Source organism: Nostoc sp. (assembly GCF_036917755.1).
GTDB lineage: Bacteria > Cyanobacteriota > Cyanobacteriia > Cyanobacteriales > Nostocaceae > Nostoc.
The window spans coordinates 1-115,343 of the sequence record NZ_JBALFC010000157.1; the positions used below are offsets into that span (position 1 = coordinate 1).

Sequence of the window (115,343 nt, forward strand, 5' to 3'; positions counted from 1 at the left end):
ACCTTCTATACCAAAAACATTTTGCTGAATGAGGGTATCCGCGCTTGGATGGCTCCTCAAGATCAACCCCACGAACAATTTGTATTCCCTGAGGAGGTATTACCACGTGGTAACGCTCTCTAATAGACCAAATATCTTAGGCGGCGCTGGACGCGACCAAGAATCCACTGGGTTTGCCTGGTGGTCTGGTAACGCACGTTTAATCAACCTATCTGGCAAACTACTGGGTGCTCACGTTGCCCACGCTGGTTTGATTGTATTCTGGGCTGGAGCGATGACTTTGTTTGAAGTCGCTCACTTCATTCCTGAAAAGCCCATGTATGAGCAGGGCTTAATCCTATTACCTCACCTCGCCACTCAGGGTTGGGGTGTTGGTGCCGGTGGTGAAGTCATCGATACCTTCCCCTACTTTGTTGTCGGTGTACTCCACCTAATTTCCTCAGCCGTCCTTGGCTTTGGCGGTATCTATCATGCCGTCCGTGGCCCAGAAACCTTAGAAGAATACTCTTCTTTCTTTGGTTACGACTGGAAAGACAAGAACAAGATGACCAACATCATCGGGTTCCACCTGATTATTTTGGGATTCGGTGCATTGCTGTTAGTTATAAAGGCAATGTTCTTTGGTGGTTTGTATGACACCTGGGCACCAGGCGGTGGTGATGTTCGGATTATTACGAATCCAACACTGAACCCAGCAGTTATCTTCGGTTATGTAATCAAGTCTCCCTTCGGTGGCGAAGGCTGGATTGTCAGCGTCGATAACTTGGAAGATGTGGTCGGCGGTCACATCTGGATTGCCTTTATCTTAATAGCTGGCGGTATCTGGCACATCTTCACCAAGCCTTTTGCTTGGTCACGTCGTGCATCAATCTGGTCTGGTGAGGCTTACCTTTCCTACAGCTTGGGCGCTCTCTCCCTGATGGGCTTCATTGCCTGCCTCTTTGTTTGGTTTAACAACACCGTTTACCCCAGCGAATTTTACGGTCCTACTGGTCCAGAAGCTTCTCAAGCTCAGGCTCTGACCTTCTTGATTCGTGACCAACGCTTGGGTGCTAACGTTGGTTCTGCCCAAGGCCCCACAGGGTTGGGTAAATACCTGATGCGTTCTCCCACTGGTGAAATCATCTTCGGTGGTGAAACCATGCGCTTCTGGGATTTCCGCGGCCCTTGGTTGGAGCCTCTACGTGGCCCCAATGGTCTTGACCTAGAAAAAATCAAGAACGATATTCAGCCTTGGCAAGCTCGTCGCGCTGCTGAATACATGACCCACGCTCCTCTGGGTTCTCTGAACTCCGTGGGTGGTGTGGCTACCGAAATTAACTCCTTCAACTACGTATCTCCTCGCGCTTGGTTGGCGACTTCTCACTTCGTACTAGGGTTCTTCTTCCTAGTTGGTCACTTGTGGCACGCTGGTCGCGCACGGGCTGCTGCTGGTGGTTTTGAGAAAGGAATTAACCGTGATACTGAGCCAGTGATGTTCATGGACAACCTCGACTAGGTTGTAAGGTTTATCTGAATCACTGACAATTAAATAATTTAGAGGCTCTTGCATAAAAGCAAGGGCTTTTTTTATAGGAGAATTAGTTATCTGCTGATTAAACTGAGCGACTTACTAAGGTAATTAATACTATGAGCGATTCCAATTTTATTGATGCTTTGCGATGGACATCTGAAGCTAAGGAAAAGTTACAAAATATTCCCTTTTTTGTCCGCATTCAAGCTCAAGCCCGAATTGAACAGCTGGCTCGTGAAGCAGAGCAACAAGTTGTGACAGCTGATTTGGTAGAACAGGCTAGGCTTGAGTTTGGACAATAAAACATTCTGCTTTAGCAATTCGATATCTGCCAAAACTGATTGACCAAAATCGGGCAGATGGCAGACGGGCAGTTCGTCAAGCGGTGCGGGAATGAGTGAGGGAAGGCGGCAAGAGTAAAGATTGAACTACCCAGTCAACCTAATTCATAATTACGAATTACGAATTACGAATTAGTATCAACTTCCTCCCACATTCATTGCTGCTAAAAAAGCCTTCTGGCTCACATCTCTGTAAACTGTATTCAAATACTTCATTACCACATCACTCGAAGTTGAATTTACTGTATTTTCCTCTTCCTTCGCTAGGGAAATCGCTCCTAATACATCTAATACCGTCTCGCTGCTGGACGGCGCAATCACTACCAAGGATGACTCTAGTGGCTCATTGTATTGCCAGAAAGAGTCAATTTTTACCGAGTATTTATTATTAGGAATTGACTGTTGAACATCAATCGTTTCTCTAGTATTGGGTTCAATCTTGGCACTACGTAACTGTCGCAAATCGCTGATAATTTGCTCTTTGGTACGTCCGCGCAATTGAAATAGTACAAAGGGGTCTTCACTGAAGCGATCGCCTAACTGATAGTATACCGCACCAATGTGTTTACAGGGATTTGCTTTATCAGGACAAGAACATTTACTCTGGATATCAGCCAAGGTAAATGGAAATATTGAAAGACCATTAGCTGTGAAGACTTCTTCTATATTTTGTGGCATTTCTCCTGCTAGTAGTTTGGCAGCAAAAATTGCCCTTTGAGACATGGTTTCAATGACATAACCCCACTGTTCATCACTAAATGGTTCAAGGGAAAGGGAAACTTTATAAGGTTCCACTTCGCTACCTTGCACCCTAGCTAATACTTTTGCTCCTTTAAATTCAATGCTCAAAACATTTCCTTGACGAGCATAGTTTCTCGCACGTTCCAAACGCTTTTTAAAGCGATAGGAATCTAGCAAATCTAGCCATTGTTGTGACCACCATTCTCGGCTTGCTTGTAATGTGTAATTAGTCATAATGAATAGGGAGTGGGGAGTAGGGAATAGGGAGTGGGGAGTAGGGAATAAGCCTTTTCGATTGGTACTTAATTTGTTCAAAAATCAAATAGGAGTCCTATATACGCCTACAGATTGGAACTCTGGCACTACACAGGGACTTAAAACCTTGAATTAATTACGAATTACGAATTACGAATTACGAATTACGAATTATTCCATCCCTGCCTTGCGCCGCAACCGCTCAACTAATCCGCGTGAAAAATCCAAGTTTTGATCGCGCAAATGCTCCCAGATATCCAGGGCAGACTGTGCTAATGGTAGCGCCTCTGCGTAGCGTTCCTTCTTCTCCAGAACTCGCGCCAGCCCCACTTGAGCGCCAGCCACCAAGTTTTGCTGTCCCACTTCCTGCGCCAGCGCTAACTCACGCTTGTACCAGGAGTGGGCTTCTGTAGGCCGATCGCGGTTAAGGGCTAGATTTCCCAAGTTGCCGCAGTAAGCTGCTTGTCTTTCTTTATTTCCCAGTTTTTCATCGATCGCCAATGCTTGCTTGTAGTAGGACTCGGCGTGATCGTAGTCTCCCTGGTTTTGGGCAACTCCTCCCAGATTGTTGAGGGCGATCGCTTCACATACCTCATCCCCCAATTTTCGGTAAATCGCTAATGCCTCCTGATACAGTCGCTCCGCCTCCGCCCAGTCCTCGCGTTGCTCTGCAATCACTCCTTGCAACCGAATTGTAGTAGCCTTGTCCCGACGGCTACCGCCCTGCTCCATCGCCTCCGCCATCTGAGCCGCCCAACTTGCTGCCCGCTCCGTCTCCGCGCGATTGTAGTAAATCCAGGCAACATTATGGGCACCCCAACCAGCATCCCTCCACTGACCGAGCGCCTTTCCCGCCTGATATCCCCACTCACCCAAGCGCACCCTCTCATCCCAGTAGCCGCGAAACCAAAGGAACTTAGACAAAGCTTTTTCCAAATCGATGAGCATCTGGGCAGCCTCTCGGTCTTTCAATGCACCGGGGATACCTGCCATCTCCCGCAGGGTTGTCGCCACGCCCTCTAGATTCTGCCACTCGGCTTCCAGCTTCTCATGGGTTTTGTAGGCATCTTTGTTATTACCCCCGTACTTCTGGGCAAAGTCCACCCAGTAGCGCAGAGCTTTGCGTAGGGCAGCAGAGTTAAACCGAATTCCACTTAGGGGTGCTGTTAGAACGGTATCCGTTCCGCCTACAGCTGCCCGAATATATGTGCGGGTGAGGGGGTGCAGGCCAAACCCTTCTCCATCCAACTCATTCACCAAAGATAGAGTGACTAACTGCTCTAAAGAAACTTGGATCTCGGTTATGGCTAAATCCGTAGCATCTGCCAATGCTGCGGATTTTGCTGGTGTCAGAAATACAACTAGGGCAGACAACACTGTGCGATCGTTTTCAGAGAGAGTTTTGGCAGCATCGGCAAACAGAAACCCGTAGAGATCGGGGGATTTGGCGGCATTTCGCAACCGCTCTAGGGCAACACTGATAGAGTAACCTTTGTGTGCCACCTGTCCTAATGTCCAATCTAGCGCTAGGGGATTGCCACCAGACGCTTCATATAAAGCGGTCAATATCTCTGGCTTAGTTGCGTTTAGTTCCTGGGCTAGGCGGGAGTGTGACCTTCCCTTCTCTCTCATTAATTCCAAAGCTTCTGGCTCTAAGAGACGATCTAAGCGGATGGTGAGGGCGCTTTCCCCAGTGCGGCGGCGGCTGGTGATGATGGCTTTGTTGGGTGTGGGCAGTTTCCGCACAAACTCGGAAATCATATCGCGTTCTTCTGCATTCAGGGTTTCCAAGTTGTCCCAAATCAACAGGGTGCGTCGTCCCCGTAGGGCATCAAGAAGGGCGCGGCGGCGTTCTTTGGCATCAGTCATTTTCACAATATCTGTCTGTCCTAACCCCTTGGCAAATTCCCGGCAGAAGCTATCGAGAGAAGACAGGGCGAGGGTTTCTTGCCGCACTCCTTCAGTTGAGAGCCAGGTAGTCTTAGCAGAAACAAACAGGTAAGCATCAAACAAGGCTTGCTTACGGGCCAGGTGTGCTACCTCCAGCGCTAACGCCGTTTTGCCCATACCACCAATACCATCGATCGCTACACCCCAACCGCGTTCGTCTGGTGAAAGTGCTTCCATACAACGGGCAATTTCTTGTTTGCGTCCCACAAACACATCGTTATAGCGGGGTAGGTTATCGGGCAGACTTTCGGGGCGTTGTCCCTGTAACTGGCTTAATCGCGTTTCTAGGCTAGTGACTTCTTTTTGTTTTTCTTCTAGTTCAATTACTAAGTCCGGCGGAATTCTAATTCCAAAACTAGCTTTTTCTTCTTCTAATATCTGGAGGGCGCGACGAGCGCGGTTGAGAGTTCGCTGTAATGCTTCTTGATTATCCATAAGATTATATAAAAGATAAATCTAATATTAATGCGCTGCACACTATGGAGATCGCCCTAAATCCCCCTTAAAAAGGGGGACTTTAAGAAACTCTCTTGCCCTGATTTTTAAGGAGGGTTGGGGCGATCGCAAGCTTGTGGAATAACTCTAGTCTTTCACAGTATCCCTCAGAACTCGGCGGTTCATGTTTGGAACTCGGCGGTTCGTGTTTGGAACTCGGCGGTTCATGTTCGGAACTCGGCGGTTCGTGTTCGGAACTCGGAAGTTCATGTTCGGAACTCGGCGGTTCATGTTTGGAACTCGGCGGTTCGTGTTCGGAACTCGGCGGTTCATGTTCGGAACTCGGCGGTTCGTGCTTGGAACTCGGCGGTTCATGTTCGGAACTCGGAATGAGAAAAATCATCGTCGCTTATATTTCAATACGGTTCACTTAAGGGCAAAACTTTTTGTCAAAGTCAATTTTTTTAACGAACTGCAAAGGACGCAAAGGAGAGGCAGCGCGTTGCGGGGGTTCCCCCCGTTGTAGCGACTGCCGTCGCAAAGGAAGAGAAGGAAGAAATGCTTAACTGAAGTGTATTGGGCTATATTTGCTTAATCCAATCCTGTTCTTTGATGCCGGGACTCTAATTCAATGACCTGGCGGCGTTTCTCTTCTAATTCAATCTGCAAATCCACTGGCATACGAATTCCAAAGGAAGCAGCTTGTTCTTCCAAAATTGCTAATGCTCGTTTTGCTCTTGCTAATGCAGGTGTTACCACTTGTTGATCGGTCATAATTGGCAAGTCTGAGACTGGGGTTGAGCTTGGTAGTCCTTTCCCTCCCCGCAGCATGGCAATAGGAAAATCTTCCATCGCTGTATCAAAAAATGGAGTCTGTTCTGCCTGACGTTGGATTCTGGCGCTCTCTGGAACAGTTTTACCCAAATGATTGATCAGATTTGAAAGCATAACTTTGGAATCGCCTGGTTGATTAGCCGCTCCTCGCAATGCCTCAATTAGATGATAAGTATAGAGACTCATATTTCCATCAGGACGTATCCAAGAAACCTGATTGCCTCTGGAAGACGTAAACACTGCCCTTCCTTCGCCCTGCTTCAAGGCATCGACTACGCCCTTGGGCAATGACGTAGCGATAAAATCAGCAGGTAGTTCGCCTTTAGAAGTAGCCATACCCTCTGCGTGGCAACTATCAATTACCGCCCACAACCGCTTTGCTTGAATCTGCCGCAAAGCTTGAGTAAATTCTTGGGCAGATAGGGCGGTGTTAGCAATATCTGTGGAATTGAAGTCATGTTGCAGCAAATAATAACACTGACTTGATAAGTCAAAGCACCCATGACCAGAGTAAAAAACTACAATTGTTGCATCTTTATCAGCAGCAGCCTTTTCCTTTAACCACACCAATCCATCCAAAATTGCGCTGCGCGTTGTCTGTTCATTCTGCAATAAGCGAATATGTTCTGAATCATCCAGATAGGCACACAAGTTTGGATCGGTTAGCACTGTTTTCAGGGCTTGCACATCTTTAACTGTGACAGGCAATGAATATCGAGATTCGGCTGTTCTGCCAACCCCAATTAACAACGCATAACCGTGGGCAAACTGATTCGACATGATGGCACAGGATAAAGAAGAAGGTGTGATATTTTTCAATATCGCATATTTGTCTATGTGATTAATTTTGCGAGGTTTGTAGTGAACGCTAAAGCGCTGAAGTTAAGGACTAAAGTGCTGACTACAAACTTATTCTGCATCATCGTCAATTACTGCACTACGATCAAGTAGTAGTAAGTTGCGAAGTTGGTCTGTATCCATTTCAGTTAACCATTCTTCACCAGCACCCACAACTTGTTCAGCCAATTGTTTCTTACTTTCAATCATGTCATGAATTTTTTCTTCTAAAGTGCCAGTGCAAACAAATTTATGTACTTGCACATTCCGGGTTTGACCAATCCGAAATACTCGGTCTGTGGCTTGATTTTCCACGGCTGGATTCCACCATCTATCAAAATGGAATACATGATTTGCTCGTGTTAAATTCAGTCCTACGCCACCGGCTTTTAGAGAAAGAATCATAATCGGTGGACCTTGAGGATCGTGTTGGAAACGGTCGATCATTTCCTCACGTTGTTTTTTACTGGTGCTACCATATAAAAAGAATATTTCTCGCCCAAGCTGTTTTTCTAAATAGGGTTTAAGTAACTTACCCCACTCAGCAAATTGTGTAAATATTAGAGCGCGATCGCCTTCCACTAAAACTTCTTCTAACATCTCTTCTAACCGCAGAAGTTTGGCTGAATTATGTTGCTCTAATGTCGCCTGTTTCAAATATTGGGCTGGGTGATTGCAGATTTGTTTGAGTTTGATTAGTAAAGCCAAAATCATTCCCCGGCGTTGCAATCCTTCCGCAGATTCTATCTCTACTAAAGATTGTTCTACTACTTGTTGATAAAGTGCGGCTTGTTCACCAGTCAGACCGCAAAATACGGTCATTTCTTGCTTATCTGGTAAATCTTGAATAATTTCGCGATCGCTTTTCAATCGCCGCAGTATAAATGGTTGAACTAATGAACGTAACTGAGCCAAAGAAGCCGTATCACCATACTTTTCAATTGGCATGGCAAACCGACGCTGAAAAAATTGCCGATTGCCTAAATACCCCGGATTCAGAAAATCTAAAATAGACCAGAGTTCTTGCAGCCTATTTTCTACTGGTGTACCCGTCAACGCAATCCGAAACGTCGCTGATAATTGCCGCACTGCTTTTGATTGCTTCGCCTCTGGATTTTTTACATTCTGGGCTTCATCTAAAACAATTATCTGCCAAGAGACACTTTGCAATGACTTGATATCTCGATGAAGAAGTGAGTAGCTGGTAACGATTAAATCGTGATTTTTCACTGCTTCTAAAAACGCTTTACCTTTGGGGCGTTTGTCACCGTGATATTGCAAAATTTTCAGGCTTGGTGCAAATTTATTGACTTCCCTTTCCCAGTTGCCTAAAACCGAAGTTGGACAAACCAATAGAGTTGGATTTTCGAATGCATCCTGTTCTTTCAAGTGCAAGAGAAAGGCAATGAACTGGATAGTATTATGGCAAATAATATTGTTAGCGACAAAATTGTGATGTTCGCTAACTTCAAAGTCATAAACCCATCCCTCATAATCTATCTCCTCTATGGATTCAATCCGGCAATAAAATACCTCTTGGTCGAGCAAATTTTGCAAAGACTGCCTGGTTAAGCTTAACTGTTTTATGTGCAAATGAGCATAGGCTGTCAGGGTTTGAGTTGTCCACTTGGAAGGTTTTAGTAGCTGATACTGTTCTTGGGCTTCTCCACTAATAATGCGGCTCATCCCAGCTATTACTCGCTGTAAACTATCTCTAGAAAATTGCTGTGAACCATTAATGTAAACAGTGTTATGCATCCCAAAATGCCGCAATGGGAGTCCCGTTGCTATGACTGTTTGGGCAACCATATCAGAAGCAGGAATTCCTTCAATATTTGTGTTGCTGACCAGTTGACAAATTTGTTCTAGTTTGCTCTGTTTTTCTGAGTTATTAAAACCAATTTGTTGGATAAATCTGCGGGCAGAATTTCCTCCAATCACACCGATATAGTAGGTGCGAAAAGTACGAGTTCCATTAGTGGCACACTTCAGTTTGGGCGATATTCGCAACCAAATACCGAAACGGCGCAACAATGCAGAAAGTTGCTGAATCAGTAAAGCTGAAGCTGTAGCAATCTCAATACTTCCCATACTCAAAACTACAGCAGATTCAGCATCAAAATAGTTTTGTAAAAATATCCGCACACTATCTAAGTCTGCCTGCATAATGAAGGGCGGAATAGATTTTTCTGCCGATAGTTTTCCCCAAACATAACCTTTAGCTTCTAAGAATCGCCGATAGGCTTGGCTGTTAACTCGAAGAGTAGAAACTCTGTTAGGAAAGGTAGAGATATTAGGGCTATTAATTTTGAGGTTATAGCGCTTTTGAATGCGTTGGCAAGTCTGGAGTAGATCCTCTAGTACTCTGGTATCTTTTTGGGATATTGTAACTCTTCCCACATCGGGTAGCTCATGCCCTTCAGCAATCTGCCAAGCGAGAAACTTAACCAAGTCAGGGTCTTGTGGTTGTCCATTCCAGAGCGTTTTACCTGGTACACAAACGTAATCACCCACCTGTAAGTTATTTGTCCAACCTTTACTTGTTAGTAGCTTGTGACGATAAGTGATAGTGATATTGCTACCGTCTTCTAGCGTGATTTTTCGTAATTTCTCGCAGACTTGCTGCCGATACAACCGTCTGACATTAGCTTGGACAATTTTGCCAGTTTTTTCATCTATGGAATTAACTAGTAGTTGCTCTGTGGGATTAGCCCAAAATCCTTCGCCGTCAAACTCTGTTTCTCCAGCGTGAGTTGTCCAAATTGTCTCGGCTGTACGTAACAGTCCATTTATATTTACTAGAGTATTATTTGCTACGCATTTACCCAATCCCATATCGTCGGCGAGACACGCACCCAAGCCCCAACGTTCCAAGAAGGACAGCCAAGCAGCGCCTCGTTCTTGATAAGGTCGCAACTGTCCTTGAAAGCCTGTTGGTGTGGGCAAAGGTTCAATCGCCTGGTTATTTGTTAGCGCCCCAATTAACTCTTGCAATGCCCCAGAAGCCTCAAAGCTAACCACTGGCAACTTTTCAATTACCTGGGTATCTCCTGTACTGAAACGTAAGGCATCTTCCAAGGAAAGCGCCATTTGGTCTTTGCGGGTGGTAAAAAAAGTTTGGGCTGTTTTGATGTCTTGCGATCGCAATTCTACCCACTCACCGTTAATTTCCACTAGCGGACTATTTAAAGCCACAAGTTTATCAAACTCAGCTTTGGAAATAGTTTGTCCACCAATTGCCAATTGCCATTGGAAATTCAAGAGACTCTGCAATCCTAAACGTCCTTGCTTTGTCTTTGGGGTTTCGGCAGTAATTTTCAAACCCAAACGGTTCGCCCATCCTTCACGGTTCGCTAAACTCGGAGGCAAAATTACTCCCAAACCACTGTCTTCCAACCTCCAAGCTACAGCCTTGATAAACTCATAAGCTTGGATGGGGGTGAGATGAGAAAATTGGGGATATTCGGTTTCAAAACTGAGTGCGATCGCTGGATATAATCGGGAAGCTAGCCCTAAACCTCGCAAAAATGTTTCCTGTGGTTGCTCAATTGTCCGATTTTCATAAACCAATTGCTCAACTGGATTGTTCCAAATAGTTGTCGCATCTACCAAAAACTCTGGATCATCAGCCGCTTGCAGGAAATACGCCAATGTCCAATCTGTTTCGCCAGACTCAGGAGAACGCAGTTGAAAACAGGTACGAAATAGAGTTTTAAGAGTTAATTGGTATTGTAGCGGCATAGTCCAAGCCTTCAGTGCCGCTTCCAGTCGTTCCACTTCAATGGCATCTGCATTGACCGTACCAGATGCACTAGTTAAAGCTTGCAACCACTGCCGCACCCCAGATGGTAAAGATGCGCTCGCTTTGGCTTCCATTGGAGGTTGGGAACCCGCCATTTCTCGCACTTGGGCATCTATCGTACTGTTGAGAAATCCCAAAAGTAATTCTTGAGGTTCGATTGGAAAGTCTACATAGATTGGGCATTGGGCATTGGGCATTGGGCATTGGGCATTGGTTATTAATTCTTCTACCCCTGCTCGCTCATCTCCCCCCACTCCCTCTTGATAAGTACGACAAACCAACGGCATGTTCGCAGAAAATTTTTCCAGGCGGGTTCCATCTACAGCACTGTCTAGAAGTACTTGCCATTTAGTGGCAAATGCACCATCTGATTCTCGCTGAATTCTTGGTAAAAACTTACACCGCGAGATTAAATCTAAACTCCACCGGGCAACCTGCGACCAAAAGCGTAAATCTCCTCCCAAAAAGGCATCTTCGCCGTTAGTAGCATTTAGGGGAACAGCAGTGAGAAATTTTACTGCTTCGGTGGGGTTGAGACAAAAACCCTCAACTCGCCACGGTTGCAAATATTGTGGGGAGTCTATATCTAACCCCAAGCTGGCAGAATGCACAGGGAAAATCGCTGCTGTTCCTTCTTTACTGCTTTCTGGGATATAAGTTGGCAGGGCAATTATTTGCGAATACGTTGGCAAACTGATCTCAGTAGCACTGGCTGCTTTGCGCGTTCGCCCAGTAGTAGCGATCGCTCCGCCCGCCGCAGGCATCGCAATTTGAGGTTGCTGAATGAAGTTGGTAATTGCCATGTTCTGAGAATGCAACCACTCACTCAACTCAACTGATGTCATTGCCAATGGATGTAGTGGTATATCTCCAGATCCACTAGACTCTAAATTTACTCGTGGCGATCGCCAAGTTTCTCCCCAAATAAATAAACAACCATTTTGATTTTTTAGTAACCAATTCCCGTGTAAAATCGCCATTTGCTAACTACTCAGATTTTCCCAAAACTCAAAAATTAAAATCGTCATCATTCTACTTTTTTCATCTTATTAATCAGATTTTTTGGTCAAATATTGCATATAATAAATATTTAAGCACTTCTTCAACATAAACATTATTGATAATGAATTTTCCCCTAATTAAAGTTTTAAAAAATGGGTTATTAGTGGAACTAGATTATATGCATCCTCAAGAACAGGAGGTTGTAAGAGCATTACTCAATGTTGTAATTGTTGAAGGTAAAACTTATCCCCAAAAGCAACCTCTATCTCAGACAGAATTTTCAGCTTACTGGTTAAGTAAGGATGCCTTTGTTGTCAAGACATCTGTTGAGAATACTACACACAAACCAAAAGAAATATTAGGGGCGTTTTATTTAAAACCAAACTTTCCCGGTCGGTCTAGCCATATTTGCAACGCTGGTTTTATTGTACAACCTGGGTTACGCAGTCAGGGGATAGGGCGGTTCATGGGAGAGGCGATGCTCTTGATAGCAGCTAACCTTGGCTATGAGGCAGTAATGTTTAATTTGGTCTTTGAAACTAATATACCTTCAATTACACTTTGGCAGTCGTTAGGATTTAAGATTATTGGGCGTATTCCGGGTGCGGCGAAGCTAGGGGATGAACAAGTGGTAGACGCGCTGATGATGTATCGCCCTTTGGGTTGAACGACTTGTTTATCTTTGTATGTACCAGAAGTCAGTCATAGGGCATAAATGTTAGGATTGCCACAGAAAGAGAACAGCGAAAGAGAAGGAAAAAAAACTGAATGGCAGAAGTTGACAAGTCAATATCCTTCGATGGTAGGGATATTCGACTGAAAGTAGGCTTACTAGCTCCCCAGGCTGGTGGGTCGGTTTTGATAGAATCAGGGGACACATCCGTTTTAGTGACGGCTACGCGATCGCAAGCCAGAGAAGGCATTGATTTTCTTCCCCTCACAGTAGATTATGAAGAAAGACTGTATGCCGCAGGTAGGATTCCCGGCGGGATCATGCGGCGGGAAGGTCGCCCACCAGAAAAAACAATTCTCACCAGCCGTCTAATAGACCGTCCCATGCGTCCCCTGTTCCCGTCATGGCTACGGGATGACCTGCAAATTATTGCCATAACGATGTCGATGGACGAGTTAGTACCACCCGATGTGCTAGCAGTTACAGGTGCTTCGATCGCTACCTTGATTGCCCAGATTCCTTTTAATGGGCCAATGGCAGCAGTGCGGGTTGGTTTAGTGGGAGATGATTTCATTATTAACCCGACATACTCAGAAATTGAAGCTGGAGACTTGGATCTGATCGTCGCAGGTTCACCACATGGCGTAATCATGGTGGAGGCGGGAGCCAATCAGTTGCCAGAGCGAGATATTATCGAGGCGATTGACTTTGGTTATGAAGCAGTGCGAGACTTAATCAAAGCGCAGCAAGATTTAGTAGCAGAACTGGGTCTGGTAATAGTGCAAGCAGCACCACCAGAAGTAGATCAAACGCTAGAAAATTATATCCGCGATCGCGCTAGCAGCCAGATTAAGAAAATCCTCTCTCAATTTCATTTCACCAAACCCGAACGCGATGCAGCTTTAGATGTCGTCAAGGATGAAATTGCCACGACAATTACCCAACTCCCACAAGAAGACCCAATTCGAGTTGCCGCAACTGCAAATAGCAAGGCACTTGGTAACACTTTTAAAGATATTACCAAATACTTCATGCGGCGGCAAATCATCGAAGATAACGTTCGTGTTGATGGTCGTAAACTCGATGAAGTGCGTCGTGTTTCTTGTTTAGTTGATGTCTTACCAAAGCGAGTCCACGGCAGTGGTTTATTTAACCGGGAACTAACTCAGGTATTATCCACTTGTACTTTGGGTACACCTGGGGATGCCCAAAACCTCAACGACGACATGCAGCTAGATCAACACAAGCGTTATCTGCATCATTACAACTTCCCGCCTTTCTCAGTCGGGGAAACTAAGCCAATGCGTGCCCCAGGAAGGCGCGAAATTGGTCACGGGGCATTGGCAGAGCGAGCGTTAATACCTGTATTACCGTCAAAAGAACAATTTCCCTACGTGATTCGCATCGTATCGGAAGTACTTTCCTCTAACGGTTCCACCTCAATGGGTTCAGTCTGTGGTTCGACCCTAGCCCTCATGGATGCTGGTGTGCCAATTCTCAAACCCGTCAGTGGTGCAGCAATGGGTCTGATTAAGGAAGGGGACGAAGTGCGAGTCCTGACCGATATTCAGGGCATTGAAGACTTTTTGGGCGATATGGACTTCAAAGTTGCCGGGACGGATGTTGGGATTACCGCCTTGCAAATGGATATGAAAATCTCCGGTCTGTCGTTGGACGTTATTTCCCAAGCCGTCCACCAAGCCAAATCAGCCCGGTTGCACATTCTGGAGAAAATGCTCGCCTGCATTGACACGCCGCGTACTGAAACCTCACCCTATGCCCCACGTCTGTTAACAATCAAGATTGATTCAGACATGATTGGTTTGGTCATCGGGCCTGGAGGCAAGACGATTAAGGGAATCACAGAGGAAACTGGTGCTAAAATTGACATCGAAGATGATGGCACGGTGACAATTTCGGCTGTGGATGAGAACAAGGCCAAGAGAGCCAAAAACATCATCCAAGGCATGACCCGCAAGCTGAACGAAGGGGATGTCTATGCCGGACGCATCACTCGGATTATACCGATAGGTGCATTTGTGGAATTTCTGCCTGGAAAAGAAGGTATGATCCACATCTCACAACTTGCTGACTACCGCGTTGGCAAAGTTGAGGATGAAGTAGCAGTGGGCGATGAAGTGATTATCAAAGTGCGCGAAATTGATAACAAAGGTCGGATTAATCTCACCCGCTTGGGTATCCACCCAGATCAAGCAGCAGCAGCACGAGAAGCTGCGGCGGTAAATCGTTAAATCGATTTGGGATTTTAGATTAGATTAAATCTAAAATCCGCGATGCCTATTGTGAAGGCATCGCCGTATGCTTCTCTAATTAGTTGCAGAACCCTTAACCAGATACAACTTTGCGGTCATCAGATATAATTATTAGGTTTTTTATACTCTGGTTAACCTCTAATCATTATTTATATTATTCTGTCAATCCGTAGTTTGAGTATTTTAAAATACATCTTTTATCTATTTACAAATAGAGAATATTGTCTGATCATAACGACACAGGAAAAAATGTGATAAACAACACTTTTTTTGTAAGAAGTCGTAGTTTAACGCCGTGTACGACTTTTCTCAAACCTAACCCCCGACCCCTTCCCTAAAAGGGTTGGGGAGCAATAATCAAAGCCTCTCTGCCTATGCGCTACGGTGTACACACAAGTCAAATTACCCCCCTTAATCCCCCCATTTATTGGGGAGAAACAGGAATCTAGTTCCCTCCCCAATACATACGGGGAGGGTTAGGGTGGGGTAAAACTGACGCAAAAAACCAGGTGAGTAAACTATTTCATACTTGTGTGTACACCGTAGCTCCCTATGGGGGAGAGGAATGGAAGCGGGGTGACAAGAATAAGTCGCACATGGCGTTAGTTTATGTAATTTGTACGATAATCTTGTGTCAAAAATATCATGAGTTTAGTTCCAACGATAAATAAACTGAAATCAAATCAAGTTCCCACACTCAATGATTGCAGTTCACAAAGCCTGCTCAACTACTTTGAGAATTCCTGGGAACTTGAAGAAACACTCATGAAAAGTTTGGTCGGGGAAGAAACTTTTTATCTTAACCCCGATCCTTTAAGAAACCGTCTAATTTTTTATCTTGGCCACTCGGCTGTTTTTTTCATCAACAAGTTAATTGGCGTTGGTTTAATAAAAGCTCGAATTAATTCACAATACGAAACTCTATTTGAAATCGGAGTTGATCCAGAAACACCGACAGAACTGGACGCAGCTATCCAAGGGGTTAGCTGGCCTGATGTGGAAAAAGTTTGGCAATATCGGGACAAGGCACGAGAGGCGATCGCAAAGGTTATTCAAAATACTTACCTGGATTTCCCGATTCATCAACAGCATTCCTTCTGGGCTTTGCTGATGGGAATAGAACATAGTCGCATTCACTTTGAAACCTCTTCGATGCTGGTGCGACAATTGCCTGTTGAGCGCCTTAAACGTCCCCAAGGCTGGAATTACGCACCTAGTAACGGGAACATTCCCAAGAATCAAATGCGCCGGGTTCCAGGTGGTGTGGTGAAACTAGGAAAACCCCAGGATGATCTTACCTATGGTTGGGATAGTGAATATGGCGATCGCACTGTTGAAGTTAAACCGTTTTTAGCTAGTCAATATCTGATCACTAATGGAGAATATCTAAAATTTGTTCAAGCTGGTGGTTACAAAAATTCTGAGTACTGGGATAGTGAATCTGGGAATTGGCAGCAACTCTACAACGTCCAACATCCAAAATTCTGGATACCCTTCCAGGATGGCTACCGCTATCGAGCCACATTTGACGAAATAGACTTACCCCTAGATTGGCCTGTGGAAGTCAACTACTACGAAGCGATCGCATTTTGTCGCTCTCAAGGCTCAGAAATACGCTTGATGACTGAAGCTGAATGGAATCAAGCCTTACTGACCTGTAAGGATAACCACTTATTAACTAACTCTAATCTCAACTTACAATTCATTTCTCCCAGCCCAGTGGGAATGTTCAAACCAGCTAATAGTACTTGTGGGCTTTATGACCTCAGAGGAAATGTCTGGGAATGGCTGGGGGACACTTTCAACCCCCTACCAGGATTTCAACCTCATCCGCTTTACGAAGACCAAGCAGCACCCTTTTTTGATGACAAACATCAGATGATGCTTGGAGGTTCTTGGGCTACTAATGGTTCAATGGCATTACCAACCTATCGCAATTGGTTTCGCCCCTACTTTTATCAACACGCTGGTTTTAGAATTGCTCAAGATTTGCAAGCGTAGAAAGGCACAAAAAAACTCAGTGGATGAACTGAATATATTGAATATAGCGCTATCTGCAACTTAATATTCTGACCTCACTTCCATTCCTCTCTCCTAAAAGGAGAGAGGCTTTGAATCTTACTCCCCTTCCCTTGTAGGGAAGGGGTTGGGGGTTAGGTCTCTATTGGACTCAACCGAGAAACGCTATAAACAAGCGCGATAAGCAGGCTTTGGTGGAGTAGCCGCGACTTTAGTTGTTCGGGTACTTTTGCTTAAGCCTTTTTCAACCAGCTAAACATAGCGCGTAAATCTTTGCCAACTTCCTCAATTTGGTGTTCAGCTTCTTTACGACGCAAGGCGGTAAATCCTGGTTTACCAGCTTGGTTTTCCAGAACAAATTCCCGTGCAAATTGCCCAGATTGAATTTCGCTGAGAATCTTCTGCATTTCAGCTTTGGTTTGTTCGGTAACAATTCGCGGGCCACGAGTATAATCACCATATTCAGCAGTATTAGAAATGCTGTCGCGCATTTTGGCTAAACCACCTTCTACAACCAAGTCAACAATCAGCTTGACTTCATGCAGACATTCAAAATAAGCCAATTCTGGTTGATAACCAGCTTCTACCAAAGTTTCAAATCCGGCTTTGATTAAAGCACTCAAACCACCGCACAATACCGCTTGTTCGCCAAATAAATCTGTTTCGGTTTCTTCGCGGAAAGTAGTTTCGAGAACACCAGCGCGAGTACCACCGATACCTTTAGCATAAGCCATCGCGCGATCGCGTGCCTGACCACTGGCATCTTGATAAACTGCAAACAGCGCTGGTACGCCTTCCCCACTTTCATAAGTCCGCCGTACCAAATGCCCCGGTCCTTTTGGTGCTACCATCACCACATCTACGTTAGCCGGTGGTACAACTTGCCCAAAGTGAATATTGAAACCGTGGGCAAAAGCTAACACATTCCCTTCTTCTAGATTGGGTTCAATCTCGTTTTTGTAAATCGTTTTTTGGACTTCATCAGGTAATAAAATCATGATGAAGTCGGCAGCATTAGCAGCATCTGCAACATTTTTCACAGTTAACCCAGCTGCTTCAGCTTTTGCTACTGACTTACTACCCGGATATAATCCCACAATCACATTCAAACCACTATCTTTTAAATTGAGAGCATGGGCATGACCTTGGGAACCATAGCCGATAATCGCAATAGTTTTTCCAGCCAAAAGGTCTAAATTGGCATCTTCGTCATAGTACATCCGGGTCATAGAAGCATCTCCTGTCAGCAAGCATCGTCAATTGGCAGACTTTTGATTGTACCTCAAATTGAGTAACCACAGATGGACTGTGAGTTATTGAATTTACTTATTTGAACTCAGGGGATGGGGAGATGAGGGAGATGGGGGACTAATGACTAAATGCTGTTACATAAATCGCAACAATACAGGCTTTGAGTTTTACTTCAGTAATACTGGGGCTAACTTCATCCATCTGAGGGTAGGTTATGTACACTTTGATTAAATTGCCGCGCACATCTGCTTTATTTGTGAGTGCGTTATTAGGAGGGGTGATTTTTACCAGTTGCGCCTCTTCCCATCAGTCAGGAAATCAGGCTTTACCTCAAATTGCAGCCGATGGCATGGCAGATAAAGCAATGGCACCTGCTAGTGAAAGCAGTCTTTCCCAAAAGACGCAAGCTGCACCAATAGCCCGTTCTCGTCCTCAACTGATTAAAAAGGCAGCAATGTCTTTGACTGTCAACTCTGTAGATCAGAGTATTGATGCTGTTTCGCAAATTATCAATAAACAGCAAGGGGATTTGATCGGGTTGCAAGAACAACAACCCAAAAACGACGACCGGCGTTACACAGCAACAATCCAATTGCGGATACCAGAGAATCTGCTGGAATCTACCTTAGAACAACTAGCTAAATTGGGCACTGTCGAGACTCGTAATATCACTGCGGAAGATGTGGGCGATCGCCTGGTGGATTTCCAAGCTAGATTAACTAATTTGCAGAAAACTGAAGTCAATTTGCAAAAAATTATGGATCGGGCGGGTTCTATTAGAGATGTGCTTAGTGTTGCCCAAGAATTGAGTAATGTCCGGCAAACAATAGAACAAATTAATGCCCAACTCAAAAGCCTACAAAATCAAGTTGCATATTCCACTATTACGCTGAACCTAGAAGCAGCAGTTTCTAGCACCAGTCCCCAACCTGCCTTTGGTTTGCAAGTTCAGGAAACTTGGAACAATTCCACCCACTCCTTTGGTGCATTTACCGTTGGCTTACTGAAGCTGGGTATTTGGTTAATTGTTTACAGTCCCTATTTGTTAATTTTTGTTGCTCTTATCTATGGCTTTTCCCGTTGGCGGCGAACTCATTCACCACGTTTGACACAAACACCAGAACCAACTAGTTCTGAGTGAAGTTACATAAATCCTACATCTACCTTTGAGAAATTTACCAAAATGGTACTGAGCATTCACAACCCCAAGCTTTTTAAAGACGCGCTGATCAGCAAAATCAATGCTTCTCATCTTGTCACCGGGGTTTCGCCCATTTTTTTTGAAGTTAGAGAAATGATTAATTCTCCTCCAATTGCGATCGCAATCTGGGACAAATGCCAATACGGTTCGGATAAGGTTTTTTAATGACACGACGCTTATCGCAAAGACGCGATAAATCGCCGTCTCTACAGAGGACTGATTATTGTAAAGACGGCGATTTATCGCATCTCTTGCCTTAACCGAACTCTTTGTCAAGATCATCGGGAAATAGTGATTACCCGACTTTTTCTCCATAAAAAAGCCCCACCGACTGATGGGGATGAAGACTGATAGATTTTTAGCACTTTTCTCTGTTTAGGGTGTGCTTGGCGCAAGCTCTCTATTTATTTACTTCTTCTAATGGAGAACTGCCAGGGTTAGCTGCTGAACTAATGACATATTCAGGGTAGGCTGGTATGCCATGCTCGTGTAAATCCAAACCTTCCAATTCGCCTTCTTTCGACACACGCAGTGTCCCGGTCAAATTTACCAAATACATCAACCCCATTGCCAGAGCGAATGTAGACACAGTAATAATTAGGTTGCCGATAACTTGTGCGCTCAACACCTGTATCCCCCCACCATAAAGCAGACCTCTTAACGGTGCAGAGACATCAGGTACGATGGGGCCAGTCGCGCCGAATTCACCAGTGGCAAACAAGCCCAGCGACCACGTTCCCCAGATCCCGCAAAAACCATGTACAGGAACTGCACCGATGGGGTCGTCAATCCGAAGCCATTCCAAGAGGTCTATGCCTAGAATTACAACTACGCCAGCTACTGACCCAATGATGATTGAACCTGTCGGATTCACCCAATAGCAGGGGCAAGTGATCGCAACCAAACCCGCCAAGAAACCGTTGACGGTGAAACTCAAATCCCACTTTTTTGTTTTTGGATATCCAAAAAATAGTGCCGACAGACCGCCTGCACATGCTGCCAAGGTAGTATTAGCGGCAACCCGTCCAGTCCCCACAAAGTCCATCGCCGAGAGTGTTGAACCGGGGTTGAAACCGTACCAGCCGAACCACAGAATCAGACCGCCTGAAGCAGCAATTACAAGGTCATGCGGTAACATTGGCCCACCACCGTCGCGCTTGAAACTCCGACCTAAACGCGGCCCAAGTGCGATCGCACCCGCTAGGGCAATGAATCCCCCAATGGTGTGAACAACTGTAGAGCCTGCAAAGTCATGGAAGCCAATTCCCAAGAAAGGCAGGAAACCATCTTTGCTGCCCATCGTTGCCAGAAACCCGTCTGGCCCCCAAGCCCAGTGTCCGATAATTGGGTAGATGAATCCAGAAACGCCAAAGCTGTAGAGAAGATCGCCTATAAACCCTGTCCGCCCAATCATCGCCCCAGAGGTAATGGTTGAGCAGGTGTCTGCAAAGGCAAACTGAAACAGCCAGAACGCCAGAAACGCTACGCCTGTACTTTCATAGGTGGTAGGAGACCCTTGCAAGAAAAACCAATTCAGTCCAATCAAGCCGTTACCATGACTGAACATGAAGGCAAAGCCCCAGGCATAGAACAATAAACCGCAAAGACAGGTGTCAACAATGCACTCCATCAAGACGTTGACGGTTTCACGAGAGCGACAGAAACCTGCTTCCAGCATCGTAAAACCTACCTGCATTGCGAATACTAGGAAGGCCGCTAGCAGCGTCCAGAGGGTATTAATCGGGTTAACGATGTCATTGCCTTTGAGTACTGGATCGGCTGCTAGAGCTGGTGTTTCCATCAAATTGGGGATGAAGGCAAATACGATGAACAGCATCATGATCGCCATTGCCTTGCCCAGCAGTAGTAAGTAGCCGTAGCGCCTCCACTCCGGATCACGTAAACGCTGTCCCAATCGTGCCAACTTGTTAACTTGCTGACTTTGCCCAACAGTCATCGGCATTTTCTTCTTTGTCGGGAATTGCTGATGCTTAAAGAGGAAAAAGCCTTTCTTGACTGGGGTAGATCCCGCCTTCACGAAAAAGACAATAAAGCTTGTTACCAAATAGCCAAATATGTTGAGGCAATTTAAGCTATTTTTTCCCAAAGAACTACAAGCCTTAAATATGATAGTTTTTACCCTGCTTCTCTTGTTACCCACTAAGTAAAACCTCCATCAAGGTAAGTATTTTTAAACAACCAAAACCTCAATTGTCAATCAAGCTCTTCAGGAAGAGTCTGAAAGTATTTATGTCAAATATGTCAAATAAACTTGAGCATGATTGCCTCAAAACCGACAGCCCATCACGTTAGGATAGTTGCGGTGGCATCAACAACAAAGAAGAAGCTTTTCTGTAAGTCTTTAACCACATTTTTCTAATATCAAAAAGCCTGATATTGTGAGAAATCTGAATGTTCACTTACAGGAATAAACTAAGAAATTTGACTAATTGTTTATTTTTTCCTGATAAAAAACTGTACTATATAATACATTTTTTTGTCAGGAGGTCACATGAAGTTACTCTTGCCACATCAGATATAACAACTGGATTCTTTACAGTATCAGTATTTACCGATATTAAGATCGAAACATTCAGAATGTTATTAATTTTATATACAACAAGTCAAGAAGTTGTTACTTTTTGTGTTCACAGCCTCATCAATGTCGTCACATTTTCGTCATGATTTTGTCATATCTTCGTCAATCTAATATGCAGCTGTTACCCACAATACGTTTATTCATTTTTCTCAGGTGGAATTACCTGCCTTTTACTTATCTTTAAATTCTCCTCATCACCTCACCACGTATTCCAGAGGCTTTATTAAATAATTCGTAATTCGTAATAGAGCCTCCGGCACGCTACGCGAACGTAATTAAGTTTTGTAACGGGTATTTAGACCTGTGGTTAAAATAAAAGATTTTTTAATCGCAGAGACGCAGAGAGAAAAAAAGAGATTTTACAAGTCACCTTGAAAGGGCTAGTTCTGTAAATGCCTGTGGAAAACTCGTAAGTCCTGTCTTCTATTCAGTCCGACATCGTTGAAGCTTTCCATCACGCGACTTGAAGTCGTGTGAAGTTCAATACTTTAATTATTCTTCAAATGTAAAAAGCAATACAAAATATATGATGACAATTTTGATACAAATTTGTTAAGAATAGTTACAATAGTCGGAGTACAGGATAATATTTCTTATGGTAAATTCACTTGACAATAATCCACCTCATCAAGTAGTAATTGTTGGCGGTGGTTTTGGTGGACTTTATACGGCGAAAACACTCGCTAAAGCGGCAGTAAACGTTACTCTGATTGATAAACGTAACTTTCATCTATTTCAACCCCTCTTATACCAAGTCGCTACAGGTGCGCTATCTCCTGCGGATATTTCTTCGCCGTTGCGTTCTGTACTCAGCAAGAGCAAGAATACGAAAGTGTTGCTGGGAGAGGTGAATAATATTGATCCAGAAGCACAAAAAGTGATTGTGGGCGACGAAGCAATAGCTTACGATACGTTAATTGTCGCCACAGGAGCCAAGCATTCCTACTTTGGTAAAGACAACTGGGAAGAATTCGCCCCTGGTTTGAAAACTGTAGAAGATGCCATAGAAATGCGTCGCCGGATTTTTACAGCGTTTGAAGCCGCAGAAAAAGAAACAGATCCAGTAAAACGCCGTGCTTGGTTAACTTTTGTAATTATTGGTGGTGGCCCAACTGGTGTAGAATTAGCGGGCGCGATCGCAGAATTGGCAAATCAAACTCTCAAAGAAGATTTCCGCAACATCGACACATCAGAAGCGAAGATTTTGCTATTAGAAGGTCTGGATCGCATTTTGCCACCCTTTGCACCAGAGTTATCACAAGAAGCGGAAGCATCTCTAACGCGGTTGGGGGTGATTGTCCAGACAAAAACATTGGTAACGAATATTGAAAATGATCTTGTTACCCTCAAACAAGGTGATGAAGTTAAAGAAATTGCCTCAAAAACGGTATTATGGGCAGCAGGTGTGAAAGCTTCAGCAATGGGAAAAGTGCTAGCAGAACGCACAGATGCTGAGTGTGATCGCGCTGGACGGATTATTGTCGAATCTGACTTGAGTATTAAGGGACATCCCAATATATTTGTAATAGGCGACTTAGCAAATTTTTCTCATCAAAATGGGAAACCCCTACCTGGTGTTGCACCTGTAGCGAAGCAACAAGGTGAATATGTAGCAGAACTAGTCCAAAAGCGGCTTGCAGGTGAGAGTTTGCCACCCTTTGCTTATGTTGATCACGGTAGTTTAGCGATGATTGGGCACAATTCTGCTGTGGTAGATTTGGGTTTTATCAAGCTGAAAGGTTTCTTTGCATGGCTGTTTTGGCTGTTGATTCACATCTACTTCTTAATTGAATTTGACAACAAATTAGTAGTGATAATTAAGTGGGCGTGGAACTATTTCACCCGTAATCGCGGAGCAAGATTGATTACAGGTCAAGAATCACTCACGCAGTTCGGAATTGGCGATCGCAGCAGTTACCCCTCAGCCGATAATAAACTACCGGTAAATGTGTAGTTGGGCATTGGGCATTGGGCATGGGGCATTGGGCATGGGGCATTGGGCATGGGGCATTAGTTATTTCTCTCCCTCATCTCCCTCATCTCCCTCATCTCCCTCACTCCCCACTCCCCGCCCTCATAAATTAGCAGTAAGCTGTTTGAGGGCGTTTTTCATATTTACTATGGCAACTATTAACGACAACTACCTGAAACTGAAAGCGGGCTACCTGTTTCCAGAAATTGCTCGGCGGGTGAATGTCTTTGCCCAAGCGAATCCTGATGCTAAAATCATCAGGTTGGGCATTGGTGATGTTACTGAACCTCTGCCGGAGGCTTGCCGCACAGCAATGATTAAAGCTGTGGAAGAAATGGGCGATCGCAATACCTTCAAAGGCTACGGCCCAGAGCAAGGCTACGCTTGGTTGCGGGAGAAAATTGCTACTCAAGATTTCCAAGCGCGGGGAGCCGATATAGATGCCTCAGAAATCTTTATCTCCGACGGTTCCAAATGCGACACAGGCAACATTCTGGAAATCTTTGGACATGACAACATCATTGCCGTTACTGATCCAGTTTATCCCGTGTATGTAGACACTAACGTTATGGTGGGAAATACTGGGGATGCTAACGATAAAGGCGAGTTTGAAGGCTTAGTTTATCTACCAATTACGGCTGAAAACAACTTCACTGCCGAGATTCCCTCAAAGAAAGTCGATTTAATTTATCTCTGCTTTCCCAATAACCCCACTGGCGCAACTGCTAGCAAGGAATATTTAAAGGCATGGGTGGAGTATGCCAAAGCTAATAACTCGATTATTTTCTTTGATGCAGCCTACGAAGCTTACATTACCGATCCGTCGATTCCCCACTCAATTTATGAAATTGAAGGTGCAAGGGAAGTTGCGATCGAATTTCGGTCTTTCTCCAAGAATGCAGGTTTTACAGGAACCCGTTGCGCGTTAACCGTAGTACCGAAGACACTCACAGCAAAAGCCGCCGATGGTTCTGATGTGGAACTATGGAAACTCTGGAATCGTCGCCAATCCACCAAATTCAATGGCGTTTCTTACATCATCCAACGAGGAGCCGAAGCGGTTTACTCTGAAGAAGGACAAGCACAAATCAAGGGATTGGTTAGTTTCTATCTAGAAAACGCCAAAATTATCCGCGAGAAACTCACAGCCGCCGGATTATCAGTTTATGGCGGCGTGAATGCACCTTACGTCTGGGTAAAAACGCCTAATGGTTTGTCCAGTTGGGAGTTCTTTGATAAGTTGTTGCAAACTGTCAACGTTGTGGGGACACCTGGTTCTGGCTTTGGTGCTGCGGGTGAAGGTTACTTCCGCATTTCGGCGTTTAATAGCCGGGAAAATGTCGAAGAGGCGATGAAGCGGATTACCGAGAAGTTTAAGGTGTAAGGCGATCGCTTTTAGCCGCTTTTGTTAAACTCAATCTATTAGTCAAAAGGTTACGGTGGGCTATATTATCCACCGCAACCTGATAGATAATTATTGAGATTCAGCTTACTTATATTTTGGTTATGACTGCTGCTATTCCCGTTTTCAAAGCTGTTAGCCAGATGCAGTTAGCACCTGGTAGCACCGTGACCATTCCAGATGTTAGCTGGGAAGAATTTGAATCTATTTTACAAGAATTGGGACAAAAAAGAACTACACGAATTGCCTACAGCCAGGGTGCTTTAGAAATTATGGCTCCTTTACCAGAACATGAAATACCCAAAGATTTAATTTCTGATATTGTCAAAATCTTGCTGAAGGCTAAAGATATCAGATACCAACCTTTTGGTTCCACCACCTTTAAACGGCAAGGTGTAGCAGGAGTTGAACCTGATGCTTGTTTTTATATTCAGAATTATCAACAGATGATTGGTCATCGCCGCTTACAACCTGATGACCCGCCGCCAGATTTAGCGATTGAAACTGATGTCACATCAAAAACTACTCTCGATGCTTATGAAGCCATTGGAATTTTACCAGCACGTGAATATTTAAAATTGATTATTGATGAATCTGGTAATATTATCAAAGGTTTATTCTATGATAATGTCCGAGATTTTGATGTCGACAATGAGGTAAATCGGGAAATAGAGGCAACAATAAAATCTGATGAACACAAATCATTTGTACTCTATAACAATGGAATAACTATTGTTGCAGAAGACATCAATGTTGTTGGAGATAAAATGACTGTTACAGATTATCAAATCGTTAATGGATGTCAAACTAGCCATGTTTTATATTATAACGAAAAATCAATTGATGATGCTCTTTATATACCGATTAAAATAATTGCTTTAGCTCGTGATAGTCGATTAAAAAATAATATAATTAAAGCTAATAATAGACAAACACCTGTAAAGCTTGAAGAGCTTGAGGCATTAACTGATTTTCAAAAAAAGCTTGAGGAATATTATAAGTCTTTACCAGAAGATAAACAGTTATTCTACGAAAGAAGACCCAGGCAGTTTAATGGAATTCAAGGTGTTGAAAAAATTAGAATAGTGGATATATCATCTCAGATGAGATGCTTTGCTTCTATGTTTCTTGATCAAGCTCATAATGCAGGTAGATATCGTGCAAACTTGCAAGATGAAACTAGAAACAAGATATTTTTATCTAATCATGACCCAATAGGCTATTACGTCAGTGCATATGCTAAATTTCGTTTAGATGCACTTTTCAGAAAAAAGCAAATGGACGGAAAATATAGTCCTTTTAAATATCATATGCTTAATATTTTTAGAATACAAGTATCGGGTAATGATATGCCTGCTATATACTCAAATAAGTTTATTAAGTATTGTGAAAAAATAGAAGAAATTTTGTCTGATGAAAATAAATCTAAAGAGGCTTTCTTAAAAACTACTGCAATTATTGATAGGGCAGTCAATGGAAATTATGATCGTGCTTCGGCGAAAACTGTAACTTTTTTAAGAAATATAAAAGATTTTTTAGTCTGAAGTCTAATGCGATTGATACTTTATGCATATTCCAATTCAAAGTGAGATTTTCCAGATAGATGTAGTCTGTGCGATCGCATTCATTTAATCTTCAAAGATGGCATCAAAAAGCGAGCGCTTGACTCTGAAATTAATCGCTATTAAGTCTTGATAAAATTGCTCTAAGTTACTAATAGTAATTTTGCCATCTGTCTGGAGCTTCCTGATGACTGCTAATGTTCCCTTAACATTTAGTCCCAGTCGAGTTGCTTCCTTTCTCGCTGTAAAGTCATCCAAAATAATATAGTCTGTTTCTAATTCAATTCCCAAAGCAATGGCTTCTGATTCACCTCTCCCAAGTCGCATATTTAGACTGTTAGCCAAAGAAATGAATTTAATTTCCATTGCTGCAATTTTGCCTGACTCAATCAAGACTTTTAACTGTTGACAAGCTTTGTCAGATTTAGCACCGATTTCCTCTGCAACAAATATTGGCAAATAAAATTCATCTAAAGAATCGAGAAAAATATCCAGAAAGCTTAAACGTCCTAGAAAAATTAATGGAGAGGAGTTAAAAACAACCTTCACAAAAGTTACCAATTCCTCTCAATTGAAATATCTTGTGGTGTTAGATAGGAAAATTCCAGCCCCATTAGGTCTAATATCTCAATAAATGTATCAGGCTCAATCTCCATAATCTCTGCTGCTTTTTTCAAGCTAATTACTCTAGAAAATAACGCTCCAATAACAAACAGAAATGTTTCCTTCTGCTCAATATTATTGAAAAGTTGGATTTCTAACGCAACGCTTCTTAATACTTCTTTGCTAATCATGAGTCGTTCAACCTACTCACTGGATATGTTTACAGCATAGAGTATACTTATACAGGGATATCTAGATGTAATATTCCGTCTTCACCTACATAAGAACGTATTTTGATACTTCGCATACTCTAACTTTCTGCCATTTGATTAAATATACCAAATAACCGAGTCTGTTGTGCGATCGCTTCACATCGTGGTTGAAAACTTAGCGTTTTGGGTAAGTTTGGTAGAATGGCTTTCCAGCTCTGAATACATGGCAAATAATTCACTAAAAACCTCTTCCCCATTAATTTCTCCACTACTAACAAATCGTTCTACCTCAACTGAACCATCCTCAAAAAATTCCACTTCCCATCGTTCACCAGCCACGGACACATTCACCATAATAGTTTTATCCCGATGATGGGCTAAGGTGTAACTAATTTTCTCTTGTTCCAATTGATTTAGAAATGTAACTAGTTTGCCAAATCCATGATTCTTCATTTTTGAAAATATCCATTAACTGCATCAAAAAATTATTCCTTAGAATTACTTCTTTCTTCTTCACCATCATCAGGTAACTCAATTTTTTGCTCAACTTTTTCTCGTCTATAATTAGCCAAAGTTGCCCCTTCTTCTAAATATACAGCAGAGTATTTACTTAACCCGATACGCTGTGAAGTATAAATTCCAGAATGACCTGAAAATAAATAGCTTACTACACAGCCAATAGCAATAAATACCCCCGATTCCAAACCAAATAGTTCAATTCCCATTAAGGTGGATGCCAAAGGTGTATTTGCTGCACCCGCAAACACACCCACAAATCCCATTCCTGCTAACAGTGGTGAAGGTAATGCTAAAAGCAACGACAAGGCATTACCTAAAGTTGCACCAATAAAAAACAAAGGGGTTACTTCCCCGCCCTTAAAACCTGCGCCTAAAGTTAAAGCAGTCAGACCTAATTTTGCTGCAAAATCCCAAGGAGGTAGTTGAGTATGGAAGGAATCAACAATAGTAGGGATACCAAGCCCAATGTACTTAGTTGTTCCACTCAAACCAACAATTGCTGCTATTATCACACCGCCTATTAAAGGACGCATTGGAGGATAAGATATCTTTGCTTTAAATAAGTGACTGATTTTGTGAGTTACTTTAGCAAAAAATATTGCGACTATTCCAAAGATTGCACCTGCAATAATGGCAGAAATCAGCCCCCAAATTGTGAGCGTCGGTATAGACGGCGCGTGTCGGTATGCTGTATGATGCAAACCCCATAGTAAGGTTACTTGATTTCCAACGATCGCAGCAATTAAAGAGGGAAAAAGGGCATCATAATTAATTTTACCAATCGCTAAAACTTCCAGACCAAATACTGTTCCAGCTAAGGGAGTACCGAAAACTGAAGCGAATCCCCCACTGATACCTGCCGTTAACAGAATTCGCCGATTGGCTCCTTGAAAATGTAATATTTTAGTTAACTGGTCTGCCAAAGAAGCACCCATTTGTAATGCTGTACCTTCACGACCGGCTGAACCACCAAATAAATGGGTTAGGTCTGTTCCTAGTAAAACAAGAGGAGCCATACGGAAAGGAATAATCTTTTTGGGGTTATGAATTTCTTCAAGTAAAAGGTTATTTCCAGCTTCTACAGTCCGACCGAATTTATGATAAATCCAACCACTCAAGAAGCCACCAAGGGGTAGCAAGGCGATAATCCACCGATGCGATTCTCGCCAATCAGTTGCCCATTCCAATGATGCTAAAAGAGCCGCAGAAGCTGTTCCAGCAAGAATGCCAACCACAATGGAAATAGGCAACCACTTAATCAGGTGGGGTAATGCAATAAATGGTTCAAATTGACGAAAGTGTTTCATCCCATGACTCCTGGAGGTGCGATTTGTAGAGTTACACTTTCTACAGGGGAGTCAGGTAATGCATTTAGCCAAGCCCTACTCTCCCGCAGTCAGCGAGGAAAGTAGGAGCCATCAGCCTTCCAGTTATTAATTTAACCTGCACTGGAAAGGCGGTTTTGGCGAGCTCCATCGCCATTAATTTGACTTTAATTCAAGGATACCATTTTTGCTTTTGGTCGAATTTAATATTTGTTTTTTTGAGTCACTAATAATAATACAGCCGCAATGCCCTTCGGCGCAGGCTCAGGGTAAGACCTGCGGTGGCCACTGACTTACAGCAGATTTCAAGGAAAGTGAAGTACACAAGCTAAGTCTCAAACTCAGGTATAAAGCCTGTTTTACTTCTGAATTCTGACGCCTCGGCGGAGCGTCTCCGGCTCCGCTCCTTAATTCTGAATTCTGCTGTAATTGCTGGGGTCAATCTAAAATCTAAAATCCAAAATTGTTTGACTCATGCCTAGATGCAAACCATAAAGGGCAAATAATCCCCAAACTTGCCAAGGTGTCTGCACGAAAGCGAAGCCCAGATACCCAATAATCCAAAATTGTGTGACTACATCAGTTCTGTAATTCTTGAGAACCAATATGTGATTTCTGCATCACTGAAGGTAGTCAATCGGGCAATTTCTCTTGCCAACTGGTAGGCTTTCTCGCCTTGAGGATGTTGAGCCAAACTAGCATGATTCAGTAAAACAGCTTTCAAATCCCCTGGATATGCAGGTAAGTGACAATTCCCGTGAGGTTCCATCCTTTGGATAATGGGACTCCAGTCAATGCTGCCAACTTTATGGTTCAGATTCATAAATTTTTATAAATGCAACAGATGTTTCATAATTAGACTAGCAATAAGATAAAATGAATGCAACACTTGTTACAATACCTCTATGGATAGAGAATCTTGGAACCTATTGGTGTACAAAGTACCTGCTCAACCTTCAACGCAACGGGTGTATGTTTGGCGTAAACTTAAGGGATTGGGCGCACTTTACCTACAGCAGTCGGTGTGCGTGCTACCACAGCGAGAAGATTTGCAGCAGCATTTGAAAGAGTTGAAAGCAGACATTACAGCAGGTGGCGGTGAAGCAGATTTATTAACCATTTGGATTGATCAACCTGAGCAAAATGCTATGTTGATGGATCGTTTTCAACAGCAGGCAGACCAAGAATATCAAGAGTTTTTGGGGCAATGTCGGGATTTCCATAGCGAATTGAGCGAGGAACGGGAAACAAGTAACCTCACTTTTGCAGAGTTGGAAGAGAATGAGGCGGAACTAACTAAACTGCGTTCTTGGTTGCCAAAAATCCGCGATCGCGATTTGTTTGATGCACAAGGATATTCACAAGCGACTGAAGCTTTAAAGGCGTGTGAATTAGATTTTCAGCTATTTACCGAACAGGTGTATCAAGCACAAGGGATAGACTCTTAAACCCTTTTATTTACGATAAACAATTTATTCCTATAGATAGATGCGTTTTTAGTATCTATAAAGCTTAATTTGATTACCAATAGATAAGTATCAAAAACAACTAAGTTAATGTTTATAAAAGTTAAGTGGGAAAACCGTACTTATCTAATAGGTTTTCTGTACCATATATCTAAATTTAGCTGGATAGAATCAAAGTGTAGCTTAAGTAATGCTGTTTTCTCAAAAATTTACACAGCATTAGCAGGAGAGCAAAAATATGACAAATCAATTGAAAACGGCTGCTTTGCTAGCGGCGCTAAGTGGTCTTTTAATCGCAATTAGTTACTGGGTAATTGGCGGTTCTAGTGGGTTGATTATCGGAATTGGGTTGGCAGCAGCAACAAACCTATTTTCGTGGTATCAATCAGATAAGATTGCGCTGGCAGTATACCGCGCCCAGCCTGTGAGTGAAAGGGAAGCACCAGGACTTTATCGGATGGTGCAGAGATTGAGCGATCGCGCTAACATTCCTATGCCCAAAGTTTACATTGTCCCTAGCCTTGGTGCTAACGCCTTCGCTACTGGACGCGATCCTGAACACGCTGCTGTGGCTGTTACTGAAGGGATTTTGAATATATTGCCAGAGGACGAACTGGAAGGCGTTATCGCCCACGAACTTACCCACATTATTAATCGTGATACCCTCACACAAGCCGTTGCTGCTACTGTCGCTGGTGCGATCTCATTCTTAGCGCAAATGGTGAGTTACAGCCTATGGTTTGGCGGTGGTTCACGAGATGATAATAGAGGTGGAAATCCTTTGGGAGTTTTGTTAACAGTAATCCTTGCGCCAGTGGCTGCGACGATTATTCAGCTAGCAATTTCGCGCACACGAGAATTCTCGGCTGATGCCGGTTCTGCGAGATTAACTGGTAATCCCCGCGCCTTAGCTAGGGCGCTACAACGGTTAGAAGCCTCAGCAAAGCAGATGCCTTTAAATGCCAATCCAGCTTATGAGCCGTTATTAATTATCAATTCTATCTCTGGACAGTTTTTGGGTAACTTGTTCTCCAGTCACCCTGCTACAGAAGTGCGAGTTGCAGCATTGCTGAAATTAGAGCAACAACTACCAACAAAAGCTTACTAATTTGTCATTTGTCATTAGTCATTTGTCCTTTGTGAAATTAACAATGACTAATGATTATTAGTATAGGGTGCAGTTTTTATCCGAGAGTAAGCTTTGTAATTAAGGATGTTTTAACTATGACTGCTAACAAGATTGAATCCTTTAAACCCACAGTAATTGAATCCAACAAATCAATAGTAATTGTCGGAATTAGTTCTCAAAGCGACGAATTAGTAGAAATCGAAATGGCTGGCGAAAGTGATGAAGTGAAGCGCGAAACCAAAGCGCTGATTGAGGCGCTAAAAAGACGCGCTGAAGCTGAGTCAGCAGGTACTCTGACGCGTGAAACATATTTGAAAGCTGTGCGTCAAGCACGGGAATTAATTGAAGGAAGAAAATTGATGGAACGCGATCGCTTAGAAGACTCGTGGGCAATAATTCAGGACGAAGCTGAGAGAAACTGGCACTTAATGATGAAAGATGTAATAGACTTCAACTTTCGCCTGCAAAAGGCGGCGATCGCTGCTTGGGAAACCTTCAATAACCCTTACTCTCGTTAAAATAATTCGTAATTCGTAATTCGTAATAGAGCCTCCGGCACGCTACGCGAACGTAATTAAGTTTTGTGACGGGGATTTCAATTAGGCATTCAATTCGTGCTGCCTGTCTTACTGGGGAATTAAAAGAGCGGTTAGAAACTGCGTCCACACAGGCAAAACCCGCCCCCATAAATAGAATTTAGTTGCTCTGCCTAGCGCGGCTATCTTGGTCAATACCTTGCAATGGCAATGCATCGGCTTACAATGTTAATGCGTCGGCTTACAATGTTAATGCGTCGGCTTGCAATGTTAATGCGTCGCGTTGCAATGCTAATGCGTCGGCTTGCAATGCCAATGCGTCAGCTTGCATTAAAAACGCTACGCTTTTATGCAACTTTGGCGCACAGCGATCGCTACTTGAAAGCAGGGGCTTGCGTTCATTCATTTTCGGTGACAGATAAGATAAAGAAGTAACATAGCTCCTCACACAAGTAGCAATGACTTCAACCCTGCGGAAATTTCCTCGTCTTAATACCCCAACCCTGCATCAGTTGCCGAATGGTTTGACAATCATTGCAGAGCAGATGCCAGTTGAAGCTGTAAACCTCAACGTATGGATTAAAGTTGGTTCAGCAGTCGAATCTGATGCCATTAACGGCATGGCTCACTTTTTAGAGCATATGATTTTTAAGGGAACAGAACGACTGGCTAGCGGCGAGTTTGAACGTCGAATTGAAGAGCGGGGTGCTGTTACCAATGCCGCTACTAGCCAAGACTATACACATTACTATATAACCACTGCGCCCAAAGATTTTGCCGAACTTGCTCCACTACAAATAGATGTAGTATCTAATGCTAGTATTCCTGATGATGCTTTTGAACGTGAACGATTAGTAGTTTTAGAAGAAATTAGACGTTCAGAAGATAATCCCCAGCGCCGTACATTTCGACGGGCGATGGAGACAGCCTTTGATGAGTTACCTTATCGCCGTGCAGTATTGGGGCCAGAATCGGTGATTGCCGAACTTAAACCCCAGCAGATGCGAGATTTTCATACTAATTGGTATCAACCCCAGTCAATTACTGCTGTAGCTGTGGGCAACTTGCCTGTGGAAGAATTAATTGCAACCGTTGCCGAAGGATTTACAAAAGCCACTAAAACTCCCCATTCCCCACTCCCCACTCCCCACTCCCCACTCCCCACTGAATCACCATTTACAGAAATTGTCCGTCGAGAATTTAGAGATGAAAGTCTCCAGCAAGCAAGGCTAGTGATGGTTTGGCGAGTTCCAGGAATGACTCACTTAGATCGCACCTATGGACTGGATGTTTTAGCAGGAATTTTGGGACATGGACGGACATCAAGACTGGTGAGGGATTTACGAGAAGAACGGGGATTAGTTTCTTCAATTTCTGTGAGCAACATGAGCAATCAGTTGCAAGGGACATTTTATATTTCAGCTAAATGTGCAGTGGAAAATTTAGCACAAGTAGAGGATGCGATCGCACAACACATTCGCCAAGTACAAACCGAGTTAGTAACAGAATCAGAAATTGCCCGCGTGGGGCGGCGAGTAGCGAACAGATTTATTTTTGGTAATGAAACACCAAGCGATCGCGCTAATTTGTATGGTTATTATCAGTCTTTAGTGGGAGATTTGGAACCCGCCTTTAACTACCCAGCGATCATTCACAGCCAAGATGCAACTGACTTGATGCAAGCTGCCAAAGAGTATCTTTCCCCAGATGCTTATGGTGTAGTTGTCGTCAAACCGTAAATTAGCGAATGGGGCATTGGGCATTGGGCATTGGGCATTGGGCATTGGGCATTGATTATTCTCCTTGTCTCCCTCATCTCCCTCATCTCCCTCATCCCCCTCATCTCCCTCATCCCCTACTCCCTACTCCCCATTCCCCACTCCCCAATTATTTAATCATGTGGACTCAAATCGATGCTCATATTAGCCAGGTGACGGGCGAAAAATTTCAGAGTCAGCAACGGCGATCGGTTGGTGGCGGGTGCATTAACCAAGGTTATGCTGTTTCCAATGCTCAGATCACCTACTTTGTCAAGATTAACCAAGCATCCCAAATTGCAATGTTTGAGGCTGAGGCATTGGGTTTAAAGGAAATGCTAGCAACAACTAGTATTCGCCTCCCAAAACCTATTTGTTGGGGTGTAGCTGTGAATTCTAGTTACATCGTGCTGGAATGGTTAGAACTTGGTAGCGGTAACAGCAATTCATGGGAAGAGATGGGGCGCAAGTTGGCGGCAATGCATAAAGCTAGCAGTAGCGAAGGTTTTGGTTGGAAAATTAACAATACTATTGGTTCAACGCCCCAAATCAATACTTGGACAGCAGACTGGGCAGAATTTTATATTAAACATCGCCTCGGTTATCAATTTCAGTTGGCAAGGCGACGGGGAGGAAATTTCCCCCAGCAAGAAAAATTACTCGTAGCTATCCCGGAAGTATTGGCGAATCATCAGGTGCAACCTTCCTTAGTACATGGTGATTTATGGGGTGGAAATGCTGGGTGTACTGCGTCAGGAGAACCCGTAATTTTTGATCCAGCAACTTATTTTGGCGATCGCGAAGTTGATATTGCCATGACAGAATTGTTTGGTGGGTTCCCCGCAGCGTTTTACAAAGGTTATAACGAAGTCTTTCCTTTAGATCCAGGCTATGAGCAGAGAAAAACCGTCTACAACCTGTATCACATTTTGAATCACTTCAATTTATTTGGCGGCGGTTATGATTCTCAAGCGAACCGAATGATTGGCCAAATTTTGCGCTAACTACAGCATTTCAAATTCGTAGCGAATTAAATTTAGTAATATTCTGCAATACTAATGCGTCAGCTTGTCTTGTGAATGCGTCGGCTTGCTTTGTGAATGCGTCGGCTTACTTTGTGAATGCGTCGGCTTGCTTTGTGAAAGTATCGGCTTGCTTTGTGAATGCATCTCAATACAATGCCAATGTGTTATACCATTTCACTTTAATACTGTCCAGTGGACGTGTCCAGTCTATCCAGTGGACAGTCTATCACGCAGCGATCGCTAATCGTGTGCTAGTTCTGATTGCATGTCGTCATAAACCTTTTTCCCGCCGACGAGGGCGATCACAACTATTATATTTTTGTTAAAAAGAGTTTAATAGCGCTAGTTATTAAGGGTTAATGTTATGACATACTGTTTTGCTTGGAAATACGGGGATACTGTTTACCTCTTGGCTGATACCGCAGCTACTAAATCATCTCCACCAAACTTTGATCAATCAAGCTTTGGTCAACTCCACGACAAAGTTAGGGGTGAGTACGTTGAGGAATCGCAGTTAAAAATTGTACCTATAGCACCCGACACAGCTATAGCTTTTGCAGGCGATGTTCAATTAGCAACAGCAATTATTGAGTTTCTGAAAGAAAATTTTTGCAGTGCAGAAACATTTGCGAATTTATTCGGAAAGGTAAATGCCAGTTTGGGGCCATTTGATCCTAAGCGATTTGTTGAATTGTTATTAGCCTATGCACCCTCGAATGGTGATCCAAAACTTATGCATTGGGACTCAAAGCATGGATTAGACAGTAACCAATTTGACTACTATACAATTGGAAGCCTCACTTCCTATCATGCCGCTTTAACACCACAAGTACTATCAATGTTAGTTAATGGTAAGTTGGCATCGGACAGGATTCTGCCAATGATCATTGCTATCGTACAGTCGTATGGTATCCATAGTAATATCATTGAGCAAAATGTTGGGGGAATTATTTTTGGACTTCGAGTTTGCAATGGGGAAATAATTTGGCAAGAAGATACAAACTTTGTTCTATACAATTCTACTGCCGATAAATTTGAGACTCTTGACTGGATATCAGCCTTTGTTTGCGATGATGTACTAGTTCTAAATTCGTCAATCACCAATGATATTCGAGGTTTCGCACATTCCGTTTCAACACCATCAATTCAAGTTTGGCAAGAGTCTTGGAATTCTTTTATTGTTAGCCATATCAACTCAGATAAGTATCGTTATTGGGTATTCTTGTCCACCGCAACAAAAGTGATTACAGTCTTGCGCCGGGATAATTTCGATAGTGAGAATAATTACTTTAGCTTACGGTACCTTGGGGATGGAAATTTCTCCTTTGGTTTAAGTCAGGAATTAATGGCACTACTGATGGAACCCCTTATGGACCGTGGTGACGGCAGTCTTCCGTTCAGATTGAATTTTCGCAATGCCTGATATTACCCCGCATTAAAAACGCTACGCTTTTACCGCAAAACTTTACTCAGTACACGATTAGAGAAACACAGGAACACCCAATTGCTTGATTCACTGCTGTAAATCATCACCTCCCTCACTCTGAAAGAACGTCTTAATAGGTGACAAAAAATAGGAGGGTGGTTATTGCTTGGAAACTGATGCTACCTTAAAGCCACAATTTGATTCACCATCACCGCCAATGCCAGCACACCCAAAATCGTCATTAACCCCGCAGGCATAAACTTACGTGTTTTAGCCAGTCGAAATGCAAATACTACTACTAAAACACTAGTAACTAACACTGCTAAAATCGAACCCCAGGTTTGCCCTTGGAGTTGAAAGTAAGCCGCAAGCATTAGTAATAAACCGCTAATGCTACCACTTAATAGTGAAACCCTACTTCTAGCCTGAATGTAGCCAATAATGCCACCAACAACCGCTAATATGCCGTAGGCAAAAGCAGCAACTATACCTAAATTCATTGTTAAAACCGATGTAGATTTTGACTTTACTGCCACGTCAGCAGACAATTTACCATAGCTATTTAGCTATACCACACAGTTGATTGATGGATAATCAAGCGATGCCAATGGCAAATACTTCCTCATATACAAAGGTTCACTATCTCCAGCGCCAAGCAGCCTCACTTTTACTGTACCAATCTGTTCTGCAAGGTGAAGCGGGGACGGCGTTTCTGGAACTGTTGCAAGCTATACGTTACACTGATGCCGATGCACGGGGTTGTCTCCAAGCCTACGGAAGTTACTTCCACGCTTTGGCTGCTAGAAATCAAAACTGGGAAGACTATTTAATTACTCAACTTCTCTTCTCTGAGAATCCTTTTACAAGGGTAGCCCAAGTGCGAGAATTTGAAGATTTACCTCCAGCTTTAGTAACAGCAGTTCAGCATGATTTACAAATATTGCAAAGTCTCAATGAATGTAGCAGCGCTTCTTTGAGCGAGTGGATACAAGGCATAGCTCAGATGCCGATTTCACCAGTAGTATGGTATAAAGAGCAAGAATTGGTAGGAGTAGAGACAAAGTTCGCTACATATCTACAAGACTTAGATAATTGGGGTGATGCTGTAGAAGAGTTAGCAGCTTATTATCGGCAATATGGCTCTGGTTTATTTGCAGAATATCGGGCTTTACGCTGGCAAGCTGGACAGTTTATTGGTATTCGGTATTCTGACCCGATTAAGCTGAGTGCGCTTGTCGGTTACGAGTCTCAAAGAGATGCTTTGCTAAAAAATACAGAGTTTTTATTATCAGGAGAAATGGCACTCCATGTATTACTTTATGGTAGTCGCGGTTCTGGCAAATCTTCTTTGGTGAAATCTTTGTTGAATGAATTTAGCAATCGCAGTCTCCGCCTGTTGGAAGTAGCAAAATCTGATTTAAAAGACTTACCAGAAATTGTGGAACATTTACGGGGTGTGTCACAAAAGTTTATCATCTTTGTCGATGATCTTTCCTTTGAAGAAGATGATGATGCCTTTAAAGCCCTCAAGGTAGTTTTAGAAGGTAATTTAACCGCGCGGCCTCAAAACGTAGTTGTGTATGCTACTTCCAATCGCCGTCACTTGATTCGGGAGTTTTTTGTGGATAGACCTGCCCCCAAGGATAACGAAGAAATCCATGCCTGGGATACGATGCAGGAGAAGCTTTCGTTTAGCGATCGCTTTGGTTTAACTTTGACCTTTGAACCAGCCAATCAGAAAACTTATTTAAAGATTGTACAACATCTAGCCGCCCAAGCTGAAATTAATATTACCCAAGAAGATTTGGAATTTCAAGCATTACAGTGGGCAACTCGCCACAATGGTCGTTCTGGACGCACAGCACGGCAGTTTATTGATTTCTTAAAAGCAGATTTAACACTTTCTCATGCCAATAAAAACACATCCAACACCGAACATTAAGTATTTTCTTATGTGCATTTTAATTACGAATTACGAATTATAAATTAGTATGAGAGCTACTTATTCTGATAATTTAACTACGCTAAAAACCAGCAAGATGCAATCAGTAATGATCAGCAATCGATTGATATTAGGGATAGTTGCCTTTAGTGTGAGTTTTGGCCTTAGCCTTGTCCCAAACTGGGATTTTAATAAAGCCTTTCTCACAGGTATAATTACTGCTGTTACTATCTACGCCGCAGTATTATTCGTAGATAAGCGGCGCCGAAATTATGAAATGTTTGTTTTAGGTTCTCTCCGCAAGCGAATTAAAGATATGGAGGGATTGAAGGCTCGTGTTGTCAGAGAAATCAATCAAATCGAAGAACATCATAATTTATTATATGCTGAGTCACAACAACTGCAAAATCAAGTAACAGAAAGCCGTAACCAAAGGGATAGTCTACATCGAGAATTAAGAACTTTTGCCGGACAAAAAAAGCAGTTAGAAACCGAAATTATTAGCCTGCAAACTGAAATTAATAACTTGCAGAAAAATCAAGCAGAATTGAACAATGCTTTTTCTGTCCTCACAGCCGAAAAGCGCCGTCTAGAGTCGAATTGTAATGTATCTCGCAGTGAAATCACCCTGTTGCAAAGTCAAATTTCTGAACTCCAGCAGGAGAAACAAGAAATTGAAAGCAATTTAACTCTTTTAGGCAGACTCAAACCCCAATTAGAAGAAAAACTATACGAACTCCGAATTGCAATTCAAGAGCTAGAAGTTGAGACAAACCAAAAAAATCAATTGCTGATAGCGACAAAAACCGAAAGAGAAAATATCCAAACTATCCTGAATTCTTCACAAATCGAACTAGCAGAAAACAAAGCCGAATTACAGCAGTTACAAGGGCAAATTTCATTATTGCAAGAAGAACGAGACTCATTGCAAAATCAAGTATGGGAATTACTTCAACAAATAGAAACGTTCAATACAGAGCCTTTGTCTGATAATTCCCAAGAAGATGATATCGAATTGTTTCCTTTTTCTGAAATGATTGAATCTTCAGCAATCATAGACACATCGGAAGTTGACATATCGGAGAATATACCGCAAGAGTGGACTAAGTTTCTAGAAAATCTCCCAGGATATGAGTTGCAAGTATTAAAAGCTATAGTCGAACAAGAGAATCCCAAGGCTGCTATTAAAAAAATTGCCGAAGCAAACATCACTATGCCGAATCTATTAATCGATTCTATAAATGAACGGGCAAATGATATTATTGGTGAATTAGTAATTAATACAGATTCGGAAAGTCCAAAAGTTGATCAGGAGCATATAACGTATGTCAGAAAAATAATTGCAATCTATGAAGACCTCATGGCTAGACATCCTTCGTCAAATTAAATTATTATTGCCGTCGTCAGATTAGTAGTAAGGTGAATATATATCTAACCTACGCGAACATCTCACCTTTGCAAATATACCAAGCGATTAGAAATCGCGGCTACACAAACGAAGTCCGCCTGCGCGGACTATAAGAATTTGAAACCCACGGAGGTGGGTTTTGTCTGTATAGCCCCGAATTATATTCGCCAGGGCTAGGGGTATTTTTATTGCGTGCTTATGCGTTTAGAATAAAGTGAAGTGTAATACATGGCAAAGCTCAAAATCTCGAAAAAAATCTCCACTGCTTTAATCAATTCCCTTGGTGCGGGAGTAGTACCAAGAGTGGGAGTTGAATATATAGCAGTAGGTCGAGAAAAAGAACTCAAAAGCCTATTACAAAATCTCGATGATATTGCAGAAGGTGTAGCAGCATTTCGCTTCGTAATTGGTAACTACGGTTCCGGGAAAAGTTTTTTATTACAACTAATTCGCAACCGGGCGATGGAGCAAGGTTTTGTAGTAGCTGATGCTGATTTATCCCCTGAACGCCGATTGACTGGAAGCAAGAATGAAGGTGTAGCCACTTATCGAGAATTAATGAGCCACCTAGCTACAAAAACTCGTCCTGATGGTGGAGCTTTAGTCTCGATTTTAGAAGGATGGATTAATAAAATTCAACAAGATGTGGTTAAAGAAACTGAAATGCGTCCGAATGAGGATGGTTTTGATGACCAAGTTGAATTGAAAATTAGAGAAGTAGTTCAGTATATTGAAGACTTAGTTCACGGTTTTGATTTTGGTAGCGTGGTTATCGCTTATTGGCGTGGCTATCGATTGGACGATGATAATTTAAAAAATGCCGCGATGCGCTGGTTGCGTGGAGAATTTACTACTAAAGTTGAGGCGAAAGCAGCTTTAGGAGTGCGCGTTATTATTGATGATGATAGTTGGTATGACTACATCAAACTGTTTGCTAAATTTGTCGCTGAGATTGGCTATAAAGGGCTGTTAATTTTAGTTGATGAAGCTGTACATTTATATCAAATATCTACTACGGTTACGCGGGAAAAGAATTATAATCGACTCCTCGCAATGTTTAATGACACCATGCAGTGCAAAGCTGAACATCTTGGGATTGTTGTTGGTGGAACAACTAAGTTTTTAGAAGACCCCAAACGGGGACTTTTTGCAGACCAAGCTTGGCAAAGACGTACAAAAGAAAGCCGTTTTGTTGCACAAGCTAATGTTCAGGAATATTTAGGGCCAGTGATTCGGCTAAATCCGTTGAGTGAAGCAGAAATATTGACGCTTTTGCAACGTTTAGCTGAGATTCATGCACTCAATTTTGGGTATGAACAGACTTTGACAAATCGTGAGTTGAAGGAGTTTGTGCAAGAAGTTATTAATCGCTTGGGTGCAGAAGCATTGCTGACACCAGGGGAAATTGTGCGAGATTTTATGAGTGTGCTGAATATTCTTCACCAAAATTCAGGAATTGCGTTTGGTGAATTAATTCATGGCTCTAAATTTAAACCGACTGCTATGGGTAAGGATGCAGATGTGGATGAGGATGGCGCAGCAGAATTTAGTTTGTAGTTTACTCTCTAGTAATTGGTAAGCCAAGCCAATCGCTGAGTTCATGAGCTAGCCAGTCAAGCTTTCCTGCTTGCTCTTGCCCCACTGTAAGATTACTTAATAATAGCGGTTCTCGGTTTAGTAAGGTACAAGAACCCCACCCCCAACCCCCTCCCCGCAAGCGAGGAGGGGGCTATCATGTATCTCATGTGATTAGGAAACGCTAAAGTATTAGGGAGATGAAATTAAAAGTTTTTTGAGTGATTCATCAGACATCCCTTCAATGGCACTGATTTTACTTTTACTTGTACACTAACAGAGATTAAATTATTGCGATCGCAATAAGTTACAAGAATTTTCAGGTAAATAGACCACGCGGTAGGGGCACAGCAATGCTCATTCGTGTCAACTTAAGATCAAAGCCAGTAAGAACCTATCCCACTAATAAGATTTGTGCTACAAAGCTTAAGCTGATTGAGAACTAAAAACGAAAAATCAAGGTTTTCCAGCACATTTTACGAAAATAAGTAGAGATTTTTATAAAAATACAAGGGCAATAATAACTAATTTTAGGGCGATCGCCTTCTTGAAAGAGGATATTCAACTCTAGTGAAAGTGAAGATTGGTGGTTAATTTCCATCCTGTAGCGATCGCCTCCGTGGTCAAGTAGCTGTGAGAATGTTGCTGTTATCAGAGTTTTTGGGAACTATAGGATTGTCAGACTAGAAACTTCTCAGTCAGTGTGCCAATAAAATAGAGGTGACTTGGCTGCGATCGCACGGCAATAGTGAATAAGTAACAATGAGTAAAATTAATTTAAATACATGAATTACAAGCCAGATATAAAAATGCTTTATTTACCAGAAGATAGTTTAATTTTAGTAGTGGATGATACTAATACAAATTTAGAATTTGTATTTGAGGTATTAACTAATGTCCGCTTTGAAGTTCTTACAGAAAATGATGGAGAAAGGGCAATTAAGCAGGCTGAATATAGACTACCTGATTTGATTTTGCTAGATGTAATGATGCCGGGAATAGATGGATTTGAAACCTGCAAAAGGCTGAAAAAAAATTCAGCTACTTGTGATATTCCCGTAATTTTTATGACGGCAAATTCTGATACGGATAGTAAGGTAAAGGGTCTAAGTATAGGTGCAGTTGATTACATCACTAAACCCTTTAATGAAGAAGAATTATTAGCTAGAATTAAAACCCATCTTCAATTACGAAATCTCACAAAAACTTTAGAAAAACGTGTTGCAGAAAGGACAGCAGCGTTGTCTAGGGCGTTAAAAGAGCTACAAGAGTCTCAACTTCAGCTTGTACAGACAGAAAAAATGTCTGCCCTTGGTCAATTAGTAGCAGGAGTTGCTCATGAAATTAATAATCCAGTTGGTTTCATTCATGGCAATCTCGGACACGCTTCAGTATATTTCCAAGACATGATTAACCTCATTGATCTCTATCAGCAGCACTATCCTAATCCGGTTCCAGAAATTCAAGAGAAAATTGTAGCGATAGATTTGAAGTATATGCTTTCCGATCTACCTAATTTAATTTCCTCAATGCAAGAGGGTGTTCAGCGCATTCGCAACATTAGTACCAGTCTGAGAATCTTTTCTCGATCAGATAGCGATCGCAAAGTTTATTGCAACATTCATGATGGCATTGACAGCACAATCATGATCCTTAAACACCGCTTAAAAGCATCCGAGCATCGACCCGATATTCAAGTAATTAGAGATTACGATAATTTGCCAGAATTAGAATGTTTTATTGGACAACTAAATCAGGTATTTATGAATTTGTTAGCTAATGCTATTGATGCTTTAGAGGAGTCTAATGCCGGACGCACCTATACTGAAATTGAAGCAAATCCCAATCAACTTTTGATTCAAACCACTCTGACTGAAGATAAAAATCATATCTTGATTCGGATTAAAGATAATGGCATGGGAATGTCAGCTGATATCCAGCAAAAAATCTTTGACTATTTATTCACCACCAAGGCTGTGGGTCAAGGCACAGGATTAGGATTATCAATTGCCCATCAAATTGTTGTCGAAAAACATGGAGGAACTCTGGAAGTAAATTCAACACTAGGACAAGGTTCAGAGTTTATCATTAAGCTTCCTATTTAAATCCCAATACAGTTCAGTTAAGCATTTCTTCCTTCTCTCTGTCTTCTCTGCGCCTCTGTGGTTCGTTAAAAAAATTGACTTTCACAAAGAGTTTTAGCCTTAACTGAACCGTATTGATTTAAATCCGGGCTGTTCCTCTCGGTTAAATTATGGGCTTAATGTGAATTTTAACAAAAAGAATATATTCCCAAATTGGGAATATTATCTAGGACTAAAGATATGACAAACGCCTGTCTGCTTATTAGCAAACAGGCGTGTCTTTGAATACAAACTTTGGTTGAGATTCCGGTTATTAAATCTTCTCAGTAGAATCAACTGAGGGTTGAGACTGACTAACCGAATCTAACTTTGGCAAAAGCAGTAGATTTTGTGGTTTTACACTACTGTTGATTGTTGCTTGCAAAATTGGGGTATGGGAGATGGAATTGTTAGCCAATGTAAACAGTGGATTTGACAAAATCCCTGCTATGGAAGTGGCAATTAATGTTACCACCAAACCGACCTGCAAAGGTCTTAGCCCAGGCAAATCCCAACGCACTTGTGGATAATTCTTCACCGCGTCGGACATTTCATGGGGTTCTTTGACAACCATCATCTTAACTACGCGAATGTAGTAGTAGATGGAGACGACGCTGGTAACTAAGCCCAGCAAAACTAACCAATAAAGTCCTGCTTGCCAACCAGCCCAGAATAAGTAAATCTTGCCGAAAAACCCAGCGAATGGTGGAATACCACCCAAGGAAAGTAGGGAAACACTCAATCCCAGTGTTAGGAGTGGGTCTTTTTGATATAAGCCAGAGTATTCGGAAATCTGGTCGGTTCCGGTTCGTAGTGAAAACAGAATGATGCAGGTAAAGCCGCACAGATTCATGAACAGGTAAACCAGTAGGTAAAATATCATACTGGCATACCCTGCCTGTGTACTAGCAATCAAGCCAATCATCACAAACCCAGCTTGGGCAATGGATGAATAAGCTAGCATCCGTTTCATGCTGGTTTGGGCTAGGGCGACTACGTTACCCAAAATCATGCTGAGAACGGCCAGAGCAGTGAAGACAAACCTCCACTCGTCAGCAACAAGGGGGAAGGCTGTTGCCAGCAAGCGGATGGCTAGGGCAAACCCAGCTGCTTTGGAACCGACAGATAAAAAGGCGATTACTGGGGTGGGAGCGCCTTCGTAAACGTCTGGTGTCCACTGGTGGAAGGGTGCAGCAGAGATTTTGAAGCCAATACCAGCGATCGCAAAAACCAGGGCAATCACTAAACCTAAAGATTGTCCGACTTTAGCTGTGGCAATGCCATTAGCGATCGCACTTAATTCAGTTTGTCCTCCAGATAGTCCATACAGCAGTGATACACCGTACAAAAATATTGCCGTGCTGGAAGCTCCAATTAACAAGTATTTCAGCGCTGCTTCATTGGAGCGGGGGTCACGCTTGGTATAACCTGTCAACAAATAAGAGGAGATACTCAGGGTTTCTAGGGAGATGAAAATCATCACCAACTCACTAGCCCCGGATAAAAACATCCCTCCTAAAGTAGCACTCAGCAAAATAGCGATGAATTCGGCTAAAGGGGTGCCACTCTGCTCAACGTAGCGAATTGACATCAGTATAGTAGCGATCGCAGACAAGGCAATAATCCCGCGAAAGACGATACTCAGGTCATCACCGTTAAAGCTACCAGTAAAACCGATGGGATTAGGAGAGTCCCATTGAAAATATAGGGCGATAATCGAAGCAAATAAACCAGCGATCGCTAGATATCCAATCCAGCGTGCGGATGTACGCCCCAAAATCAAATCAACAATCAAAACCCCCAAGAGGGTGAGAATAACAATCCCCTCTGGTAAAATCGTTCCAGCGTTCAACTGGGATGCAATATTAGCAAAATCCATGAGATGTATAGGTTTTGGCGATTAGACGTTAAGGCTAACTCTGTTCACTCTAGCAAGTTTTCTAATTCCGGGACTAGCTATTTTAACAAGAGCTTAACAGCTTGGGTATAGATGGCGATCGCCAAGAAGCGAGGGCAAATGGAATAGAGCCTCCGGCACGCTGACGCGCTAAGCGAAGCTATGCCGAAGGCTTTACGCGGCTACACAAACGAAGTCCGCCTGCGCGAACTAAGGAAAAAATTAAGGTTTTTTACCCACGGAGGTGGGTTTTGCCTGTGTAGACGCGGTTTCTAACCGCCCTTTTAATTACGAATTACGAATTACGAATTAGGAATTATTTTAACTCCGCCCAAATCCCTGACCCCGCAAAACCTTTGACCATACAACTAATTCGCCCTGCTCACCGCCTGCGGCCAGTAACTTGCCTTGGGGATGCCAAGCTAGGGTAGAAAATCCTCCTGAGACACCTGTGATAATTTGGGATACTTCCTTGGCTTGCTTCCACAAACACAACCAGCCGTCAGCAGCAGCAGAAGCGAGAAGGAAGCTTTTGGGTGCAAAGGCGATCGCATTGATCACACCCACATGATTAGTTAAAACTCGCGCTTCCCAACCTAAAGAATCATCCTCTAGCTTTTCCCACACCACAATACCTTCAACGCTAGAAGATGCCAGTATTGGCGCACCTACTTTCGTGGTAGCTTCTGACCATGCCAATTGGCGAATTTTACCAGGGAAGCCACGCATTACCCAAGGGTCGGGGTTGTTCCATTCCAAAACGGTGACACTCCGATCCATATTGCCAGAAGCCAGGAATTTACCATCGGGCGACCAAGCCATAGCTAAACTGACAGTAGTCATATCTAAGTTGTATGGGTCTTCATCCCAGTTTTGACTATGCCAAATTTTGACTCCTTTATAACCACTAATGGCTAAGTATTGTCCGTCAATGCGCCAATCTATACCCAATACTGAAGAGTTGTCGAAATTCAGCGTCACGACAATTTCATGAGTATCTGCATCCCAGACTTGGACATAACGCCCCAAACTAAAAGCTAGTTGGTTACTAGTGTAATTCCAAGCTAGCTTGTCAACCCATGCAGGGGCATTTGACAACGTGGCGATTAATTCAGTGTCGCGCCAAATTTTCACCTGTCCATCTTGTCCGCCAACAGCTAAAAATTTTCCATCTGGCGAAAATGCCAGACAGTCTACTGATTTACCGTTAGCAGTTTGCAAGGTTGTGAGTTCGCCATCATTCCACAGAACGACTTCCCCGGCGGCGGAAGTTGCTGCTAAAGTTTTACCTTGTGGCGACCAGGCGATCGCAGTTACATAATCTGAAAGTGTCCCCGAATAGTGTTGTTCAAATTCCTTAGATTTGCTGGTTGTGGAGTTCATATTTGTAAAGGGGGAGTGGGGAATGGGGAGTGGGGAGTGGGGGAGAAATGGGGAATGGAGATTGGTAAATTCCCTACTCCCTACTTCCTACTCCCCACTTCCTAAATTAAGCTAGACAAGCGAGAAAATCTTGCTTGAGTTGGGCTGCATCAAGGTTGCGACCGATGAAGACTAGTTCGTTTTTGGGAGTTTCACTTGGTTTCCAGGGGCGATCGGGTTTGCCATCAAATATCATGTGTACTCCTTGGAATACAAATCGATTATCTTCTCCAGCAATATTTAAAATGCCTTTCATCCGAAAGATATCTGGGCCTTGGGTACGCAGTAACTCGGAAATCCAAGCGTTTAATTTTTCTCCATCGACTGCACCCGCTTCTAATAAAGCCACAGAAAAGACAGTTTCATCGTGTACGTGGGCATCTTCGCCTAAGAAATTTGGATCAATTTCTAATGCGCGGTCTAAATCAAAGGCTTTTACACCTAATAAAGCATCCATTCCTAGTTCAGAATTTTGGGTACGGTAGATTTTTGCGATCGCATTCATCGCCCGAATCCGTTTTTCTAATTCATCCAACTCTTCTGGCGCTACTAAATCTGTTTTATTAAGTAAAATTACATCGGCAAAAGCAATCTGTTCTTGGGCTTCGTCTGCATCCCAGTGCTGCCAAATATGCTTCGCATCTACCACTGTCACCACCGCATCTAAAGACAGTTGGCTTTGTAAATCTTCATCAACAAAAAATGTCTGAATCACTGGTGCAGGATCGGCTAATCCAGTCGTTTCAATTACTAAATGGTCAAATTTATCGCGCCGCTTCATCAAATTGCCAATGATCCGAATTAAATCGCCGCGCACTGTACAACAGATACAGCCATTGTTCATTTCAAATATTTCTTCATCTGCATCGATAATCAATTGATTATCAATACCCACTTCCCCAAATTCATTGACAATCACAGCAACTTTTTTGCCGTGTTCGTAGGTGAGGATGTGATTGAGTAGAGTCGTTTTACCTGCTCCCAAATATCCTGTAAGAACAGTAACGGGAACTGAATTATTGATTACGTCAGCCACCATACTCTAAATTCCCCTTATCTCACCTTATGGATAATCATTATCGCCTATGATAAATCTTTTTATATTTTTGTGCGAACTTGCTATTATTTTGGGTTTCAGCAAAATCATCACATAATTTAATCAAGAAACATTTTATTTTTATGCATCTATAATAAGCAATAAATATTCACAAATTGGGGTAGCCTGATAGGAATATTGCATACAAGCCGACCTATTCCTTTGGAGAACTCATAGAGTAGCCGCAGAAGCATCTACAGACTTCTCGGAAGTCGCAGGTTATTATTTTGACAATGCTGCAGAAGCTATAGCGCTAGGACTTACGCAAAATATCTCTCAAACTCTGATTTACACCGAAGTTCGGATCGACAAGCTCAAGGATATGGAGAAGAATTAAATATCACTGATACCGGGTAAGATTCAAAGGGGAGCATCTCAATGAGTGTAAAAAGCCTTGTAAAACCTCACCCCAACCCTCTCCTTGGTAAGGAGAGGGAGCAAGAATCTTGTTTTTCATCTGGTATATTTGCTTTCACTGAGATGCTCCCGATTTCAAAGCCTCTCTCCTTTTAGGAGAGAGGTCAGAGTATATTGCATACAAACGAGAAGCGCTATCTGATAATAATTATCGCAAACAATAAAATCATACTTTGATGGATAAGTGAGGATTTAATTTTCTGAAGAGAACAAAAAGTCTTGAACTGCTTCTAAAATAACTGCTGGGTATTCTTCATGTAGTCCCAAAGAACCAGGAATGACAACGCTTCTCACTCCTGGTAAGGCTACCAAAGCGTTCATTTCTTCTCGTGATTTGGGGGGGCTAGATTCCCCAATTACTACCATGAGCGGTACGGTTAAAGACTGCACAAGTTGCAGAAAATCAGATTGTTCGTGTACAGCATCGAGATTACCAGTTACAAAGGCAGCAGATGCAAATCGCGCTCCTGGTTGTTGAGTTGTGTGCCACTTCTTCTCAATGAAACTGGGTGTAATATTAGCTGCGTCAGTAAAGACATGACGGCGGTACATAAAACTTAAGAAAGATTGGGTAGTGTTGAGTTTGTAGAGAGCTTGACCAAGTATAGGCGATCGCACTAATTCTCTCACAATCCCAGCTATTTGCTGACTTGCCCCCATTGTCGGCAAAGGCCCACGCCAAGTAGGAGCTAACAACAAAATTCTTGAGAAAGCAGCAGGTTGTTTCACAGCTAATTGTAAAACGTAACTAGCAGCATGACCAGCCGCGATCGCAGTAATAGGAGTATTAAAAATAGCTTTGACAAAATCTTCCAGAAATTGCTGATATATTTCCGGTCGATAATTCAAGCTAGGGCGAGAAGATTGTCCAAATCCAGGCCAGTCTAAGGCTACAACTTGAAAATTGGGAGCTAGTAACTTGGCAAGTTCGCCCATTTCCAAGCGCGTGGAAACAGTGCTGAAAGCTGGTAGTAGCAATAGCGGTGAACCTTTACCGAGGGTTTCATAAACAACGCGCAATTGCTTATTTTCCCAATTCCAAAGATATTCTTGAACTACTCCACCCAAGCCAATAGCAGCAGAGGTAGATAATAAATTTGTTGGCATGAGACTAAATTTATTATTAAGAGTGAGAATTAAGAGTAAAGCAGAGCTATTTCATTCTCATCTAGTCCGCCTCAGAATGAATTCTGAGTCTAATAGCGAAAGTCGTCTTAAGACGACTGAGAAAAGATTATAGTCCGTTTTAACGGACTTGAGCTATTAGCCCGGAACTGAAGTTCCGGGCGGTTTCTGTCTCGAACGAAATAGCACTGAAGACACGATTAATCGCGTCTGTGATTTGTTTAATTAGGCAAATCTAACTTACATTCCAATGCTTTTTTTTGCATGGTTTTAAAAATGTTGTAAAATCCATTAGCACGGGAAGGTGTCAGACTAACGTTTAAACCTGTTTCTTGAATAAAATCTGGAGTAAGCTGGACAATTTCAGTTGGCGTTAGTCCATCCAATCCTTCAACCAGAAGCCCTACTAATCCTTTGGTTAACTGAGAATCGGAATCGCCTTCAAAAACAACCTTACCGTCATCCAAGGCTGCTGTGATATAAACTTGAGACACGCAACCAGGAACTTTATTTTCGGGTAATTTATCAGCTTCTGGGAACTCATTGAGCTTCTGAGCATACCAGATTAGCTGTTCATAGCGTCGCTTTGGTTCGGAAGCGCGTTGAAAGCGCTGGACAATTTTAGCGAGTGCAGGTGGCAAAGAATCTAGAGTTGAGGACATAACAGAAGCTGCAAATGATCGGTATCACCTTGAGTGTAGATTATCTTTAGAGCGATGCCTACGGCGGGCTGCGCCTACGCGCTGACCGTTCACCAAGGCATATCAGCTAGCTATAACAACCATATCTTGACTATAACTTGTCAAATCCAGAGAATTGCTGCGATCGCATTCACATCCATCAAGTTTTTTTAATGCGTCTAATCACAAAAACTTAATTTTCTTTTAAGTACAACATTTCTTTAATTCCTAGCCAATTTACTGCGTGTCTACCGTTCGCGCAGTGTTTAAATTTAAACCCTCAATTAGCCACTATTTGGCGATGAGATGCTTAGGTTGGGCTGCGCCTACCTACTTACAAAATTAGCTGCAAGTTCATTAAACTAAGCAGCTAGATAATTATCAATAATTAAAAATTAAAAATCAAAAAAAATTCTGATTTTTAATTTTTAATTTCTCTCCCTTAAGGATTAATTCGTAGTTTGTGCAGCTAGCATCTGCTTCAGCTTTTCTAATTCCGAAGCCCAGCGAGGATCTGGACGAATAGTGTCTGAATCGGTAGTCGTGGTGCTGCTTTCACGAGAACCACCGCCACCGCTACCGCCACGACGAGGCTGCTTCTTAGAGCTTTTCTCACGACGGCTACCTTCTTTGTTAGGGCTAGGAATGGGGGTACTACTAGCAAGAGTAACTGGTTTAGGAGCTTGCTCCTCGCCCTCATCACCCTTTGTACGAGGTAATGCCTTTTCTAGCTTAATAGGAGTGTCTTTGAACATCTGACCATTATATTTTTCAATTATTTCGTCAGCTTGTTCGTCGTTGTTGACTGTCAGAAAACCAAAACCACGGCATTTGCCAGTTTTGCGGTCTTTAATTAATTTAGTAGTTACAGCATCACCTTCTGCTGCAAAAACTGCTTGCAGATCTTGACGATCTATTTCATCTTTAGGCAAATTACCTATATATAGGCGAACGGACATGAACTATACCTCCAGAGTTGAATGAACATGGCAAGGCAAGAAAACAATCATTTAGCTTTGGCTTTTAAATAGATGCTATTGACCAAGACTGCCATTAACCAATTTTTTTGCTCGAAACTGTCAACCTATACAACAATACAGTTTTTCGTCGGGATCAAGCTTGTTTAATCCAAAGGCTCACACTATTGTGAGCTAATAACACCTTAATTCTAAGAATTGTAAATTTAATAGTCTAGTACCTGCTAGAGTACACGCTTTCTTCCATGCATGCCCTTTTTCGCAGAATCAAATACCATTCCTTACATTATCACGGTATTTTCTACGTAGCTAGTCTAGCGCATACATTTCCGACTTAGTATTACTGCATCGTAACATAAAACACATTTTTTTATTCCAGGAGGCATATTTTGAAACAAAAACCAGCCAGTGGCTGGTTAATTTGCTGCTGTGTTGGCAGGGTAAAAGGTATGGAGGTAGGGAAAAAGCATCCGAATTCACAACTAAGCTGTGGTGCTGAGTTACGTCGCCTGCTCTGGTTTGTGTAAATAAATGTAACATTTGGAAACAAAACCTGCAACTTTTGTTTACATTCCGATTTGTCCTTTGTCCTTTGGTAATGAACAATGAACAATGCCCAATGCCCAATGCCCAATGACCAATGACCAATGCCCAATGCCCAATGCCCAATGCCCAATAACTAACCAGTGAGAAAAACGTATGCGCCCCAAGCCTGTGCTGCAACTGCCAAAAAAATAGACCAAATGGGATGAGCGCTATGAATGGTTTTACCACTTTGAGTTTGCAGGGTTTGGATATCGATCCAAGGTGTTGCTCCTCGCCGGAACCAACCTGTGACGATAATTTGCCGACCAATCAAATCTTGGTGATTGACTGACTGTCCGAACCAAGAAATGTGGTGTAATTTCACCAAGCCCGCGCTCGATTGGAAGATTAAATCTTGTGCTAGGGAGTTGCTAGTGCCTTGACGACCTAATAGTTTGCCCACAAGACGCACGCTGATGCTGTCAATGGGTAAGGCAGAAGGGTCAGATAACAGGTTGGGTAAGCAGTCGTCAGTTTGCACTGTGGCGGGTTTAATATCGGGGAAGAAAGGATTAATCCGCATCACCGTACCAATGCTAAAGCCAATCAGAAGACAGCCTGTAATAAAAGACCAATCTTCATAGATCCACTTTAGATTTAAAAATTTGAGTGCGAATGCTAGTTGCCACGTTAGCCAGACCAAAGCTGCAAACAGAACCCCTAGAGGAATTCCCAACCAGGGAGCAATTTGTAATAAGAAAGACTGACGCTTAACCTTTGATGGTTCGCTTGTAAAATGCAGCTCGGTGTCTAGATGCCAGTGACGGGCTATTTGGCAGAGGCGTTCGATGCGATCGCCTATTAAAGGATGGCTATTATTAATCGTAAACCATCGGCGATAGGGATTGGCACTATCCCACTTCAAAAAGGATTCAAAAGATAAATTACTGGCAATAGTACCTAAAGAAAGGCTCTGTTGGTGGCTAACTGGTGTCAAGAGATTTAAGCTTTCCAGTTGCCAACTGGTGTGTTCTTCTCTTTGGATATCAGCTGCAATGCCAATGGCAATTTTGAGTAAGGCACGAATCAACGCATTGGGATTACCAGTAATTTCAGCAGCGACGCGATCGCTATAATAAAGCCGCAACCGCGACAACCACAATCCAGTCCCAGTCAGTAAACACCAAACTCCATAAATTAGACTAGCCAGAATTGTCACCGGCGATCGCCAAATTTTCCCTGATATTTTGTCTCCCAACTCCGACACTTGCTGATATAGCTTATGAGTTGGTAGTGTCACCAGCAGCAACAAAGACATCACAGCAAAATCCCAGTGAGCAATATGCCCTAGCTGCGTAGCGTAGATAATGGCGATTTCATCATCTGCTAGTTGTTCTAATAGCCCTTGACTCACAACAATCCTGGCATTACGTGGTAAACTACCATAGGTCAGGATAATTGGTGCAGCCATTGGTAAAATCCGCAGCTGGGGTAACGGCCAGTGTCGCTGTTGGCAGCAACGTTGTAGCACCCGGACGGCTTCGCGGCTATGAGCATTCAATACATCTTTGGGAAATTCTCGCTGACCATACAACTTCGCCAGTAGCAGATCCAGCAACCAAGGTGATATTGCAATCAAAATCACCAACACTATTAGCAACAATTTAGTCGGGTTGCGGTATAAAAGCTGCAACGGCTCCAGATAAGGTAGTTTTACTAAAATCTGGTTAATAAATCCCATTGCTAACTTTAGGATTTCCCGCATCACCCAAAACAGGGCGATAAATGTTCCTGCTGACAGTAGCCGCAAAGGAATTAATTTCGGTTTACGTAGGGGTTGCCATGCTCTGGCGCGTTGTGCTTGCCGCCAATAAATAACGCCGAATAATTTGGCTTGAGTGCGGGTAACAGAACCCATAAAGCCGTTTAGGGGCGCAGCAGGTGGTGGTAGTGGTGTCGCTACTGTCGCTTTGAGTCTAACTAGTGGCACCATCGGCGGGGTGTCGTCGCTCTTGGTTTCTATTACTTGCTCATTTGGCTTTTCCTCGAATGTCGGAGTTTCCGGGGGAGTAACTGGGGTTGAATCTGGGGTTGAATCTGGGGTTGAATTATCAAAGGCAACAAATCCAGTTTCGACATTTTTTGATTCTTGATCAGGTTTTTTACGTTTTGTCAGGTGTTCGAGAGCGCGTGTTGCCCACTCTTGAACTTGGGGATTGTTACTCTCAATGAGATTCTGGGAAATAGCGATCGCTTTGGGAACTTCGCCACTACGAGCATAAGCCATCACTAAACCAACCTGGGCTTGTAAGCTAGCAGTCGCATTACTTTGGCTGCTAGCAATCGGTTGTAGTTGAGCGATCGCTGTTTGGTAATTTCCCTGCTTGAGGGCAACTAAACCAGCCTCCAAAGACGGTTTGGCGTGTGAAGGCATACAAATTCTGGCACTCCAATCTCTTCTAAGTGATCCACGTTTAGGCAGAAGCGCGAACCTCGGATGCCGTGGAACTCAACCGCCCCCAGTTAAGCTTGTCAACCAATTTTGGATTTTGGATTTTGGATTTTGGATTGACCCCGATACAAGGTTACTTTCGGATTTTAAATTGAAGATTTTGGATTTGTTCCGCCCATTAGGGGCGAGGTATGAACCAAAAAATAATCTAAAATCTAAAATCTAAAATCTAAAATTCCTACTGAATTATTCCTCCACTGGTTGTTGACTAGAAAATACTGGAGCGATCGCGCTTAATTTTAACTCTGGATGGTCGCCCAATAACTGTTGACAATTCCATTCATTGCGGAATAGCAACACTGGGCGTCCCATACTATCTTTAACTGTAGTGGTATTGAATATTCGTCCCACTTTTTCTAATGCTTCCCAACCACCCTCAACCCAACGGGCGACAGTGTAGGGCAATACCTCTAGTAGGGTTTCTACGCCATACTCATTTTGTAAGCGGAACTGTACCACCTCGAATTGCAACTGACCCACCGCCGCCAAAATTGGATCGCGCTTGGCTTCATCAGTTGAATACATAATTTGCACAGCACCTTCTTCGCGCAATTCCGCAACGCCTTTTTGGAATTGTTTAGACTTCGAGGGGTTGGGATTCCTGAGCGTCGCAAACAGTTCCGGCGAAAAATACGGAATGCCCTCATATTCGAGCTTTTGTCCCGTGTAAATTGTATCCCCGATCGCAAAAACACCGGGATTGTTCAAACCGATCACATCGCCAGGATAAGCCACATCAATCGATTCCCGCTCTTGGGCAAAGAGTTTTTGCGGGCGAGACAGACGGATGGATTTACCAATGCGGGCGTGATTCACCATCATATCTTTTTCAAACTTACCAGTGCAGACCCGGATAAATGCGACGCGATCGCGGTGTTTCGGGTCCATGTTCGCTTGCAGTTTGAAGACAAATCCCGAAAATTCCGGGTATGTAGGGGCAACTTCGCCAACACTGCTGTAGTGAGAACCGGGTTTGAGGGCATAGTCAAGGAAGTACTTGAGGAATAACTCTACACCAAAGTTAGTCATGGCACTACCAAAGAACACAGGCGTCATTTTGCCTTCGTGTACCAACTGCAAATCTAACTCTGGCCCAACTCCTTCTAACAGTTCCAGATCATTTTTTAGTTGGTAGTACAGGCTTTGTTCTAGCTGTTCTTCTATTCTCGGATCACCTAATTCCACAATCGTATCACGGGCTTCTCGGCTACCGTGGGCGCTGCGTTCAAACAGGTGAATTTGTTGCTTGTGCCGATCAAAAACACCTTTAAAGCGATCGCCCATACCAATCGGCCAATTAACCGCATAGGTTTGCAATCCCAATTCTTGCTCAATTTCATCCAACAGTTCCAGAGGTTCCCTGCCTGGGCGATCGAGCTTGTTGATAAATGTAAAGATCGGGATACCCCGCAACTTACACACTTCAAACAATTTCCGGGTTTGGGGTTCCAAACCTTTTGCCGCATCAATCAGCATCACGGCATTATCGGCGGCGGCGAGAGTGCGATAAGTATCTTCACTGAAGTCTTGGTGTCCGGGAGTGTCTAATAAATTTATTTGACAGTTCCGGTATTCAAATTGCAACACTGTCGAGGTAATAGAAATACCCCGTTGTTGTTCCATCGCCATCCAGTCAGAGGTAGCCTTACGCTGCGCCCGTCGCGCCTTAACCGCCCCAGCTTCGTGAATTGCACCTCCGTACAGGAGTAGTTTTTCTGTTAGTGTCGTTTTACCCGCATCAGGGTGAGATATAATCGCAAAGTTGCGGCGAAGTTCAACCGCTTGAATAAGTTCAGACTCAAGTTCAGTAGACATAAGTGTATTTGTTTGTTAGCAAGCTTAATTTTTTTTGACTCTAGCAAGTCTTTTAATCTTAAGACAACGATGCTCATGATAGGGTCGTAATATAACCAACAATCTGACTAAATAGGAGAAAAGAATGTACGACACAGACAAGCGAAAGCTTCTATCCGCCTTGTCACATGGAGCGATTTTTTTCAGCACGACATTGGTATCTGTAAGTATACCTATCGCCATACTGCTCGTATCTGATGATCCTGTTGTTAAAGAAAACGCTAGAGAATCGATCAATTTCCACTTTAACGTCTGGCTTTATGGAGGAATTCTCGGAGCGCTGTTTTTTCTATTCGGTTGGTTAGTGTTACCTCTATTATTGTTGGGGCCACTAGCCGGTCTGGGATATCTATTGCACTGGGGATTAACAATTTGGGCACTCGTCGGAGTTTTCAGCAATCCTGATATACCCTTCCGTTATCCCTATATTTTCCGAGTTTTTTAACACAAATTTATGAGGATTGGGCATTGTCAGTTATTTGTTACCAAGTACAGCTTTGCCTAAGTTCGTAGTGAATGGAATAAAACAAACTTTGCGCTCCTCTGCGCCCCTTTGCGCTTAAAGTTCAACCCTCAATTCGCCAGTATTTTATCAACAGACAGTCTTACCATTTTGAATTTTGAATTGCTTCGTATGTTATTTTTTTTCCAGTCCGTCGGATAGGTGCAACCAAGCTGTAGAATACAAAATTGCCCCACAACTTGATTAAGAGTAGGGCAAGGGACAGTTAAGCACTGTTTGTAGTCTGTCCGACGGCAGGAAAATTTTAGCCTGCTTTTGTGACGCTTTGTTTTGTGTCCATTTGCGTTGTTTTTCTTCATAAAATTTTATGTTTCCTATACATCGCCCCCGCCGTCTGCGTACCCATCCCCAACTCCGCCGGATGGTTCGTGAAACTGTTTTAACAACAAGCGATTTAATCTACCCACTATTTGCCGTACCAGGTGAGGGAATCGCTAATGAGGTGAAATCGATGCCCGGAGTCTACCAACTTTCGGTAGATAAAATTGTCGAAGAAGCAAAAGAAGTTTATGACTTAGGAATTCCTGCGATTATTCTATTTGGTATTCCGGCTGATAAAGATGTGGATGCCACTGGCGCTTGGCATGATTGCGGTATTGTCCAAAAAGCAGCGACGGCGGTAAAAGCAGCAGTGCCAGATTTGATTGTAATTGCTGATACTTGTTTGTGTGAGTACACTAGTCACGGTCATTGTGGTTATCTACAAGTTGGTGATTTGACGGGACGAGTTTTAAATGACCCCACCCTGGAATTGCTGAAGAAAACAGCAGTTTCTCAAGCGAAAGCTGGTGCTGATATCATCGCGCCTTCGGGAATGATGGATGGCTTTGTCCAGGCAATTCGTCTGGGTTTGGATGAAGCCGGATTTCAAGACACGCCGATTATGTCTTATGCTGCTAAGTATGCTTCGGGTTATTATGGGCCATTTCGGGATGCGGCAGACTCGACACCACAATTTGGGGACAGAAGAACTTACCAAATGGACCCAGGTAACGCCCGTGAAGCCATTAAAGAGATTGAATTGGATATCGCAGAAGGGGCTGATATGCTCATGGTTAAGCCAGCCTTGGCATACATGGACATTATCTGGCGCGTGAAGGAAGCGAGTAATTTACCAGTTGCGGCTTACAATGTTTCTGGTGAGTATGCGATGGTGAAAGCTGCGGCTCTTAATGGTTGGATTGATGAGGAGCGGGTGGTTTTGGAAACTTTAACTGGGTTTAAACGCGCTGGCGCAGATTTGATTTTGACTTACCATGCCAAAGATGCGGCGCGATGGTTAAAGTAGGCTAGGTATATTGAATACTAAGTTAGTGGGAAATCTCACGCAGAAGCGCAAAAACGCAGAGTTGTGTTTTAGTGTTTGGGCGTGAGATTCTTTTAGGACTTACGTAAGAGTTACGGAATAACGAACCACAGAGGCGCAGAGGACACGGAGAAATAGGAGTTTGAGAGATATTTTGCGTAAGTCCTATCTTTGTATTTTTGCTCAACTTTGATTGGCGTACACAAAACGAGTTTCTTCTAGATGTTGCTAAACAACTCTACGAGTGTGAGCAACTATTGCCGCAAGATTTTTCGCGTATTGCTGAGTTGAATACTCAGTACAGAGATTTACCAGGGGATTTTGCAGATTTATCCTTGATTGTCATTTCGGAACGCTTAGATATTGCTGCGATGCCTGCGGCGGGCTACGCCTACGCTACTTTGGATAGTGATTTTAATATTTATCGTCTTTGTTGTAGTCGTAGTTGAAATTTATCACGTTTTAAAGTTGTTTCTAGTTCTAATAATAAAAATTCAGAAGCAAATATATTAATTTGTTGATTTCTTGCTAAACGCAAGGTTTTACCAGGAACACCTCCCCACAACAAGGCTGAAATCCAAACATTTACATCAAGGATAACTCTCATGGATTAGACCATAACTCCTGTCTGACATCCTTAACAATTTCACTAATTTCTTCTAGCGTGGGTTGATTTGGATCGGGTTCTAATTGTTCAAGACTTTGTAAAAAATCATCTAAATCTATATTTTGCTGAGTAATTTTTTCTAAAACAATACAATTTTCCTTTAGAATTATTCTGTATTCATCACCAGGTATCAGTTGAGATTCAATTTCTGCTGGGAGATTTATTTGCTTTTCATCAGTGACTCTGATAATTGGATCTGTCTGCATAAGTTTACTCCTTTATCGCATTATAATGAATACCTAATATATCAGCCCAAAGTTTTTGTCTTTTACTGTAGAAAGCAACTCTTTTACAGTTGTATTCAAAGCATTTATTTTTGACTGAAATTTTTGACGTGCAAGTATTTCTTCAACATCTGCGAGGATAGGCTCAGAAGTATAAATGGTTATTTTATTTGCTGCTGCCAAATCGAAAATTCGACCTGGAACACCACGCCAAAGTAAACCAGAAACCCAAACATTAACATCTAAGACAACTCTCATGTTTTAGAGCGTCGTTCCCGTCGCATTTCTTTGACCATCTCACTAATTTCTTGAAGAGTAGGTTCATCGGCATCTACTCCTAAAGTTTCGATTTTTTCTGATAATTCCGCCCAACTCAATTGTTTACTAATTTTTTTGAACACAATTTCTTCTTCTGTAACTAAAACTTCATACTCAGTAGAAGGCTGAAGCCTCACCAACACCTCTGGCGGGATTTCGAGTTTTCCTTCAGCCGTCACTTTGGCAACAATATTTGTATTCATAGTTTAAATTTTTCCTCTTTCATAAATTTTATCCTCATCTCCCCCTTCATGCTAGAACCCTAATTTCCTTAGCCGGAACTCCACCTTCTTCTGCTTGAGTACGCTGTAGAGAGTCAAGTAGTTGCTGCTTCACTTCTGGCTTTAGTTTTTTGCCTTCATCGGGGTCAATCAGTAGAGATTGAATGGTTTCAGCAACAGTTTCCTGGATTAGTAGCTTGAGTTCTTCAATAGTCAAATCTTTGACTTGCATGGGGTCGATAAATAGTAACTGTTACCTTACTATAGCAATCCTAAATTATTCGTAAGAGACAAGTCTGTATAAATCAACTCCGTATCTATTGCAGTTATACGTGGCAGTTTAGGCAACTTTCACCTCCAAGGTTATTATGAATATTTCCTTGTTATGAAGCGCCTGTTTTTCTGAATTTTACAAGGTTTCTATAGCAATCCTAAATCATTCGTGAAAAGTTAGATCCCCGACTTCTTTGAGAAGTCGGGGATCTGGACACCGAGAATTTTCATAAATCAAGTAAAGTCAGCGACCCCCTCACGAGAGTCGCTGCTCTCCAGAACCGTGCTTGATACTTTCGCATCATACGGCTCCTCAGTGACTCAGTGTTTGTCACACATACCGCATTACCAACATATCCTCTTCCCAGAACCAATCTAGTTTTGAGGTTGGCTTAGGCTTGACACTATTACAGTCAGATTTTGCGCCCGTACTGCCATCGGTGGCAGTTTTTATATCATGGCAATGTCTGTGAAGGAGTTGCCAATTGTCATAAGAATCCTTTCCAGCTTGCGATTTTGGGATTTTATGGTCAACTTCTATCACATCATTTTCACGGAGATACAATTCACCAAGATTTTTGGGTAATTCGATGACTTGTGTGTACACCGTAGCCCCGCAAGCGAGGAGAGGGGGCTATGACGTATTTCATGTGATTAGGAAACGCTATCGCTGATTGTCCCCGTGATAGTGGAAGGCGATCGCTGATAAAATTTTGTGGGAGGGTTGCGATCGCTTAAGCTTGCTTTCTTAGTTTTTCTAAGTTCTGTTGATGCAACTCTGGGAAGTTTTCTAAATCATCTATTGACTGTGGAGCAGGGAAGATTACAGCGTCTTCAGAGGTGAATCTATCTAAATAAGTTTCAAAGGCTTGATCATCTTCTCTGTGGTCAAGGATATATTGACGCAATTGGGCACGGGGCATTGTCATAAAGTCTGGCTTACTCATACATATCTCCACTTCCCGTTTAGGTAAATTATAATTTCATTTTCTTGACCAGCGAGAATTACAATATTTTTTGTTCGTTCATCGATTCGCACTAAAAACACAGGTAAATACATTTTAGTAGCCCAAAAACTTAAGATAAACAACGTTTTCAATTGTTCTACAGTAGGCATATTTAAATTATTGCTACAACAGATTTTGTACTTTGGCGTCACTTCAGTTAGGTTGGTATCTTTCAACTGTAAAGTTATCTAAACACATTTTATGCAGATTGTCTCCGTGATAATACAGAAATAAGGGGTTGGACTCGTTTGCCAGAGTGGGAGGCGATCGCTCCTAAAACCGATAAAATCTATTTGATATAGTTATGGGAATTACTCGCTCTGTGCTAGGGGCGGTTTATGCAAACAATCTCTAACTAGTGCGATCGCTCACCGTATTTGCGACAGCAGCACGATAAAATTCTAAAACCATAATCGTACTAAAAGGTCTAAATGGCAGAAACACTATTCTTCAACGCCTTACGGGAAGCCATTGATGAAGAAATGGCGCGTGACTCCAGCGTATTTGTTCTCGGTGAAGACGTCGGACACTACGGCGGTTCCTATAAAGTTACCAAAGACCTGTACCAAAAATATGGTGAACTCCGCGTTCTAGACACCCCCATCGCGGAAAATAGCTTTACCGGTATGGCCGTAGGAGCCGCGATGACTGGGTTGCGACCGATAATCGAAGGTATGAATATGGGCTTTTTACTGCTCGCCTTCAACCAAATAGCCAACAACGCTGGAATGCTGCGCTACACTTCTGGCGGTAACTTTAAAATTCCGATGGTAATTCGCGGTCCTGGGGGTGTCGGACGACAACTAGGGGCGGAACATTCCCAGCGACTAGAAACCTATTTCCAAGCTGTACCAGGGTTGAAGATTGTTGCCTGCTCCACACCAAGAAACGCCAAAGGACTACTAAAATCCGCTATCCGCGATGATAACCCGGTATTGTTCTTTGAACACGTTCTGCTTTACAACTTGAAAGAAGATTTACCAGAAGAAGAATATTTACTCCCCCTAGATAAAGCCGAAGTTGTGCGTCAAGGAAAAGATGTCACTATTATCACTTATTCACGGATGCGGCATCATGTGCTGCAAGCGGTGAAAACTTTGGAAAAACAAGGTTATGATCCAGAAGTTATTGATTTAATCTCGCTCAAGCCATTAGATTTTGATACCATTGGCGCATCAATACGTAAAACCCATAAAGTGATTGTGGTGGAAGAATCGATGCGAACTGCGGGTATCGGAGCAGAAGTCATCGCTTCAATTAATGATCGCTTGTTTGATGAATTAGATGCGCCAGTACTGCGGCTTTCTTCCCAAGATATCCCCACGCCCTACAACGGCAACCTGGAACGACTGACAATCGTCCAACCAGAGCAAATAGTAGAAGCTGTGGAAAAAATGGTCGCGTTGCGAGTCTAGGGAGTAGGGAGTAGGGAAAAAATTCAACTACTACTCCCCATTCCCCACTCCCCATTCCCCACTCCCCATTCATAACTGTACAAAAGAAAGCTATTATAGCCTTTGTCAGTTGCGAGTTATGGTATGCAAAGACAGCGATCGCTTTTAATTTTGATTGTAGTCCTGATAATCGCCGCCATTGTGGTGATTAACACAATTTCGATTCCGCTAGGACTGGACTTGCGCGGAGGCTCACAGCTCACAATTCAAGTGAAAACAACACCGGAGATTAAGCAAATCACCGACCGCGAATTGGAAGCCGTGAAAAAAATAGTTGAAGGTCGCATTAACGGTCTTGGCGTTTCGGAACCAGTAGTACAAACTGTAGGCAAAGATCAAATCCTAGTGCAGTTACCCGGAGTCAGCGATCCACAGCAAGCTGAACGGGTTCTAGGGGGTACAGCGCAGTTAGAATTTCGCACGCAAAAGCCTGGTACGGAAACCCAACTGTTTGCTTTCCAATCATCACGAGCTGAATTGAAAGCCAAGCAGCAAGATGTGATCAAGAGTAACGATCAAGCAGCAATTCTCAAAAATCAGCAAGATTTGCAGAAAAATAATCAAGCGATCGCTGAATTGTTTGAAAGCACAAACCCCCCACTCGCAGGGAAATTCCTCAAAGATGCAGCCGGTGAACCCACTCAAAACAACAATTGGAATGTTGCCATTCGCTTCGACCAAAAGGGTGGTGAACTGTTTGCCGAACTGACGAAAAAACTTGCCGGTACAGGACGCAGCATTGGTATTTTTCTAGACAATGAACTGATCAGCGCTCCGAGTGTCGGGCCAGAATTTGCTGCTAGTGGTATTAGTGGTGGTGCTGCTGTAATTACAGGTAGGTTTACCGCCCAAGAAGCCAACAACTTAGGTGTGCAGCTACGGGGTGGTGCTTTACCCTTACCAGTGCAAATCGTCGAAAACCGCACTGTTGGGGCAACTTTAGGTAAAGATAGTATTCAACGCAGTATTTACGCTGGTAGTGGCGGATTGCTGTTAGTATTGATTTTCATGTTAGTTTACTACCGACTACCAGGGTTAATTGCCGACTTTGCTTTGATTATCTATGCGCTATTGACCTATGCCACCTTCGCTTTGTTAGGCGTGACATTAACTCTCCCCGGTATTGCTGGGTTTATCCTCAGTATCGGCATGGCAGTTGATGCTAACGTATTGATTTTTGAGCGCACCCGTGAAGAACTACGCGCTGGTAAAACTTTATATCGTTCTGTAGAGGCAGGATTCTACCGAGCTTGGTCTAGCATTTTAGATAGTCATGTCACATCATTAATTTCTTGTGCGGCACTGTTTTTCTTAGGAGCAGGTTTAGTTAAAGGCTTTGCTTTGACATTGGCGCTAGGCTTGGGGGTAAATTTGTTTACTGCCATTACTTGTAGTCGCACACTGCTGTTCCTATCATTGCAATTTCCCAACTTGCGTAAGCCAGAGTTGTTTTGTCCTAATCTCTCAACGTCAATTAAGTCTGGTGCGGAGGTGCAGTCATGAAATTTAGTGTCATCAAACAGCGAGGATTATGGTGGACAATTTCTGCCACCCTAATGATTATTGGCATCGTGGCGATGGTGATTTCTTGGCAACAACTAGGCGCACCGCTACGTCCCAGTTTAGATTTTGTTGGTGGTACGCGACTACAATTTGAACGCGATTGTACACAACCAAACAACTGCACTCAACCGATTGATATCTCTGATGTCAGGGAAGTAGTTGATGCTCAGAAGCTAAATAATAGTAGCATCCAAGTTGTTGGTCAAAAGCAACAGGGAATATCCATTCGTACAAAGACATTAGATGTCGAGCAACGCACCCAGTTGCAAACAGCTTTGACTGAAAAAATTGGAGCCTTTGACCCGAAAGCCACCCAAATTGACACCGTTGGCCCGACACTTGGTCGTCAACTATTTTCCCAAGGTTTATTAGCTCTGGTTGTCTCCTTCGCGGCGATCGTTGTTTATTTGAGTGTGCGGTTCCAGGTGGACTATGCCGTAATCGCAATTATTGCCTTATTCCATGATGTTTTGATTACGCTGGGTGTTTTCTCAATCTTGGGATTAGTAGCAGGTATTGAAGTTGATAGCCTTTTCGTCGTTGCTATTTTGACTATTACTGGTTTCTCGGTGACAGATACCGTGGTCATCTATGATCGCATTCGAGAAATACTGCATCTACATCCTAACGATCACATTGACAAAGTTGTTGATGATGCAATCAATCAAACTTTAACGCGATCAATTAATACCACGTTTACCGTTTTACTAACATTATTTTCCCTATTCCTATTTGGCGGCGAAACCCTGAGAAACTTTTCTCTAGCTTTGATTATTGGCTTCACGATGGGCGCTTATTCAAGTATTTTCATCGCCGGTTCTCTTTTAGCTTGGTGGCGAGAGCGCAAGGGTGAAACAAGCGTGGGAAACAGCCCTGAATCGATTGATACATCTGCCAGTTCCCAGGATAGTTAAAACTTGTGTGTATTTCGCAATTGGGTTAAAGCATTTTGAATTGCTCATCTATGCTTTGCAATTTTAATCCCCTATGGATCAACCGAAAGAACCATTAAACAATGTCCCAGACTTTGAGAAATCTGACCCATTGTTTGCTCAACAAGTACAAAGGCTACATCGGCTGACAGTATATGGGAGGTGGCTTTTTGTCGGCTGTTTATGGCTGACCATTGCGCCTCTTAGCTTGTGGGGTCTACGTGCAGAAATTTCTTTGTGGCAACAATATTTTACCTGGGTAGCAGTGAGATATGGACTTTTCTACCATCCACTGTCTACTTTCGGTTTAGCCTTTTGTATTGGGATGACTGCTGCTGTTTTAGTTTGGCAAAGTCGGAATATCTTACTTGGACTACCACAGCACGAAAAACAACGTTTAGAAAAACAAGTTTATCGGATACGTCAACAGGGAGCAACTCATCCTCTGTGGAAGTGGGTTTGTCAATAATTTTTGTTTCTCGTTGCATATACACGTACAGCAATTTCTAGCAAAATAGGACTTAACTATACTAAAGATACTGCCAAAAGTGGATGCCATAGATGAACGAGTCTCAGATTCAATTTAATGACCGCAAGTCCGAAATTAACCTTTACCAACTCCAAGAACTGTTAAACGTTTCAGCTTTCTGGGCAAAAGGCCGCAGTATTGAAGATTTAAGTATAGCCATTGCCAATAGTGAGCCAGTAATTTCCGTCTGCGATCGCGATCGACTCATTGGCTTTGCTAGGGCAACATCTGATGGCATCTATCGCGCCACAATTTGGGATGTTGTCATTCATCCAGAGTATCAAAGTAGTGGGCTGGGAAGCAAGTTAGTAGAAACCGTTCTGAGTCATCCCCGCATGAGGCGGGTTGAGCGCGTTTACCTGATGACTACTCACCAGCAGGGTTTCTACGAAAAGATTGGTTTCCAGCCCAACACCACCACTACGATGGTGTTACACAACCTAGCTAACCTTGCTTTCATTCCTACTACAGAAGATCAGCTTCAGGAATCACTAGGGGGATAGAGATTTGGAGTCTGGTAAGCTGCACAGGTGGTTCCTTCGCAATGGTTAAGGGCAGGATTTCTAATTTTCCTCCCATAACTTCTGCCAGGGTCTGATTCATTAATAGCCTCATTCCTGGGGACAAAGCAGCGTTTTTTTGGTCAATCTGAGTCAGATGATCTTCAGATTTGATCAAATCAATCGGCTCGCTCCAGAGTATGGCATGGGTTGGTACATCCAGCCAAATGTTGACAAAATTATTCGTAGGTAGACTGCTGCTAGAAATATAGATGCTGCCTTCCTCCATTTGAGTAATAGCAGTGTCTATTAAACTTATCAATATTTGGCGGAGCCAGAGGTAATCTGCCAAAACATAAATTTCTGGGTCGGTGGGTAACAATTGCAAGGGAAAATTGCGATTTGCCGCCAGCATATAAGTTAAGTTATAAACCTCTGACAAAATTTCGGCTAACGGTCTGGGCTGAATATCTAATTTATTAGTACCGTGTTCAGCTCTTGCAACGTTGAGAATTTCATCCATCAATTTCAGCAACTTCAGGGTTCGCTCCTGAGCTTGGGCAATAAATTCTCGCTCTTCAGCCGGATCTTCACACAAATCTGACAAAATTAACTGATGCAAGCCAATCAGACCATTGAAAGGCGATCGCAATTCATGGGTAGTCCGCGCCAAAAAACCAGCTTTAAACTGGCTCATTTCCCTTGCCATTTGGTATGCCAGCTGCATTTGTTGTAGCTGTTGCGATATTGGTGGCATATCCTCTTGATCTAATAGCGCTACTGGGGATGAGCTAGATGAAAAGTTTGACGATGCCTGCTTTGGGCGTAGCCATCGTACAAATAACTGACGGAAAACCATACCTAGTGCTATTCCTGCTCCTAGATATATCCAGTTGCTCGAATTCATAATCTAGCAATTATTAACTTGTAAATTGACACAACAGCGCAAACTAAAGTTCAAGATTTATCGTAAATTAAAGGGTTTAAGTCCCCTCTTTTACAAAGTATTGTTAACTGTTGTTCAAATCAGGAAAACAATATTATAGCTACCTATATCTGCTTATCACTCGATAAATCTAACTTGATCGCACCTTGCCGCAAAATCTGCCAATTTATCCCTGTCCATTTAGCAACGGTGGAAGGTACACCCACCCCTGGTATTTCACCCTGGTATTCTGTCGTTGCTAGAGTCAGAACCTTGGGAAACTGAGTCTCAATTTCTGCCATTGTTTGCAAAGGGGGTTGACCAGAAAAATTGGCGCTAGTGGTGGCAAGAGGGCCTGTTTGCGCCAAAATAGTTTGAGCGATCGCACTGTTTGGTACTCGGATACCAATTGTCGTCGGATCGATGGGGTTCATAACTTTTGGCAGGCGTTTACTCGCTGGCAAAACTAACGTCAGCTCTCCTGGCCAATATTTATCTGTTAGTTCTTGCCAAACTTTATACTCATTCTCACGACCTTTGACATACAGCCACAAATCTTCAGCACTAGCAGCCATCAAAATCAAAGGTTTGTCTTGACTACGTTGCTTCGCCGCAAAAATTAATCCTGCTTTTTCTGGTATCGTCGCCAGTGCCGGAACAGTATCGGTGGGAAAGCTCACCAAAAGTCCAGCGCGTGCGCCAGCAATTAGATTTGTTAGAGAAACTTGTGTCATGTTTATCGGTTCCGGCATGGAGCATTTTTCCTATTCCCTATGCCCCATGCCCTATTTCCTAACTTTTATAAGCAAGGGCAAAGCGTTCAATTCCAGCTAAATCAGCATGAATTTGAATTTTACAATAGCTACCTTGATTTTGCAAAAGTTCTCGCACTGCGTCCGCCTGTCCTGCCATCATCTCAATTAACCACACGCCACCAGGTTGCAAATAGCTGGGAGAAATTTCTATCAAATGGCGAATGCAATCTAAGCCATCAGCGCCACCATCCAAAGCTAGATGTGGTTCATGGTTAACTACTTCTGGTTGCAAAGTAGGTAAGGTGCTGGTGGGTATGTAAGGGGGGTTCGACACCATACCACTGAACTGACCTTTTAACAATGCCAGTGGCTCCCACCAGGAACCTTGATAAAATGTAATCCGGTCAGCAAAACCCAAATTATCGGCGTTGGCTTGAGCGATCGCCAGTGCTTCTAAACTGTAATCAACTGCATGAATTGTCGCTTTTGGCAAGACATCTGCTAATCCCAGTGCGATCGCTCCACTCCCAGTCCCCAAATCTGCCCAGTGTCCTGAAGTATTACTAGCAGATGCTTCAGCTAAATCAATTAAGCTCTCTGTTTCTGGTCTGGGAATCAAAACCGCACTCGACACCGCGATTTGAAAGTGACGCCAAGGTGTAACTCCGGCAATATACTGCACTGGTAAGCGGTCATTTAATCGCCTCTGCCATAACTGGTCTAACTCTTCTAGCGGTAATTGCAGCTGAATTTGCGGCCAGTTTTTAAAAGACTCCAAACGGAGTGCCAAACGGTCTAACCCAGCAACTTCTAACAGTAGCCAATCTACCTCCGTTGGTGGAACATCAGAGGCGATCGCTGCTTTAATAGCTGCATTCCGCCACTGCCAAAGTTGTAAACCAGAAACTATCAGATGTTTCTCCCCCATGCCTCAACCTTGGAGTGCATATCCGTTATTTTTTCGGAGCGATCGCAGGAGCGGGCTTGGTAGCTGGTGATTGATTCGGCGCAAGCGATCGAATAAAATTGATCGACTCCCGCGATGGATACAGAACAATTTTATTTATACCTGGATCGTTGCTACTATTGAGAGCCTCCAGAACACCGTACAAATCCACCACCTGAATCTCAGTGTTGTCTGCTTCCTTGGGCACGGCTTTTTTGAATTGGTCTAACAGAGCCACTGCTTGTTCTTTTTCAAAAAAGAATGGGATTAATCGCTCGTTGCCTTTTGGAACCGGAATGGTCAAATAACTATTATCTTTCTTAAATTTGGGTACAAATAAAGGAATACCATTGAATTGCTTTCCTTGTTGACCATTCTGATTCAGCATACTTGTTGCCGAAGCTACCTGTTGTTGCGTCGGCACTAAAGTATAAATTACAGAGTCTGATTTCTTTTTGCTTTCTTGGACTATTTTATAGTAGTCTGCCAAAGATAAAGGTCTTACCTGTAGCGTGCTTGCCAACTGGGGATTTTCTTTTTTGAGCCGATTATCAAGGAATTTTTGAGCATCTTGCTTGCTAATAAAAAATCCCACTTGCGAGATCGTCTTGGATTCGTTTTTCCTCGAAAGAACTACGAATTCGCCTTTAGGATTGGTCAGCGTGAATACGGGTACTTCTTGGAGCTTTTTCACTACCTGATCTTGTGGTAACGCGATCGCCTCTAGATTGCCTATTCCTGGTAGATTCCCTATTCCTGAAAGTCCCGCTAAAAATACACTGCCAGCTATACCCAATGTTGCGCCCAATCGAATAAATGATTTCATGACTGCTCCTCGCATCAATAGTCCAATTAAATTAAACAAATGGTTGGATTTGCACAGCACCAACTAGCTTCAGTTATATAGCAATATATTTCAGTTGTGAAAAATTCATTGTGCGCGTTGAGGTTGAGTGTTAACCGTCAACGGTCAAAATCCAATATTCCGCAACTATTTTGGGTTGCTATAGTATCGTTTTCACAAATTGACTGTGCTAACGTTGTGTTTTTCTCGCTTTCACTTCGCTATTCACCGGGAAATACCGTAGATGCCTATTATATGTCTTCTCAAACACTGAAAAATCTCTCCATCTCTGGAACCTTGGAGATGATAAACGCCATTTTATCGGCTTTTTCTAATATCGGGTGACGCTATTAGTTAATCAATCGTTCCATCTGCGCTTGCTTTAATATCTTTTTAAATCTATATAAAGCTCAGTGTCACTTAAGTACGAAATTTGCCTGTTAGCCTTCAACAGCAGAACAGCCTAATTGTTCTTCTCCGTAAAAATATGCAATTAAATTACATATCTTAGCAAAAAAACTCTAGTCAATCCGCTCTAACTGTTAAGTCTATTAATTAAATCGGGATGACAGGATTTGAACCTGCGGCATCCTGCTCCCAAAGCAGGCGCGCTACCAAGCTGCGCTACATCCCGGTGAGATTTATCTACTTTTTTGGTTTGGTTTTAACTTACCATCAAAGCGATCGGGCTTTCGCAAAAGCATTAATTCAATCATATCAGATAACACGGCTTATGCCTAATCTTTTTCATCTTTTGCAAAAACAAGATAGATTACATTCTTACACTGACAAAGGTTTTTTGCCGACTTAGTTTTACAAGAGATATACTTGTTCGTTCGTCGGCTGAACCTTGCAAAACCACATCAAAATAATAGATTTTCACTATTATACCTGATTTTGTTGTGCGAATCGGGTTTTATTTTGATTGATATCTAGTGAGGATACCAGAACATGCCTTTGATGCCTTCTGGATCAGCCATAAACCCCATAGTTCGGTAGAAATCTACAACATGGGGGTCGGCGAAGAGAGTGACATTACTAATTTCTTCACTCCTAAGTTTTTTGAGAACATATTTCATCAGTGCCTTGCCCAGTCCTTGACTTTGAAAGTCTGGGTGAACCACCACATCCCAAATAGTGGCATTAAACGCGTGATCTGAGGTAGCGCGGGCAAAACCAATGAGCCGCTTTTGGTTTCCTCTCACCTGCCACATTGAGGCGACAAGAAAACTATGCTCAATAGCTTTTTTCACTTTTCTTAGAGGACGACGCGACCAACCAACTGCATCACAGAGTTCTTCTAGCTCATATAGGTCAATGTCTCGCTCCGTGCTGAAGACGATGCGAGCCTCCTTTGAAGAAGCTTCGCTAATGCTGCTGGAGTTGGAGTTGCCCGCAGTTTGCGCTGTATGCTCTTCAAAGGGGTTTGTCCTAGTTGTCGCTACAGATTCAGGAGTACTAAACCAAGTTTTCCAAAAACCCATGCCAACGTGGTTCGGGTAGTATAACTTAATTGGTTTCCACTCTCAGGAGCGTTGATTCACGTTTAACATAGCTACCTCCATTTACTACCCCTTACACTCCAATTTTTTCGGTTGCTTTCGGGATTTGCAATGGCAACAGCCAGTTAGAGCGTGTTTCACACCAATCATTTTCAACTTTAGCATTTTGTGTAAAGGCTAGGAGAAATTCACCAAAAGGGTAAGGATATAAGCAATTCAAAATTCAAAATGGAAAAACCTAATCCTGGCAATTATTGGTATAGAGCTTAAATGCACGTTAGCTTAGGAGTAAATTGTATACAAGGGATTGGGCATGGGGCAAAACAGTTCCGTTAGCGATAGCGGGGCGTTTAGCCCGTTCCCAGTCCTGAGTGAAGAAGTGAGATTCCCCACTCAGCACGGGCTAAACCCTAGCTATCCGCTAACAGCACTACTTACTCCACCAGTTCCCAACACCCAGCCCCCAGGTGACGAAAGCAAGCGAGTCTTACCCTTAACAATGGCTTCTGGTTTAAAATCTTCAACACTGGAACTCCTAAAGCGCTTTAACCGAGCGTTTCCCCAGTTTTATGAGCAATTCGTCAGCAGTGAGATTCAACTGCAAAATTTGCGGCTAGCCTACCGTCTCTATAAAACTAGACGCGCTGTTATTGAACTGAAACCGGAAGGTAGCAAAAGCGCCTTGCATTTTGCTTACCGCAACCAGTCTTTTCTCCTCAGCGATATTTTTGGTGTACTAGCAGCTTATGGGTTGACCGTACACGGTCTGAGCCTATACGGTCAAATCCGTCCGCCAATGTTAGTTTTTATCAAGCTGTTGGTGTCTCGTGGTAGTAAAGCCTTGACCGAGAAAACCGCAGAAAATGTCTGTCGCGCCATTCGTGAGGCTTTAGGAGGTCGGTTTGAGGTAGAAGAGATGCTGGCAGTAGAATTCAATCTTGACACTGGCTTAGAGCAGGTACAAACAGAGTTCTATGTCGATCCGGTCTTTCATCTCCCTGCCCTAGTGATTGAAGCCGATAATCAACCAGGATTATTTTACAAAGTGATGTACGCCATCTGGCAGGAAGACCTGCTGGTAGTCAATGCCAATTTACTGGTTTGGCGCGGACGTACACGGCTAATCCTTTACTTATTGGGACCAAATGAAAGCCTCATTCCTGAATATCTCGGTCACAAAATTGCTGAAGGAGTGGGACAGAGGTTGCTGGGTAAATTATAAAAGTGAGGAGTTATGAGTTATGAGTTATGAGTTATGAGTTAAAAATTAACAATTCCTCACTCCTAACTTCTAACTCTTCGCACTCCGTATTCAGTCGCACCCACTCTTAGGGGTACGATATAAGTATGGCAACTATTGAAATCTTGGGCGTTCCACACGCATACGAGCTAACGGCTCCCACTACCTGCCCCCATGCTTTAGTATTTATCCACGGTTGGCTAAATAGCCGTGGATATTGGCAACCTCTGATTTCCCGCCTATCAGATGATTTACAGTGCCTTTCCTATGATTTGCGGGGTTTTGGTGAATCCCAGTCCCAGGTAAAAACCGATTTTAGTCGGGCACAAACTTCTCTGAGTCTTACGCCCATCTCTAGTAGTACGGTTGGTTCGCCTTTCGATTCTCTTTATACTCCTGCTGCCTATGCTCACGATTTAGCAATTCTCCTGAAACAGCTTAATATTACCAGTGCTTGGCTAATTGGTCACTCTTTGGGAGGTACGATCGCTCTTTGGGGAGCAGATCAAATACCTGAGTGTGTTAAAGGAGTTATCTGTATCAACGCTGGCGGTGGTATTTACCTCAAAGAAGCCTTTGAGCAGTTCCGCTCGGCGGGTCAGAAATTCTTGCAAGTGCGTCCGCGTTGGCTGTCCCAAGTGCCTTTGATTGATTTGCTGTTTACTAGAGCCAGTGTGGTACGTCCTTTGGAGCGCTATTGGGCACGTCAACGGCTGATTGATTTCGTTGTGGCTGACCCGGAAGCGGCTCTGGGAAGTCTGTTAGACTCCACAACTGAGGAAGAAATCAATCGTTTACCTGAGCTAGTATCCCAATTGAAGCAGCCAGTTTATTTTTTGGCTGGTGCCGAAGATAAGGTTATGGAACCCAAGTATGTGCGCCATTTAGCTAGCTTTCACAGACTGTTTCAATATTGTGGTGACAATGTTTTGGAAATTCCTGATTGCGGACACCTAGCGATGTTGGAACAGCCGGATGCAGTGGCTGATCACATCCGGTCGCTAGTCAAAAGTCTATAAGTTATTGGGCATTGGGCATTGGGCATTGGGCATTGGGCATTGGTGCTTACCGAAAAATTGGGTTTAAAGAGCCCCGTCGTTCTACGACGGCTTTGTATTTGGCAATCGCTTAATATAATCACGCAGAACTTCAGCCGGAGTAATCTGCTTAGATTCGGCATTTGCTTTAAGCTTTGTCCACTCTTCATCTGAAAATCTAAGATTGTATACTTTTGGTCTATTCATTTGTAGCCTGTATGTGCTACACGAATTCTAGCAGGAAAGGTAATCAACCTGTTTAAAAACCTTGTTGCCTAACGGCTTTTCTGTTCCTTGACAATTAAATCTATGCGGTTCTACTGCATTGTTCTAGTTTCCTCCTAGCAGTAGGTAAAAGATTTATACCGAGCGTGACGAGCCAGAATTTTGAGACTATTTGTTTCAAACTAAACAGGACTTGCACGGCAGTTGCAACAAGAGTGGCATAGCCGCCCAACGCACTGCTGGACTCAATGCAACTAGGGTAGGGCATACCCGAAGTAACGCTTGGGGAGAGCCTCACCTCTGGGCTAAGTAACGCAAGGAACCTAGTTTAAGTGATCTTATTGAGCCAAGAATCCCCGTCCATTTATGGCGGGGAGTGTCAAAACTCAATACAGTTCAGTTAAGCATTTCTTCCTTCTCTTCCTTTGCGCTCTTTGCGTCCTTAGCGGTTGGTTAAAAAAAATTGACTTTGACAAAGAGTTAAACCCAAGCGTATTGGGTTCCAAATGACAAATGACAAATGACTACTCAACAGGTTGATACAACTTCATCACCTGGGTCAGCGCTAACCTAGACTCAACGCCCAGTGTGATGGAGGATGTATGACCAGAGGATAGATGGTCAGAGGCGGCACAGCCAATCATGGCGGCGTTATCAGTACAGAATTTCAGAGGTGGGAATAGGACGCGTAGGTTATGTTCAATGGCGGCGGCTTGGAGGTTTTTTCTCAACCCGCTATTAGCTGCTACACCACCACCAACAGCAATTGTGTCTAAACCATAGTCTAGGGCACAGGCGATCGCTCTTTTGGTCAGCGATCGCGCTACGGTTTCCTGAAAGCTAGCTGCTACATCTGCCACTGGCACTTGTCTACCATCTTTCTCTAACTGCTGCACTAAACGCAATACAGCCGTTTTTAACCCACTAAAACTCGTATCATAACGATGAAAACCCCCGCCCGGTAGAGAAACTTTTCCTTCTGGTAGGGCAAAGGCTTGAGGATTCCCCTGTTGTGCCAACTTGTCAATCATTGGCCCACCGGGATAACCCAGCTTTAACAATCGCGCCACTTTATCAAAGGCTTCACCGGCAGCATCATCACGAGTTTGTCCCAATGTTTCGTAATTACCACAATCTTTGACATAAATCAAGCTTGTATGTCCGCCTGAAACCAGTAAGCTAAGGAAGGGGGGATTTAAAGTTGATTCGCTCAAATAAGTTGCGTAAATGTGACCTTCGAGGTGATGAACTCCCAAAAATGGTTTGTTGTGTACCATCGCCAGGGTTTTGGCAGCAGTTAACCCCACCAACAGCGCTCCTACAAGTCCAGGGGCACAAGTGGCGGCAATTGCGTCAATTTTTCCCCAGTCTAGTTGGGCTTGCTCTAAGGCTTGTGCGATCGCAACATTTATCGTTTCCAAGTGCTGGCGAGACGCTACTTCTGGAACTACCCCACCATACTGCTGATGGACTGGAATTTGCGAGGCGACGATACTGCTGTAAACTTTACGATTGTTAACAATTGCGACGGCAGTTTCATCACAGCTTGTTTCTATTGCTAAAACGGTTGCCATTTCTTGAGTGCTAAGTCCTGAGTCCTGAGTAATAGAGAGAAAATCTTGCTTCTTTACTACCCTACAACAACAATTCTTATACTCGGCACGGGCTAAACCCTAGCTATCCGCTAACAGGACTCAGCACTTTATTTTGGTTGAGAAACTTTAACTTTTATTTACTTAAACTTTACTCGGTTCCCACCCAAGAGTATGATGACTACTTAGTTATGCAAATAAACAACTGTACAAGCCGCTTCGTTTTGTACAAAGAACTTTTTGTTTTGTAATAAAAGGAAACATCTCTATGCGACGATTGTTTGCTTTGATGTTAGCGATTTGTCTTTGGTTCAATTTTGCCCCCCCAGCACAAGCTTTAGGGGCTAATTTGACACCGTGCAAGGACAATCCCGCTTTCCAAGAGCTAGCAGCTAATGCCCGTAATACCACTGCTGACCCCGAATCAGGGAAAAAGCGGTTTGAGCGTTATTCTCAGGCGCTGTGCGGCCCTGAAGGATACCCTCACTTGATTGTTGATAGTCGTCTAGATCATGCTGGTGACTTCCTGATCCCTAGCATTCTGTTTTTATATATTGCTGGTTGGATTGGTTGGGTAGGTCGTACCTATCTGCAAGCGATCAAAAAGGAATCTGACACTGAACTAAAAGAAGTCCAAATCGATCTTGGTTTGGCACTACCTATCATCGCCACAGGCTTTGCTTGGCCAGCAGCAGCAGTCCAAGAACTTCTCTCTGGCAAATTAGCAGCCAAGGATTCAGAAATCCCCATTTCCCCACGCTAAATCAGCTTAACTAATTCATTTGTTTTGGAGGCTAAATTCATGGCAGACAAAGGCGATCAATCAGCTTATTTGATTAAATTTATTTCCACAGCACCCGTGGCAGCCACCATCTGGCTGACCATCACAGCAGGTATCTTGATTGAATTCAACCGCTTTTTCCCTGACCTGCTTTTCCACCCACTGCCATAAGTGTCAAACAATTTTGGATTTTGGATTTGCGATTTTGAATTGGCACTACCACAAGGGATGGGGCATGAAGCAAAAAATTCTTTGAATCCAAAATCCAAGTTGCGCTGGAAGGGCATCAAAGGTGCGACCCAAAATCTAAAATTGCTGGTCAAATGGGATTTAGGACAGTTGAATGTCTTGCTTTTTGCCTAATATTGTGTAGTTGATCTATTCAGCTTAGTTAGGCAGAATTATCACCAGAATAGGCAGCAAAAATAGTTTTTTGAAACTCGTGATTCTGTTTACAGATCGCGAGTTTCACAGTCTGAAAACTAGCTAAATTAATTTTTATAAACTTCCTAGCCAAAAGACATCTTTAGCCGCAATTATTATTAATATAAAAATGCCACCATTTTAATTTAGAGGCGAACGTAAAATATGGCACAAGCAGTAGATGCATCAAAGAATCTTCCTAGCGATCCCAGAAATCGGGAAGTTGTTTTTCCCGCATTCCGCGATCCGCAGATTGGCAATCTAGAAACCCCGGTTAATTCTTCTCCCTTGAGCAAGTGGTTCATTAATAACTTACCTGCCTATCGTCCAGGTCTGGCTCCTGCTAGACGCGGTTTAGAAGTTGGCATGGCTCATGGTTACTGGCTATTTGGCCCCTTTGCCAAATTGGGACCACTGCGGGACACAGATAACGCTAACTTAGCTGGGTTATTGGGAGCCATTGGACTGGTTATTGTTCTTACCGGCGCTCTATCTCTGTATTCCAATAGCAATCCGCCCAAAGCACTTCCTAGTGTTACCGTACCCAAGCCTCCGGCAGATGCTTTCAACTCTAAAGAAAGCTGGAACAACTTCGCCAGTTCTTTCTTGATTGGTGGTATTGGTGGTGCAGTAGTTGCTTACTTTTTGACTAGTAATTTGGCACTAATTCAAGGTCTATTTGGTTAATTACTAGGAGTTAGGAGTTAGGAGTTTAAATTCATATAGCGCTTTTCGTTGATATGCAACACACTCTGACCTCTCTCCAAACCTCTCTCCTAAAAGGAGAGAGGCTTTGAATCTTACTCCCCTTCCCTTGTAGGATACTGTTGGCGAATATCTGAGGGGTTAAACCCCCCAGCCCTAAAACCTCGGCTTTGGGTTGCTTTCCCGCCCTGCAATAAATTGCGGGCTAATAGCTAAAGTACGTTGAAACGCACTGAAATTAAAGAAATTAAGATGGATTGGGGCTGATGGGTTAGACCCCCTATCAATTCGCCAACAGTATCCTTGTAGGGAAGGGGCTGTTTTTGTTAGGTCTGTATTAGACTCAATTGAAAAGCGCTATAACTTCTAACTCTTAACTCTAACTCCTAACTTATTTAAACAAAACCGCTTCAATATCATTTAAAGCAATTTCAAAATCGTCATTAACGATTTGAATATCAAATTCATCTGCGGCTTGAATTTCTTCTTTGGCGCGGAGTAGACGACGGGCGATCGCTTCTTCAGAGTCTTGGGCACGAGAGCGTATCCGTTTCTCTAATTCATCAAAGGAAGGCGGTAAAATAAAAATTCTCAGCGCGCTGGGGAAGGAAGCACGAATTTGTCTTGCTCCTTCTAGTTCAATTTCCAGCACTACTAACTTACCGGAATTAATTTGGTTAAGCACAGCTTCACGCGGAGTTCCGTAATAGTTACCAGCAAATTCTGCCCATTCCAAAAATTCATCTTCAGCAACTAATTGTTCAAACTTACTGCGGCTAATAAAGTAATAATTTTTGCCATCGATTTCCCCTGGACGGGGGGAACGAGTCGTCACGGATACTGAATAATATAGTTCCGAATGACGTTGTAGGAGCGATCGCATTAAAGTGCCTTTACCGACCCCACTGGGGCCAGTTAAAACAATTAACCTGCCTAAATGTAAGCATTCTTCGGTAGTAGCACTATTCTGGATCGGTAAAACTGGCATCATCCCTTCAACCTGTGAATCAATCAATCAATAGTTATTATTCATTAGTCTTGTACTCCTGGCCAAGTCCACTAGTACCGCTTCTCTACGAGACGCTACGCGAACGCGTAATTCGTAATTCGTAATTCGTAATAGAGCCTCCGGCACGCTACGCGAACGTAATTACGTTTTAGCAAGGGTTTCAGAGATTACAAATGGGTGGCTTATTTACGCCGTGCTGTACTATTGACTAAATAATTTGTAGCAAGGGTGACAGAAAACTTGTCTAATTCACACAGTACTGTCGATAGGGTACAAACAGAAGTGGGATTGTTAGTCTACTGCTATTGCAGTCCTAAATGATTTATGAACTTTTCTGTTTCTTCTCTTGGCGCTCTTCTCTAGGAGACGCTTCTCTACGAGAGGCTTCTCTTTCAGAGACGCTAACGCGAACGGCAACGCGATAGCGGCGTCTCTAGGAGATGCCAGTTCGATAATTTTCATAACTCAAATAGGATTGCTATAGTCAATTATCTACAGTTTGATGATCGCGGGAAATAACAAAGCGATTCGCTACTGTTTCCGGCTGAATCGCTGACAGAATTACGTGGCTGGAATCTGTGATAATTACAGCTCTAGTCCGACGACCGTAAGTTGCATCAATCAGTTGACCTCTGTCCCGTGCATCGGTAATAATCCGCTTAATCGGGGCAGACTCTGGACTGACAATGGCAACTACTCGGTTGGCAGACACGATGTTACCAAAACCGATGTTGATTAACTGAATGTCCATAAAAAAAAACTGATGCCAAACGCGGTTTGAAAAGCTTAAAATAAACTTATACTCATGTTATCGCCAAAAAACGGGAGTTACAACGCTTAAATTCAAGCCAGCATTCGTTTTATAATAATGTCTGCTTTTTTTTAGCTGTTTATCACCTATATTTCCTGAAAATCTTCCCAAAGACATAGGCTAAATCATACTGATACAGGCTAGTACCGCAAGGCGGAATTCAAAATTCAAGATTCAAAATTTAAAATGAATGCAGCGTAAGTATTTCATTGATTAAGTAGGAAGGCACAATTAAATATAAGATAAAACCTCACCCTCAATCCCTCTGCTTGGTAAGGAGAGGGAAGCCGGAGGCAGAGTGAGGTTTTATATTTAATTTGACCCACTTACTTAAACTATTATCAATAAATAAATGGTGGTAAATAATCCACATCTAAAATTTGCTCAATGCTATAAGGACAAGTTTGCGGAAAACAATTCAATCCACTTTTCTTTTTTGCTTGTCGTAGCGCATCAATGTAGACTTCTTCAAGTACTGTGAGCAGATAGTTGTAGAGGTTTTTAGATTTGGTTAATTTCCTGAGTTCCACCCGAAAATTATCAATTTCCACTTCCCAATGATTTTTACATTCAGGAAGACTCCAATGTTGATATAAAAGCAGATGTTTGAGAAGTTGCAGTAGATAACTTTCGAGCTTGTGTTTCTCTTCATTACCCAATCTTTCAATCTCCTCAATCAAATGATCCCAATCAAGATGCTCTACATCTCGTTCTTGCAGTTGTTTCAACGTACTTTCTAACCACAAGTGATAATCCTGTTCATAGAGAATTTGAGTGAGTATTTTAGACATTATTTAATATTCTCCTAATTTACAATCCCCTTCGGGGCGGGAGTAGGGAGTAGGGAGTAGGGAGTAGGGAGTGGGGAGTGGGGAGTAGGGAGTGGGGAACAGAAGAGAAAACTAGAGATAGAAAACTTGGTTTTAAGCCTCGCCTCACATCTTGCACCTAGCCCTAGCGATTAGAAATCGCGGCTATACAAACTCTCCTCCACCTCCGTGGACTAAGAGGAAATCAAGGGTTTTTAACAAGTTCGGTGGGTTTAAGTCCCCCGGTTCAAAAAATAAGCAAGTTTTGGGTCGGGGTCTGTCTTGCAAAGTCGCTCCTCTTAGGGAGACCCCAAGACCGCAATGCAGCGCTAAATCCCCGTCACAAAACTTAATTACGAACGCGAGTGCGTGCCGGAGGCTCTATTACGAATTACGAATTACGAATTATTTAATGACGCACACTTCCCGCTTGACAATCGCGTAACCAAGCTTTAACCGCTTGGGCAACGGTACCGTTACTACTATCGCGTGGCGGGGATAGTGGCTGCTGTGCTGAATGGGAACCCGCTTGAGAAAACATCATCACTAGTTGCCAACCACTTTTAGTTTTAGTCAACAACAGCCAGTGAAATTCCTGCAATTCTACCGCTTTCTTTCCGATGTACTGCCGCGTTAAGGTAGTAAAGAAAACTTGCTCAACTCCTAATGCAGCACTTTTAGGCGCATCTGCACTATATTCTTCAAGGTTAAGGGGCAGAGGAGTAAACTCAGGTCTTCCTGCTACTAGCATATAACTGTAAACATCACCGCTTCTACTGAGGCGGCGGGCGCGTTGACTGGCGCGATTGGTATAACTAGGTAAATCTTGAAGTAGCTGTATAGTTAATATTTCTAAATTTTGCTCAGAACACAAAGACCTCGGCCCACTGTTGACATTTTCCCTTTCTGCGATCGCAAAGGGTTTAGTGGTGAGATTTGTCGAGAACGCTGGGTAAGCAAGGCTATTTGATACTAAAACCCAGAAGCCACAAGCTAAAAGCCAACTATAATTTTTCTGACTGAGCGAAGAGTCCAGATTGTTCTCCCCGACACCCTGCACTCTGTCCCCCAGTTTCTCACTGACTCCTAGCTTCATGCCACCGTGCTTAACTCCTCAGAAATCCTCTTCCAGGCTAACTCCGGCTCAGTAGCAGTAGTGATCGGACGCCCAATCACTAGATAATCTGCACCAGCAATGATTGCTTGCGCTGGAGTGAGCGATCGCTTTTGATCACCTTTTTCTGCCCAAGTTGGTCTAACCCCCGGACAAACAAGCAAAAAGTCATCTCCACAAGTTTGCCGTAGCTGTGCCACTTCTTGGGGCGAACAAACTGCCCCATCTAATCCCGCCTCTTGAGCCAGCAGTGCCATTTCTAGGGCGTATTCTGGTAATTCTAGAGGAATCTTTAAATCAAACGCCAACTGCCTAGCAGAAATGCTCGTTAACAAAGTAATAGCAATTAACTTCGGCGGTTTTACACCCGCTTGGGCAGCCCCTTCCTGTGCCGCCTCTGTTGCAGCTTTGAGAGCATCTTTACCAGAGGCAGCATGAATTGTCAACAAATCCACCCCGTAACTAGCTGCACTACGACAAGCGCCAGCGACTGTGTTCGGGATGTCGTGAAACTTTAAATCTAGGAAAATGCGCTTTTGCCGGGACTTTAACACTTCCAGAATTTTCGGGCCAGTGCTGGTAAACAACTCTAAGCCGACTTTCCAGAAACCGATTTGCGGAAGTTGATCTACAAGAGCGATCGCACTTTCCACATCCGACACATCCAAAGGCACTATAATTCGTTGTTCTACTTTCATTTGCAATTCCCCACTCCCCATTCCCTACTCCCCACTCCCCATTTAAACTAAACGCACAAACTTATTTTTCCCAACTTGTAAAACCTTACCTTGTAACTCGGCGGGATCAGCAAAAGTCGTATCAACATCAGTAATGCGATCGCCATCTAAGCGCACTCCACCTTCTTGAATTTTCCGCTTTCCTTCCCCAGTACTTTTGCACAAACCAGTGGCATTGAGAATATACGCTAACTTAGTCGGAAATTGCGGCACGCCAGCGAGAGCAAATTCTGGAACAGCACCTTCCTTGCCGCCACTTTGGGCTGCTTCTTTGGCTTCTTGGGCCGCTGTTTCGCCGTGGTACTGTTTGACAATTTCCGATGCTAGAAGTGTTTGGCGATCGCGGGGATTTTCAGGTAGTTTATCCAAAGGTAAATCCGTCAACAGTTCAAAATACTGTGACAGCAGATGATCGGGAACTCCTTGTAACTTTTGGTACTTTTGTCCGGGATGTTCCGACAACCCAATATAATTACCTAAAGACTTGGACATTTTTTGCACCCCATCCGTGCCAATCAAAATTGGCAGCAGCATTCCAAATTGGGGCTTTTGACCAAAATGGCGCTGCAAATCTCTGCCCACAGCAATGTTAAATTTCTGATCAGTCCCTCCTAATTCCACATCTGCCTCAACTGCAACCGAATCAAAACCTTGCATCAACGGGTAGAGGAACTCATGGATAAAAATCGGGTTCTCTTTTTTATAGCGATCGGCAAATCCTTCCTTCGCCAACATCTGCCCCACCGTCATCGTCGAGAGTAACTCCAAAATTTTCTCTAAGTTTAGGCCAGACAGCCATTCGGAGTTATAACGCACCTCTAACCTTCCTGGTGTGTCAAAATCCAAGATAGGACGTACTTGATCGAGATAAGTCTGAGCATTTTGAGCGACATCTGCTTCTGTAAGCTGACGACGCACCTCAGATTTACCAGTCGGATCGCCAATGCGTGCGGTAAAATCTCCAATAATTAGAACTGCTATATGACCTGCATCTTGAAACGCTCGCAGTTTTCGTACTGGTATGCTATGACCGAGATGAATATCAGTACCTGTAGGGTCAATCCCCAATTTGATCCTCAAAGGTTGGCTTGTAGTTACCAAGCGCTTTTCTAGACTTTCATTGTTAATATCAACTGGTTGTGGGAAAACTTCTACTACACCACGACGCAGCCAAACAAAATCTGGCGTCATACTAGAAAATCCACTGTTAGCTATATTTTGCACACTAGAAGTTAAGTTGGTTATATTCACTGGCAATTTATCCGCTTTCTCATCTGCCAAACTACTATAATTGCAAAAAATTAACCGCCTTGCTTCGCTCAATCAATTACAGTTAAATTTACAAGTGAGGAAGTGTAATAGCCGTGTCGTCGTCTAGGACTTTTGAAGATAAGCAGCCACAACGTCGGGCTTCATCAGGTTTTGAGTTTATGAAAGGAGTCGGTCAGGTAACTGGCGGTACTCTGCTTTCAATCACCATGCTGGCAAGTTCCATTGTAGCCGGAGGACTGGTTGGTTTAGCGATTAGTTTCCGTAATTTGCCAGATGTGAGACAGCTACGTAACTTCTTTCCCTCAGAAACGACTTACATCTATGACGTTAAGGGTAAACTTTTAACGAGTATCCACGGGGAAGCCAACCGGGAAGTCGTACCCCTAGATAGAATTTCCCCGAATCTCAAACGGGCAGTATTGGCAAGTGAAGATAACCACTTTTACGATCACCACGGTATTAACCCCGTCGGCGTTGGGCGGGCTATAGTAGTTAACGCGACAGCGCATGGAGTCCGAGAGGGTGGCTCTACCGTCACCATGCAATTGGTAAAAAACCTGTTTTTATCTCGCAAACGTGTCTTTACCCGCAAGTTAGCAGAAGCGGTACTGGCAATCCGGTTAGAGCAAATTCTCAATAAAGACCAAATTTTAGAAATGTACCTCAATCAAGTTTATTGGGGTCATAACAATTATGGTGTACAAACCGCAGCCCGCAGTTACTTTAATAAGTCAGCAGAATATTTAACCTTGGGTGAGTCGGCCATGATGGCGGGTTTAATCCAAGCACCTGAAGAATTCAGCCCGTTTGTGAGCATGAAGCTGGCAAAACAGAAAGAAAAAGAAGTGCTGGGACGGATGCTGGAATTGAATTGGATCAGCCAGTCAGAGTACGACGACGCCCTCAAGCAAGAAATCAAACTTGGTAGAATCAAATCCTTTCAAGGTAGTGCCCTACCCTATGTAACCAATACCGTAGCGCAGGAGTTAGCTAAGAAGTTTGGGCGTGAAACACTACTCAAAGGTGGGATGCGAGTTCAAACTACAGTTGATGCCGACTTCCAAATGATGGCAGAAGAAACTGTCAGTAAGTGGCATAAATCACTACTAGAGCAGGGATTATCTAAGAATCAAATGGCCTTGGTGGCAATTGATCCGCGCACACATTTTATCAAAGCACTGGTGGGTGGTATAGATCCTAAGACCAGTGAATTCAATCGTGCAACTCAATCTCAACGCCAGCCCGGATCTTCCTTTAAACCGTTTGTATATTATACGGCTTTTGCTAGTGGTAAATATACGGCGGACTCAACGGTAGTCGATGCCCCAGTTAGCTATCGAGATGGTAACGGTTGGTACTCTCCCAGAAATTATGATGCGACTTTTAGGGGAGAGATGTCGATCCGCACAGCCATATCCCAATCGCGCAACATTCCCGTGATCAAGGTTGGTAAGGCTGTGGGGATGAATAGAGTCATCGAAACCTGCCGTACTTTGGGGATTATGAGTCCAATGGAGCCTGTGTCTTCCTTGCCACTTGGGGCAATTGGTGTTACTCCTCTGGAAATGGCTAGTGCCTATGCTACCTTTGCAAATTATGGCTGGCAATCTCCACCAACTGTAATTGCCCGTGTCACCGATAGTAGTGGTAACGTGTTGCTAGATAATACCCCGAAACCCCAGCTAGTTCTCGATCCTTGGGCTTCGGCAGCAATTATCGATGTGATGCGATCGGTCATCTCTGATGGTACAGGTAAAGGTGCTGCGATCGGTCGTCCAGCCGCCGGGAAGACGGGAACAACATCATCAGAAAAAGATATTTGGTTTGTTGGTACTGTGCCACAGTTAACAACTGCTGTCTGGGTAGGGAGAGACGACAACAGACAATTAGCTGACCATGCCACAGGTGGTGTTCTGGTTGCTCCCATTTGGAAAGATTTTATGCAGAAGGCACTTAAGAACGTACCAGTAGAAAACTTTAAGCCACCTTCTCAGTTTTCTCGTCCCAAGTCACAATAATTTTAGATTTTAGATTTTGGATTAATTGCCAATCCAAAATCCAAAATTCAAAATCGTTCGACTGAGCGTAGCCGAAGTCTAAAATTGACTAGGGTTGTTTTTCTAGCTCGGCTTTCATCCGTTCTAAAGTGAGGTGCATTTGATCAAACATTTGTTGCGGGGTGACACCGAACTGCCCTAATTGCGTTTTTAGTTGTTCTACTGTCATTTGTGCCATGAAATCTTCTGATAGCTCGAAACGCTTCATAAAGATGCGATACCGATCCATCATGGTTTCCATTTGCTCAATAAACAGCTTTTTGCCATCGCGGTCAAATTTGCCGTAGCCGTTGCCAAGCTTGATCAGCGCTTGATAATCCTCAAACAGCTGTTTTGCTTCTTGCTGAACTATTTCCGAATCGAAGAATCCCATATTGCTTATATTAAACTGAGTGCCCAGACTCAGTAGCTTAATAGTTTTACTTCTATTTTTATTTTAGTCTAGGGGAGTAATCTAGTCACGAAGCTTCGGTTTTAGTACGGTTTGTTACCGAAATTTCAACACTTGACTTGAGAAGGTTCTCCGTCGCTAAACTGACTTAATAAAGCCGCAATACTTACAGCTTTAGCCATTGATTTAAGATTAGTGTTTTCACCAGGTTGAATTTTCAGTGCGGGAGCGTATTTTAAAGCTAGTGAATCTTGCGGATTAAGTTTTAATGCTTGACGGATATAAACCCTGGCCATGCCGATAAATTTCTGTTTTAGATGTACCAAACCTAATAAGGCATAATAGTCGCTGTTATTTGGCTCTAACTTGATGGCATCGCGCAGTTCTTGCACAGCTTGCGGCCATTTGGCTAGCCTGACGTGCTCAATATCTAGCTGGTAGTGACGTTGAGCGTAGTTTGTCAAATCTGGTTTGACATTGGTTTTTTCATCTAATGTCAGTTCAACTGGTTTGACTTCTAGCTTAGGGATAAGGGAACAGCTTCTTTTACCATAAACAGGTCTGGTTTATGCAACCGTAAGTAAACTAAATTCAGTATATAGCAATCCTATTTGAGTTGTGAAAACTATCGGCTCGAACCGCCAAGCCGCCAACAGCGCCAAGAAAAGAAACAGAGAATTTCAGAAATAATTTACGACTGCTATACAAATTTGTTACCTCATCATGATATGAGGCGATCGCTTTTTCATAAAATAATTCTGCTTGGATGCAGACATTTCCATAGGTTACTAGCTAAAAAGCCTAGAATACTTAAAAACAGGGGAACTCTTAGGAAAAATTAGTACAGTTATTGATTTAGTTACTCGTTTACCTGTGGAAGTTTGGTTTCACACTAATCCTGCTGCTTCAGACACCAATTATGAGAAAATCATGGTTAATTCATCATTTAATCTGTCTGACCTCAACGGCGCTAACGGCTTCGCCATCAACGGCATCAAGGAATTTGACTCCTCAGGCAGTTCTGTTAGCAGTGCGGGAGATATCAACGACGACGGCATCGCTGACCTGATTATCGGCGCACCAGATGCCGACCCCAACGGCGATTATTCAGGGCAGAGCTACGTGGTATTTGGCAAAAGCACAGGCTTTAGCCCCACACTCAACCTTTCAAGCCTCAACGGCGCTAACGGCTTCGCCATCAACGGCATCAAGAAAGGTGACTTCTCAGGCAATTCTGTCAGCAGTGCGGGAGACATCAACGACGACGGCATCGCTGACCTGATTATCAGCGCACCAGTAGCCCGCAACAGCTCATCATCTCAGAGCTACGTGGTATTTGGCAAAAGCACAGGCTTTAGCCCCACACTCAACCTTTCAAGCCTCAACGGCGCTAACGGCTTCGCCATCAACGGTATTAAGGCTGGTGACAACTCAGGCTATTCTGTCAGCAGTGCGGGAGACATCAACGACGACGGCATCGCTGACCTGATTATCAGCGCGAGCAGAAGGAGCTACGTGGTATTTGGCAAAAGCACAGGCTTTAGCCCCACGCTCAACCTTTCAAGCCTCAACGGCGCTAACGGCTTCGCCATCAATAGTAATGACTACTTAGGCAATTTTAGGAGTGCGGGAGACATCAATGACGACGGCATCGCTGACCTGATTATCGGCGCACCAACGGCCAGCCCCAACGGCGACTATTCAGGGCAGAGCTACGTGATATTTGGGGGAAAGAATATCGGCAGGGGCAGCACCATTAACTTGATGGGAACTGCTGGTACTGATACTCTTGTTGGCACGGACACCAACAACATCATCGAGGGCAAAGCTGGTAATGATACCCTCACAGGCAACGGTGGTCAAGATCAGTTTGTGTTTCGCCCTGGCGATGGCAATGACACCATCACCGATTTTGGTGGCGTAGGCAAAGGCTCAAATCCATCGCCCGATGTAATTCTCAATGTTGATACGCTGCAATTTATTGGTTCAGGACTAACTGCTCAAAATCTGCAACTCACTCAACATGGCAACAACTTAGAAGTCACCTTTGAAAGTGTGGCTAACACTAAAGTCACTCTGGAAAACTTCCTCTTAGAAAACTTGGATAATTTGCCAGCAACTTTTTCAAGATTTGCACTGGGCAATATCCTCTTTAATGGGCAAATTAGCATCGCTGACAGCTTTGATGTGATTAATGCCAATTCCACTCAAACTAGCATTTTCAACAAAAACACTGTCACCTTCCTCAATGATTTAAACAATAACATCGCAGGTTTTGACAACTCCAATGATGTTATTAATGGTCAAGGGGGTAATGATATTATCAATGGCAACAGTGGCAATGACCTGTTGCGGGGTGGGTCAGGCGATGATATTCTCATCGGTGGAGATGGCAATGATACTCTTGTGGGTGGTGTAGGCAATGATATTCTGGTTGGTGGTGTAAATGCTGACAGATTCGTTTACAACACCGATGCTGTTGGTGTAGATACCATTACGGACTTCAACAGTTCTGAAGGTGACAAGATTGTACTGGATAAAACTACATTTAGCGCCATTACCTCTGCTGCCGGAAATGGTTTTTGTAACAAGAGTGATTTTGAAGTCACTAATTTGGCAGGGACTAGCACAGCGAAAATTGTCTACGATTCTGTTAGTGGGCAGTTATTCTACAACGAAAATGGCAGCGCGGCTGGTTTCGGTAGTGGTGGTCTATTTGCGACTCTAACTGGTGCGCCAAATCTCACGGCATCCGATTTTGGATTGCAAGCATAGTTTGTCCAAAACAGAGAGTTACAAGCCTGACTTTTCACGGCATCTGAAAAACCTCTCTTCTTCATCTCTCTCCTAAAAGGAGGAGCCACTGCGCCCTTGCGGTTTCCCAACTTGAAGCACCTGGCGTGCGATTTCTAATCGCCAGGTATATTTGCAAAGGTAAGATGCTCGCGTCTTATTCTAGGAACTGTGGTACTAGCAGATTTATAGAGAATATGTTGACTAAGCGCAAAAGCCGAAGTGTTGCTGCTGTTTTAGCTTTTTCTGGGACGCTAACAATTTCGGGATTACATAAATTCTATCTGGGACAGCCGTTGTGGGGTGTGTTGTATGTGTTGCTTTCCTGGACACCTATCCCCAAGGTAGCTAGTGCGATTGAGGGAGTTTGGTATTTAGCTCAAGACGAAGAAGCTTTCGATCGCAATTTTAATCTAGGGAAGTCAGCCACCAGAAACTCACCCTCTGTGAGTAATCAGGTAGGAGCGATCGCTGATGCCTTGCGGGAATTAGATGCTCTGCGCCAAGATGGACTAATCTCAGAGTATGAATTTGAGCAAAAGCGCCGCCAATTGCTAGACCAGATTTCTTGAGGGAAGCGACAATCATGAATAACTGGCTACCTTTGAACCCCAGGTTGCAAAAACTCCGTGCCAAGCTCCTCAACGATCCCTACTATCGCCTACAATCTGGGGAAGAAATTCAGATGGCGGCTAAATTAGGTATTCGGATTGATGCTAATCAAGCGACTGTAGATGATTGGTTACGCCTACCAGGTTTGTCAATTCATCAAGCGCGATCGCTTGTGGAACTTTCGCGATCTGGTGTTAAATTTTACTGTATTGAAGATATTGCTGCGGCTTTGGGTATGCCAGCGCCGCGACTAGAGCCATTAAAGCCTCTACTGAATTTTATTTACTATGACCACGAATCTTTAGAAAATCCGACCCATTTAGTCAATCCGAACACAGCAACAGTTGAAAAATTAGCACAAATTCCATTTATAGATTTGTCTCTGGCGCAAGCAGTGGTGCAAAATCGGCAATCAGCCGGATATTACCGTAATCTGGCTGATTTCCAACGGCGGTTAGAGTTAACTGGTGATGCGATCGCTCAGATGATGTATTATTTGAGGTTTTAACTTAAGGTTTCGAGGGAAGATAGATGTCTTCCAAGAAAATTCTACCTTCTTCTTTTTGGCTTTTGCGTGATTTCTCAATAATGCTGATAAACTTTGGATTTATGCTCAAGCTAAGAGTTTCTAAATCGATATCTTCAACAGAAAACAAAGCGGCAATAAATAGGTTGACCGTTTCGAGTCAGAATGAGAGGCTGCTCATTTTTATCGTATTTCTCCAGCAGTGAGACGATCTCGCTGATTTCAACTGTTTTCATAGTTCAACTACACTTAACTGTTACAAGTGGTCAGTTGTTTGTTTTTTACAACTGACCAGTGACTATTTAAATCAACCCAATGCGATTGAGAGGCCAAAAGCGAAACGTTGCCCGACCGATGATATTTTTTCTGGGTAAAAAGCCCCAATAGCGAGAGTCATTACTATCGTTGCGGTTATCGCCCATGACAAAAAATTCGTCTTCTGGAACTTTCACAGGTTGATATGGCTGATTTGGGGGTTCAGCGATGTAGTCTTCTGCCAAGGGTTGACCGTTAAGGTAGACTTTGCCATTAGCAACACTAATTACCTCACCAGGCTTGCCAATAACCCGCTTGATGAAGGCTTGGTCTTTGGGATATCCTCGACGTTGTAGTTCTGGGGATGGCTGAAAAACAATAATATCCCCAGTTATGGGAGGGTGAAAATGGTAAGAGATTTTTTCAATTACCAAGCGATCGCCTGTATGTAAGGTGGGTAACATCGAGTCAGAAGGTATATAGCGGGGTTCGGCGATAAAAGTCCGAATCAGGAATGCCAAACATAAGGCGATCGCAATTAAAATCAGGTTTTCTTGCCAACTACGCCATACTTTTAACGACGCACGCTCTTCTTTTGCATCACTTTCGTGAGGAATCATAAAAGTTTCTAGCCAGTTTCAGAAGTGGGATAAATATCTTGATTATTTTGACTCAAAAGGTATACTGATAGGCAAGCTGGTTTCTGAACGAATCCATAGAAGTATTAAATAATACATTTATTGGTGCATCTACCGAAAAGAAGCAAAAGTACTGTAAATCAACTGTGATCTGTCTAAGGCAATATAAGCTAATAATTAAGATTCCTAAATAGATAATTAAAAATCCTAATTTTAATTGCTGTAATTATAAGGCAAGTTATGAGATAATTTTCAGTTTTGCTTACTCCTGCTAAAAAAGCAGTTACCGACTGGTAGAGCGATACAGCCAGTCGGTTTTTTCTTTGAGCAGAAAATTGGTCGTTGAATGGCAAAACAGTTAACTCATCCCCCGGCTTGAAGCCGGGGGGAAATCGAAGTCATTAGTCATTGGTCATTGGTCATTAGTACCAATGACCAATGACTAATGACTAAATCGGCGGGCGGCTATCCCTCCCACCCCTTGAAGGGGTGGGAGGGATAGCCGATTTTTGTTGATCGAATGTCTAACAATATCTGCTTCACTTTACCGAAAAAAGGCAGAGAGCAGTCTTGCTGGAAGCTCAGTTGGAAGAAAATATATTTTGGTATATATTATTAAGTGATATTACATAAAAATAATCTCAACTTAAGGTATGTTTAGATACAAAAATCTATTTTTTAAAGTATTGTTAGTAAAAAATATTACATTTAAATGTAGATTTTAATAGTTCAATAGATAGATGCCATACTATTGTGATTTTAACAACCTGCCTATATATATGCGATTATTTTCCGTAATTACACGGTGACACTGCATATTAAACTGTACTATTAATAAGATATAAATCTCCTTAATTATTGAGAAAAACATTAACAGACAGAAAGCTCCTAGCAATTTAGGCTCAAGTATAGCATCAAAAATAGAACTAAACTGGCGAGAAAATTATTTTTCCTAAATGCCTTAAAAGTATCTACATTAACGAATAAGTGCCCCTTGGCAATGAGAAACTATATTGAATCAATTTTCGTCTCTCTATTTCAGAGAAAGTACAAGGCAACATTCTGTCAGTTGAAAATTTAACTTTTTCTTAAAAAGGAAGCAATAGCAGCAGGCAGTAAAATATATCTTATCAACAATAGAACTAATAGTTTATTAGACTCTTGTTTGAAAGATACTCCGCCCCTTGTAAGTAGTTTTGTATGTTAATCAAATAATTCACTAGGCTGTAAATTATACAACTTTCCTGTCAGAAAGTCTTGCTATAAAAGTTTCATCTGTGAATTTCTGTTAGTCTCAATTCAAATTTTCGGGATTACCAGAAAGTAACTGTATCTAAATATCTAAAAAAATGTGCTATAACGTACCGTCATAACCGTGGTTGATGGTTCGATTTTTGAAGGAGCTATGAGGTGGAAAACAATAAGTCGTTTCTGTGGCCAGAAGGAATATTAATTGCGTTGCTTGCCTTATGTGGTGTTTTTAGCCTTGCTTTCATGATGCTTCTAAGGCCAAATGCTTCGGAAGCTCAGAATAGACAAAGTATAAATGTCAAGGATGTAACTGCAAATGTAGGAACTCAGCAGCGCATTGAGAAATTAAAGGCGGCGATGCTTACAAGTTGGCAGCAAGAAGCTCAAACAAAGGGACTATCCTACCTAGTGCCACCACGTTTTCAAGGGGCAATAATTAATGCTGCAAAACTCACTCAGGGTGAGAAAGTGATTGCTCTCACCTTCGATGATGGCCCTTGGCCTCAAACCACAGAGCAAGTGCTAGATATTCTGAAATCAAATAATATCAAAGGGACGTTTTTTGTCGTCGGGCAGAACCTGAAAAATTATCCAGAGATAGGAAAGCAGATTGTTGCTCAAGGTCACGTCATTGGCAATCATACTTGGCATCACTGGTATCACTTCTTTAATTCACAAGCAGCTGCTTTTGAAATTGATCGCACAGAAGACCTAATTTATCAGGTTACAGGTGCTAAAACAAATCTGTTCCGACCGCCTGGGGGCATCCTGCACAATGGATTAGCTGCTTATGCTAAAGGAGAGAAATATACTGTGGTGATGTGGTCGGCTGACTCCACAGACTACAAGTTGCCAGCTGTACCAAAGTTGATCAATAACGTGATTAAAGATTCAAAACCTGGTGGGATTGTGCTAATGCATGATGGTGGTGGGAACCGTTCTAGAACTATACAAGCTTTACCAGAAATTATTAGCAATTTTAGAAAGCAAGGCTATCGCTTTGTTACTATTCCTGAACTTTTAGAAATCCAAGATACAGATCAAAAGTTGCTCACTCACAAAAAGTAATAATTATTAATTATGAGTAATTGGTCAATAGTAATTGGCTAAAAACTAAAATTATATTTTTTGGTTAAAATGCATTATTTCTGAATCAGTTAGTGAAGATCCCCCCTTTTTAAGGGGGGAAACAGGAGTCTAGTACAACGCGGCGTAAATAAACCTACCATTTCAAACAGGCACAAGCCTTGATATATCAATCTTTTGACTTTTGACTTTTGAATGAGTGACTTCCGCCTTGCGGTACTAGTTCCCTCCCCAATCCATCAGGGAGGGTTAGGGTGGGGTAAAACTGACACGAAAAACTAGGTGAGTAAGCTATTTCAGACTTGTGTATACACCGTAGCTTTAAAAGGGGGGATATATTTCTCTCTACCCCTTTTTGAGGGGTAAATTTAGGCTGGGGCATTCTGAATTGTGAATTCTGTCTTCTGACTCCTTCTTATAGTTATTAATGACTAGTCACTAAACTGAACTCAGTTGTTTTTTCGGGATTAGCTTCTGGACTATCAGCTTCAGAAGGTGGAACTAACTGCCAGAATTTCGGCAAAAATTCTGGCCAGTTTTGCAGAATCTTTTTCGCCTTTGGTGAACCAGTGCGTTCTGCATGAGTTTGGATTAACTCTTGCAGTTGCTTTGCACCTACTTCTGTAATCACCCTCTGCATTTTGACAATTTCCGGGTTGACTAACTCACGAAATGAGTCGTCTTCATCCAAGAAATATGCCAGTCCACCAGTCATTCCAGCTGCTACGTTACGTCCTACTTTGCCAAGGACGACAATTACACCACCAGTCATATATTCGCAGCAGTGATCCCCAGCGCCTTCAATCACTGCTATGCCTTTGGAGTTTCTCACAGCAAAGCGTTCTCCTGCTAGTCCGTTGGCAAATAATATGCCACCAGTAGCACCATAGAGGCACGTATTGCCAACTATCACGTTTTGTGCTGCTTTATAGATAGCATCCGTTGGAGGTTTGATGATGATTTCACCACCATGCATCCCTTTACCTACGTAGTCGTTTGCCTCTCCTTCCAAGCTCAGAATTATGCCGGGGAGGTTGAACGCACCAAAGCTTTGCCCAACACTGCCTGTGAAGTTGAGATTAATTTGTCCTTCAAAGCCACTGTCACCGTATTGAGAAGCGATCGCACCTGCTAATCTTGTACCCACTGTTCTGTCAGTATTGACAATAGGGTAAGTCTTGGTGACAGTAGATTGGTTGCGAATGGCAGCTTGAATATCGGGATCGGCAAGAAATTTGTCATCTAAAACCACGCCGTTGCTGTGGACTTCTTCATGCAGCAACCAACTGCGATTGTCTCTGCTATCTGGTAGCTGAAGTAAACAGTCGAGATTCAGCGATCGCGTTTTGGTGAGTTTTGCCTCTGGGCGCAGTTTCAACAAATCTGCACGTCCAATGATTTCTGATAAAGAACGATAACCTAGTCGGGCTAACAAACTACGCACTTCTTCGGCGATGAAGTAGAAGAAGTTGACAACCTGTTCCGGTATTCCTGTAAACCGCTTGCGGAGTTCTTCTTTCTGAGTAGCAACACCTACAGGGCAGGTATTCATGTGACAAACTCGCGCCATAATACAGCCTTCGGCAATCATGGCGATGGAGCCGAAACCGAATTCTTCACCGCCCATCAATGCACCTATTACCACATCCCAACCACTCTTGAGTCCGCCATCCACGCGTAAAATCACGCGATCGCGCAGACTATTTTCCATTAAGACGCGATGCACTTCACTTAAACCCAGTTCCCACGGTGAGCCAGCGTGTTTAATCGAACTTAGTGGCGATGCACCTGTACCACCATCATGTCCAGAAATCTGGATAATATCAGCGTTTGCCTTAGCTACACCAGCCGCGATCGTGCCAATGCCAACTTCTGAAACTAGCTTCACCGATACCTTTGCTTTGGGGTTAATTTGGTGCAGATCAAAAATCAGTTGTGCTAAGTCTTCAATAGAATAAATATCGTGGTGAGGTGGTGGCGAAATCAGCGTCACACCTGGCTTCGATCGCCTTAACATCGCAATGTATTGGCTTACCTTCGGTCCTGGTAGTTGTCCACCTTCCCCAGGCTTGGCACCTTGGGCAATTTTGATTTCAATTTGTTTGGCGTTGACTAGGTACTCTGGTGTGACACCAAAGCGTCCCGATGCAACTTGCTTAATGGCACTATAAGCTTTATCACCATTCCGCAATCCTTTTAAATGAGGTAGGGTTGGCGAGTGACCAAACTCGTCTACATCATCTAGAACTACATAGCGCACTGGGTCTTCGCCGCCTTCCCCAGAGTTAGATTTACCGCCAATGCGATTCATCGCGATCGCTAAAGTTTCATGGGCTTCTCTTGACAAAGCACCTAAAGACATCCCACCGGTGCAGAAGCGTTTGACAATTTCAGTTACCGACTCTACTTCTTCTAGAGCAATTGGGGAGCGATCGCCTTGGAAGTCCAGCAAGTCTCGCAAGGCTGTTACCGGTCTGCCTTGGAGATGCTTTTTGTAAACTTCGTAGTGGTCGTAGTTTTTGCCATCTAGAGCCTTATGCAGCGCCTTGACCAGTTCGGGGCTATTCATGTGGTACTCGCCGCCAGGACGGTATTGCACAAAGCCCAAGTTTTCTAACTTCTTGTTAGTCAGTTCTGGGAAAGCCTTGCTGTGGAAGGAAAGCACTTCATCAGCGAGTTCGCTAACACTCAAACCACCAATACGGGAAGTCGTACCACGGAATCCTAGTTCTAGTAAATCCCCACCAATGCCAATAGCTTCAAAGATTTGGGCTGCTTGATAGCTGGAGAGCAGAGAAATTCCCATCTTGGAGAGAATTTTTAGCAAACCTGACTCTACTGCTTTGCGATAGTTTCCTAAAGCTTGCTCTAGGGTAAGGGTTGCAATTTTCTCAACAGCCATTAACTTTTGAGTTTTGGGATCAGACCACCAATCACGCACCGTATCTAAAGCCATATACGGGCAAACTGCGCCAGCACCATAGCCAATCAGACAAGCAAAGTGATGGGTACTCCAGCATTGAGCAGTATTGACAATCAGGGATGTTTTCATTCGCAACCCTTCACGAATCAGATGGTGATGCACGGCACCCACTGCTAACAGGGGAGGAATGTAGGTGGATTCTGTGCTGATACCGTCATTGATCCGATGATCGCTTAATATTAAAATCTTTGCACCTGCCCGCACTGACTCAGCTGCTTGTGCTTGTAAAGATTGAACTGCGGCTTTTAATCCTTCAGGGCCAGTGGCGATCGCAAATAGGGTTGACAACTCGGCTGTGGCAAAACCTGACAGCTTAATTGCCTCCAACTCTACCTCTGTTAACAGTGGCGACTCAAGTTTTAATCTCCGAGCATATTCTGGCTTGGGTTCTAATAAGTTACCCCGCTCACCCAGTTCCACTTTCAGAGACATTACTAGCTTTTCCCGCAGGGGATCGATCGCTGGGTTTGTCACCTGAGCAAAGCGCTGTTTGAAATAGTCATAAAGCAGGTGGGGCTTTTGTGACAGCACTGCTAAAGGAATATCATCCCCCATGCAGAAAGTGGGCTCTGAACCGGCGATCGCCATTGGATGAATCACCATTTCTACATCTTCTGTGGTGTAACCAAAGGCAGTTTGAAACTGAAGCAAGCTTTGTTTGTCTACTTTCTCAGTTGTACTATGCCCGTTACCATTTTCAGCAGCCAGATATCCATTCCCATTAACATCTGACAACTGACTACTGACAATTTCTTTAAGTTCTTGACGGTACTGTTGCAGCCATTCACCATATGGGTGCTGTTTGGCGATGCGCTGCTTAATCTCCCAATTCTTTAGCACTTCATGGTTGACTAAATCCACGGCAATCATTTGCCCTGGACCGAGTCTACCTTTCTCGACAATATCGGCTTCTGGGAAATCAATTACACCAGCTTCGGAAGCTACAACAATGTAGTCATCCTTGGTAATCACATAACGAGCTGGTCTTAAACCATTACGATCTAGTGTTGCACCAACTTTTTTGCCATCGCTGAATACTAAAAGTGCTGGCCCGTCCCAGGCTTCTTGCAGACCACTGTAATATTCGTAGAAATCAACAATTTCTGGAGAGTCACGTAAAGAAGGCTGATTTTGGTAAGCCTCTGGAACCATAATCATTAAAGCTTCCAAGGGGCTGCGTCCAGAACACACCAGCAATTCTAGTACGTTGTCTAGGGTAGCTGAGTCGCTATTATCAATATGAACTAATGGCTTAAGTTCCTGAATGCGATCGCCCCATACTGGATGATTTAAGCTAGCATCTCGTGCCATCATCCAGTTGATGTTACCCAACAAGGTATTAATTTCGCCGTTGTGACCCAAAAGCCGCATCGGTTGAGCTAGAGGCCACTTGGGCATTGTATTGGTACTAAAGCGGCGGTGATACACAGCAAAGGCGCTTTTGTAAGCTGGATTTTTTAAATCGTCATAAAAGCTGCCCAATACGGCGGAACGCACCATGCCTTTGTAAACAATTGTGCGATTTGACAAGGAGCAGATATAAAATTCTTCTGAGATATTGGTCGCAACTTTACTAATGCGGCGGCGGGTAATATACAACTGTCGTTCCAATTCATCGCCACTTTTGTCAACAGAAGCTAACAAAACTTGTTCAATTTGGGGTTGATTTTCTCTTGCTTGTACCCCCAGTAAATCAGTTTGCACTGGCACTACTCGCCAACCCAGCACAATTAATTTTTCTTCAGCAGCTACTTGCTCAACAGTCCTCCTAGTTTTTTGTGCTGCTTCCTGGTCTTGTGGTAGAAATATCATCCCCACAGCTATATTATTGGTGGATGGAAATTCCTTCCCCCTTTGGGCAAAATCTTGTTGGAACAACTCCCAAGGGATAGCTGTCAATACTCCAGCACCATCACCAGAGTCTTGATCAGCGCTACAACCTCCCCGGTGTTCTAAGCAGGTTAAAGCAGCTAAGGCTTTTTCGATAATTTCGTGGCTGGTATGATTCTGGCGATGAGCAATAAAACCGACACCACAGGCATCTCGTTCCTCTACTAACCACTTTTGCCCCTGATAGGTATCTGTTGAGTTGATCTTTGCGGTGATTTTCTGGTCTTGATTGATCGGTTTATTATTCATACCCTGTTCCTGAAGTATTGAGTTACCAATTTTGCCACTACATTGTGGGAAAAAATTTCTAAATTTAGCGACGGAGAAATATATAACCACCGAAATTTAGGGAAAAAAATTTTAACTTCGGTTCTACTTTATTAGTTCACCCATGTTAAAATACTTACGTATTTTTTATGTATTTATGCGGTGCTAGACAAGTTAAATTAGCCAAGACATTATTTTTGCCCTGACAGTTTCTTTTTTATATTGTGAAGCTAAGTATTTTCTCAATCCCCTTTTTCCAGATGCACGCTAGCTACTCCTAGAGCCTATTTCGGCTCACCTGAAACAAAATTAAAACTGAATGCTGTACTATGTTTTAAAACCAAATTCATCCTGATCCAGCAATAAGATCAGCGTATTACAATATATACCCATTTGACAATTCCCAAATATTGTTGTTGTCTAAAGTTTTGCTGCTTACCAGTTGCCACACATCTGACTATTTAACTAGACCTGACTGAACTAGCAACAATTGCAACCTTCAGTCAGGATTGAATATCTTAATCCAGTTTTGATAACCAAGACTACCGTGTATAGGGTGGTTGAAATTAGTGCCAGTTCAAACACTTGGTTAGAGTGGACTTAGCGCCTAAATGGTTATTTATATTTAAAAGAGATAACAAGCCAATATATATAATACCATGTTTTTCAAAAACAAAGCGATGTTTTTTTATATTTCCAAATAATTAGTTAGTTTATACCTTGGGTGATACTTTTCAAAAGTACCTAGTAAATTATGGTAAAAATGCCGAATTGTTGGCAATTGGGGAATAGCGATCGCTCCGCCCGCCGCAGGCATCGCAGGTTTTTTCGGGCTACTGTGTCACCAATACTTTTGACAGCACTGTGCTTAACTACTACCTGTGTTACCAACGCCCAGGAGTCGCCGAAAACCATCAAATCAATACCCAGGTTAACCTCACAGTTACCTGCATCTCCTTTAACAAGTGTGGCATCCTCTGGTAATCAAATTTCCCTGAATGGGCGTATTTTACCAGGAACTTGGTTGCAGCGACCTGGAAAATCTGGTCAAATAACAACTCATCTCAGTGACGGGGCATTCAGGCAATTAATAGGAGTAAATTTCTTAAACAGTAGTAATTGGGCGAAACAACCAATACAGTGGTTTTCGTCGGTGATAAAGCCAGTGGTTTTAGCCACCAGACTACTAGGAGCATATCGCTATCTGGACATTACTAACTTTGCTCAAACATCTGGATGGCAAATCCAAGCCAATGGCAACACCTTGGTGATTGCGACCCCAAAGGCACAAGTGACAAATATTATTCAGAGCCAGCAACCTTCAGACGCGAGTGTTACTCCTTTACAACAGGCTCGGATTCTTGTCAATTTAGATCGTCCAACTCCCTGGCAAGTTACAGAAGGATTAGCGATCGCAAAACCCCAAACTCCATCCTCTGATCCAGACACGCTAACTCCCAAATCCACTGTACCGCCAAATCGGGAGTGGACAATTACCCTGGATGGAATAGCCGATCCTGTTTTGATCGAACGCTATACTCCCCAGCTACCAGCAGCACCACCAACACCACCAACATTGCTGCAAAATCTGCTCAAACAATTATCACCAGTTACACCAACACAACCAATACCAGCAGCACCAGCCCCGGAACCACTGATTCAACAAGTGAAGGTGGTGAAAAACCAAACGATTATTAGTCTGAGCGTTCCCTTTGGTTTATCGCCTCAAGTTAGTACTGTCGCTAACCCCAATCGCCTGATTATCGATATTCGACCCGATCCTTTAGAAGAACGAGATATTACTTGGGCCCCAGGAATGCGCTGGCGACAGCATTATGTCAACTTAGGCACAAACCGCTTTCCTGTGGTCTGGTTAGAAGTTAATCCCCGTAAATTTGGGCTAACGTTGAAACCTATATGGGCTAGTGCTGATGGGCTTGCGGGTACTGCTCCCTTAATTCAAACAGCACAACGTTACTTAGCGGTAGCTGGAATTAATGGTGGTTATTTTAACCGCAATAACAGATTGCCATTGGGTGCGATTCGTCGGGATAGTCAGTGGTTATCAGGCCCCATTCTCAACCGAGGTGCGATCGCTTGGAATGATTCTGGCCAATTTTACTTCGGTCGTCTTACTTTAGAAGAAACTTTAATCACAGCAAATGACCAGCGCCTACCAATTCTGTTCCTCAACAGTGGTTACGTCCAGAGTGGTATTGCTCGTTACACCCCAGCTTGGGGATCAACTTACACGCCCCTGACAGACAACGAAATCATTCTCGTGGTAGAGAAAGACCAAATTACTGAACAGTTACCAGGGGGCAAAGTTGGTGGGATAGCGGTTCCCATTCCCCAGGATGGCTACGTGCTAACCTTACGCGCCAATGCTGCTAGTGCTGCCTCACAGTTACCTATTGGAAGCGCAGTACGCATTTCTAGCGCCACTGCTCCGGCTGATTTTAGTCGTTATCCCTACATTATCGGAGCTGGGCCGCTATTAGTCCAAAATCGTCAAATTGTCCTTGATGCCAAAGCCGAAAAATTCAGCAATGCCTTTATTGCAGAAAAGGCTATTCGTAGCGGTATTTGCACAACGGCAACAGGCACACTAATGATTACTGCCATACATAATCGTGCTGGCGGTTATGGCCCTAACTTAGCGGAACATGCCCAATTGATGCAACTCATGGGCTGTGTGGATGCCCTAAATTTGGACGGTGGTAGTTCTACCAGCCTTTACTTAGGAGGGCAATTACTCAATCGATCGCCTAGTACCGCCGCTCGTGTTCATAATGGCATTGGTATTTTCCTGCAACCACGATAATGAGGGAATAGGGAATAGGAAATAGGGAATAGGGAAAAAACTCAATCGTCAATGCCCAATGCCCAATGCCCAATGCCCAATGCCCAATGCCCCATGCCCAATACTTTTCTTAAAGTTTAGAACAAGCTGTCATTTTGCTTGATGAAGACTTCGTGTAGACATCAGAGTTTTAGTAGTGATGATTTACACCATAACGTTTGATTTTGTTATGTTTATCAAGGTGCGACAAAATTGCTAATTTCTAACGTTGCAAGATAGTGCCAGAATTTTTATCAATAGTTAAGAGTACCAACGGTTTGTTATGTCTCCAAATGAGGTAACTATGGCTCGATATCAAGAAACTACACAGACTGAGACTCTACACCTACCTCCAGCTATCACTTCCAGAGGCGTTGCTGCAACAGAGTTACGTCCTTGGGGTGCTTTTACAGTTTTGGAAGAAGGGCGCGGATACAAAATCAAGCGCATCGAAGTTAAGCCCGGACACCGCCTCAGTCTACAAATGCACCACCACCGCAGTGAACATTGGATTGTTGTCTCTGGTACAGCTAGGGTAACTTGTGGTGAACAAGAAGTACTACTGAGCAATAATGAATCAACCTATGTACCTCAATGTACATCTCATCGTTTAGAGAATCCTGGCGTAATCCCCTTGGTGTTGATTGAAGTGCAAAATGGCGAATACTTGGGAGAAGATGATATTATTCGCTACCAAGATGACTATGCTCGTACCAAGGATTAAAACTAAAAGAACGTTATTAAAGCTCTAAAGGCTTTAATCCAAAAACTGAATACATTTTTGTGCAAACCCTCTTTGGTAAACAGTGCACCCCAGAAGTCCCCACCTTAACTAGGTGGGGACTGAAGCATATTAGTGCTATAAATGTAGTAATAGCGATCGCGCTCATGGGTTCAGTGATTTGGCACAGGGAGATAGCGCGGGTCAACCCATCTGTAAAATGAAGATGGTGTATTCAATTGTAAAAAAACGAGTTCCATGATTCATCTGAGTCAAGCAGCCGCGAGTGAAATTGGGCGAATAAAATCCAAGCAGCAACCAAATGTCTTGTTTAGATTGGCAGTAAAACCAGGTGGTTGTTCTGGGTTCTTTTATGATATGTCCTTCGATAAAGCAATAAAAGTTGGCGATCAGGTTTTCGACTTGGATGAGATTCAAGTAGTCATAGATGCCGCAAGCTTAAATTACCTCAACGGTTTGAGGGTTGATTATTCAGAAGACTTAATGGGTGGTGGTTTTCGCTTCCACAACCTCCAGGCGATCGCTACCTGTGGCTGTGGCAATTCCTTCTCCTTGAGTCATTAGTCATTGGTCAAACAAATGAAAAATAACAATTGACATAAAGCAGTAAAAAACGATATAATCAGGATTTGTTAAAACTTAGACCATAAGCAGCTTTACGCGCTGTAACTCATGCCAACAATACAGCAGCTAATACGTAATGAGCGCGAACAAGCGCGTCAGAAAACCAAGTCCCCGGCTCTGAAACAATGTCCCCAACGTCGGGGAGTTTGTACCAGAGTATACACGACCACACCAAAAAAGCCTAACTCCGCTCTACGCAAAGTAGCAAGAGTCAGACTTACCTCTGGATTTGAAGTCACAGCTTACATTCCAGGGATTGGTCACAACTTACAAGAACACTCAGTTGTGATGATTCGTGGCGGTCGGGTTAAGGATCTACCAGGCGTGAGATACCACATTATCCGTGGCACCTTAGATACAGCCGGAGTCAAAGACCGCAAGCAAGGCCGCTCCAAGTATGGAACCAAGCGGCCTAAAGAAGCGAAAAAATAGGATTAGGCGATTAATCGCACCCAACACGATTAATCGTCTGCCTTAAAAGCGCTCAAGGACAAAAAATGATCGCCGCCTGTGTTCTAACAGCAGTTATGAAGGCTACTAAAGTCTGTTTCAACCTACACTAAGCGAGCAAGTGTAGAAGTTCTGAGGAGAACGCTGTAACCCACAGCAAAATTCTCATCTGGACATTAAAAGTTTATAATCTTGTCGCCTTAAGTATTTAGTTGCAGGTAGCAAGTCAAACAATTTTAGATTTGCGATTTGCGATTTTGGATTTACCCGACCCAAAAGGGAATAGGGCTTGAAGATTCTCGAATTTTGATTTGTTCCAACCGCAAGGGTAGGGGCATATAACCAAAACTCTTAATCCAAAATTCAAAAATCAAAAATTGGCAGTCAATAGATCAGCCTCGCTGCAACAGTCGAAGAAAATTCAGGAAGTCTGAGGGTTGGGTTGCACCGTTTTTAGTTTCCGGTGTCTGATAGCATATAATTTCGTTGCCAATTCCGAATTAAAGGTGAAGTATGTCTCGTCGTGGTGTTATTCAAAGGCGCCCAGTTCCGTCTGATTCCGTATATAACAGTCGCCTTGTGAGCATGATTATCAGGCGGATCATGCGTCATGGCAAGAAATCGCTTGCCGCACGGATTGTTTATGATGCATTGAAAACTATTGAGGAACGCACTGGTAGCGCTGCCTTAGAAACCTTTGAAAGAGCGGTGCGAAATGCCACGCCTTTAGTAGAAGTAAAAGCTCGGCGAGTTGGCGGAGCAACCTACCAAGTACCAATGGAAGTGCGTACAGAACGGGGTACTACCCTAGCACTGCGTTGGTTAGTGCAATATTCCCGGTCTAGACCAGGCCGGACAATGGCAAGCAAATTGGCAAATGAGTTAATGGATGCTGCCAACGAAACTGGAAATGCCATTCGCAAACGGGAAGAAACGCACCGGATGGCGGAAGCTAACAAAGCATTTGCACACTATCGTTACTAAGTAGAAAAACGATATATCGCCCTCCCGAAGCGGTATATCGTAGATTTACAAAAAAAAGGCGGTTTTCCGCAAAAGTATAGAATCTTAACAAAGAGTAATATACAAGATAGATATCATGGGGCAAAAACTATAGGAGGTAATTGTGGCACGCACGATCCCGCTAGAAAAAGTACGCAACATCGGTATTGCGGCGCATATAGATGCGGGCAAAACAACAACAACAGAGAGAATATTGTTTTACTCTGGAATAATTCATAAAATTGGCGAAGTTCACGAAGGAACTGCCGTCACAGACTGGATGGAGCAGGAGCGGGAGCGGGGAATTACCATTACTGCGGCTGCGATCAGTACCAGTTGGAAAGATCATCAAATTAACATTATCGATACTCCGGGTCACGTAGACTTCACAATTGAAGTTGAGCGTTCCATGCGCGTGTTGGATGGTGTAATCGCAGTATTTTGTTCTGTGGGCGGCGTGCAACCGCAGTCTGAGACAGTGTGGCGGCAAGCAGACCGCTACAAAGTTCCTCGGATCGCCTTCATCAACAAGATGGATCGCACTGGAGCGAACTTCTATAAAGTTCACGAGCAGATGCGCGATCGCTTGCGGGCGAATGCGATCGCTATTCAACTACCAATTGGTAGTGAAACCGAATTCCAAGGGATCATCGACCTAGTACGACTGCGTGCCTATATTTACGCAAACGACCAAGGAACTGATATTCAGGAAACGGATATCCCCGCCGAATTGCAAGCGCAGGTAGATGAATACCGCGTCAAGCTAGTCGAAGCAGTGGCAGAAACTGATGACACTCTAATGGCTAAGTACTTCGAGGGCGAAGAACTGACAGCAGACGAAATCGCTCTTGCCCTGCGTAAAGGCACAGTTGCTGGCACAATCGTACCAGTACTTTGTGGCTCGGCATTCAAAAACAAAGGCGTGCAATTAATGCTGGATGCCGTTGTCGATTACCTGCCAGCGCCAAGTGAAGTGCCGCCAATTCAAGGCTTATTGCCAAATGGCGATACTGTTGAGCGACGGGCTGATGACAACGAACCCCTAGCAGCTCTGGCATTCAAGATTATGGCTGACCCTTATGGTCGCCTGACATTTGTTCGCGTTTATTCTGGTGTGTTGAAAAAGGGTAGCTACGTCCTCAACGCTAGTAAGAATAAAAAAGAACGGATTTCCCGCTTAGTGCTGATGAAGGCAGATGACCGACAAGATGTCGATGAACTGCGAGCGGGTGATTTGGGAGCAGCCCTGGGATTGAAAGACACCTTGACAGGTGACACAATCTGTGATGAAGGATCGCCAGTAATTCTGGAATCCCTATTCATTCCTGAGCCTGTAATCTCGGTGGCGGTTGAACCCAAAACCAAGAACGACATGGATAAATTATCCAAGGCTCTGCAATCTCTCTCAGAAGAAGACCCCACGTTCCGTGTCCACGTCGATCCGGAAACCAACCAAACCGTAATCGCAGGGATGGGAGAACTGCACCTAGAAATTCTAGTAGACCGGATGTTACGAGAATTTAAGGTAGAAGCGAATGTTGGTGCGCCGCAAGTAGCTTACCGAGAAACAATTCGGAAAGCTGTGAGCAAAGTTGAGGGCAAATTCATCCGCCAAAGTGGTGGTAAAGGTCAATACGGTCACGTTGTGATCAATTTGGAGCCTGGAGAACCCGGTACTGGTTTTGAATTCGTCTCCAAAATTGTTGGCGGTACAGTACCTAAAGAGTACATCAGCCCAGCAGAACAAGGAATGAAAGAAAGCTGCGAATCCGGTGTTCTCGCTGGATATCCGTTGATTGACGTCAAAGCGACCCTAATTGATGGGTCATATCACGATGTAGACTCTTCGGAAATGGCTTTCAAAATCGCTGGCTCAATGGCGATGAAAGAGGCTGTGCTGAAAGCTTCACCCGTCCTCTTAGAGCCTATGATGAAAGTTGAGGTTGAAGTTCCCGAAGACTATATCGGGAATGTCATTGGCGACCTGATTGCCCGACGGGGGCACATTGAAAGCCAAAGCACTGAACAGGGACTCGCTAAGGTGACATCCAAAGTCCCACTGGCGACCATGTTTGGCTACGCTACTGATATCCGGTCGAAGACCCAAGGTAGGGGCATCTTCTCAATGGAGTTTAGTCGCTACGAAGAAGTACCTCGCAACGTGGCTGAGGCAATCATTGCTAAAGGCAAAGGGAACGCTTAGTTAAAATAAGGAAATGAGCATTCATGGCACGCGCAAAGTTTGAAAGGAATAAACCCCACATCAATATAGGTACCATTGGCCACGTTGACCACGGTAAAACCACGTTAACAGCAGCCATCACCATGACCTTGGCAGCTATGGGTCAAGCTATAGCTAAGGGTTACGACCAAATCGATAACGCGCCAGAAGAAAAGGCGCGGGGTATTACCATTAATACCGCTCACGTTGAGTATGAAACTGCTAGTCGGCACTATGCTCACGTAGACTGCCCTGGACACGCTGACTATGTGAAGAACATGATCACCGGCGCTGCTCAGATGGATGGTGGCATCCTCGTAGTAGCTGCTACCGATGGACCAATGCCCCAAACGCGCGAACACATCCTGTTGGCAAAACAGGTCGGTGTTCCCAGTCTGGTTGTCTTCTTGAACAAGGAAGACTTGATGGATGACCCAGAACTCCTAGAACTAGTGGAACTAGAACTTCGAGAATTGCTTACCAGCTACGATTTCCCTGGCGACGATATCCCGATTATCAAAGGATCTGGTCTGCAAGCTCTGGAAGTAATGACCAAGAATCCCAAGACTCAACGGGGTGAAAATCCTTGGGTAGACAAAATCTACGAATTGATGGACGCTGTAGATTCTTTCATACCCACCCCTGAGCGGGATGTTGATAAGCCCTTCCTGATGGCTGTAGAAGACGTGTTCTCAATCACAGGTCGTGGTACTGTCGCCACCGGTCGGATTGAGCGGGGTATAGTCAAAGTCGGCGATAACGTTGAACTAGTTGGTATCAGAGATACTCGCGCCACTACCGTAACTGGTATTGAAATGTTCAAGAAGAGTCTTGATCAAGGTATGGCTGGAGACAACGCTGGCGTACTCCTCCGGGGTATTCAGAAGGCTGATATTGAACGGGGGATGGTAATCGCCAAACCAGGTTCAATTAAACCTCACATTCAATTTGAAGGTGAAGTATACGTTTTAACAGAAAAAGAAGGTGGTCGTAAGACTCCATTTTTCTCCGGCTACCGTCCCCAGTTCTACGTGCGGACAACCGATGTAACTGGTACGATCAAAGCCTTCACCTCTGATGATGGCAGCGAAGCCGAAATGGTCATGCCAGGCGATCGCATCAAAATGACAGTAGAATTGATCAACGCGATCGCTATTGAACAAGGAATGCGCTTCGCTATCCGCGAAGGTGGCCGCACCATCGGTGCTGGTGTCGTCTCCAAAATTTTGAAGTAGCACCTTTTTGCTCATAACGAAGGAGCAGAGATGGTATTTGTTATGCCTCTCTGCTCCTTTCTCTTCCTTTTTAATTAAAGGGAATAGGGAGTAGGGAATAGGGAATAGGAAGAAGCCAAGCAATTTTGTCTCCCCCACTCCCCACTCCCCACTCCCCACTCCCCATTTCCCACTAACCTAATTACGCAGAACCTGGACAATTAAAGATGGCAACTCTACAGCAGCAGAAGATTAGAATTCGTTTACAAGCCTTTGACAGGCGCTTATTAGATACATCTTGCGAGAAGATTGTAGACACAGCTAACCGTACCAATGCTACAGCTATAGGCCCAATTCCTTTACCAACAAAACGCCGGATCTATTGTGTGCTGCGATCGCCTCACGTAGATAAAGATTCACGGGAACACTTTGAAACCCGTACTCATCGCCGGATTATTGACATTTATCAGCCCTCTTCTAAGACTATTGATGCCCTGATGAAATTGGATCTACCATCGGGTGTAGATATCGAAGTCAAACTTTAATTAGTCATTAGTCATTGATTATTAATATTTACATAGCCCTGAAGAAATATATCTCAGGGCTTTTATTTAGCTAGTAAACAAATGATAGAATGTAGATAAAGTACGGGAAAAGCAGAGAAAAATTATTTTTTAAGATTAAGTTTATACCAAGATAACAATGACATCATCTTCTAAAATTGCAGTTCGCGAACTACCTCTGTTCCCGTTACCCGAAGTAGTTCTGTTTCCTACCAGACCATTACCCCTGAACATCTTTGAATTTCGCTACCGAATCATGATGAACACGATTTTGGAGAGCGATCGCAGGTTCGGTGTTTTGATGTTCGATCCAGTCAAAGGTACAATTGCAAACACTGGTTGCTGTGCCGAAATCGTTCATCACCAGCGACTGCCAGATGATCGGATCAAGATGTTGACTTTAGGGCAGCAAAGATTTCGTGTATTAGAGTATGTTCGTGAAAAGCCATACCGCGTTGGCTTAGTGGAGTGGATTGAAGACCAACCACCGACTAAAGATTTGCGACCTTTGTCTTCTGAGGTAGAACAGCTACTTCGAGATGTTGTGCGTCTGTCAGCCAAATTAACCGAACAAAATATCGAACTGCCAGAAGATTTGCCTGATCTACCAACAGAATTATCTTATTGGGTAGCAAGTAATCTTTACGGTGTTGCCGCAGAGCAGCAGTTATTGCTAGAAATGCAAGATACTTCAACTCGTCTAGAGCGGGAAGCAGAAATTTTAACTTCTACTCGGAATCACTTGGCAGCTCGCGCTGTTCTCAAAGACACATTTAATCAAAAGTGAGGGGTTAAGAGTTAAGAGTGAGGAATGAGGAGTTAGAAAGAAATAACAAAAAATAAAAGATTGACAACTTAGAATTTATATTCCCTAGCTGATAACTCCTAACTGATAACTCCTAACTGATAACTCCTCACTTTTCAAGTAACAGCACTGATCGGCAAAACATTGTAAACGCCAAGAATTTTTAAAATTTCTGTGTGGATAGTTAATTCTGCTAAAGCAGATTGCATTTGTGCTTCCTTGGCATCCGCTTCTAGATCCATGAAAAACAAGTATTCGCCTAGCGATCGCTTCGTCGGACGAGATTCAATCCGGCTGAGGTTAATTCCTAATTGAGCAAATATTTGCAAAGGTTTGACCAATGCTCCGGGTGTGTTGGCAGGCATACTAAAAGCCAGCGATGTGTGACTGGTAGGTGTTGTTGATGCCTGGTATTCAGCGTCCGCTTCACCCTGACTTACTACCCAAAAACGAGTAAAGTTTTCTGGATTGTCGTTGATGCCACTAGCAAGTATCGGCAGGTTGTAGAGTTGAGCTGCTCTACTAGATGCGATCGCTGCTCTTGTTGTCTCTTGTTCCAATCGCTGTAGTGCTTCGGTTGTAGAATTGCTGGGAATAATCTCTACAGTCGGCAGAAACCGCTCTAACCATCCCTGACATTGTGCCAAAGCTTGCGGGTGAGAGTAAACAGTTTTAATTTTATCTAAGCTAGACGCGCAAGAAATTAACGTATGGACAATGGGTAATACCAAAGCCAACTGAATTCGCAAATTGTCTAACTGCCAAAGTGTATCTAGTGTTGTTGTAACACTCCCTTCAATAGAATTTTCTGCTGGCACAACAGCCAAGTGGGTTTGACCATCAGCAACGGCATGCAGTGACTGGGAGATGGTGGGATAAGGACTTAACATAGCTTCAACTCCCGTACTTTTAGTCAACCAGTTGATATAAAGAACAGCTGCTTGTTCTGTGTAAGTGCCGGGAGGTCCTAAATGTGCGATCGATATAGTCATGTGTTTATTAGTTATCTATTCAATTTATTTATAGACTATATCGTGAGTAAACCCAGCCTTTGTTTATTGACCGAGAATATTGCTTTAATTTGATTCATTTAATTACGTATCAGTCTTTTAGGTAGTCTAATTATAGAGTTTATAGCTGTACAATAGTCTGGGTGCTTGACTAAGTAGAGCAAATGTACTAGCTTAATTTCAGTAGTTGTTCAGTGAGAAATAAAGATTATGAAGTTCTCCTACACAATTCTCTATGTAAAGGATGTTGCCCAATCGGTCGCTTTTTATGAAAAGGCGTTCGGACTGAAACAGCAGTTTATTCACGAGAGCAAACAATACGCCGAGATGCAAACGGGGGGAACAACTCTCGCTTTCGCCTCAAATGAACTTGCAAAATCTAACCTCCCCCAAGGATTCAAAGAAAACAGTCTGTTAAATCTACCTGCTGGTATTCAGGTTGGTTTTGTAACAGACGAGATAGCAGCAGCTTTGTCGCGTGCCATAGAAGCTGGTGCTGTGGTTGTTGTAGATGCCAAAGTTAAGCCTTGGGGACAAACAGTGGCTTATGTCCGTGATTTGGATGGAATTCTTGTTGAAATTGCTAGTTCAATTAATCTAAATTAAAAAAAATAAACATAATAAATTAATCAATAATATAAGTATCAAACAATTACTTCCTTCTATTCATGGCTACCAAGTTTACTGCCTCCCAATCAGTGGAAATCGCTGTTCCAGAGCAGCCTATTCCCATTCAGCACTACTTGCGTCAGCCTCAACGTCTGGTTAAGGCTTTGGCTGATAATAGCCGGATTCAGCAGGTTTCTGAGGAGGTATTTCGCTTAAAAATGCGTCCGCTAACTTTTATGTCACTGAGTATTCAACCTACTGTAGACATGAGAGTCTGGGCAGAATCAAATGGGGTTATTTATTTGCGATCGCTAGGCTGTGAAATCCTGGGTTTCGAGTATATTAACCAGCGCTTTACTCTAAATTTAAAAGGGCATTTGTCTCCCAAAGAGTTTAGCACTGGCACGCGCCTGCAAGGAATAGCTGATTTAGAAGTGCTGGTGGATTTTCCACCGCCATTTTCCTTCACTCCTAAACCGATTTTAGAAGCTACTGGCAATGGGTTGCTCAAAAGCGTGCTGTTGTCGGTCAAGCAACGGTTATTAAATCAACTTTTGGCGGATTATCGCTACTGGGTGATCTCACAAACCAAAGATAGAGAATTTGACAGTGAAAATACTGAGTTGCCAATCCTGAATGCGGAGTAATTATTTAATCACTCAACACTCAGACGTTTGATTTGGCAAGGACGAAAAGACTGACGATGTAGAGGCGAAGACCCGTATTCTTGCAAAGCCAGCAAATGCTGCTGGCTACCATAACCCTTGTTACGCTCCAGGTTGTACATAGGGTATTTTAATGCTAGACGCACTACCAGTTCGTCACGCCAAACCTTAGCGACAATACTAGCAGAGGCAATAGCGAGCGATCGCTCGTCTCCCTTAACTATTGTTTGCTGCGGTATTAGCAAGTCTTTGATTGACTGATTACCATCAACCCAGCAGATTGCAGGCTGTACCTTTAACTTCAGCACAGCCCGCTTCATTGCTAACAGCGTCGCTTGCAAAATATTTATCTTGTCAATTTCGGCAGTAGAAGCAAACCCAATTTTCCAATCTATAGCCAGCCCACAAATTTGTTGCGCTAGCTGAGTTCTACGAGAACTAGACAACTTTTTACTGTCTTTAATTTTAGCTGCCATCAGTATTGGCAAAGCATGATCTGGTAGGATCACTGCCGCCGCCACCACAGGGCCAAATAAAGCACCTCGCCCGACTTCATCCACACCTGCAACCAACCCTGGAATCCCTGACAAGGTAGAAAACTCCAGCCAACTGGATTTTTCCAAGGGTGCTGGCGATGTTTCTACCATAAAGCAAATTAATTATCCTCGATCGCGGAGGAACGACGGCGGCGACGACGGCTGGCAGTGGCGCTACTATTGGCTTCAGCTTCAGTTTCATCGGCGATCGCAGCGGAGGCAATCGCCGACAAGCCTGCCGAAGGATTCGTAGTCAACTCCGATGCTTGGGTTGTCTCTTCGATCAAAGATTTTTGTTCTGGTTCAATAACTTTTGGTGCCGGTATCTTGCTTGTGGTTATTTCAGGTGTTGCTTTTTGGACAATAGCGGTTATTTCAGGTGTTGCTTTTTGAGCAATAGTTGATTCTGAGATTGATTCAGTTGGGGTTGTTGGCAGTTGACCGGGCTGAATCACATTAATAATCACAGACTTGGTATTTTTAACCTCTTGCTCTAACTTCACCAAGGGAGATATTCCCATCAAAGCAAACATATCCTGTTCCGGGAGGCTCATTTCTACAGTCCTAATCTCCGGTGGTTCTACCACAGGTTTGATTGGTTCTGCCTTGATAACTTTAATGCGCTCTACTCTTTCATTCCAACCTGGTTTACCAAGGGTGGGTGAGGGGATCTCTGGTGCAACTCCTAGTTCTGGTTCCACATCAAGGTCTAAGTCTGGCTCGTTGACAAAAGCCAGGGGATTGGCAACAACACGAGCTTCATCTTTCCCGTTTAACCCATTGATGCCAATTCGACTGCGGCGAGTCCGGGTACGACGCTTATCATTAAGCTCTTGATAACTAGGATGATTGATCAGATTTAAGTTGCCCAATTCCGAGTCGCCGTCAAATGTTTCCCCAAATCCATCATAGGTTTCTCGTGGTTCCGGGGTGCGGGCAGATGGCTGACGTGGTTCTCGGTGAGGCAGGGATACAAAACGCTCACGCTCTGGTGTATCTGATAGTATTGGCAATCGGTTTTCGATTTCTCCAGGGAGACGCACGGTATGTCCTAAACCGCCACAGGTGGGACAAGTTTCACCAAATAATTCGTAAATGTTTTGACCCTGACGCTTGCGGGTCAGTTCTACTAAACCTAGTTCGGTGAGTTGGGCAATCTGGGGACGAGCTTTGTCTGCTTTGAGTGCTTTATTAAAGTGTTCGAGAACTTGCAGTTGGTCACGTCGCAATTCCATATCAATAAAATCAACGACGATCACCCCGGCGATATTCCGCAGACGCAACTGGCGAGCAATTTCTGTTGCAGCTTCGCAGTTTGTCCACAAAACTGTTTCTCTAGCTGTTGCCGATCGCGTGAAGGAACCTGAGTTAACATCGATTACGGTTAATGCCTCCGTCGGCTCAATGATGACGTAGCCTCCAGAAGGTAAGTCTACTCTCGGTTTGAGGGCTTCTCGAATCGCGGCAGTAATACGGAAGTATTCTAAAATTGGAGAGCGATCGCGGTGATGATCAATTAACAATCCCTGCGGTGTTTGACCGCCACTCCAATTCTGCAAGTACTGCTTCACACGCTTCAAACCAGTACTGGAATCCACGACAATCCGATTCACGTCCGCGCCGTACATATCCCGTAATACGCGCTGAATGAAGTCATCATCCCGGTTGAGCAGTGCTGGGGCGCGGGTGGACTGCGCTTCAAGTTGGATAGCCTCCCATTGCTTTTGCAGCACCTCCAAATCTTCCATAATCGCTTCTTCGGGCTTGCCTTCGGCTTCTGTACGCACAAGCAAACCCATTCCCGCCGGTTTGACCAAAATCGCCAGCGCCCGCAAGCGGTTGCGCTCACTTTCACTTTTAATCCGTCGGGATAAATTTACGCCCCTACCATAGGGCATCAGTACTACGTAGCGTCCGGGTAAGGTGATATTACCCGTGAGCCTGGGTCCTTTTGTCCCCGTTGGCTCTTTCATTACTTGCACCAAAACTTTCTGCTGTGGTGCTAGTAGTTCTGTAATTGCCGCTGCGGTACGCTTTAGCTTTAATGGCCCTAAGTCGGTGACGTGAATAAAACCGTTGCGCTCTGGGTCGCCAATATTTACAAAAGCCGCATCTATCCCAGGCAATACGTTTTCTACTACTCCTAAGTAGATATCACCTATTTGATGATGACCCGTAGCAACAACGAGTTCCTGTATTTGATCTTCAGAAAAAACCGCAGCAATTTGGTGCTGCTCCGCGATGATAATTTGTTTTGGCATTCAATTTCCTCAAAAACTGGCAGCACCAATAGGTATGGAGGTTTGTTATACCTTTGTTGTCCCTACAACCCTCTAAAGGCGCTACTGGTAATAAAAATCGCAAATCTGAGCTTCTAAGTTAAATAGCTATTGGCGCTCTTAAGAGCCTTTACCCGGCTGCATATTGTTTCAGCAATTAAATCAACCGTCCGTGGTTGATTCGTGATCCAATACGCTCAATCAAGAGAGTTCTGAGTTGAAAGTTCTAAATCCGGAGTTAGCTTTTAACCCAGGACGCTTGATTTGAGAGTAACCTACTGAAGTCGTTAAGAAAAAGAAACTATTTCTATTTTCCATTCCCCGGATTTATCCTTAGGGTTATACTCAGCAACACCAGCTGCGACCCTGCCTTCAGCTGCCCTAGCCTATGGCAAGCCGCCCTTTGCGCGTCTGTGAACGTCTACAAATCGGCATAACCGACGGCAGTTGCTTCAACTCTAGAAAAGTAATGCACTAGCTCTTGGGTACTAGTGTAGATTCGACATTCAGCAGTTGTTTAAAAAGCATGGATTTAGAGAAGCTAACCGAGCCTGCTGTTAGTTACTGATTCACAAGGTAGCTATAGAGAGAGTGTTCTTTAATCTGCTTTTTGTTTATCTGGGATAAAATCCTAGATGTTACACTCTAATATGTATGCTTTCGCCCCCTGAATACCAGGGTAGTGAACCAGCTAATTCAATGCAGCGCCAGAAAATTTCTCTTCACCCCATTCTAACGCAACCTTGCTAAAAATCAATTCCTACGATGTGCCATGTTAGGACAACTACTAGCAAGCTGCCCTACAGGGATTATACCCCTAAAATTAGCCGATTGCGGTGGATGTGTAGGAGTTGAAATTCTACACTAGCCACTGTCTCTAGCATAAACAGGATTTGTTCGGGACGCAACAGCAAACCATCTTGGCGATAGCTACCTAGATAACGGATCACAGATGATATAGATTCTGCTTTGCTATTGTAGGTTTCTACTAATTCCAGTTCAAATAAGCGATCGCGCAGATTTATTAACTGGCTCTTGCCTGACTTTGTTATTTGCTCGTACCAAAGCTCCTCTTTCGCTTTGATTATATCAATCCAGTTTTGCCATTGTATAGGTGTTGTTTCTGCAAGTGTTGCTACAGTAATCAAATACTCTGCGGACTCCAGCAGTTGGGTCGCGGCACTAGCTTTTAAATCTATCTGCTCCACATTATATATAGGTATGTCTGTGGGCATTTCACGAGCCAACTGTTCTCGGAAAGTATCAACTTCTACTGGCACAGTTAACTCAAAATCGACTATTTCACCACTACTAGTAGCCCCTAAAGCCAAAGCAGTTGCTACAGAAATTCGCGGCATGGGATGAAACCCACCAGTGAAAGCGATTGGTAAGCCGGCTCGTCGCACAACTCGGTCAAACAGACGGATTAAATCTAGGTGGCTGATCAAAGCCATATTACCCTGTTTCCCAAACCAAACTCGCAGTCGTTGCGCCTTAGTTGGATTGGGGACAAACTCGCCAGCGAATTTTGGGATAGCGGGTGATTCAATCACGACGTTATGGCCAAAGTCGGTGCCACAGACGCCACAGTGAGAACAACCTTCAAAAGAGCAGTCGGGTACAATTGCAGCTTCTAAGGCGCGTTGTAAGTCTTCTTGGAGCCACTTTTTCTCAATTCCGGTATCAATATGATCCCAAGGGAGGGAAATATTGAGGGAGTGGGGAGTGGGGAGAGACGCGATTAATCGCGTCTGTACAGGAGTTAGGAGTTGGGTATTTTCCGTATCTGCCGATCTCTTCTGCTCTTGTATATGAAATAAATTCCATTCGCCATTTTCTACTTGGCGGTATTTCCAATCTAAACCGGCTTGAGCGATCGCAGACCCCCAAGCACTAAAAGCTTGATCTAAATTTTCATACCAGGAATCCATACCTGCACCCAATTCCCAGGCGCGGCGCACTACTTTGCCCAAATTGCGATCGCCTCTGCCCACAAAATCTTCCATTGCCGAAATGCGGACATCGGTAAAATTTACCTTCACTCCCTTTATCCGGCGGAATTCTTGCCGCAACAGGTTTTGTTTGCGCTTAAATTCAGTGGTAGAGACTGAGTGCCACTGGAATGGTGTATGGGGTTTGGGTGTAAAGTTAGAAATTGTCAGGTTAAAGTTTAGGGGTTTTCTGCCTTTGCCCCGACATTCTCGCTGTAGCCAGCTGACTGTTTCCGCAATACCCAAAACATCAACATCTGTCTCACCCGGCAAGCCAATCATAAAATACAACTTTATTTTATCCCAGCCTTGCTCCCAAGCGGTTTTCACCCCCCGCAACAATTCTTCATTCGTCAAACCCTTATTCACGATGTCTCGCATCCGCTGAGTTCCAGCTTCGGGAGCAAAAGTCAATCCTCCTTGGCGCGTACCTCCAAGGATGTTGGCAATATTCTCATCAAATCTGTCTACCCGTTGGCTTGGTAGAGTCAGAGAAATGTTTTCATTTTTTAGCCGATTTTTGATTTCCATCCCTACTGCTGGTAGGGACAAATAATCAGAACAACTCAGAGATAGGAGGGAAA

General features: G+C 43.4%; 101 protein-coding genes, 1 tRNA gene, 4 pseudogenes and 1 riboswitch (1 of these 107 running past the window's edge). Of the genes and pseudogenes, 53 read left to right on the plus strand and 53 right to left on the minus strand.

The annotated features are described in order from the left end of the window. The 3 genes and pseudogenes from V7L05_RS33130 to V7L05_RS33140 form a co-directional block, all read left to right on the plus strand. A pseudogene (locus tag V7L05_RS33130) lies at positions 1–123 on the plus strand (photosystem II D2 protein (photosystem q(a) protein)); the annotation flags it as partial. Then, positions 107–1,498, plus strand: coding sequence for a photosystem II reaction center protein CP43 (psbC, locus tag V7L05_RS33135; RefSeq protein ID WP_335170519.1), 1,392 nt, complete (start codon positions 107–109; stop codon positions 1,496–1,498). The pseudogene V7L05_RS33130 and the gene psbC, both read left to right, overlap by 17 nt. Before the next feature lie 131 nt (positions 1,499–1,629). Then, the gene (locus V7L05_RS33140; protein WP_335170520.1) at positions 1,630–1,815 is read left to right on the plus strand and encodes a PCP reductase family protein; all 186 of its coding nucleotides are present in this window, start codon (positions 1,630–1,632) and stop codon (positions 1,813–1,815) included. 177 nt (positions 1,816–1,992) lie between these two features. Here the strand turns inward: V7L05_RS33140 and V7L05_RS33145 are convergent, their stop codons facing one another. The 5 genes from V7L05_RS33145 to V7L05_RS33165 form a co-directional block, all read right to left on the minus strand. Beyond that, positions 1,993–2,829, minus strand: coding sequence for an SWIM zinc finger family protein (locus V7L05_RS33145; protein WP_335170521.1), 837 nt, complete (start codon positions 2,827–2,829; stop codon positions 1,993–1,995). A 192-nt stretch (positions 2,830–3,021) separates the two neighbouring features. Then, a complete protein-coding gene (locus V7L05_RS33150) occupies positions 3,022–5,235 on the minus strand; it encodes a tetratricopeptide repeat protein (RefSeq protein WP_335170522.1) in 2,214 nt (737 codons plus the stop codon). A gap of 82 nt (positions 5,236–5,317) precedes the next feature. After that, positions 5,318–5,638, minus strand: a complete 321-nt coding sequence (locus V7L05_RS33155; protein ID WP_335170523.1) for a hypothetical protein — start codon at positions 5,636–5,638, stop codon at positions 5,318–5,320. 188 nt (positions 5,639–5,826) lie between these two features. After that, entirely contained in the window at positions 5,827–6,888 is a 1,062-nt protein-coding gene (locus V7L05_RS33160) for a caspase family protein (RefSeq protein ID WP_335170524.1), read from the minus strand. A 90-nt stretch (positions 6,889–6,978) separates the two neighbouring features. Then, a complete protein-coding gene (locus V7L05_RS33165; protein ID WP_335170525.1) occupies positions 6,979–11,688 on the minus strand; it encodes an SNF2-related protein in 4,710 nt (1,569 codons plus the stop codon). 143 nt (positions 11,689–11,831) lie between these two features. Here V7L05_RS33165 and V7L05_RS33170 point away from each other — a divergent pair, with 143 nt between their 5' ends. The 3 genes from V7L05_RS33170 to ovoA all read left to right on the plus strand — a co-directional run bounded on the left by V7L05_RS33170 (position 11,832) and on the right by ovoA (position 16,657). Further along, positions 11,832–12,377 carry a GNAT family N-acetyltransferase gene (locus tag V7L05_RS33170; RefSeq protein WP_335170526.1) on the plus strand — a complete coding sequence of 182 codons (546 nt, stop codon included), beginning with the start codon at positions 11,832–11,834 and terminating at the stop codon, positions 12,375–12,377. 101 nt (positions 12,378–12,478) lie between these two features. After that, on the plus strand, positions 12,479–14,635 hold the full coding sequence (locus V7L05_RS33175) for a polyribonucleotide nucleotidyltransferase (RefSeq protein ID WP_335170527.1): 2,157 nt from the start codon (positions 12,479–12,481) through the stop codon (positions 14,633–14,635). A 666-nt stretch (positions 14,636–15,301) separates the two neighbouring features. Beyond that, a complete protein-coding gene (gene ovoA, locus V7L05_RS33180; RefSeq protein ID WP_335170528.1) occupies positions 15,302–16,657 on the plus strand; it encodes a 5-histidylcysteine sulfoxide synthase in 1,356 nt (451 codons plus the stop codon). A gap of 251 nt (positions 16,658–16,908) precedes the next feature. Here the strand turns inward: ovoA and ilvC are convergent, their stop codons facing one another. Further along, positions 16,909–17,904, minus strand: coding sequence for a ketol-acid reductoisomerase (ilvC, locus tag V7L05_RS33185; protein ID WP_335170529.1), 996 nt, complete (start codon positions 17,902–17,904; stop codon positions 16,909–16,911). 236 nt (positions 17,905–18,140) lie between these two features. Here ilvC and V7L05_RS33190 point away from each other — a divergent pair, with 236 nt between their 5' ends. After that, complete coding sequence (locus V7L05_RS33190; protein WP_335170530.1) at positions 18,141–19,067, plus strand: DUF4349 domain-containing protein; 927 nt, start codon at positions 18,141–18,143, stop codon at positions 19,065–19,067. 42 nt (positions 19,068–19,109) lie between these two features. Further along, positions 19,110–19,292, plus strand: a complete 183-nt coding sequence (locus V7L05_RS33195) for a hypothetical protein (RefSeq protein WP_335170531.1) — start codon at positions 19,110–19,112, stop codon at positions 19,290–19,292. Positions 19,293–19,527: 235 nt separating this feature from the next. On the opposite strand, the gene V7L05_RS33200 is transcribed toward V7L05_RS33195, so the two are convergent. Next, on the minus strand, positions 19,528–21,084 hold the full coding sequence (locus V7L05_RS33200) for an ammonium transporter (protein WP_335170532.1): 1,557 nt from the start codon (positions 21,082–21,084) through the stop codon (positions 19,528–19,530). A 1,237-nt stretch (positions 21,085–22,321) separates the two neighbouring features. Between V7L05_RS33200 and V7L05_RS33205 the strand changes: the two genes are divergently transcribed. The 4 genes and pseudogenes from V7L05_RS33205 (at position 22,322) to V7L05_RS33220 (ending at position 26,644) form a co-directional block, all read left to right on the plus strand. Then, positions 22,322–23,680 (plus strand): NAD(P)/FAD-dependent oxidoreductase, encoded by a 1,359-nt coding sequence (locus V7L05_RS33205; protein ID WP_335170533.1) that lies wholly within the window; start codon positions 22,322–22,324, stop codon positions 23,678–23,680. 166 nt (positions 23,681–23,846) lie between these two features. Next, complete coding sequence (locus V7L05_RS33210) at positions 23,847–25,082, plus strand: LL-diaminopimelate aminotransferase (RefSeq protein ID WP_335170670.1); 1,236 nt, start codon at positions 23,847–23,849, stop codon at positions 25,080–25,082. A gap of 122 nt (positions 25,083–25,204) precedes the next feature. Further along, positions 25,205–25,654: pseudogene (locus tag V7L05_RS33215) on the plus strand (Uma2 family endonuclease); the annotation flags it as partial. 24 nt (positions 25,655–25,678) lie between these two features. Then, the gene (locus V7L05_RS33220; RefSeq protein WP_335170671.1) at positions 25,679–26,644 is read left to right on the plus strand and encodes an AIPR family protein; all 966 of its coding nucleotides are present in this window, start codon (positions 25,679–25,681) and stop codon (positions 26,642–26,644) included. 84 nt (positions 26,645–26,728) lie between these two features. On the opposite strand, the gene V7L05_RS33225 is transcribed toward V7L05_RS33220, so the two are convergent. The 5 genes from V7L05_RS33225 to V7L05_RS33245 all read right to left on the minus strand — a co-directional run bounded on the left by V7L05_RS33225 (position 26,729) and on the right by V7L05_RS33245 (position 30,144). After that, a complete protein-coding gene (locus tag V7L05_RS33225) occupies positions 26,729–27,211 on the minus strand; it encodes a DUF3368 domain-containing protein (protein WP_335170534.1) in 483 nt (160 codons plus the stop codon). Between the two features lie 5 nt (positions 27,212–27,216). Next, complete coding sequence (locus V7L05_RS33230; protein WP_335170535.1) at positions 27,217–27,456, minus strand: hypothetical protein; 240 nt, start codon at positions 27,454–27,456, stop codon at positions 27,217–27,219. Between the two features lie 177 nt (positions 27,457–27,633). Then, the gene (locus V7L05_RS33235; RefSeq protein WP_335170536.1) at positions 27,634–27,930 is read right to left on the minus strand and encodes a hypothetical protein; all 297 of its coding nucleotides are present in this window, start codon (positions 27,928–27,930) and stop codon (positions 27,634–27,636) included. 32 nt (positions 27,931–27,962) lie between these two features. Further along, complete coding sequence (locus V7L05_RS33240; protein ID WP_335170537.1) at positions 27,963–29,303, minus strand: voltage-gated chloride channel family protein; 1,341 nt, start codon at positions 29,301–29,303, stop codon at positions 27,963–27,965. 95 nt (positions 29,304–29,398) lie between these two features. Then, positions 29,399–29,485, minus strand: a riboswitch (Fluoride riboswitch). Between the two features lie 410 nt (positions 29,486–29,895). Next, entirely contained in the window at positions 29,896–30,144 is a 249-nt protein-coding gene (locus V7L05_RS33245; RefSeq protein ID WP_335170538.1) for a hypothetical protein, read from the minus strand. 82 nt (positions 30,145–30,226) lie between these two features. Here V7L05_RS33245 and V7L05_RS33250 point away from each other — a divergent pair, with 82 nt between their 5' ends. The 3 genes from V7L05_RS33250 (at position 30,227) to V7L05_RS33260 (ending at position 32,434) form a co-directional block, all read left to right on the plus strand. Then, positions 30,227–30,769: a Chromate resistance protein ChrB gene (locus V7L05_RS33250; RefSeq protein WP_335170539.1), complete on the plus strand. Its 543-nt coding sequence runs from the start codon at positions 30,227–30,229 to the stop codon at positions 30,767–30,769. A 256-nt stretch (positions 30,770–31,025) separates the two neighbouring features. Beyond that, positions 31,026–31,895, plus strand: coding sequence for a zinc metalloprotease HtpX (locus V7L05_RS33255; RefSeq protein WP_335170540.1), 870 nt, complete (start codon positions 31,026–31,028; stop codon positions 31,893–31,895). Positions 31,896–32,011: 116 nt separating this feature from the next. Continuing rightward, positions 32,012–32,434, plus strand: a complete 423-nt coding sequence (locus V7L05_RS33260) for a hypothetical protein (RefSeq protein ID WP_335170541.1) — start codon at positions 32,012–32,014, stop codon at positions 32,432–32,434. A gap of 259 nt (positions 32,435–32,693) precedes the next feature. Here the strand turns inward: V7L05_RS33260 and V7L05_RS33265 are convergent, their stop codons facing one another. Then, the gene (locus V7L05_RS33265) at positions 32,694–32,858 is read right to left on the minus strand and encodes a hypothetical protein (protein ID WP_335170542.1); all 165 of its coding nucleotides are present in this window, start codon (positions 32,856–32,858) and stop codon (positions 32,694–32,696) included. 52 nt (positions 32,859–32,910) lie between these two features. Between V7L05_RS33265 and V7L05_RS33270 the strand changes: the two genes are divergently transcribed. Beyond that, positions 32,911–34,191 (plus strand): M16 family metallopeptidase, encoded by a 1,281-nt coding sequence (locus V7L05_RS33270; RefSeq protein WP_335170543.1) that lies wholly within the window; start codon positions 32,911–32,913, stop codon positions 34,189–34,191. Here the strand turns inward: V7L05_RS33270 and V7L05_RS33275 are convergent. After that, positions 34,164–34,304 carry a hypothetical protein gene (locus V7L05_RS33275; RefSeq protein WP_335170544.1) on the minus strand — a complete coding sequence of 47 codons (141 nt, stop codon included), beginning with the start codon at positions 34,302–34,304 and terminating at the stop codon, positions 34,164–34,166. The two genes, V7L05_RS33270 and V7L05_RS33275, sit on opposite strands and share 28 nt — an antisense overlap. Positions 34,305–34,349: 45 nt before the next feature. Here V7L05_RS33275 and V7L05_RS33280 point away from each other — a divergent pair, with 45 nt between their 5' ends. Further along, entirely contained in the window at positions 34,350–35,213 is an 864-nt protein-coding gene (locus V7L05_RS33280; RefSeq protein ID WP_335170545.1) for a fructosamine kinase family protein, read from the plus strand. A 385-nt stretch (positions 35,214–35,598) separates the two neighbouring features. Further along, positions 35,599–36,657 (plus strand): hypothetical protein, encoded by a 1,059-nt coding sequence (locus V7L05_RS33285; RefSeq protein WP_335170546.1) that lies wholly within the window; start codon positions 35,599–35,601, stop codon positions 36,655–36,657. Between the two features lie 182 nt (positions 36,658–36,839). On the opposite strand, the gene V7L05_RS33290 is transcribed toward V7L05_RS33285, so the two are convergent. After that, positions 36,840–37,160: a TMEM14 family protein gene (locus V7L05_RS33290; protein ID WP_335170547.1), complete on the minus strand. Its 321-nt coding sequence runs from the start codon at positions 37,158–37,160 to the stop codon at positions 36,840–36,842. An 86-nt stretch (positions 37,161–37,246) separates the two neighbouring features. Here V7L05_RS33290 and V7L05_RS33295 point away from each other — a divergent pair, with 86 nt between their 5' ends. The 4 genes from V7L05_RS33295 to V7L05_RS33310 all read left to right on the plus strand — a co-directional run bounded on the left by V7L05_RS33295 (position 37,247) and on the right by V7L05_RS33310 (position 43,690). Continuing rightward, entirely contained in the window at positions 37,247–38,602 is a 1,356-nt protein-coding gene (locus V7L05_RS33295; protein ID WP_335170549.1) for an ATP-binding protein, read from the plus strand. A 97-nt stretch (positions 38,603–38,699) separates the two neighbouring features. Continuing rightward, positions 38,700–39,989: a tellurite resistance TerB C-terminal domain-containing protein gene (locus tag V7L05_RS33300; protein WP_335170672.1), complete on the plus strand. Its 1,290-nt coding sequence runs from the start codon at positions 38,700–38,702 to the stop codon at positions 39,987–39,989. 249 nt (positions 39,990–40,238) lie between these two features. Further along, positions 40,239–41,567, plus strand: coding sequence for an ATP-binding protein (locus V7L05_RS33305; RefSeq protein WP_335170550.1), 1,329 nt, complete (start codon positions 40,239–40,241; stop codon positions 41,565–41,567). Positions 41,568–42,370: 803 nt separating this feature from the next. Next, positions 42,371–43,690: a hybrid sensor histidine kinase/response regulator gene (locus V7L05_RS33310; protein WP_335170551.1), complete on the plus strand. Its 1,320-nt coding sequence runs from the start codon at positions 42,371–42,373 to the stop codon at positions 43,688–43,690. Between the two features lie 292 nt (positions 43,691–43,982). Here V7L05_RS33310 and V7L05_RS33315 read toward each other — a convergent pair whose 3' ends face one another. The 6 genes from V7L05_RS33315 to V7L05_RS33340 form a co-directional block, all read right to left on the minus strand. After that, positions 43,983–45,587: an NAD(P)H-quinone oxidoreductase subunit N gene (locus V7L05_RS33315; RefSeq protein WP_335170552.1), complete on the minus strand. Its 1,605-nt coding sequence runs from the start codon at positions 45,585–45,587 to the stop codon at positions 43,983–43,985. Between the two features lie 339 nt (positions 45,588–45,926). After that, positions 45,927–46,988: a WD40 repeat domain-containing protein gene (locus V7L05_RS33320; protein ID WP_335170553.1), complete on the minus strand. Its 1,062-nt coding sequence runs from the start codon at positions 46,986–46,988 to the stop codon at positions 45,927–45,929. A gap of 106 nt (positions 46,989–47,094) precedes the next feature. Next, a complete protein-coding gene (locus V7L05_RS33325; RefSeq protein WP_335170554.1) occupies positions 47,095–48,066 on the minus strand; it encodes a CobW family GTP-binding protein in 972 nt (323 codons plus the stop codon). Positions 48,067–48,732: 666 nt separating this feature from the next. Continuing rightward, positions 48,733–49,647: an alpha/beta fold hydrolase gene (locus tag V7L05_RS33330; RefSeq protein ID WP_335170555.1), complete on the minus strand. Its 915-nt coding sequence runs from the start codon at positions 49,645–49,647 to the stop codon at positions 48,733–48,735. A 239-nt stretch (positions 49,648–49,886) separates the two neighbouring features. Continuing rightward, complete coding sequence (locus V7L05_RS33335) at positions 49,887–50,327, minus strand: SufE family protein (protein WP_335170556.1); 441 nt, start codon at positions 50,325–50,327, stop codon at positions 49,887–49,889. A 467-nt stretch (positions 50,328–50,794) separates the two neighbouring features. Beyond that, positions 50,795–51,304, minus strand: a complete 510-nt coding sequence (locus V7L05_RS33340; RefSeq protein ID WP_335170557.1) for an RNA recognition motif domain-containing protein — start codon at positions 51,302–51,304, stop codon at positions 50,795–50,797. A 407-nt stretch (positions 51,305–51,711) separates the two neighbouring features. On the opposite strand from V7L05_RS33340, the gene V7L05_RS33345 reads away from it, so the two are divergent. Beyond that, the gene (locus tag V7L05_RS33345; protein WP_335170558.1) at positions 51,712–51,849 is read left to right on the plus strand and encodes a hypothetical protein; all 138 of its coding nucleotides are present in this window, start codon (positions 51,712–51,714) and stop codon (positions 51,847–51,849) included. A gap of 152 nt (positions 51,850–52,001) precedes the next feature. Here V7L05_RS33345 and V7L05_RS33350 read toward each other — a convergent pair whose 3' ends face one another. Further along, positions 52,002–54,281, minus strand: coding sequence for a M48 family metalloprotease (locus V7L05_RS33350; RefSeq protein ID WP_335170559.1), 2,280 nt, complete (start codon positions 54,279–54,281; stop codon positions 52,002–52,004). Between the two features lie 264 nt (positions 54,282–54,545). Further along, positions 54,546–56,174 carry a peptide chain release factor 3 gene (gene prfC / locus V7L05_RS33355; protein ID WP_335170560.1) on the minus strand — a complete coding sequence of 543 codons (1,629 nt, stop codon included), beginning with the start codon at positions 56,172–56,174 and terminating at the stop codon, positions 54,546–54,548. Positions 56,175–56,298: 124 nt separating this feature from the next. Between prfC and V7L05_RS33360 the strand changes: the two genes are divergently transcribed. The 3 genes and pseudogenes from V7L05_RS33360 to V7L05_RS33370 form a co-directional block, all read left to right on the plus strand. Next, positions 56,299–56,658, plus strand: coding sequence for a DUF4870 domain-containing protein (locus V7L05_RS33360; protein ID WP_335170561.1), 360 nt, complete (start codon positions 56,299–56,301; stop codon positions 56,656–56,658). A gap of 385 nt (positions 56,659–57,043) precedes the next feature. Further along, positions 57,044–58,024 carry a porphobilinogen synthase gene (gene hemB / locus V7L05_RS33365; protein WP_335170562.1) on the plus strand — a complete coding sequence of 327 codons (981 nt, stop codon included), beginning with the start codon at positions 57,044–57,046 and terminating at the stop codon, positions 58,022–58,024. A 191-nt stretch (positions 58,025–58,215) separates the two neighbouring features. Beyond that, a pseudogene (locus tag V7L05_RS33370) lies at positions 58,216–58,491 on the plus strand (hypothetical protein); the annotation flags it as partial. On the opposite strand, the gene V7L05_RS33375 reads toward V7L05_RS33370, so the two are convergent. The 8 genes from V7L05_RS33375 to V7L05_RS34945 form a co-directional block, all read right to left on the minus strand. After that, the gene (locus tag V7L05_RS33375) at positions 58,464–58,649 is read right to left on the minus strand and encodes a putative toxin-antitoxin system toxin component, PIN family (protein ID WP_335170564.1); all 186 of its coding nucleotides are present in this window, start codon (positions 58,647–58,649) and stop codon (positions 58,464–58,466) included. The pseudogene V7L05_RS33370 and the gene V7L05_RS33375 overlap by 28 nt on opposite strands. Continuing rightward, positions 58,646–58,915 (minus strand): hypothetical protein, encoded by a 270-nt coding sequence (locus V7L05_RS33380; protein WP_335170565.1) that lies wholly within the window; start codon positions 58,913–58,915, stop codon positions 58,646–58,648. The genes V7L05_RS33375 and V7L05_RS33380 overlap by 4 nt, the downstream gene beginning before the upstream one ends. Before the next feature lie 33 nt (positions 58,916–58,948). Further along, positions 58,949–59,191: a putative toxin-antitoxin system toxin component, PIN family gene (locus tag V7L05_RS33385; protein ID WP_335170566.1), complete on the minus strand. Its 243-nt coding sequence runs from the start codon at positions 59,189–59,191 to the stop codon at positions 58,949–58,951. After that, positions 59,188–59,454: a hypothetical protein gene (locus tag V7L05_RS33390; protein WP_335170567.1), complete on the minus strand. Its 267-nt coding sequence runs from the start codon at positions 59,452–59,454 to the stop codon at positions 59,188–59,190. The genes V7L05_RS33385 and V7L05_RS33390 overlap by 4 nt, the downstream gene beginning before the upstream one ends. Positions 59,455–59,500: 46 nt before the next feature. Further along, positions 59,501–59,689 carry a hypothetical protein gene (locus V7L05_RS33395; RefSeq protein WP_335170568.1) on the minus strand — a complete coding sequence of 63 codons (189 nt, stop codon included), beginning with the start codon at positions 59,687–59,689 and terminating at the stop codon, positions 59,501–59,503. Positions 59,690–60,076: 387 nt separating this feature from the next. Then, positions 60,077–60,352 (minus strand): HNH endonuclease, encoded by a 276-nt coding sequence (locus tag V7L05_RS33400; protein WP_335170569.1) that lies wholly within the window; start codon positions 60,350–60,352, stop codon positions 60,077–60,079. A gap of 127 nt (positions 60,353–60,479) precedes the next feature. Then, positions 60,480–60,692 carry a DUF6887 family protein gene (locus tag V7L05_RS33405; protein ID WP_335170570.1) on the minus strand — a complete coding sequence of 71 codons (213 nt, stop codon included), beginning with the start codon at positions 60,690–60,692 and terminating at the stop codon, positions 60,480–60,482. Next, on the minus strand, positions 60,689–60,862 hold the full coding sequence (locus V7L05_RS34945; RefSeq protein ID WP_442937139.1) for a DUF6888 family protein: 174 nt from the start codon (positions 60,860–60,862) through the stop codon (positions 60,689–60,691). The genes V7L05_RS33405 and V7L05_RS34945 overlap by 4 nt, the downstream gene beginning before the upstream one ends. 321 nt (positions 60,863–61,183) lie before the next feature. Between V7L05_RS34945 and V7L05_RS33410 the strand changes: the two genes are divergently transcribed. From V7L05_RS33410 to V7L05_RS33430, 5 genes are all read left to right on the plus strand, one after another. Then, on the plus strand, positions 61,184–62,167 hold the full coding sequence (locus tag V7L05_RS33410) for an alpha-ketoacid dehydrogenase subunit beta (protein ID WP_292762059.1): 984 nt from the start codon (positions 61,184–61,186) through the stop codon (positions 62,165–62,167). Positions 62,168–62,290: 123 nt separating this feature from the next. Continuing rightward, positions 62,291–63,709 (plus strand): protein translocase subunit SecD, encoded by a 1,419-nt coding sequence (secD, locus tag V7L05_RS33415; RefSeq protein WP_335170673.1) that lies wholly within the window; start codon positions 62,291–62,293, stop codon positions 63,707–63,709. Beyond that, the gene (gene secF / locus V7L05_RS33420) at positions 63,706–64,683 is read left to right on the plus strand and encodes a protein translocase subunit SecF (protein WP_335170571.1); all 978 of its coding nucleotides are present in this window, start codon (positions 63,706–63,708) and stop codon (positions 64,681–64,683) included. Before secD ends, secF begins: the two co-directional genes overlap by 4 nt. Positions 64,684–64,756: 73 nt before the next feature. Continuing rightward, positions 64,757–65,170, plus strand: a complete 414-nt coding sequence (locus V7L05_RS33425; protein ID WP_335170572.1) for a hypothetical protein — start codon at positions 64,757–64,759, stop codon at positions 65,168–65,170. A 92-nt stretch (positions 65,171–65,262) separates the two neighbouring features. Continuing rightward, positions 65,263–65,733 (plus strand): GNAT family N-acetyltransferase, encoded by a 471-nt coding sequence (locus V7L05_RS33430; RefSeq protein ID WP_335170573.1) that lies wholly within the window; start codon positions 65,263–65,265, stop codon positions 65,731–65,733. Here V7L05_RS33430 and V7L05_RS33435 read toward each other — a convergent pair. The 6 genes from V7L05_RS33435 to V7L05_RS33460 all read right to left on the minus strand — a co-directional run bounded on the left by V7L05_RS33435 (position 65,696) and on the right by V7L05_RS33460 (position 70,684). Continuing rightward, positions 65,696–66,637: a sensor histidine kinase gene (locus tag V7L05_RS33435; protein ID WP_335170574.1), complete on the minus strand. Its 942-nt coding sequence runs from the start codon at positions 66,635–66,637 to the stop codon at positions 65,696–65,698. The genes V7L05_RS33430 and V7L05_RS33435 overlap by 38 nt on opposite strands. Before the next feature lie 143 nt (positions 66,638–66,780). After that, entirely contained in the window at positions 66,781–67,389 is a 609-nt protein-coding gene (locus V7L05_RS33440) for an L-threonylcarbamoyladenylate synthase (RefSeq protein WP_335170674.1), read from the minus strand. Between the two features lie 58 nt (positions 67,390–67,447). Continuing rightward, positions 67,448–68,338: a peptide chain release factor N(5)-glutamine methyltransferase gene (prmC, locus tag V7L05_RS33445; protein WP_335170575.1), complete on the minus strand. Its 891-nt coding sequence runs from the start codon at positions 68,336–68,338 to the stop codon at positions 67,448–67,450. 25 nt (positions 68,339–68,363) lie between these two features. After that, on the minus strand, positions 68,364–69,182 hold the full coding sequence (locus tag V7L05_RS33450; protein WP_335170576.1) for a Tic22 family protein: 819 nt from the start codon (positions 69,180–69,182) through the stop codon (positions 68,364–68,366). A gap of 578 nt (positions 69,183–69,760) precedes the next feature. Then, positions 69,761–69,834, minus strand: a tRNA-Pro gene (locus V7L05_RS33455). Positions 69,835–70,132: 298 nt separating this feature from the next. Next, positions 70,133–70,684, minus strand: coding sequence for a GNAT family N-acetyltransferase (locus V7L05_RS33460; RefSeq protein WP_334952920.1), 552 nt, complete (start codon positions 70,682–70,684; stop codon positions 70,133–70,135). A gap of 517 nt (positions 70,685–71,201) precedes the next feature. Between V7L05_RS33460 and V7L05_RS33465 the strand changes: the two genes are divergently transcribed. Next, complete coding sequence (locus tag V7L05_RS33465; RefSeq protein WP_334953024.1) at positions 71,202–71,924, plus strand: hypothetical protein; 723 nt, start codon at positions 71,202–71,204, stop codon at positions 71,922–71,924. Positions 71,925–72,049: 125 nt separating this feature from the next. Then, complete coding sequence (locus tag V7L05_RS33470; protein WP_335170577.1) at positions 72,050–72,961, plus strand: alpha/beta fold hydrolase; 912 nt, start codon at positions 72,050–72,052, stop codon at positions 72,959–72,961. Here the strand turns inward: V7L05_RS33470 and V7L05_RS33475 are convergent. After that, the gene (locus V7L05_RS33475) at positions 72,931–73,149 is read right to left on the minus strand and encodes a hypothetical protein (RefSeq protein WP_335170578.1); all 219 of its coding nucleotides are present in this window, start codon (positions 73,147–73,149) and stop codon (positions 72,931–72,933) included. The two genes, V7L05_RS33470 and V7L05_RS33475, sit on opposite strands and share 31 nt — an antisense overlap. A gap of 579 nt (positions 73,150–73,728) precedes the next feature. Further along, positions 73,729–74,778, minus strand: coding sequence for a tRNA (adenosine(37)-N6)-threonylcarbamoyltransferase complex transferase subunit TsaD (tsaD, locus tag V7L05_RS33480; protein WP_335170579.1), 1,050 nt, complete (start codon positions 74,776–74,778; stop codon positions 73,729–73,731). Positions 74,779–75,064: 286 nt separating this feature from the next. Between tsaD and V7L05_RS33485 the strand changes: the two genes are divergently transcribed. The 4 genes from V7L05_RS33485 to V7L05_RS33500 all read left to right on the plus strand — a co-directional run bounded on the left by V7L05_RS33485 (position 75,065) and on the right by V7L05_RS33500 (position 76,687). Beyond that, entirely contained in the window at positions 75,065–75,559 is a 495-nt protein-coding gene (locus V7L05_RS33485; RefSeq protein WP_292762029.1) for a Photosystem I reaction center subunit III, read from the plus strand. A gap of 39 nt (positions 75,560–75,598) precedes the next feature. Next, the gene (gene psaJ / locus V7L05_RS33490; protein WP_094339707.1) at positions 75,599–75,748 is read left to right on the plus strand and encodes a photosystem I reaction center subunit IX; all 150 of its coding nucleotides are present in this window, start codon (positions 75,599–75,601) and stop codon (positions 75,746–75,748) included. Next, positions 75,749–75,940, plus strand: a complete 192-nt coding sequence (locus V7L05_RS33495) for a hypothetical protein (protein WP_335170580.1) — start codon at positions 75,749–75,751, stop codon at positions 75,938–75,940. Between the two features lie 225 nt (positions 75,941–76,165). Further along, positions 76,166–76,687 (plus strand): photosystem I reaction center protein subunit XI, encoded by a 522-nt coding sequence (locus V7L05_RS33500; protein ID WP_335170581.1) that lies wholly within the window; start codon positions 76,166–76,168, stop codon positions 76,685–76,687. Between the two features lie 409 nt (positions 76,688–77,096). On the opposite strand, the gene gmk is transcribed toward V7L05_RS33500, so the two are convergent. From gmk to tyrS, 6 genes are all read right to left on the minus strand, one after another. Further along, positions 77,097–77,696, minus strand: coding sequence for a guanylate kinase (gene gmk, locus V7L05_RS33505; protein ID WP_335170675.1), 600 nt, complete (start codon positions 77,694–77,696; stop codon positions 77,097–77,099). A gap of 502 nt (positions 77,697–78,198) precedes the next feature. Further along, on the minus strand, positions 78,199–78,465 hold the full coding sequence (gene remA, locus V7L05_RS33510; RefSeq protein WP_073639751.1) for an extracellular matrix/biofilm regulator RemA: 267 nt from the start codon (positions 78,463–78,465) through the stop codon (positions 78,199–78,201). Between the two features lie 401 nt (positions 78,466–78,866). Continuing rightward, positions 78,867–79,316 (minus strand): DUF29 domain-containing protein, encoded by a 450-nt coding sequence (locus V7L05_RS33515; RefSeq protein WP_335170582.1) that lies wholly within the window; start codon positions 79,314–79,316, stop codon positions 78,867–78,869. 427 nt (positions 79,317–79,743) lie between these two features. Beyond that, positions 79,744–80,430 carry a hypothetical protein gene (locus V7L05_RS33520; protein ID WP_335170584.1) on the minus strand — a complete coding sequence of 229 codons (687 nt, stop codon included), beginning with the start codon at positions 80,428–80,430 and terminating at the stop codon, positions 79,744–79,746. Continuing rightward, positions 80,427–81,146 carry an orotidine-5'-phosphate decarboxylase gene (gene pyrF / locus V7L05_RS33525; protein WP_335170676.1) on the minus strand — a complete coding sequence of 240 codons (720 nt, stop codon included), beginning with the start codon at positions 81,144–81,146 and terminating at the stop codon, positions 80,427–80,429. Before pyrF ends, V7L05_RS33520 begins: the two co-directional genes overlap by 4 nt. Before the next feature lie 42 nt (positions 81,147–81,188). Beyond that, on the minus strand, positions 81,189–82,376 hold the full coding sequence (gene tyrS, locus V7L05_RS33530; RefSeq protein WP_335170677.1) for a tyrosine--tRNA ligase: 1,188 nt from the start codon (positions 82,374–82,376) through the stop codon (positions 81,189–81,191). A 173-nt stretch (positions 82,377–82,549) separates the two neighbouring features. On the opposite strand from tyrS, the gene V7L05_RS33535 reads away from it, so the two are divergent. Beyond that, a complete protein-coding gene (locus V7L05_RS33535; protein WP_335170585.1) occupies positions 82,550–84,475 on the plus strand; it encodes a transglycosylase domain-containing protein in 1,926 nt (641 codons plus the stop codon). 88 nt (positions 84,476–84,563) lie between these two features. Here the strand turns inward: V7L05_RS33535 and V7L05_RS33540 are convergent, their stop codons facing one another. After that, positions 84,564–84,887: a DUF1825 family protein gene (locus V7L05_RS33540; RefSeq protein WP_292762021.1), complete on the minus strand. Its 324-nt coding sequence runs from the start codon at positions 84,885–84,887 to the stop codon at positions 84,564–84,566. A gap of 125 nt (positions 84,888–85,012) precedes the next feature. Further along, positions 85,013–85,369, minus strand: a complete 357-nt coding sequence (locus tag V7L05_RS33545; protein ID WP_335170586.1) for a tetratricopeptide repeat protein — start codon at positions 85,367–85,369, stop codon at positions 85,013–85,015. 475 nt (positions 85,370–85,844) lie between these two features. Here V7L05_RS33545 and V7L05_RS33550 point away from each other — a divergent pair. The 3 genes and pseudogenes from V7L05_RS33550 to V7L05_RS33560 form a co-directional block, all read left to right on the plus strand. Then, positions 85,845–87,680, plus strand: a pseudogene (locus V7L05_RS33550) (hypothetical protein); the annotation flags it as partial. A gap of 215 nt (positions 87,681–87,895) precedes the next feature. Then, complete coding sequence (locus tag V7L05_RS33555; RefSeq protein ID WP_335170588.1) at positions 87,896–88,270, plus strand: NINE protein; 375 nt, start codon at positions 87,896–87,898, stop codon at positions 88,268–88,270. 14 nt (positions 88,271–88,284) lie between these two features. After that, positions 88,285–88,818 (plus strand): ComEA family DNA-binding protein, encoded by a 534-nt coding sequence (locus tag V7L05_RS33560; RefSeq protein WP_335170589.1) that lies wholly within the window; start codon positions 88,285–88,287, stop codon positions 88,816–88,818. A 320-nt stretch (positions 88,819–89,138) separates the two neighbouring features. Here V7L05_RS33560 and lepB read toward each other — a convergent pair whose 3' ends face one another. Further along, a complete protein-coding gene (gene lepB / locus V7L05_RS33565) occupies positions 89,139–89,711 on the minus strand; it encodes a signal peptidase I (protein ID WP_335170590.1) in 573 nt (190 codons plus the stop codon). A 1,428-nt stretch (positions 89,712–91,139) separates the two neighbouring features. On the opposite strand from lepB, the gene V7L05_RS33570 reads away from it, so the two are divergent. Next, positions 91,140–92,048 carry a polysaccharide deacetylase family protein gene (locus tag V7L05_RS33570; RefSeq protein WP_335170591.1) on the plus strand — a complete coding sequence of 303 codons (909 nt, stop codon included), beginning with the start codon at positions 91,140–91,142 and terminating at the stop codon, positions 92,046–92,048. Between the two features lie 442 nt (positions 92,049–92,490). Here V7L05_RS33570 and V7L05_RS33575 read toward each other — a convergent pair whose 3' ends face one another. After that, a complete protein-coding gene (locus V7L05_RS33575; RefSeq protein ID WP_335170592.1) occupies positions 92,491–97,188 on the minus strand; it encodes a glutamate synthase-related protein in 4,698 nt (1,565 codons plus the stop codon). Between the two features lie 772 nt (positions 97,189–97,960). Between V7L05_RS33575 and V7L05_RS33580 the strand changes: the two genes are divergently transcribed. From V7L05_RS33580 to V7L05_RS33620, 9 genes are all read left to right on the plus strand, one after another. After that, a complete protein-coding gene (locus V7L05_RS33580) occupies positions 97,961–100,030 on the plus strand; it encodes a phosphodiester glycosidase family protein (RefSeq protein WP_442937893.1) in 2,070 nt (689 codons plus the stop codon). Positions 100,031–100,352: 322 nt separating this feature from the next. Then, on the plus strand, positions 100,353–100,772 hold the full coding sequence (locus tag V7L05_RS33585) for a cupin domain-containing protein (RefSeq protein ID WP_292762000.1): 420 nt from the start codon (positions 100,353–100,355) through the stop codon (positions 100,770–100,772). Positions 100,773–101,027: 255 nt separating this feature from the next. After that, positions 101,028–101,354 (plus strand): HesB/IscA family protein, encoded by a 327-nt coding sequence (locus tag V7L05_RS33590; RefSeq protein WP_335170594.1) that lies wholly within the window; start codon positions 101,028–101,030, stop codon positions 101,352–101,354. A 108-nt stretch (positions 101,355–101,462) separates the two neighbouring features. Then, positions 101,463–101,846, plus strand: a complete 384-nt coding sequence (rpsL, locus tag V7L05_RS33595) for a 30S ribosomal protein S12 (RefSeq protein ID WP_012410236.1) — start codon at positions 101,463–101,465, stop codon at positions 101,844–101,846. A gap of 531 nt (positions 101,847–102,377) precedes the next feature. After that, a complete protein-coding gene (gene rpsG, locus V7L05_RS33600; RefSeq protein ID WP_292831101.1) occupies positions 102,378–102,848 on the plus strand; it encodes a 30S ribosomal protein S7 in 471 nt (156 codons plus the stop codon). A 142-nt stretch (positions 102,849–102,990) separates the two neighbouring features. Further along, positions 102,991–105,069 carry an elongation factor G gene (gene fusA, locus V7L05_RS33605; RefSeq protein WP_335170596.1) on the plus strand — a complete coding sequence of 693 codons (2,079 nt, stop codon included), beginning with the start codon at positions 102,991–102,993 and terminating at the stop codon, positions 105,067–105,069. A gap of 23 nt (positions 105,070–105,092) precedes the next feature. Further along, on the plus strand, positions 105,093–106,322 hold the full coding sequence (tuf, locus tag V7L05_RS33610) for an elongation factor Tu (protein ID WP_335170597.1): 1,230 nt from the start codon (positions 105,093–105,095) through the stop codon (positions 106,320–106,322). A 206-nt stretch (positions 106,323–106,528) separates the two neighbouring features. Next, entirely contained in the window at positions 106,529–106,846 is a 318-nt protein-coding gene (rpsJ, locus tag V7L05_RS33615) for a 30S ribosomal protein S10 (RefSeq protein ID WP_008232935.1), read from the plus strand. A 157-nt stretch (positions 106,847–107,003) separates the two neighbouring features. After that, the gene (locus V7L05_RS33620) at positions 107,004–107,651 is read left to right on the plus strand and encodes an LON peptidase substrate-binding domain-containing protein (protein ID WP_335170598.1); all 648 of its coding nucleotides are present in this window, start codon (positions 107,004–107,006) and stop codon (positions 107,649–107,651) included. A 134-nt stretch (positions 107,652–107,785) separates the two neighbouring features. Here V7L05_RS33620 and pheA read toward each other — a convergent pair whose 3' ends face one another. Continuing rightward, positions 107,786–108,661 carry a prephenate dehydratase gene (gene pheA / locus V7L05_RS33625; RefSeq protein ID WP_335170599.1) on the minus strand — a complete coding sequence of 292 codons (876 nt, stop codon included), beginning with the start codon at positions 108,659–108,661 and terminating at the stop codon, positions 107,786–107,788. A gap of 228 nt (positions 108,662–108,889) precedes the next feature. Between pheA and V7L05_RS33630 the strand changes: the two genes are divergently transcribed. Together V7L05_RS33630 and V7L05_RS33635 are read left to right on the plus strand one after the other, a co-directional pair. Further along, positions 108,890–109,285, plus strand: coding sequence for a VOC family protein (locus tag V7L05_RS33630; RefSeq protein WP_335170600.1), 396 nt, complete (start codon positions 108,890–108,892; stop codon positions 109,283–109,285). Between the two features lie 62 nt (positions 109,286–109,347). Continuing rightward, positions 109,348–109,935 (plus strand): DUF1997 domain-containing protein, encoded by a 588-nt coding sequence (locus V7L05_RS33635; RefSeq protein ID WP_335170601.1) that lies wholly within the window; start codon positions 109,348–109,350, stop codon positions 109,933–109,935. 8 nt (positions 109,936–109,943) lie between these two features. On the opposite strand, the gene V7L05_RS33640 is transcribed toward V7L05_RS33635, so the two are convergent. The 3 genes from V7L05_RS33640 to V7L05_RS33650 all read right to left on the minus strand — a co-directional run. Then, positions 109,944–110,600: a ribonuclease HII gene (locus tag V7L05_RS33640; RefSeq protein ID WP_335170602.1), complete on the minus strand. Its 657-nt coding sequence runs from the start codon at positions 110,598–110,600 to the stop codon at positions 109,944–109,946. 8 nt (positions 110,601–110,608) lie between these two features. Next, entirely contained in the window at positions 110,609–112,750 is a 2,142-nt protein-coding gene (locus V7L05_RS33645) for an Rne/Rng family ribonuclease (protein WP_335170603.1), read from the minus strand. A gap of 827 nt (positions 112,751–113,577) precedes the next feature. Beyond that, positions 113,578–115,343, minus strand: the 3' portion of a protein-coding gene (locus tag V7L05_RS33650) for a TIGR03960 family B12-binding radical SAM protein (RefSeq protein WP_335170604.1). The gene runs 931 nt beyond the window's last position; the window shows 1,766 of its 2,697 coding nt (coding positions 932–2,697); the start codon falls outside the window, past its right edge — the gene reads right to left on this strand; the stop codon is at positions 113,578–113,580.

Coding starts and splice junctions, on each gene's coding strand:
- rpsL (WP_012410236.1), top strand. CDS start 101,463: ATGCCAACAATACAGCAGCTAATACGTAATGAGCGCGAACAAGCGCGT.
- V7L05_RS33230 (WP_335170535.1), bottom strand. CDS start 27,456: ATGATTAGCAAAGAAGTATTAAGAAGCGTTGCGTTAGAAATCCAACTT.
- pyrF (WP_335170676.1), bottom strand. CDS start 81,146: ATGAAAGTAGAACAACGAATTATAGTGCCTTTGGATGTGTCGGATGTG.
- V7L05_RS33250 (WP_335170539.1), top strand. CDS start 30,227: ATGGATAGAGAATCTTGGAACCTATTGGTGTACAAAGTACCTGCTCAA.
- V7L05_RS33310 (WP_335170551.1), top strand. CDS start 42,371: ATGAATTACAAGCCAGATATAAAAATGCTTTATTTACCAGAAGATAGT.
- prfC (WP_335170560.1), bottom strand. CDS start 56,174: ATGTCTACTGAACTTGAGTCTGAACTTATTCAAGCGGTTGAACTTCGC.
- V7L05_RS33440 (WP_335170674.1), bottom strand. CDS start 67,389: ATGACACAAGTTTCTCTAACAAATCTAATTGCTGGCGCACGCGCTGGA.
- V7L05_RS33170 (WP_335170526.1), top strand. CDS start 11,832: ATGAATTTTCCCCTAATTAAAGTTTTAAAAAATGGGTTATTAGTGGAA.
- V7L05_RS33330 (WP_335170555.1), bottom strand. CDS start 49,647: ATGCCAACAAATTTATTATCTACCTCTGCTGCTATTGGCTTGGGTGGA.
- V7L05_RS33140 (WP_335170520.1), top strand. CDS start 1,630: ATGAGCGATTCCAATTTTATTGATGCTTTGCGATGGACATCTGAAGCT.
- V7L05_RS33635 (WP_335170601.1), top strand. CDS start 109,348: ATGGCTACCAAGTTTACTGCCTCCCAATCAGTGGAAATCGCTGTTCCA.
- remA (WP_073639751.1), bottom strand. CDS start 78,465: ATGGACATTCAGTTAATCAACATCGGTTTTGGTAACATCGTGTCTGCC.
- V7L05_RS33470 (WP_335170577.1), top strand. CDS start 72,050: ATGGCAACTATTGAAATCTTGGGCGTTCCACACGCATACGAGCTAACG.
- V7L05_RS33450 (WP_335170576.1), bottom strand. CDS start 69,182: ATGAAATCATTTATTCGATTGGGCGCAACATTGGGTATAGCTGGCAGT.
- V7L05_RS33155 (WP_335170523.1), bottom strand. CDS start 5,638: ATGATTTTTCTCATTCCGAGTTCCGAACATGAACCGCCGAGTTCCAAG.
- V7L05_RS33295 (WP_335170549.1), top strand. CDS start 37,247: ATGGATAATCAAGCGATGCCAATGGCAAATACTTCCTCATATACAAAG.
- V7L05_RS33385 (WP_335170566.1), bottom strand. CDS start 59,191: ATGAGAGTTGTCTTAGATGTTAATGTTTGGGTTTCTGGTTTACTTTGG.
- V7L05_RS33620 (WP_335170598.1), top strand. CDS start 107,004: ATGACATCATCTTCTAAAATTGCAGTTCGCGAACTACCTCTGTTCCCG.
- secF (WP_335170571.1), top strand. CDS start 63,706: ATGAAATTTAGTGTCATCAAACAGCGAGGATTATGGTGGACAATTTCT.
- rpsG (WP_292831101.1), top strand. CDS start 102,378: ATGTCTCGTCGTGGTGTTATTCAAAGGCGCCCAGTTCCGTCTGATTCC.
- V7L05_RS33500 (WP_335170581.1), top strand. CDS start 76,166: ATGGCACAAGCAGTAGATGCATCAAAGAATCTTCCTAGCGATCCCAGA.
- V7L05_RS33175 (WP_335170527.1), top strand. CDS start 12,479: ATGGCAGAAGTTGACAAGTCAATATCCTTCGATGGTAGGGATATTCGA.
- V7L05_RS33320 (WP_335170553.1), bottom strand. CDS start 46,988: ATGAACTCCACAACCAGCAAATCTAAGGAATTTGAACAACACTATTCG.
- V7L05_RS33585 (WP_292762000.1), top strand. CDS start 100,353: ATGGCTCGATATCAAGAAACTACACAGACTGAGACTCTACACCTACCT.
- rpsJ (WP_008232935.1), top strand. CDS start 106,529: ATGGCAACTCTACAGCAGCAGAAGATTAGAATTCGTTTACAAGCCTTT.
- V7L05_RS33360 (WP_335170561.1), top strand. CDS start 56,299: ATGTACGACACAGACAAGCGAAAGCTTCTATCCGCCTTGTCACATGGA.
- V7L05_RS33390 (WP_335170567.1), bottom strand. CDS start 59,454: ATGAATACAAATATTGTTGCCAAAGTGACGGCTGAAGGAAAACTCGAA.
- tyrS (WP_335170677.1), bottom strand. CDS start 82,376: ATGACGCCAGATTTTGTTTGGCTGCGTCGTGGTGTAGTAGAAGTTTTC.
- V7L05_RS33150 (WP_335170522.1), bottom strand. CDS start 5,235: ATGGATAATCAAGAAGCATTACAGCGAACTCTCAACCGCGCTCGTCGC.
- V7L05_RS33255 (WP_335170540.1), top strand. CDS start 31,026: ATGACAAATCAATTGAAAACGGCTGCTTTGCTAGCGGCGCTAAGTGGT.
- V7L05_RS33425 (WP_335170572.1), top strand. CDS start 64,757: ATGGATCAACCGAAAGAACCATTAAACAATGTCCCAGACTTTGAGAAA.
- V7L05_RS33405 (WP_335170570.1), bottom strand. CDS start 60,692: ATGAGTAAGCCAGACTTTATGACAATGCCCCGTGCCCAATTGCGTCAA.
- V7L05_RS33630 (WP_335170600.1), top strand. CDS start 108,890: ATGAAGTTCTCCTACACAATTCTCTATGTAAAGGATGTTGCCCAATCG.
- V7L05_RS33285 (WP_335170546.1), top strand. CDS start 35,599: ATGACATACTGTTTTGCTTGGAAATACGGGGATACTGTTTACCTCTTG.
- V7L05_RS33210 (WP_335170670.1), top strand. CDS start 23,847: ATGGCAACTATTAACGACAACTACCTGAAACTGAAAGCGGGCTACCTG.
- V7L05_RS33300 (WP_335170672.1), top strand. CDS start 38,700: ATGCAATCAGTAATGATCAGCAATCGATTGATATTAGGGATAGTTGCC.
- V7L05_RS33340 (WP_335170557.1), bottom strand. CDS start 51,304: ATGTCCGTTCGCCTATATATAGGTAATTTGCCTAAAGATGAAATAGAT.
- V7L05_RS33350 (WP_335170559.1), bottom strand. CDS start 54,281: ATGCCTTCACACGCCAAACCGTCTTTGGAGGCTGGTTTAGTTGCCCTC.
- V7L05_RS33260 (WP_335170541.1), top strand. CDS start 32,012: ATGACTGCTAACAAGATTGAATCCTTTAAACCCACAGTAATTGAATCC.
- V7L05_RS33235 (WP_335170536.1), bottom strand. CDS start 27,930: ATGAAGAATCATGGATTTGGCAAACTAGTTACATTTCTAAATCAATTG.
- V7L05_RS33265 (WP_335170542.1), bottom strand. CDS start 32,858: ATGAATGAACGCAAGCCCCTGCTTTCAAGTAGCGATCGCTGTGCGCCA.
- V7L05_RS33435 (WP_335170574.1), bottom strand. CDS start 66,637: ATGAATTCGAGCAACTGGATATATCTAGGAGCAGGAATAGCACTAGGT.
- V7L05_RS33540 (WP_292762021.1), bottom strand. CDS start 84,887: ATGGGATTCTTCGATTCGGAAATAGTTCAGCAAGAAGCAAAACAGCTG.
- V7L05_RS33645 (WP_335170603.1), bottom strand. CDS start 112,750: ATGCCAAAACAAATTATCATCGCGGAGCAGCACCAAATTGCTGCGGTT.
- V7L05_RS33325 (WP_335170554.1), bottom strand. CDS start 48,066: ATGGTGGCTGACGTAATCAATAATTCAGTTCCCGTTACTGTTCTTACA.
- V7L05_RS33430 (WP_335170573.1), top strand. CDS start 65,263: ATGAACGAGTCTCAGATTCAATTTAATGACCGCAAGTCCGAAATTAAC.
- V7L05_RS33590 (WP_335170594.1), top strand. CDS start 101,028: ATGATTCATCTGAGTCAAGCAGCCGCGAGTGAAATTGGGCGAATAAAA.
- V7L05_RS33560 (WP_335170589.1), top strand. CDS start 88,285: ATGAATAACTGGCTACCTTTGAACCCCAGGTTGCAAAAACTCCGTGCC.
- V7L05_RS34945 (WP_442937139.1), bottom strand. CDS start 60,862: ATGCCTACTGTAGAACAATTGAAAACGTTGTTTATCTTAAGTTTTTGG.
- V7L05_RS33195 (WP_335170531.1), top strand. CDS start 19,110: ATGGTACTGAGCATTCACAACCCCAAGCTTTTTAAAGACGCGCTGATC.
- V7L05_RS33305 (WP_335170550.1), top strand. CDS start 40,239: ATGGCAAAGCTCAAAATCTCGAAAAAAATCTCCACTGCTTTAATCAAT.
- V7L05_RS33460 (WP_334952920.1), bottom strand. CDS start 70,684: ATGGGTTTTTGGAAAACTTGGTTTAGTACTCCTGAATCTGTAGCGACA.
- V7L05_RS33270 (WP_335170543.1), top strand. CDS start 32,911: ATGACTTCAACCCTGCGGAAATTTCCTCGTCTTAATACCCCAACCCTG.
- V7L05_RS33290 (WP_335170547.1), bottom strand. CDS start 37,160: ATGAATTTAGGTATAGTTGCTGCTTTTGCCTACGGCATATTAGCGGTT.
- V7L05_RS33205 (WP_335170533.1), top strand. CDS start 22,322: ATGGTAAATTCACTTGACAATAATCCACCTCATCAAGTAGTAATTGTT.
- tuf (WP_335170597.1), top strand. CDS start 105,093: ATGGCACGCGCAAAGTTTGAAAGGAATAAACCCCACATCAATATAGGT.
- V7L05_RS33240 (WP_335170537.1), bottom strand. CDS start 29,303: ATGAAACACTTTCGTCAATTTGAACCATTTATTGCATTACCCCACCTG.
- ovoA (WP_335170528.1), top strand. CDS start 15,302: ATGAGTTTAGTTCCAACGATAAATAAACTGAAATCAAATCAAGTTCCC.
- V7L05_RS33380 (WP_335170565.1), bottom strand. CDS start 58,915: ATGCAGACAGATCCAATTATCAGAGTCACTGATGAAAAGCAAATAAAT.
- V7L05_RS33640 (WP_335170602.1), bottom strand. CDS start 110,600: ATGGTAGAAACATCGCCAGCACCCTTGGAAAAATCCAGTTGGCTGGAG.
- V7L05_RS33165 (WP_335170525.1), bottom strand. CDS start 11,688: ATGGCGATTTTACACGGGAATTGGTTACTAAAAAATCAAAATGGTTGT.
- V7L05_RS33515 (WP_335170582.1), bottom strand. CDS start 79,316: ATGTCTAAAATACTCACTCAAATTCTCTATGAACAGGATTATCACTTG.
- pheA (WP_335170599.1), bottom strand. CDS start 108,661: ATGACTATATCGATCGCACATTTAGGACCTCCCGGCACTTACACAGAA.
- V7L05_RS33575 (WP_335170592.1), bottom strand. CDS start 97,188: ATGAATAATAAACCGATCAATCAAGACCAGAAAATCACCGCAAAGATC.
- hemB (WP_335170562.1), top strand. CDS start 57,044: ATGTTTCCTATACATCGCCCCCGCCGTCTGCGTACCCATCCCCAACTC.
- V7L05_RS33375 (WP_335170564.1), bottom strand. CDS start 58,649: ATGAGAGTTATCCTTGATGTAAATGTTTGGATTTCAGCCTTGTTGTGG.
- tsaD (WP_335170579.1), bottom strand. CDS start 74,778: ATGGCAACCGTTTTAGCAATAGAAACAAGCTGTGATGAAACTGCCGTC.
- V7L05_RS33245 (WP_335170538.1), bottom strand. CDS start 30,144: ATGAATCTGAACCATAAAGTTGGCAGCATTGACTGGAGTCCCATTATC.
- V7L05_RS33580 (WP_442937893.1), top strand. CDS start 97,961: ATGGTAAAAATGCCGAATTGTTGGCAATTGGGGAATAGCGATCGCTCC.
- V7L05_RS33190 (WP_335170530.1), top strand. CDS start 18,141: ATGTACACTTTGATTAAATTGCCGCGCACATCTGCTTTATTTGTGAGT.
- V7L05_RS33475 (WP_335170578.1), bottom strand. CDS start 73,149: ATGAAGAGTGGACAAAGCTTAAAGCAAATGCCGAATCTAAGCAGATTA.
- V7L05_RS33465 (WP_334953024.1), top strand. CDS start 71,202: ATGGCTTCTGGTTTAAAATCTTCAACACTGGAACTCCTAAAGCGCTTT.
- V7L05_RS33335 (WP_335170556.1), bottom strand. CDS start 50,327: ATGTCCTCAACTCTAGATTCTTTGCCACCTGCACTCGCTAAAATTGTC.
- V7L05_RS33485 (WP_292762029.1), top strand. CDS start 75,065: ATGCGACGATTGTTTGCTTTGATGTTAGCGATTTGTCTTTGGTTCAAT.
- gmk (WP_335170675.1), bottom strand. CDS start 77,696: ATGATGCCAGTTTTACCGATCCAGAATAGTGCTACTACCGAAGAATGC.
- prmC (WP_335170575.1), bottom strand. CDS start 68,338: ATGGGGGAGAAACATCTGATAGTTTCTGGTTTACAACTTTGGCAGTGG.
- V7L05_RS33145 (WP_335170521.1), bottom strand. CDS start 2,829: ATGACTAATTACACATTACAAGCAAGCCGAGAATGGTGGTCACAACAA.
- V7L05_RS33555 (WP_335170588.1), top strand. CDS start 87,896: ATGTTGACTAAGCGCAAAAGCCGAAGTGTTGCTGCTGTTTTAGCTTTT.
- psaJ (WP_094339707.1), top strand. CDS start 75,599: ATGGCAGACAAAGGCGATCAATCAGCTTATTTGATTAAATTTATTTCC.
- V7L05_RS33410 (WP_292762059.1), top strand. CDS start 61,184: ATGGCAGAAACACTATTCTTCAACGCCTTACGGGAAGCCATTGATGAA.
- V7L05_RS33520 (WP_335170584.1), bottom strand. CDS start 80,430: ATGAAGCTAGGAGTCAGTGAGAAACTGGGGGACAGAGTGCAGGGTGTC.
- V7L05_RS33275 (WP_335170544.1), bottom strand. CDS start 34,304: ATGAGGGAGATGAGGGGGATGAGGGAGATGAGGGAGATGAGGGAGACA.
- lepB (WP_335170590.1), bottom strand. CDS start 89,711: ATGATTCCTCACGAAAGTGATGCAAAAGAAGAGCGTGCGTCGTTAAAA.
- ilvC (WP_335170529.1), bottom strand. CDS start 17,904: ATGACCCGGATGTACTATGACGAAGATGCCAATTTAGACCTTTTGGCT.
- V7L05_RS33280 (WP_335170545.1), top strand. CDS start 34,350: ATGTGGACTCAAATCGATGCTCATATTAGCCAGGTGACGGGCGAAAAA.
- V7L05_RS33200 (WP_335170532.1), bottom strand. CDS start 21,084: ATGACTGTTGGGCAAAGTCAGCAAGTTAACAAGTTGGCACGATTGGGA.
- secD (WP_335170673.1), top strand. CDS start 62,291: ATGCAAAGACAGCGATCGCTTTTAATTTTGATTGTAGTCCTGATAATC.
- V7L05_RS33315 (WP_335170552.1), bottom strand. CDS start 45,587: ATGGATTTTGCTAATATTGCATCCCAGTTGAACGCTGGAACGATTTTA.